This is a genomic window from Devosia sp. J2-20, from assembly GCF_055808475.1.
Genome location: NZ_CM147870.1, coordinates 1,150,573 through 1,264,832 on the forward strand (window position 1 = coordinate 1,150,573; position 114,260 = coordinate 1,264,832).

Annotated in this window: 105 protein-coding genes, 1 tRNA gene and 5 pseudogenes (2 of these 111 only partly in view); 65 read left to right on the plus strand and 46 right to left on the minus strand. The window is 60.0% G+C overall.

Translation table 11 applies throughout. The features are described 5' to 3' along the window. The 5 genes and pseudogenes from AC0L37_RS05585 to AC0L37_RS05605 all read left to right on the plus strand — a co-directional run. On the plus strand, positions 1-980 hold the 3' portion of the coding sequence (locus tag AC0L37_RS05585) for an acetolactate synthase 3 large subunit (protein WP_269369207.1). 790 nt of this gene lie to the left of the window's left edge; 980 of the gene's 1,770 nt are visible here — the last part of the coding sequence; its start codon lies off the left edge, out of view; the stop codon is at positions 978-980. 22 nt (positions 981-1,002) lie between these two features. Then, positions 1,003-1,557 carry an acetolactate synthase small subunit gene (gene ilvN / locus AC0L37_RS05590; RefSeq protein ID WP_212657432.1) on the plus strand — a complete coding sequence of 185 codons (555 nt, stop codon included), beginning with the start codon at positions 1,003-1,005 and terminating at the stop codon, positions 1,555-1,557. A gap of 214 nt (positions 1,558-1,771) precedes the next feature. Beyond that, positions 1,772-2,514: pseudogene (locus AC0L37_RS05595) on the plus strand (pyridoxine 5'-phosphate synthase). A 258-nt stretch (positions 2,515-2,772) separates the two neighbouring features. Further along, entirely contained in the window at positions 2,773-3,387 is a 615-nt protein-coding gene (locus AC0L37_RS05600; RefSeq protein WP_282221755.1) for an NADPH-dependent FMN reductase, read from the plus strand. Positions 3,388-3,541: 154 nt separating this feature from the next. Continuing rightward, a complete protein-coding gene (locus AC0L37_RS05605; RefSeq protein WP_212657435.1) occupies positions 3,542-5,473 on the plus strand; it encodes a potassium transporter Kup in 1,932 nt (643 codons plus the stop codon). A gap of 9 nt (positions 5,474-5,482) precedes the next feature. Here the strand turns inward: AC0L37_RS05605 and AC0L37_RS05610 are convergent, their stop codons facing one another. From AC0L37_RS05610 to AC0L37_RS05620, 3 genes are all read right to left on the minus strand, one after another. Next, positions 5,483-5,920, minus strand: a complete 438-nt coding sequence (locus AC0L37_RS05610; protein WP_212657436.1) for a hypothetical protein — start codon at positions 5,918-5,920, stop codon at positions 5,483-5,485. Positions 5,921-6,095: 175 nt separating this feature from the next. Further along, positions 6,096-7,229, minus strand: a complete 1,134-nt coding sequence (locus tag AC0L37_RS05615; RefSeq protein WP_282221754.1) for an NADH:flavin oxidoreductase/NADH oxidase — start codon at positions 7,227-7,229, stop codon at positions 6,096-6,098. A 188-nt stretch (positions 7,230-7,417) separates the two neighbouring features. Further along, positions 7,418-8,164, minus strand: coding sequence for an SDR family oxidoreductase (locus AC0L37_RS05620; protein WP_282221753.1), 747 nt, complete (start codon positions 8,162-8,164; stop codon positions 7,418-7,420). 96 nt (positions 8,165-8,260) lie between these two features. Between AC0L37_RS05620 and AC0L37_RS05625 the strand changes: the two genes are divergently transcribed. From AC0L37_RS05625 to AC0L37_RS05665, 9 genes are all read left to right on the plus strand, one after another. Further along, the gene (locus AC0L37_RS05625; RefSeq protein WP_282221752.1) at positions 8,261-9,181 is read left to right on the plus strand and encodes an AraC family transcriptional regulator; all 921 of its coding nucleotides are present in this window, start codon (positions 8,261-8,263) and stop codon (positions 9,179-9,181) included. A gap of 129 nt (positions 9,182-9,310) precedes the next feature. Continuing rightward, positions 9,311-9,961 (plus strand): TetR/AcrR family transcriptional regulator, encoded by a 651-nt coding sequence (locus tag AC0L37_RS05630; RefSeq protein WP_212657440.1) that lies wholly within the window; start codon positions 9,311-9,313, stop codon positions 9,959-9,961. A gap of 24 nt (positions 9,962-9,985) precedes the next feature. Continuing rightward, positions 9,986-11,005 (plus strand): ketol-acid reductoisomerase, encoded by a 1,020-nt coding sequence (gene ilvC / locus AC0L37_RS05635; RefSeq protein ID WP_212657441.1) that lies wholly within the window; start codon positions 9,986-9,988, stop codon positions 11,003-11,005. 152 nt (positions 11,006-11,157) lie between these two features. Beyond that, on the plus strand, positions 11,158-11,631 hold the full coding sequence (locus AC0L37_RS05640; protein WP_282221751.1) for a GFA family protein: 474 nt from the start codon (positions 11,158-11,160) through the stop codon (positions 11,629-11,631). Between the two features lie 2 nt (positions 11,632-11,633). Further along, positions 11,634-12,125: a heme-degrading domain-containing protein gene (locus tag AC0L37_RS05645; protein ID WP_269369221.1), complete on the plus strand. Its 492-nt coding sequence runs from the start codon at positions 11,634-11,636 to the stop codon at positions 12,123-12,125. Between the two features lie 10 nt (positions 12,126-12,135). Next, entirely contained in the window at positions 12,136-13,023 is an 888-nt protein-coding gene (locus AC0L37_RS05650; protein ID WP_212657444.1) for a PhzF family phenazine biosynthesis protein, read from the plus strand. A 92-nt stretch (positions 13,024-13,115) separates the two neighbouring features. Further along, positions 13,116-13,241: a hypothetical protein gene (locus AC0L37_RS05655; RefSeq protein ID WP_282221750.1), complete on the plus strand. Its 126-nt coding sequence runs from the start codon at positions 13,116-13,118 to the stop codon at positions 13,239-13,241. Positions 13,242-13,356: 115 nt separating this feature from the next. Beyond that, positions 13,357-14,916: a 2-isopropylmalate synthase gene (locus AC0L37_RS05660; RefSeq protein ID WP_282221749.1), complete on the plus strand. Its 1,560-nt coding sequence runs from the start codon at positions 13,357-13,359 to the stop codon at positions 14,914-14,916. A 106-nt stretch (positions 14,917-15,022) separates the two neighbouring features. After that, positions 15,023-15,970, plus strand: a complete 948-nt coding sequence (locus tag AC0L37_RS05665; RefSeq protein WP_282221748.1) for an endonuclease/exonuclease/phosphatase family protein — start codon at positions 15,023-15,025, stop codon at positions 15,968-15,970. Here the strand turns inward: AC0L37_RS05665 and AC0L37_RS05670 are convergent. Beyond that, on the minus strand, positions 15,945-17,054 hold the full coding sequence (locus AC0L37_RS05670) for a pyridoxal phosphate-dependent aminotransferase (RefSeq protein WP_282221747.1): 1,110 nt from the start codon (positions 17,052-17,054) through the stop codon (positions 15,945-15,947). The genes AC0L37_RS05665 and AC0L37_RS05670 overlap by 26 nt on opposite strands. A 416-nt stretch (positions 17,055-17,470) precedes the next feature. Between AC0L37_RS05670 and AC0L37_RS05675 the strand changes: the two genes are divergently transcribed. The 5 genes from AC0L37_RS05675 (at position 17,471) to AC0L37_RS05695 (ending at position 21,442) form a co-directional block, all read left to right on the plus strand. After that, the gene (locus AC0L37_RS05675; RefSeq protein ID WP_269369227.1) at positions 17,471-17,677 is read left to right on the plus strand and encodes a hypothetical protein; all 207 of its coding nucleotides are present in this window, start codon (positions 17,471-17,473) and stop codon (positions 17,675-17,677) included. Between the two features lie 187 nt (positions 17,678-17,864). Next, positions 17,865-17,940: transfer RNA gene (locus AC0L37_RS05680), tRNA-Lys, on the plus strand. A gap of 158 nt (positions 17,941-18,098) precedes the next feature. Then, entirely contained in the window at positions 18,099-18,833 is a 735-nt protein-coding gene (locus AC0L37_RS05685; RefSeq protein WP_282221746.1) for a YjbE family putative metal transport protein, read from the plus strand. Positions 18,834-18,941: 108 nt separating this feature from the next. Then, a complete protein-coding gene (locus AC0L37_RS05690) occupies positions 18,942-20,120 on the plus strand; it encodes a lipid II:glycine glycyltransferase FemX (protein WP_282221745.1) in 1,179 nt (392 codons plus the stop codon). Continuing rightward, positions 20,117-21,442 (plus strand): lipopolysaccharide biosynthesis protein, encoded by a 1,326-nt coding sequence (locus AC0L37_RS05695; RefSeq protein WP_282221744.1) that lies wholly within the window; start codon positions 20,117-20,119, stop codon positions 21,440-21,442. The genes AC0L37_RS05690 and AC0L37_RS05695 overlap by 4 nt, the downstream gene beginning before the upstream one ends. Before the next feature lie 17 nt (positions 21,443-21,459). Here AC0L37_RS05695 and AC0L37_RS05700 read toward each other — a convergent pair whose 3' ends face one another. Further along, complete coding sequence (locus tag AC0L37_RS05700; RefSeq protein ID WP_212657452.1) at positions 21,460-22,071, minus strand: GNAT family N-acetyltransferase; 612 nt, start codon at positions 22,069-22,071, stop codon at positions 21,460-21,462. Positions 22,072-22,263: 192 nt separating this feature from the next. Here AC0L37_RS05700 and acs point away from each other — a divergent pair, with 192 nt between their 5' ends. The 4 genes from acs to AC0L37_RS05720 all read left to right on the plus strand — a co-directional run bounded on the left by acs (position 22,264) and on the right by AC0L37_RS05720 (position 27,810). Continuing rightward, positions 22,264-24,210 (plus strand): acetate--CoA ligase, encoded by a 1,947-nt coding sequence (gene acs / locus AC0L37_RS05705; protein WP_212657453.1) that lies wholly within the window; start codon positions 22,264-22,266, stop codon positions 24,208-24,210. A gap of 235 nt (positions 24,211-24,445) precedes the next feature. Further along, positions 24,446-25,540: a glycoside hydrolase family 3 protein gene (locus AC0L37_RS05710; protein ID WP_282221743.1), complete on the plus strand. Its 1,095-nt coding sequence runs from the start codon at positions 24,446-24,448 to the stop codon at positions 25,538-25,540. Between the two features lie 103 nt (positions 25,541-25,643). Next, entirely contained in the window at positions 25,644-26,441 is a 798-nt protein-coding gene (locus tag AC0L37_RS05715) for a UDP-2,3-diacylglucosamine diphosphatase (RefSeq protein ID WP_212657455.1), read from the plus strand. A gap of 190 nt (positions 26,442-26,631) precedes the next feature. Further along, complete coding sequence (locus tag AC0L37_RS05720) at positions 26,632-27,810, plus strand: MFS transporter (protein WP_212657456.1); 1,179 nt, start codon at positions 26,632-26,634, stop codon at positions 27,808-27,810. 194 nt (positions 27,811-28,004) lie between these two features. Here the strand turns inward: AC0L37_RS05720 and AC0L37_RS05725 are convergent, their stop codons facing one another. Further along, on the minus strand, positions 28,005-28,244 hold the full coding sequence (locus AC0L37_RS05725) for a hypothetical protein (RefSeq protein WP_282221742.1): 240 nt from the start codon (positions 28,242-28,244) through the stop codon (positions 28,005-28,007). After that, entirely contained in the window at positions 28,198-33,177 is a 4,980-nt protein-coding gene (locus AC0L37_RS05730; protein ID WP_282221741.1) for an apolipoprotein A-IV repeat region-like domain-containing protein, read from the minus strand. The genes AC0L37_RS05725 and AC0L37_RS05730 overlap by 47 nt, the downstream gene beginning before the upstream one ends. 357 nt (positions 33,178-33,534) lie before the next feature. Between AC0L37_RS05730 and AC0L37_RS05735 the strand changes: the two genes are divergently transcribed. The 11 genes from AC0L37_RS05735 to AC0L37_RS05785 all read left to right on the plus strand — a co-directional run bounded on the left by AC0L37_RS05735 (position 33,535) and on the right by AC0L37_RS05785 (position 44,347). Further along, positions 33,535-33,927 carry an Hpt domain-containing protein gene (locus AC0L37_RS05735; RefSeq protein WP_269369240.1) on the plus strand — a complete coding sequence of 131 codons (393 nt, stop codon included), beginning with the start codon at positions 33,535-33,537 and terminating at the stop codon, positions 33,925-33,927. 106 nt (positions 33,928-34,033) lie between these two features. Beyond that, a complete protein-coding gene (locus tag AC0L37_RS05740; RefSeq protein WP_348984709.1) occupies positions 34,034-35,635 on the plus strand; it encodes a peptide chain release factor 3 in 1,602 nt (533 codons plus the stop codon). Further along, complete coding sequence (locus tag AC0L37_RS05745) at positions 35,632-36,810, plus strand: class I SAM-dependent methyltransferase (protein ID WP_282221740.1); 1,179 nt, start codon at positions 35,632-35,634, stop codon at positions 36,808-36,810. The genes AC0L37_RS05740 and AC0L37_RS05745 overlap by 4 nt, the downstream gene beginning before the upstream one ends. A gap of 71 nt (positions 36,811-36,881) precedes the next feature. Further along, complete coding sequence (locus AC0L37_RS05750) at positions 36,882-37,202, plus strand: 2Fe-2S iron-sulfur cluster-binding protein (protein WP_282221739.1); 321 nt, start codon at positions 36,882-36,884, stop codon at positions 37,200-37,202. A 210-nt stretch (positions 37,203-37,412) separates the two neighbouring features. Further along, positions 37,413-38,813, plus strand: coding sequence for a siroheme synthase CysG (gene cysG, locus AC0L37_RS05755; protein ID WP_282221738.1), 1,401 nt, complete (start codon positions 37,413-37,415; stop codon positions 38,811-38,813). Between the two features lie 4 nt (positions 38,814-38,817). Then, positions 38,818-39,141, plus strand: a complete 324-nt coding sequence (locus AC0L37_RS05760; RefSeq protein ID WP_282221737.1) for a DUF2849 domain-containing protein — start codon at positions 38,818-38,820, stop codon at positions 39,139-39,141. Continuing rightward, the gene (locus AC0L37_RS05765) at positions 39,128-40,786 is read left to right on the plus strand and encodes a nitrite/sulfite reductase (RefSeq protein ID WP_269369247.1); all 1,659 of its coding nucleotides are present in this window, start codon (positions 39,128-39,130) and stop codon (positions 40,784-40,786) included. Before AC0L37_RS05760 ends, AC0L37_RS05765 begins: the two co-directional genes overlap by 14 nt. Beyond that, complete coding sequence (locus tag AC0L37_RS05770) at positions 40,773-42,047, plus strand: phosphoadenylyl-sulfate reductase (protein WP_269369249.1); 1,275 nt, start codon at positions 40,773-40,775, stop codon at positions 42,045-42,047. Before AC0L37_RS05765 ends, AC0L37_RS05770 begins: the two co-directional genes overlap by 14 nt. A 93-nt stretch (positions 42,048-42,140) precedes the next feature. Further along, complete coding sequence (locus tag AC0L37_RS05775) at positions 42,141-43,166, plus strand: NAD(P)/FAD-dependent oxidoreductase (RefSeq protein WP_282221736.1); 1,026 nt, start codon at positions 42,141-42,143, stop codon at positions 43,164-43,166. Continuing rightward, a complete protein-coding gene (locus AC0L37_RS05780) occupies positions 43,166-43,486 on the plus strand; it encodes a 2Fe-2S iron-sulfur cluster-binding protein (protein WP_269369251.1) in 321 nt (106 codons plus the stop codon). Before AC0L37_RS05775 ends, AC0L37_RS05780 begins: the two co-directional genes overlap by 1 nt. Positions 43,487-43,582: 96 nt before the next feature. Further along, a complete protein-coding gene (locus AC0L37_RS05785; protein WP_212657467.1) occupies positions 43,583-44,347 on the plus strand; it encodes an EAL domain-containing protein in 765 nt (254 codons plus the stop codon). Here AC0L37_RS05785 and AC0L37_RS05790 read toward each other — a convergent pair. Beyond that, a complete protein-coding gene (locus tag AC0L37_RS05790; RefSeq protein WP_282221735.1) occupies positions 44,344-45,366 on the minus strand; it encodes a YcjF family protein in 1,023 nt (340 codons plus the stop codon). The genes AC0L37_RS05785 and AC0L37_RS05790 overlap by 4 nt on opposite strands. Beyond that, positions 45,363-46,760, minus strand: coding sequence for a YcjX family GTP-binding protein (locus AC0L37_RS05795; protein WP_282223018.1), 1,398 nt, complete (start codon positions 46,758-46,760; stop codon positions 45,363-45,365). The genes AC0L37_RS05790 and AC0L37_RS05795 overlap by 4 nt, the downstream gene beginning before the upstream one ends. Before the next feature lie 337 nt (positions 46,761-47,097). Here AC0L37_RS05795 and AC0L37_RS05800 point away from each other — a divergent pair, with 337 nt between their 5' ends. Both AC0L37_RS05800 and AC0L37_RS05805 read left to right on the plus strand, forming a co-directional pair. Next, positions 47,098-48,918: a glycosyltransferase family 2 protein gene (locus tag AC0L37_RS05800; RefSeq protein ID WP_282221734.1), complete on the plus strand. Its 1,821-nt coding sequence runs from the start codon at positions 47,098-47,100 to the stop codon at positions 48,916-48,918. Next, complete coding sequence (locus AC0L37_RS05805; RefSeq protein ID WP_282221733.1) at positions 48,915-50,036, plus strand: hypothetical protein; 1,122 nt, start codon at positions 48,915-48,917, stop codon at positions 50,034-50,036. Before AC0L37_RS05800 ends, AC0L37_RS05805 begins: the two co-directional genes overlap by 4 nt. Here AC0L37_RS05805 and AC0L37_RS05810 read toward each other — a convergent pair. Both AC0L37_RS05810 and AC0L37_RS05815 read right to left on the minus strand, forming a co-directional pair. Next, positions 50,033-50,965: a homoserine O-succinyltransferase gene (locus AC0L37_RS05810; protein ID WP_212657471.1), complete on the minus strand. Its 933-nt coding sequence runs from the start codon at positions 50,963-50,965 to the stop codon at positions 50,033-50,035. The genes AC0L37_RS05805 and AC0L37_RS05810 overlap by 4 nt on opposite strands. 70 nt (positions 50,966-51,035) lie before the next feature. Next, the gene (locus AC0L37_RS05815; RefSeq protein ID WP_282221732.1) at positions 51,036-51,902 is read right to left on the minus strand and encodes an ATPase; all 867 of its coding nucleotides are present in this window, start codon (positions 51,900-51,902) and stop codon (positions 51,036-51,038) included. Between the two features lie 228 nt (positions 51,903-52,130). Here AC0L37_RS05815 and AC0L37_RS05820 point away from each other — a divergent pair, with 228 nt between their 5' ends. The 3 genes from AC0L37_RS05820 (at position 52,131) to AC0L37_RS05830 (ending at position 57,740) form a co-directional block, all read left to right on the plus strand. Continuing rightward, complete coding sequence (locus AC0L37_RS05820; RefSeq protein ID WP_212657473.1) at positions 52,131-53,903, plus strand: flagellar hook protein FlgE; 1,773 nt, start codon at positions 52,131-52,133, stop codon at positions 53,901-53,903. 151 nt (positions 53,904-54,054) lie between these two features. Then, the gene (gene flgK / locus AC0L37_RS05825; protein ID WP_473315344.1) at positions 54,055-55,812 is read left to right on the plus strand and encodes a flagellar hook-associated protein FlgK; all 1,758 of its coding nucleotides are present in this window, start codon (positions 54,055-54,057) and stop codon (positions 55,810-55,812) included. A gap of 14 nt (positions 55,813-55,826) precedes the next feature. After that, complete coding sequence (locus tag AC0L37_RS05830) at positions 55,827-57,740, plus strand: hypothetical protein (RefSeq protein ID WP_269369261.1); 1,914 nt, start codon at positions 55,827-55,829, stop codon at positions 57,738-57,740. A gap of 69 nt (positions 57,741-57,809) precedes the next feature. Here the strand turns inward: AC0L37_RS05830 and flaF are convergent, their stop codons facing one another. The 8 genes from flaF to AC0L37_RS05870 all read right to left on the minus strand — a co-directional run bounded on the left by flaF (position 57,810) and on the right by AC0L37_RS05870 (position 64,753). Then, positions 57,810-58,184, minus strand: a complete 375-nt coding sequence (gene flaF, locus AC0L37_RS05835; protein ID WP_282221731.1) for a flagellar biosynthesis regulator FlaF — start codon at positions 58,182-58,184, stop codon at positions 57,810-57,812. Next, on the minus strand, positions 58,135-58,560 hold the full coding sequence (gene flbT, locus AC0L37_RS05840) for a flagellar biosynthesis repressor FlbT (RefSeq protein ID WP_212657477.1): 426 nt from the start codon (positions 58,558-58,560) through the stop codon (positions 58,135-58,137). Before flbT ends, flaF begins: the two co-directional genes overlap by 50 nt. Positions 58,561-58,672: 112 nt before the next feature. Then, positions 58,673-60,484 carry a flagellin N-terminal helical domain-containing protein gene (locus AC0L37_RS05845; protein WP_282221730.1) on the minus strand — a complete coding sequence of 604 codons (1,812 nt, stop codon included), beginning with the start codon at positions 60,482-60,484 and terminating at the stop codon, positions 58,673-58,675. A gap of 222 nt (positions 60,485-60,706) precedes the next feature. Next, positions 60,707-62,176: a flagellin N-terminal helical domain-containing protein gene (locus tag AC0L37_RS05850; RefSeq protein WP_282221729.1), complete on the minus strand. Its 1,470-nt coding sequence runs from the start codon at positions 62,174-62,176 to the stop codon at positions 60,707-60,709. Between the two features lie 267 nt (positions 62,177-62,443). Beyond that, positions 62,444-62,791 (minus strand): hypothetical protein, encoded by a 348-nt coding sequence (locus tag AC0L37_RS05855; protein ID WP_212657480.1) that lies wholly within the window; start codon positions 62,789-62,791, stop codon positions 62,444-62,446. 104 nt (positions 62,792-62,895) lie between these two features. Continuing rightward, positions 62,896-63,363: a flagellar protein FlgN gene (locus AC0L37_RS05860; protein ID WP_212657481.1), complete on the minus strand. Its 468-nt coding sequence runs from the start codon at positions 63,361-63,363 to the stop codon at positions 62,896-62,898. Beyond that, positions 63,360-63,695 carry a rod-binding protein gene (locus tag AC0L37_RS05865; protein WP_282221728.1) on the minus strand — a complete coding sequence of 112 codons (336 nt, stop codon included), beginning with the start codon at positions 63,693-63,695 and terminating at the stop codon, positions 63,360-63,362. Before AC0L37_RS05865 ends, AC0L37_RS05860 begins: the two co-directional genes overlap by 4 nt. After that, on the minus strand, positions 63,695-64,753 hold the full coding sequence (locus AC0L37_RS05870; RefSeq protein ID WP_282223016.1) for a flagellar basal body P-ring protein FlgI: 1,059 nt from the start codon (positions 64,751-64,753) through the stop codon (positions 63,695-63,697). The genes AC0L37_RS05865 and AC0L37_RS05870 overlap by 1 nt, the downstream gene beginning before the upstream one ends. Positions 64,754-65,065: 312 nt before the next feature. Between AC0L37_RS05870 and AC0L37_RS05875 the strand changes: the two genes are divergently transcribed. Together AC0L37_RS05875 and dksA are read left to right on the plus strand one after the other, a co-directional pair. Next, positions 65,066-65,485, plus strand: coding sequence for a flagellar assembly protein FliX (locus AC0L37_RS05875; protein WP_282221727.1), 420 nt, complete (start codon positions 65,066-65,068; stop codon positions 65,483-65,485). 155 nt (positions 65,486-65,640) lie between these two features. Continuing rightward, the gene (gene dksA / locus AC0L37_RS05880) at positions 65,641-66,060 is read left to right on the plus strand and encodes an RNA polymerase-binding protein DksA (RefSeq protein ID WP_212657485.1); all 420 of its coding nucleotides are present in this window, start codon (positions 65,641-65,643) and stop codon (positions 66,058-66,060) included. A gap of 61 nt (positions 66,061-66,121) precedes the next feature. Here the strand turns inward: dksA and arsH are convergent, their stop codons facing one another. The 15 genes from arsH to flgF form a co-directional block, all read right to left on the minus strand. Then, positions 66,122-66,847, minus strand: coding sequence for an arsenical resistance protein ArsH (gene arsH, locus AC0L37_RS05885; RefSeq protein ID WP_282221726.1), 726 nt, complete (start codon positions 66,845-66,847; stop codon positions 66,122-66,124). Then, positions 66,822-67,244 (minus strand): arsenate reductase (glutaredoxin), encoded by a 423-nt coding sequence (gene arsC, locus AC0L37_RS05890; RefSeq protein WP_282221725.1) that lies wholly within the window; start codon positions 67,242-67,244, stop codon positions 66,822-66,824. Before arsC ends, arsH begins: the two co-directional genes overlap by 26 nt. After that, positions 67,241-68,299: an ACR3 family arsenite efflux transporter gene (gene arsB / locus AC0L37_RS05895; RefSeq protein WP_282221724.1), complete on the minus strand. Its 1,059-nt coding sequence runs from the start codon at positions 68,297-68,299 to the stop codon at positions 67,241-67,243. The genes arsC and arsB overlap by 4 nt, the downstream gene beginning before the upstream one ends. Positions 68,300-68,302: 3 nt before the next feature. Next, entirely contained in the window at positions 68,303-68,827 is a 525-nt protein-coding gene (locus AC0L37_RS05900) for an arsenate reductase ArsC (protein WP_282221723.1), read from the minus strand. Beyond that, complete coding sequence (locus AC0L37_RS05905; RefSeq protein WP_282221722.1) at positions 68,820-69,176, minus strand: ArsR/SmtB family transcription factor; 357 nt, start codon at positions 69,174-69,176, stop codon at positions 68,820-68,822. Before AC0L37_RS05905 ends, AC0L37_RS05900 begins: the two co-directional genes overlap by 8 nt. A 92-nt stretch (positions 69,177-69,268) precedes the next feature. Next, positions 69,269-69,688 carry a curlin gene (locus tag AC0L37_RS05910; RefSeq protein WP_282221721.1) on the minus strand — a complete coding sequence of 140 codons (420 nt, stop codon included), beginning with the start codon at positions 69,686-69,688 and terminating at the stop codon, positions 69,269-69,271. Between the two features lie 120 nt (positions 69,689-69,808). After that, positions 69,809-70,192, minus strand: a complete 384-nt coding sequence (csgH, locus tag AC0L37_RS05915; RefSeq protein ID WP_282221720.1) for a curli-like amyloid fiber formation chaperone CsgH — start codon at positions 70,190-70,192, stop codon at positions 69,809-69,811. A 61-nt stretch (positions 70,193-70,253) separates the two neighbouring features. Continuing rightward, the gene (locus AC0L37_RS05920; protein ID WP_269369285.1) at positions 70,254-70,685 is read right to left on the minus strand and encodes a curlin; all 432 of its coding nucleotides are present in this window, start codon (positions 70,683-70,685) and stop codon (positions 70,254-70,256) included. Between the two features lie 115 nt (positions 70,686-70,800). Next, positions 70,801-72,402, minus strand: a complete 1,602-nt coding sequence (locus AC0L37_RS05925) for an ABC-F family ATP-binding cassette domain-containing protein (RefSeq protein WP_282221719.1) — start codon at positions 72,400-72,402, stop codon at positions 70,801-70,803. A gap of 242 nt (positions 72,403-72,644) precedes the next feature. Then, positions 72,645-74,135, minus strand: a complete 1,491-nt coding sequence (locus AC0L37_RS05930) for a carboxypeptidase M32 (RefSeq protein WP_282221718.1) — start codon at positions 74,133-74,135, stop codon at positions 72,645-72,647. Between the two features lie 551 nt (positions 74,136-74,686). Then, positions 74,687-74,869: a glycine zipper domain-containing protein gene (locus tag AC0L37_RS05935; RefSeq protein WP_282221717.1), complete on the minus strand. Its 183-nt coding sequence runs from the start codon at positions 74,867-74,869 to the stop codon at positions 74,687-74,689. Between the two features lie 167 nt (positions 74,870-75,036). Continuing rightward, positions 75,037-75,774 (minus strand): flagellar basal body L-ring protein FlgH, encoded by a 738-nt coding sequence (gene flgH / locus AC0L37_RS05940; protein ID WP_282221716.1) that lies wholly within the window; start codon positions 75,772-75,774, stop codon positions 75,037-75,039. A gap of 21 nt (positions 75,775-75,795) precedes the next feature. Continuing rightward, positions 75,796-76,740 carry a flagellar basal body P-ring formation chaperone FlgA gene (gene flgA / locus AC0L37_RS05945; RefSeq protein ID WP_282221715.1) on the minus strand — a complete coding sequence of 315 codons (945 nt, stop codon included), beginning with the start codon at positions 76,738-76,740 and terminating at the stop codon, positions 75,796-75,798. Positions 76,741-76,754: 14 nt separating this feature from the next. After that, the gene (gene flgG, locus AC0L37_RS05950; RefSeq protein ID WP_212657499.1) at positions 76,755-77,540 is read right to left on the minus strand and encodes a flagellar basal-body rod protein FlgG; all 786 of its coding nucleotides are present in this window, start codon (positions 77,538-77,540) and stop codon (positions 76,755-76,757) included. 15 nt (positions 77,541-77,555) lie between these two features. After that, entirely contained in the window at positions 77,556-78,296 is a 741-nt protein-coding gene (flgF, locus tag AC0L37_RS05955; protein WP_249327575.1) for a flagellar basal-body rod protein FlgF, read from the minus strand. A gap of 284 nt (positions 78,297-78,580) precedes the next feature. On the opposite strand from flgF, the gene AC0L37_RS05960 reads away from it, so the two are divergent. The 5 genes from AC0L37_RS05960 to AC0L37_RS05980 all read left to right on the plus strand — a co-directional run bounded on the left by AC0L37_RS05960 (position 78,581) and on the right by AC0L37_RS05980 (position 85,315). Beyond that, the gene (locus tag AC0L37_RS05960) at positions 78,581-79,084 is read left to right on the plus strand and encodes a flagellar basal body-associated FliL family protein (protein WP_269369298.1); all 504 of its coding nucleotides are present in this window, start codon (positions 78,581-78,583) and stop codon (positions 79,082-79,084) included. Continuing rightward, positions 79,084-80,256 (plus strand): flagellar motor switch protein FliM, encoded by a 1,173-nt coding sequence (fliM, locus tag AC0L37_RS05965; protein WP_212657501.1) that lies wholly within the window; start codon positions 79,084-79,086, stop codon positions 80,254-80,256. The genes AC0L37_RS05960 and fliM overlap by 1 nt, the downstream gene beginning before the upstream one ends. Positions 80,257-80,282: 26 nt before the next feature. Then, positions 80,283-80,684 (plus strand): DUF6468 domain-containing protein, encoded by a 402-nt coding sequence (locus AC0L37_RS05970; protein WP_269369302.1) that lies wholly within the window; start codon positions 80,283-80,285, stop codon positions 80,682-80,684. Next, the gene (locus AC0L37_RS05975) at positions 80,681-81,829 is read left to right on the plus strand and encodes a MotE family protein (protein ID WP_212657503.1); all 1,149 of its coding nucleotides are present in this window, start codon (positions 80,681-80,683) and stop codon (positions 81,827-81,829) included. Before AC0L37_RS05970 ends, AC0L37_RS05975 begins: the two co-directional genes overlap by 4 nt. Positions 81,830-81,967: 138 nt before the next feature. Continuing rightward, positions 81,968-85,315, plus strand: a complete 3,348-nt coding sequence (locus AC0L37_RS05980) for a tetratricopeptide repeat protein (protein WP_282221714.1) — start codon at positions 81,968-81,970, stop codon at positions 85,313-85,315. On the opposite strand, the gene fliP is transcribed toward AC0L37_RS05980, so the two are convergent. Both fliP and AC0L37_RS05990 read right to left on the minus strand, forming a co-directional pair. Then, a complete protein-coding gene (gene fliP / locus AC0L37_RS05985) occupies positions 85,312-86,046 on the minus strand; it encodes a flagellar type III secretion system pore protein FliP (protein WP_427857079.1) in 735 nt (244 codons plus the stop codon). The two genes, AC0L37_RS05980 and fliP, sit on opposite strands and share 4 nt — an antisense overlap. 25 nt (positions 86,047-86,071) lie before the next feature. Next, positions 86,072-86,755, minus strand: coding sequence for a flagellar biosynthetic protein FliO (locus AC0L37_RS05990; protein WP_282221713.1), 684 nt, complete (start codon positions 86,753-86,755; stop codon positions 86,072-86,074). Positions 86,756-86,932: 177 nt separating this feature from the next. On the opposite strand from AC0L37_RS05990, the gene flgB reads away from it, so the two are divergent. Genes flgB through flhB form a run of 6 tightly spaced genes read left to right on the plus strand, consistent with a single transcriptional unit; the run spans position 86,933 to position 90,289 of the window. Then, positions 86,933-87,337, plus strand: coding sequence for a flagellar basal body rod protein FlgB (gene flgB / locus AC0L37_RS05995; protein ID WP_212657506.1), 405 nt, complete (start codon positions 86,933-86,935; stop codon positions 87,335-87,337). Positions 87,338-87,351: 14 nt separating this feature from the next. Then, positions 87,352-87,762 (plus strand): flagellar basal body rod protein FlgC, encoded by a 411-nt coding sequence (flgC, locus tag AC0L37_RS06000; RefSeq protein WP_269369311.1) that lies wholly within the window; start codon positions 87,352-87,354, stop codon positions 87,760-87,762. Positions 87,763-87,779: 17 nt separating this feature from the next. Next, positions 87,780-88,115, plus strand: coding sequence for a flagellar hook-basal body complex protein FliE (gene fliE, locus AC0L37_RS06005; RefSeq protein ID WP_212657508.1), 336 nt, complete (start codon positions 87,780-87,782; stop codon positions 88,113-88,115). Positions 88,116-88,166: 51 nt separating this feature from the next. Then, positions 88,167-88,433: a flagellar biosynthesis protein FliQ gene (fliQ, locus tag AC0L37_RS06010; RefSeq protein ID WP_212657509.1), complete on the plus strand. Its 267-nt coding sequence runs from the start codon at positions 88,167-88,169 to the stop codon at positions 88,431-88,433. A 2-nt stretch (positions 88,434-88,435) separates the two neighbouring features. Continuing rightward, on the plus strand, positions 88,436-89,203 hold the full coding sequence (gene fliR, locus AC0L37_RS06015; protein WP_269369313.1) for a flagellar biosynthetic protein FliR: 768 nt from the start codon (positions 88,436-88,438) through the stop codon (positions 89,201-89,203). A 3-nt stretch (positions 89,204-89,206) separates the two neighbouring features. After that, positions 89,207-90,289, plus strand: coding sequence for a flagellar biosynthesis protein FlhB (gene flhB / locus AC0L37_RS06020; RefSeq protein WP_212657510.1), 1,083 nt, complete (start codon positions 89,207-89,209; stop codon positions 90,287-90,289). 23 nt (positions 90,290-90,312) lie between these two features. On the opposite strand, the gene AC0L37_RS06025 is transcribed toward flhB, so the two are convergent. Next, entirely contained in the window at positions 90,313-90,738 is a 426-nt protein-coding gene (locus AC0L37_RS06025; RefSeq protein WP_282221712.1) for a PACE efflux transporter, read from the minus strand. A gap of 325 nt (positions 90,739-91,063) precedes the next feature. Here AC0L37_RS06025 and cckA point away from each other — a divergent pair, with 325 nt between their 5' ends. Both cckA and AC0L37_RS06035 read left to right on the plus strand, forming a co-directional pair. Further along, the gene (gene cckA, locus AC0L37_RS06030) at positions 91,064-93,637 is read left to right on the plus strand and encodes a cell cycle histidine kinase CckA (protein WP_212657512.1); all 2,574 of its coding nucleotides are present in this window, start codon (positions 91,064-91,066) and stop codon (positions 93,635-93,637) included. Next, positions 93,634-94,029, plus strand: coding sequence for a DUF2237 family protein (locus AC0L37_RS06035; protein WP_282221711.1), 396 nt, complete (start codon positions 93,634-93,636; stop codon positions 94,027-94,029). Before cckA ends, AC0L37_RS06035 begins: the two co-directional genes overlap by 4 nt. A 34-nt stretch (positions 94,030-94,063) precedes the next feature. Here AC0L37_RS06035 and AC0L37_RS06040 read toward each other — a convergent pair whose 3' ends face one another. Together AC0L37_RS06040 and araD1 are read right to left on the minus strand one after the other, a co-directional pair. Continuing rightward, positions 94,064-95,080, minus strand: a complete 1,017-nt coding sequence (locus tag AC0L37_RS06040) for an aldo/keto reductase (RefSeq protein ID WP_282221710.1) — start codon at positions 95,078-95,080, stop codon at positions 94,064-94,066. A gap of 60 nt (positions 95,081-95,140) precedes the next feature. Continuing rightward, entirely contained in the window at positions 95,141-96,136 is a 996-nt protein-coding gene (araD1, locus tag AC0L37_RS06045; protein WP_282221709.1) for an AraD1 family protein, read from the minus strand. A gap of 280 nt (positions 96,137-96,416) precedes the next feature. Between araD1 and recA the strand changes: the two are divergent. Then, positions 96,417-97,485: pseudogene (gene recA / locus AC0L37_RS06050) on the plus strand (recombinase RecA). A gap of 289 nt (positions 97,486-97,774) precedes the next feature. Further along, positions 97,775-100,414 (plus strand): alanine--tRNA ligase, encoded by a 2,640-nt coding sequence (alaS, locus tag AC0L37_RS06055; protein WP_282221708.1) that lies wholly within the window; start codon positions 97,775-97,777, stop codon positions 100,412-100,414. A 143-nt stretch (positions 100,415-100,557) separates the two neighbouring features. On the opposite strand, the gene AC0L37_RS06060 is transcribed toward alaS, so the two are convergent. The 4 genes from AC0L37_RS06060 to AC0L37_RS06075 all read right to left on the minus strand — a co-directional run bounded on the left by AC0L37_RS06060 (position 100,558) and on the right by AC0L37_RS06075 (position 105,373). Further along, complete coding sequence (locus AC0L37_RS06060) at positions 100,558-101,547, minus strand: glycerophosphodiester phosphodiesterase family protein (protein ID WP_473314595.1); 990 nt, start codon at positions 101,545-101,547, stop codon at positions 100,558-100,560. Between the two features lie 88 nt (positions 101,548-101,635). Next, positions 101,636-102,568, minus strand: a complete 933-nt coding sequence (locus tag AC0L37_RS06065) for a DMT family transporter (protein ID WP_282221706.1) — start codon at positions 102,566-102,568, stop codon at positions 101,636-101,638. Between the two features lie 355 nt (positions 102,569-102,923). Then, positions 102,924-103,847 carry an outer membrane protein transport protein gene (locus AC0L37_RS06070; protein WP_473314598.1) on the minus strand — a complete coding sequence of 308 codons (924 nt, stop codon included), beginning with the start codon at positions 103,845-103,847 and terminating at the stop codon, positions 102,924-102,926. 308 nt (positions 103,848-104,155) lie between these two features. Beyond that, a complete protein-coding gene (locus AC0L37_RS06075; protein WP_282221704.1) occupies positions 104,156-105,373 on the minus strand; it encodes an NADP-dependent isocitrate dehydrogenase in 1,218 nt (405 codons plus the stop codon). A gap of 148 nt (positions 105,374-105,521) precedes the next feature. Here AC0L37_RS06075 and AC0L37_RS06080 point away from each other — a divergent pair, with 148 nt between their 5' ends. The 3 genes and pseudogenes from AC0L37_RS06080 (at position 105,522) to AC0L37_RS06090 (ending at position 107,269) form a co-directional block, all read left to right on the plus strand. Next, positions 105,522-105,938 carry a MarR family winged helix-turn-helix transcriptional regulator gene (locus tag AC0L37_RS06080; RefSeq protein WP_282221703.1) on the plus strand — a complete coding sequence of 139 codons (417 nt, stop codon included), beginning with the start codon at positions 105,522-105,524 and terminating at the stop codon, positions 105,936-105,938. A gap of 132 nt (positions 105,939-106,070) precedes the next feature. Then, positions 106,071-107,077 (plus strand): annotated as a pseudogene (locus AC0L37_RS06085) (beta-ketoacyl synthase N-terminal-like domain-containing protein); the annotation flags it as partial. A gap of 15 nt (positions 107,078-107,092) precedes the next feature. Then, the gene (locus AC0L37_RS06090) at positions 107,093-107,269 is read left to right on the plus strand and encodes a hypothetical protein (RefSeq protein WP_473315469.1); all 177 of its coding nucleotides are present in this window, start codon (positions 107,093-107,095) and stop codon (positions 107,267-107,269) included. A gap of 11 nt (positions 107,270-107,280) precedes the next feature. Here AC0L37_RS06090 and AC0L37_RS06095 read toward each other — a convergent pair whose 3' ends face one another. Together AC0L37_RS06095 and AC0L37_RS06100 are read right to left on the minus strand one after the other, a co-directional pair. After that, a complete protein-coding gene (locus AC0L37_RS06095; RefSeq protein ID WP_212657524.1) occupies positions 107,281-107,616 on the minus strand; it encodes a TfoX/Sxy family protein in 336 nt (111 codons plus the stop codon). Further along, the gene (locus tag AC0L37_RS06100; RefSeq protein ID WP_282221702.1) at positions 107,613-108,056 is read right to left on the minus strand and encodes a GFA family protein; all 444 of its coding nucleotides are present in this window, start codon (positions 108,054-108,056) and stop codon (positions 107,613-107,615) included. The genes AC0L37_RS06095 and AC0L37_RS06100 overlap by 4 nt, the downstream gene beginning before the upstream one ends. A 97-nt stretch (positions 108,057-108,153) precedes the next feature. Between AC0L37_RS06100 and AC0L37_RS06105 the strand changes: the two genes are divergently transcribed. From AC0L37_RS06105 to rpsD, 5 genes are all read left to right on the plus strand, one after another. Beyond that, entirely contained in the window at positions 108,154-108,732 is a 579-nt protein-coding gene (locus tag AC0L37_RS06105) for a GNAT family N-acetyltransferase (RefSeq protein ID WP_282221701.1), read from the plus strand. A gap of 27 nt (positions 108,733-108,759) precedes the next feature. Beyond that, positions 108,760-109,446: a GNAT family N-acetyltransferase gene (locus AC0L37_RS06110; protein ID WP_282221700.1), complete on the plus strand. Its 687-nt coding sequence runs from the start codon at positions 108,760-108,762 to the stop codon at positions 109,444-109,446. Between the two features lie 55 nt (positions 109,447-109,501). Continuing rightward, the gene (locus AC0L37_RS06115) at positions 109,502-110,320 is read left to right on the plus strand and encodes an RNA methyltransferase (RefSeq protein WP_212657528.1); all 819 of its coding nucleotides are present in this window, start codon (positions 109,502-109,504) and stop codon (positions 110,318-110,320) included. 74 nt (positions 110,321-110,394) lie between these two features. Continuing rightward, positions 110,395-111,633: an MFS transporter gene (locus AC0L37_RS06120; protein ID WP_269369338.1), complete on the plus strand. Its 1,239-nt coding sequence runs from the start codon at positions 110,395-110,397 to the stop codon at positions 111,631-111,633. A gap of 170 nt (positions 111,634-111,803) precedes the next feature. Further along, positions 111,804-112,421: a 30S ribosomal protein S4 gene (gene rpsD / locus AC0L37_RS06125; protein WP_212657530.1), complete on the plus strand. Its 618-nt coding sequence runs from the start codon at positions 111,804-111,806 to the stop codon at positions 112,419-112,421. A 76-nt stretch (positions 112,422-112,497) separates the two neighbouring features. Here the strand turns inward: rpsD and sbmA are convergent. Continuing rightward, positions 112,498-113,798 (minus strand): annotated as a pseudogene (gene sbmA, locus AC0L37_RS06130) (peptide antibiotic transporter SbmA). Between the two features lie 192 nt (positions 113,799-113,990). On the opposite strand from sbmA, the pseudogene ttcA reads away from it, so the two are divergent. Continuing rightward, positions 113,991-114,260 (plus strand): annotated as a pseudogene (gene ttcA, locus AC0L37_RS06135) (tRNA 2-thiocytidine(32) synthetase TtcA); it runs 589 nt beyond the window's last position.

Below are 114,260 nucleotides of genomic sequence, written 5' to 3' on the forward strand. Positions count from 1 at the left end.
ACGGCACCTACGAGGCCAATCTGGCGATGCATGATTGCGACGTCATGATCAATATCGGCGCGCGGTTTGACGACCGCATCACCGGTCGCATTGACGCGTTCTCGCCCAATAGCGCCAAGATCCATGTCGATATCGACCCCTCATCAATCAACAAAGTGGTGCGCGTCGATGTGCCGATCATCGGCGATTGCGAACGCGTTCTGTCCGAGATGGTGCGGGTGTGGCGCAGCAAGACCAATCAGCCGCGTACCGAGGCGATTGCCCCATGGTGGAAGCAGATCGAAGCGTGGCGTGCGGTCAATTCGCTGGGCTACAAGAACTCCGACACGGTGATCAAGCCGCAATACGCCATTGAGCGCCTTTATGAGGCCAGCAAGAAGCAGGGCAAGGAGGTGTTCATCACCACCGAGGTGGGGCAGCACCAGATGTGGGCAGCGCAGCACTTCCACTTCGACAAGCCGAACCACTGGATGACCTCAGGTGGTCTGGGCACGATGGGCTATGGCCTGCCAGCCGCGGTCGGCGTGCAGGTGGCGCATCCTGATGCACTGGTGATCGACATTGCCGGCGAAGCCAGCGTGCAGATGACCATGCAGGAGATTTCGACGGCGGTGCAGTATCGCCTGCCGATCAAGATCTTCATCCTCAACAATGAGCGCATGGGCATGGTTCGCCAGTGGCAGGACCTGCTGCATGGTTCGCGCTATGCGCACTCCTATTCGGAATCGCTGCCCGATTTCGTCAAGCTTGCCGAGGCCTATGGTGGCAAGGGCATTCGCTGCGAGAACCCTGCCGAGCTCGACGCGGCGATTGCCGAAATGTTCGACTATGACGGCCCGGTGCTGTTCGACGTGATCGTGGAGAAGGACGAGAACTGCCTGCCCATGATCCCTTCGGGCAAGCCGCATAATGAGATCATCCTGCCCGATACGGCCAATATCGGGTCCATCATCGACGAGAAGGGACGGCAGCTCGTCTAGGGCGCTGCAGAGGAGAACAATCATGAACGCACATTTGCAGCCCACCGGCTCCGCCTATTTCCTGACCAGCGAAACCCAGGAAATCGAACGCCACACGCTCTCCGTGCTGGTCGACAATGAGCCGGGCATTCTCGCCCGGGTCGTCGGTCTGTTTTCGGCGCGTGGCTACAATATCGAAAGCCTGACCGTCAGTGAGACCGAACACGGTCGGCGACTTAGTCGCATCACCGTTGTTGTCATCGCCACGCCCAAGACGCTGATCCAGATCAAGCTGCAGCTTGAGCGGCTGGTGCCGGTCCACAAGGTGCACGATCTGACGGCTGAAGGCGCATCGCTGGAGCGTGAGCTGGCGCTGATCAAGGTTGCCGGTTCGGGCGATCACCGCGCCGAGACGTTGCGGCTGGCCGATGCCTTCCGCGCGCAGATCGTTGATGCCTCGGTGGAGAGCTTTGTGTTCGAAGTGACGGGCAAGCCGGCTAAGATCGACAGCTTCATCGCACTGATGCAGCCTCTGGGGCTGGTCGAAGTCGTCCGCACCGGCCTGGCCGCAATCTCGCGCGGGCCGCAGAGCATGTAAGACTACGCCGGATACAAACTCAGCGCGAGGCGGCGAAATCTGCCTGCGCTGTTGCTGTGCCGAGCGGTGGTGCGGTACTTGTCGCGACGCCCTGACATCTTCGGTAGGGCAGGGTGGCGCCATATGAATGCCTGATGGGTCTCATCACAAATGCCGGTTGGGCGCGTCGGCGCCAATGGTGTAGTGATTCACCGACTTCAGTTCTGGTGCGCTTATGACCCTGCTTTCCGTCAATCTCAACGCCGTCGCGCAATTGCGCAATCGTCGCGATCTGCCCTGGCCCAGTGTGGTCGGGATTGCGCGCGTGGTGCTTGATGCGGGTGCCAGCGGCATCACCATTCATCCACGCCCTGATGAGCGCCATATCCGGCGCACCGATGTGTTCGAACTGGCCGACATGTTGCGCGCGGAATACCCCGAGGCCGAGTTCAACATCGAGGGCTATCCCAGCCCCGATTTCATCGCAATGATCCAGCAGGTCAACCCGCAGCAGGTCACGCTGGTGCCCGACAGTCCCGAGCAGGCGACCTCGGATCATGGCTGGGACTTTCATGGCAAGGGCAATTACCTGACCTCGATGGTGCAGCAGATCAAGGCGCCGGGGCGGCGGGTTTCGCTTTTTGTGATCCCGAAGCGGGGATTGACGGGGTGACAGCGGCCAAGGCCACGGGTGCTGATCGGATCGAGCTCTACACCGGCCCGTATGGCGGCTGTTACGCTGACCCTGACAAGGCCGAGTACGAACTGGCCGCACTCTCGGAGACGGCGCGGGCCGCCCATGCAGCAGGAATGGGCGTCAATGCAGGCCACGATCTGACACTGGCCAACCTCCCGGCATTTCAGGCCGCGGTGCATGGTGTGGACGAAGTTTCGATCGGGCATGGGCTGACGGCCGACGCCTTGCTGATGGGCTTTGGTCCTGCGGTCAAAGCCTATTGTGCCGTACTGGACGACTGAGTCGGCGGTCTTCCTGGGCTGGATGCGCTCAGGATTGTAGCGTCTTTGGCGAACAGTGCGTCGCCAGAGTCTCGCTATTGCCACGCTGACCGGTCGTTCCAGCGGCTCACTGGGCAATAAACCCATGTTTTCTTATACTTACATGTGTGTGCCCTGGGCAGTTCGCTGTCCCTGAGCGACAGTGCCGTACCTCCTTGTGAGTCATCGTAATAGGCACATATATCGCCTCAGTTACGATTTGTTACCAAGGAGGACGCCATGTCCGATCTCAAGATTGCCGTTATCATTTCCTCCACCCGCGATAGCCGGTTTGGCGAAAAGCCAGCGCAGTGGATCCTCGACAAGGCCAACGCATTTGACGGCATCACTGCCGAACTGGTCGACCTGAAGTCCTTTGACCTGCCGTTCTTCAACGAAATGGCTTCCAATTTGTGGATGCCTTCGAGCGACCCGAAGGCCGTTGCCTGGCAGAACAAGATTGGTGAATTTGACGGCTATATCTTCGTCGTCGCTGAATATAACCGCTCGATCACCGGCGCTCTGAAGAATGCGCTCGATCAGGCTTATGTCGAGTGGAACAACAAGCCATTTGGCATGGTTGCCTATGGTTCGGTCGGTGGCACTCGTGCTGCTGAACACCTGCGCGGTATTGGCGTGGAGTTGCAGATGGTGTCGACCCGTTCGGCCGTTCATATCGGTGGTTCGGACTTCTTTGCGGTGCACCCATTGGGCCAGCAGAACAAGGAAATCGCCGAGATCGAGGGCTCGATCGGTGGCGCTGCCGCCGACATGCTCAAGCAGATCGTTTGGTGGGGCAATGCGACCAAGTTGGCTCGCGAAGCCGACGCCGCTGCCGCGCAGGCCGCCGAATAAAGCTTACCTGGACCTCCAAGTCTGGTTTACCTGCAAGGGCTGCTCCATACGGAGCGGCCCTTGTTGGTTTGAACCATTGTTGTGACAGGGTGTTGTGTGTGACTGTGGCCGGGTGTATAGCCGCCCCGCCTTTGATCAAGAGAGCACAGGGTTCATGACGCAGACGAATTCGGCCGACGACAATGTCGGCGTCGATGCGAGCGACCACAATAGCCACTCACATTCCGACAAAGACCTACCCTTGCTCGTGCTGGGCGCGATCGGTGTCGTGTATGGCGATATTGGTACAAGCCCGATCTATGCATTCCGCCAGGCGATGACAGTGCGGCCGGGTGCGGCCGAGACCAGCACGGAAATTCTGGGGCTGCTGTCTCTGATCGTGTGGGCGCTGACCCTGACGGTCGCGGTCAAGTACGTGTTCTTCGTGACGCGCGCTGACAATAACGGCGAAGGCGGCACGCTTTCGCTGATGGCGCTGGCGCGCAAGACCTTCACCAATCCGCCAATCTGGATCACGGTACTGGGTGTACTGGGTGCCGCCATGTTCTTTGGCGACGCCATCATTACGCCCGCCATCTCTGTGCTCTCGGCTGTCGAGGGCGTGCAACTGGTGCAGCCGGGCATGGCGCGCTGGGTGGTGCCGATCACGCTGGTGATCATTCTGGGCGTGTTCTTCGTGCAAAGATTTGGCACGGCCAAGGTATCGATCATCTTTGGCCCCATCACGGCGGTCTGGTTCCTCGTGCTGGGCTTTTCGGGCCTGGTGCATATCATCGATTATCCGGCTGTGCTGTGGGCAATCAATCCGCTGCTGGGCCTGGAGTTTATCTACACCCACTATGCGATTGCCTTTGTGGTGTTCGGCGCCATTTTCCTGGCGGTGACCGGCGCTGAAGCGCTCTATGTTGATCTGGGCCATTTTGGTCGCAAGCCGATTGTCATGGCCTGGTTCGGTCTGGTCTTCCCATGCCTGTTGCTGAACTATTTCGGGCAGGGGGCATTCGTGCTCGAAGTGGGCGTCCACAATGTGGAGAGTCCATTCTTTGAAATGCAGCCGGACTGGGCATTGCTGCCCTTCGTTGGTCTGGCGACGATGGCTACCATCATTGCCAGCCAGGCGGTGATTTCAGGCACGTTCAGCCTGGCGCAGCAGGCTATTGCGCTGAACATGTTGCCCCGCATGCAGGTGCTGCACACATCCGAGACCCAGAGTGGTCAGGTCTATATGCCCCAGATCAACACCATGCTGCTGATCGGCGTGCTGATCCTGGTGGTCGCCTTTGGTAGCTCCGAAGCACTGTCGAACGCCTATGGCATCGCTGTGTCGGGGGTGATGATGGTCACCCTGGCGCTGCTGGTGGTGGTGATGTGGCGCAACTGGAAATGGCACCCCGCGGCTGTCATCGCCTTTGGTCTGGTGTTTGCCGTCGTCGATGGTGCGTTCTTTACTGCCAATGCGGCCAAGCTGTTCCAAGGGGGCTGGGTTCCGGCCGCTGTGGCGGCCGTGGTTGCACTGGTGATGTGGAGCTGGATGGTAGGTCGCCATCGTCTGGCTGAAAAGACCCGTCGCGATGAGGTGCCGCTGGAGTTTCTGGTGGAAAACCTCGCCAAGAAACAGCCAACTCTGGTGCCCGGTACGGCTGTGTTCCTGACCAGCGATATCGAAGGCGCACCAACGGCGCTGCTGCATAGCCTCAAGCACTACAAGGTGCTGCATGAGCAGAACGTGATCCTGACTGTACGCACCTCCGCTTCGCCGCGCGTTGCCGATGACGAAAAGGTCACCATCGACGCCTATAACGAGCTGTTCAGCCGCGTGGTGGTGACGTTTGGCTATATGGAAACGCCGAATATTCCGACGGCACTGGCGCTTGGCCGCAAGCTGGGCTGGAAGTTCGACATCATGTCGACATCGTTCTTCCTGTCACGGCGTTCGCTCAAGCCCGGTCCGAAGCCCGGCAACCCGTTGCGCTTCTGGCAGGATCGACTGTTCACCCGACTGGCGCGCAATGCCAGTGACGCAACGGAGTATTTTCATATTCCGACGGGGCGAGTGGTGGAGATCGGTACCCAGGTGGTGCTTTAGCCCTGCGGGCTACTTCTCCATATCGGGGCAGACATAGGGCACGTCTGCGGTGATGAAGCGCTGCTCCGTTACGTCGTTACCCAGCTTGAGGCTGAGCACCAGTTCGGACTCGGTCAGGCTGGCGATATCGGCATTGATGGTCATGCCGTCTTCGTTCCAGCTGATGGCGCTTTCCGAGACCTGTTGCCAGGTCGACAGCCGATAGGTTTCCCAGCAGCTATCGCTGACCAAGGTGCCATCGGCAAGAAAGATCTGCATCGGACCGGGCAGGGAAGGATCTGCGTCCGAGCGTACCCATACCTTGTTGAGCAGAGGATTGCCCCGGTCGCCGTCGTCGTCGGCGGCATCCTCGGTATCTTGCGCGTCCTGCGCGATCGCGGGGACGGTTACGCAGGTGCCAACGCCCCATACGCTGAGCAGAGCTATGATTGCGGCCTTGGTATCCATTGCGCATTCTCCCTTTATGCCTCAACCAGTTGGTGACTGATTGGGTGCCCGACAAGGGTGGCGATGCAAAACGGCAAGATTGCGTTGCCGATTTGACGCTTTGGCGGTTTTGCCGGGGCGGTTAGGAAAAATGCCCCACCGATTGGTCGATGGGGCATTGGTAGGACTGATCAGATCAGGCTTTGGCGAAGCTGCGCAGGCCTAGCGAGCGGTCGCGGTCGCGCACCCGATTGGCTTGCTTGGGCCACAGATCATAGTCATCAGCACCGAGATGATGGTTGGCATGCAATGGCCAGTTGGGGTCATCCAGGGCGCCCCGGGCCAGTGCGATATAGTCAGCCTCGCCGTTGGCAATGATGGCTTCGGCCTCATCGAAGTCGCCGAGCAGGCCCACGGCCATGGTTGGAATGTCGGCGCCATCTCGGACAGCCTGGGCGAAGGGAACCTGATATTTCGGGCCGAGCTGGATCTTGGCTCCGTCAAAGCCTCCACTGGAGCAGTCGATGGCATCGACGCCGCGTGCCTTGAGTTCACGGGACAGCACAACACTGTCCTCGACCTGCCAGCCATCGGGATGCCAGTCGCTGACTGACAGGCGGACCAGCAAGGGTTTTTCAGCGGGCCAGACGGCGCGCACGGCCTCGGTGACCTCCAGCAGCAGGCGCATGCGGTTCTCGCGGCTGCCGCCATAGTTGTCGGTACGCTTATTGGCGAGCGGGGAGAGGAACTGATCCAGCAGATAGCCATGGGCGGCATGGATTTCGACGGTGTCGAAACCAGCCGCGTCGGCGCGCCTGGCAGCAGCGACGAAGGCGGCGATCAACTCCTTGATGCCATCGGCATCGAGCGCCGTCGGTGTCTGGAACTCAGGATTGTCGGGGGCGTGGGAGAGGGCGCTGGGTGCAACAGGGGTCCAGTGCTCAAAGCCGAACTCGGCCTTTTCCGCCTCGGTTTCATCAAAGCCGCGTCGCCAGGCGATCGGGGTGGAGGCCTTGCGCCCTGCATGGGCCAGCTGAATGCCGGCGGCAGCGCCCTGGCTGTGCAGGAAGTCGACAATGCGGGCCAGGGGCGCGATCTGTTCGTCTTTCCAAATGCCCAGATCGCCATAGGAAATACGTCCCTGTGCGGTGACGCCCGAAGCTTCCAGAATCACCAGTCCGAAGCCGCCCATGGCAAATCGGCCCAGATGGGCAAAATGCCAGTCATTGGCCATGCCGTCCTTGGCCGAATACTGGCACATGGGGGCTACGACGGTACGATTGCGCAGCGTGAGGCCGCGCAGTGTGGCTGGGGAGAAAAGTGCTGACATGAAAGGCTCTATTGCTTGAGGCCGGGAGGATGGCTCCCACAAGATGGACATTCGCGCCTCCATCGGCAAGTGCCGATGATAGAACGGATCGTCAATACAGCCGTAAAAATCAGAAGGCATTGCTCCCGCGGGGGACAGGAGCTGCCGCCGCCAATACTGGCGACGGCAGGATGCGGCATACGGCTGGTTCAATCCATCAGCGCGACGGCGTCGGCGCCAGCAGCGAGGCGCATCGGGCAGTCGGGATCAGTAGCCGCACGCCATACCGCCTGGGCAACGTCGGCTGATTGCGTCCTGGGCGCGTCCGATTGCTGCATCTGGGCAATGATTGCTTGCGCAAAGCCGGCATAGGCTTGCGGGAAGCCGCCCTGCTCCTGCATGCGCGCCATCGCGGTCTTGCCGAAATTGGTGGCTGGGGCGGCGCCGGGCAGCACGATCCGGACCTTGATGTTGAACGGTTCGAGTTCCAGCGCCAAGCATTCGGTGAAGGCGTTCACCGCGGCCTTGCTGGCGGTGTAGGCGGCGAGCAAGGGTAAGGGCTTGAGGGTGACGCTGGAGGTGACGTTGATGATCATTCCGGCCTGACGCGCCCTGAACTGCGGTAATACGGCCTGGGTCACGCGCATGGTCCCCAGCGTGTTGGTTTCGAACATGTCGCGCGCGGTGTCGATCGGGGTGCCCTCAAGCGCATTGAGAAAGCCGATGCCCGCATTGTTGACGAGCAGGTCGATGGGGCCGGCATCGCTCAGTGTCTTGAGCACGCTTTGATCACTGGTGACATCAAGCGGTAAAATGCGCAGGTGATCCGATGCCGGCAGCAGATCTGACTGAGGCGTGCGCATGGTGGCGATGACGTTCCAGTTGCGGTCCAGAAAGTATCTGGCGATGTCGAGCCCGAAGCCTGACGAGCAACCGGTAATGAGTACGGTCTGCATGGGAAGTTCCTTTCACTGTCCGATGACAGAGATGTAGACGAACGCCGCTGGACTTTATATCATGCGAAGTCTGGGTTCTGTTTGAGATAGTCCGAAATGACCGATCCGTTCGCCGAAGTGGTGGCGCTGCTGCAGCCCACTCTGCCGTTTTCCAAAGCGACCAGTGGCGCGGGCGTCTGGCGGGTGGATGGTAGTGGTGGTGGGCAGCCGCTGTTTTGCGTCATCCTTGAAGGCGGCGCCCGGCTGTCCCTGCCGGGACAAGATGACCGCGATCTGGCCGAGAGTGATTTCTTCCTGATCCCGGCTACCCATCACTTTACCCTGGCCAGCCTTGAGAAGGATGGAGGCAATGATGCGTCTGCGGTCACGCAACTGGCAGGCGAAACGCGGCACGGCGATCCCGATGGGGCGCCCAACATGCGTGCGCTGGTGGGACGACTGGCGTTCGGATCGCCCGATGCGGCGTTGCTGATGGCGCTCTTGCCGGAGTTGGTCCATGTCCGCGGGCAAAAGCGACTGGCCACCATTGTCCAGTTGATCCGGGGCGAAGCGCTGGATGATCGACCAGCGCGCGAGATGGTCCTGGAGCGGTTGCTGCAGGTGCTACTGATCGAGGCCTTGCGCTCGGCATCTGACACTGCGGCCTCGCCGGGCCTGCTGCGCGGGATGGCCGATGCGCGGCTGGCCGTCGCGCTGCGCCGCATGCATGAAAGCACCGAACGGGACTGGACGGTGGAGCAGCTGGCAAACGAGGCGGCGTTGTCGCGCTCGGTGTTCTTCGCGCGGTTCCGCAAAGCGGTGGGTCTGTCGCCGATGGCGTATCTGATTGCCTGGCGCATGGCGCTGGCGAAAAGCCTGCTACGGCGCCATGAAGGGGGAATCAAGGAGATTGCCGAGCGGGTGGGCTATGCGTCGGCCAGCGCATTCAGTGTCGCCTTTACCCGCTTCGTGGGCATGCCCCCGACGCACTATTCCCGCGCCAACGGGGCATCGATTGATGTGCCCACCGGAACCTGAGGGCGTCGGCACTGCCCTGGGGATGAATGCACGGACTTCGGAACATTTCACTTGCATAGAACCGTACCGTACGGTACGCATCGAACGAAATTGGCCGAAACCGTTCGGCTGTGATGCGAGGAACTGGCTGTGCCCGTGACCATCAAGGTCAACGAAGAGATTTTCACCCCCCGACAGCAGGCTGTGCTGACGGCGGCGCTGGATCTGCTCGTGGAGAACGGGGACGGGCTGACCATGACCGCAGTAGCGCGGCGCGCCTCATGCTCCAAGGAAACGCTCTACAAGTGGTTTGGGGACCGTGATGGGCTGCTCACGGCAACCGTGCAATGGCAGGCCGCCAAAGTGCGCATGCCGCAGGTGGACCGCACGGGTCTGAATGCCAAGGTGCTGCGCGCCAGCATTGAGCAATTTGCCCGTGACCTGTTGACGGTGATCACCGGTGAGGTGTCCATTACGCTCAACCGCACGGCTGTGACCCATGCGGCACAAGAAAAAGACCGTCTGGGCAATATCGTGCTGGAGAATGGGCCCATGGCCATTCGCCGCCGGCTTAAACCCATTCTCGAGGCTGGTCGCGATGCGCGCCTGTTGCGCTTCACAAGCAGCGAAGACGCCTATCGTACATTTTTCGGCCTCGTTGTCCGCGATGTGCAGATCCGCCTGTTGCTTGGCGATAACTCGCTGACCCAGGCCAATGTCGAAGCCAATATCGACGTGGATGTAAAATCCGCGACCGACCAGTTCTTTGCCCTGTACGGGGCAAAAGCCAATAACGCATAACACCGCTTTTCAAGGGAGCAACCCATGCGCGTCTATTACGATCGTGATGCCGATCTCAACATCATCAAATCCCGCAAAGTCGCGATTGTCGGCTATGGCAGCCAGGGCCATGCCCATGTGCTGAACCTGCGTGACTCGGGCATCACCGATGTGGTCGTCGCCCTGCGTCCCGGTTCCCCCTCGGCCAAGAAGGCCGAAGGCGAGGGCCTCAAGGTGATGAGCGTTGCCGACGCTTCCAAGTGGGCTGACGTGATCATGATGCTGGTGCCGGACGAGCTGCAGGCCGACATCTACAAAGAGCACATCGAGCCAAACATCCGTGACGGCGCTGCGCTGGCATTCGCCCACGGTCTGAACGTGCACTTCAACCTGATCGAGCCAAAAGCCACTGTTGACGTGATCATGATCGCGCCAAAGGGTCCAGGGCATACCGTGCGCGGCGAATACCAGAAGGGTGGCGGCGTGCCATGCCTGATCGCTGTGCATCAGGACGCTTCGGGCAACGCCCATGACATCGCGCTGGCCTATGCCTCGGGTGTTGGCGGCGGCCGTTCGGGCGTCATCGAAACCAATTTTCGCGAAGAGTGCGAAACCGATCTGTTCGGTGAACAGGCTGTGCTGTGCGGCGGCGTGGTTGAACTGATCCGTGCTGGCTTCGAAACGCTGGTGGAAGCCGGCTATGCGCCAGAAATGGCCTATTTCGAGTGCCTGCATGAAGTGAAGCTGATCGTCGACCTGATCTATCAGGGCGGCATCGCCAACATGAACTACTCGATCTCCAACACCGCTGAGTGGGGCGAGTATGTGACCGGCCCCCGCATCATCACTGCCGAGACCAAGGCCGAGATGAAGCGCGTGCTGCACGACATTCAGTCGGGCAAGTTCACCTCCGAGTGGATGCAGGAAATCAAGGCTGGTGGTTCGCGCTTCAAGGCGACCCGTCGCCTGCACGACGAGCACCAGATCGAGGAAGTCGGCAGCAAGCTGCGCGACATGATGCCCTGGATCAAGGCCGGCGCCCTGGTCGACAAGGAAAAGAACTAAGTCGTTATCGACTGGCTGTTTTTGCAGGGGTCCTTCGGGGCCCCTGTTTTTTTGACAGATTGGGCAGTGTGCGGCAGCCCAGACTTCTGATGGTGGCCAAACTGGGCTAAAAGCCCCCGGGACCTAGAAATAGTCGAGTCGAGGAGGGTGCGATGAGCTTGCCGGAATTTCCAGTTGAGGGTGGCTGCCAGTGTGGGGCGGTGCGCTATCGGCTCAAGGCCAGCCCGATGTCGGTCTATAACTGCCACTGCAAGGACTGCCAGCGCTTTTCGGGTGCGGCATGGTCGATGTCGGTGACCACCAGTCGCGACAATGTCGAGCAGCTCAGCGGCACGCTTGCGACTTACGAAAAGCCATCGCAAAGCGGTCGGATCATTTCAATGCAGTTCTGCGCCCATTGCCACGGCTGGTTGTGGAATTTGCCGCAATCCGCGCCGGGCATGATGGTGTTGCGTGCCGGCTCTCTGGATGATCTCGACTGGGCCCAGCCGGTGGGCAATATCTGGACAGACAGCAAGGCGGCATGGGTCAAGCTTGACCCGGACCTGGTCAATATGCCGGGGCAGCCCAGCGACCGCGAATCGCTCAACAAAGCCTGGACCGAACTGACTGGCAAGGATCACTGAACATGACTGTCCAAGACGATATTGCGTTGGTCAAACAGCAGGAACGGGAACTGGTTCTGCCCCAGTTTGATGAGGACGTGGCCTTTGCGCTGGGGTCCGCCCTGCGCGAGCGGGCGCTGGCGGACAGCCTTGGCATCGTGATCGATGTGCGCAGCTGGGACCGGCAGATGTTCTTTGCAGCGACGGCCGGCACCAGTGCTGACAATGCCGAATGGGTACGGCGCAAGATCAATACCGTGCGGCGGTTCCACAAGGCCAGCTATCGCATGGTGCTTGAAAGGGGCGAGGTGCCGTTCTCGCCTCAGTCGGGTGCCGATCCAGCAGACTTCGTCATCGCCGGCGGCGGTTTTCCCATTCGGGTGCTCAATGCCGGCATCATCGGTTGCGTGACAGTTTCGGGGCTGCCCGGACGGCAGGATCACGGCGTGGTCGTGGACATGCTGTGTGACCATCTGGGCAAGAGCCGCGACACCTACCGATTGGCTGCTGAATAGGACGACAGTGATGAAGCTGGATTATCTGCTGCTGGATGTCTTTACCGACAGCCCACTCAAGGGCAATCAGCTGGCCGTGGTCACCAAGGGTGACGGCCTGCTGGATGGCGAGATGCAGGCGATCGCCCGCGAGTTCAACCTTAGCGAGACCGTGTTTGTGCTCAAGCCCAAGGGCGAGCGCAACACAGCCGCGATCCGCATTTTCACACCTCATGAGGAACTGCCGTTTGCCGGTCACCCAACCATAGGCAGCGCGGTGGTGCTGGGTCTGCACAAGAAGGTCACCGCCGTGCGGATCGAGGAGAAGATCGGTCTTGTGACGGCGCTTTTTGAAAAGAAGGACAAGCGTTCAGGCGAGGCGCGTTTCGGGCTGCCAATGCTGCCCGGTCGGGTCGCCGAGCTCAACAATACTTTGGGCATTGCTCAGGCGCTCGGGCTCGAGGTGGAGGATATCGGCTGTGATGAGTATCGTCCCGCCGTGTTTTCTGCAGGTGTGCCCTACCATCTGGTGCCGGTGCGCAATGCCGATGCGCTCAAGCGCATCACCGTCAACAACGCCATCTGGAACACCGTGTTCAAGCACGAACACCACTCGGCCTATGTGTTCACGCTGACGCCAAACGAACCCGATAATGATCTGGCGGCGCGCATGTTCGGCATGGGTGTTGGCGAAGATCCGGGCACCGGCTCAGCGGCCGCTTCGCTGATCGGCCTGCTCTCCGAGCACGCCAATCTGGCAACGGGACAGTCGGATTTTGTGCTGCGCCAGGGGCATGAAATGGGGCGGCCATGCCGCATCAGCATCCAGTTGCGCAAGGAGCAGGGCGAGCTGGTGCATGGCGGCATTGGAGGCCATGCGGTGATTGTCGGGGAAGGGGTGCTGGACCTGGGCGACTGACCCGGTTCAGCAAAAAGACACCTTGTCTGTGCCGTTGGGCTTGCACCGGGGCCAGCTTTCGCGCATTGTTACTATAAATCAGGAATTGATCCATGCCGCGCAACCGCGCTCAAGCCATTGCAATCAGCCAGAGCGACGCCCTTCGGGCTCGCCTGATCATTGCTGCCAGCTTGCTGCTGCTGCCCGCCGCACTGCTACTCCTTCTTATCAGCCCCTGATCACCGGCAGCTCGGATTTTCCGAGCGGGTCGTCAGGGGATTACGCCACATGCCGCACAGCAAATGTCCGGCCCTGTGAGAGCTTTGCTCTGGGCCACCTGATGGGAACTAGACCATGACGACCTCCACCGACACCAATAAAGACCGCGTCTTCATCTTCGACACCACACTGCGTGACGGCGAGCAGTCGCCCGGCGCGACGATGACTCTCGAAGAGAAGCTGCAGGTCGCCGAAGCGCTCGATGATATGGGCGTGGACATCATCGAAGCGGGCTTCCCGATAGCGTCCACCGGCGATTTTGAAGCCGTGGTTGCAGTCGCCAAGCAGGTCAAGCGTGCCACGGTTGCCGGCCTCGCCCGCGCCATCACGGCCGATATCGACCGGGCCGGCGAAGCCGTGCGGCACGCCCAGAAGGGGCGGATCCATACCTTCGTATCGACCTCGCCGATCCATCTGGCGCACCAGATGAAAAAGACCGAGGACGAGGTGATCGACATCATCTCGCGTACCGTGGCGCAGGCGCGCAATCTGATCGACGATGTCGAATGGTCGGCCATGGATGCGACCCGCACGCCGATGGAGTTTCTCAAGCGCTGTGTCGATGCAGCCATCAAGGCTGGCGCGACGACCATCAACCTGCCTGACACGGTGGGCTATGCCGTGCCCGACGAGCATTTTGCGATGTTCAAGGAGATCATCGAGAGCGTGCCGGGTGCCGACAAGGCAATCTTCTCGGTGCATTGCCACAATGATCTGGGGCTGGCTGTTGCCAACTCGCTGGCGGGTGTTGCCGGTGGTGCACGCCAGATCGAATGCACGATCAATGGTCTGGGCGAGCGCGCCGGCAATGCGGCACTCGAAGAAGTGGTGATGGCCCTGCGCACGCGCGGCGACGCCATGCCCTATCATACCGAAATCGAGACCACTCATCTGGCACGCGCCAGCCGGATCGTTTCGGCGGCTGCCAATTTCCCGGTGCAGTACAACAAGGCCATCGTGGGCAAGAATGCGTTTGCCCATGAGAGCGGCATCCATCAGGACGGGATGCTCAAGAACGCCGAGACCTATGAAATCATGACCCCCGCCAGCGTTGGCATCAAGGAAACCACCTTGGTCATGGGCAAGCATTCGGGTCGCGCTGCGTTCAAGGACAAGCTGCGCGAGATGGGATACGAGTTGGGCGACAACGCGTTCCAGGAGGCCTTTCAGCGCTTCAAGGATCTGGCGGACCGCAAGAAGCATGTGTACGACGCCGATATCGTGGCGCTGGTGGATGACGAAGTCGGCTCGGTCGGAGATCGTATCCGTCTGGTCGATATGCAGGTGGTATCCAAGACCGGTGGTGTGCACAGCTGCGATCTGACGCTGAGCATTGACGGAACCGAAACGTCCGTGACCTTTGAGGGTACCGGGTCGGTCGATGCGATCTTCAACGCCATCAAGGCGGCGGTGGGGCAGGAGCCGCATCTGGTGCTCTACGCCGTGGACGGCGTGACCGGCGGCACCGACGCGCAGGCCAGTGCGCATGTCCGTCTGGAACTGAACGGCCGGATCGTTTCGGGCAATGCGGCCGAGCCTGATACGCTGGTGGCATCAGCCCGGGCCTATCTCAATGCCTATAATCGCCTGCTGATTGAACGCGGCGCTTCGGCACAGGGTGCGCTGGCGGGCTAAACGGTCAGTTGTTTGGTCGGGGTGCAATGGTGCCCCGCCAAGCGGCCTCTTGCACTGACTGTCTGCTTGCGGCACCAGTCTGTCTGGACCGATCCCGGAGCGTTTCATGAAATTGCAGGCCGAGTTGCGTGGAATGGCGACCGCTGGGCTCATGGCGTACGCCGCGGTCCTGTTGATGATCAGCTTTCCAGTCATCGTGCCGGGTATCGAGCTGCTGCAGACACTGCGGTTTCATCTGGTCGCACTGGGCCTACCGCTCGCTGGCGTCCTGCTGTTTACGGGGGCGCGCTGGCGGGCCTTGCTGGTGATCCCCATGATGGCGGTCAGTCTCTGGCAGGGCAGTCTGCCGATCATTGAAGGCTATCAGCGTCGCGCAGAAATTGCCGGCGACACCCTGACCACCATCAACGTGCTCAGCTACAACGTGCTGGCGAGCCGCGATGGCAAGGCGGCAGCCGATTATATCATTTCGGCTGCGCCAGACATTGCGGTGATCATGGAAACGCCGGGCATCGCGGGCTATCTCGATCAGATCGCCGAAGTCTTGCCCTATCGCTTTGGCTGTGATGATCGCAAAAGCTGCGATCTGTCGATTTTCTCTCGGACGCCAATCACCGATGCGCGCATGTTCCTGATGCCACCCATCCCCCGGGAGCGGCTGGCGGTGGTCAAGACCGTCATCAATGATGTGCCAGTGACCGTGGTGGGTATGCACCTGTCCAAGCCCTATTTCGACGAGGCCTCATGGTCTGAACTGCAGCGTGCCACCCGGGTGATCAATGCGGTTGAGGGACGGGTGATTGTGGCAGGTGACTACAATGCTGCGGCCTGGTCGGATCAGGTGGCCGATTTCAGCGCGCGAACAGGGTTGGTGCCGCCGCCGTGGCATCCGGCGACCTGGCCGGTGCGCCTGGGACCGCTGGGCGTGCCGATCGACAACATGTTCACGCGGGGCGATGTGGTAATCGATGAGATTTCAGCCGTGGCCGACAGCTATGGCTCAAACCACCGGGCCCTGTGGGCCCGGGTCAATCTGCAGGCACCGCCGCAATAGCATTGGGCATGGCCTGGGTCAGCAGGTCCAGCTCGAGATCGCTGCCCACGCTGATGCGAATGCAGTGATCGAGCCCAGGCACCATGGGTTTTCGAATAAAGATGCGCTGCCGGGCCAGGGCATCAAGCAGTCCGCTCGCGAAGGCCGCATCACGGCCGCAATCAATGGTCACGAAATTGGTGGCCGAGGGCAGGGGGCGCAATCCGTTTATGGTTGCAATCTGGGCAATGCGGGTGCGCGCAGCAGCGGTGCGTGCCAGTACGTCGGCCAGATGGTCGGGCGCAGCCAGAGCGGCCAGCGCGCCAGCCTGCGCAACGGCGTTGACACCAAAATGATTGCGCACGCGGTTGAAGGCGCCAATGGTCTGGCGGTCACCAATGGCGTAGCCGCAGCGCAGGCCCGCCATGCCATAGGCCTTGGAGAAGGTGCGCAGGCGCAGCACATTGGCGCGGCTTGTGTCGAGCGCGGGCAGGGTGCCCTGCGGCGCGAACTCGCCATAGGCCTCATCGAGCAGGATCAGCGTGTCGGTCGGCACAGCGTCGATGAAGGTCTCAACGGCCTCCGCCGAATGCCAACTGCCCATCGGGTTGTCGGGGTTGGCCAGATAAACAATGGCCGCGGCGTGCTGGCGGGCCATGGCGGCCAGCGCGGTGAGGTCTTCGGCATTGTCGCGATAAGGGACGCTGACCACCCGTGCGCCGAACCCGGCGGCATGATAGTTCAGCGTGGGATAGGCGCCCAAGGAGGTGACCAGAATCGCCCCGGGAGCGGCGTATAGGCGGACCGCGAGACCAAGCAGGCCGTCAATGCCTTCACCCACCATGATATGGTCAGGCTCGACGCCATGATGGCCAGCCAGCGCGTGCCGAAGGTCATGATTCTCGGGGTCGCCATATTTCCAGCCCGCCGACAGGGCTGCTGCCATGGCCGCCTGAGCGGCTGGTGCGGCGCCAAATGGGCTTTCATTGGCACCCAGGCGCGCCAGAAATGGCTGCCCCATCCGGCGTTCAAGGGTTTCGGGACCGGTAAAGGGCACCGTATCGGGCAGGGCGGCGGCGATGGGCGCCAGGCTGGGGCGGGGCAATGAGTCAACTCTCGGATTGGTTTGCGCATGTTAGCGGCAGAATACGGTCTGGCCATCTGGAATTTTCGGGCAAGCGGTGCCGATCGGGATTCAGTTTAATTGCCGCAGAAGAACAATCATTTAGAAGTCCAAAGACTGTTGTTTGCTTGTTCTGCAGGCAATTTTGGGTCGCGGTGAGGAATTTATGGACGTTAGTGTCAATTGGTCTTGCCCATAGTTTTGCACAGGTACTTAGCGAGTTCATGGTGCTCTAAGCGTCACGCAAAGGCGGTCTCTGGGAAGTATTTGATTCATGCCAATTTTATTCAATTGCCACTGGGTCCGGCAAGGTCCGCGTAAGCACACGCGCCCACATTCCCAGCCGCGTCGCCAGTGGGCGATGGCCTTACAGCGATTCTTTGAAGGAGCTTAGTGCAATGTCGCCTACCCATGCCGTGGCGCGGGAGCATCTGCAGCGGGCGGCTGCAGTACTGCAGAGCGCCGATAGTCAGTCGCGCCAGTTACTCCATATCGTCGAACGGACAATCAGCCTTATCGATGACCTGCCCGAGCTGCCGGTCAAGAGAGCGAGCAATGTGCTGGATTTCGCGACCTATCGTGATCTCCATGCCGTGTCGAAGTAACCCGCATTGATGTGTCGGCGGCCCCGTGCGCTGCCGGCACATTTTTCCGGCGCTGCCTTGTGCGGCCGATGCCGGCAATACCCACCTGCGACATTCTGGCTGCCCTGAGTTGAAGGAAAGTGACAAAGGGCGCTAGACAGCGCGAAATCCCTTTGCTAGAGAGCGCCTACTTTGGAAGCTCCAGTAGGGGCGAGTAGCTCAGCTGGTAGAGCAGACGACTCTTAATCGTCGGGTCCACGGTTCGAACCCGTGCTCGCCCACCAAAGTCCTCATCCGAAATCGGTGTGTGTTTTCCCCTCCGGGGCGGGTGCGGCCGATTGGCCGGACTGGTTCCAGGCAACCTAAACACGCACAAATCCTCAGACTTTGGTTGATTGGTGACGTGATACCCTTTCAACTGGGATACGGTGGGGCTATAGCCGTGATCAGTATTCAGCCCTGCAACGAGGCCTTCCGCATGTTCGGTATCGATCCGAGTTTTCTAAGCTCGCTAGTTCAAGTCATTCTGATCGATCTGGTTCTGGCTGGTGACAATGCAGTGGTTATTGGTCTGGCTGCTGCAGGTCTGGCCACGGATGTGCGCCGCAAGGCCATTCTGATCGGTATTCTGGCGGCCACTTTGCTGCGCATCTTCTTTGCGCTGATCACCACGCAGTTGCTCTCGCTTGGCGGCGGGCTGCTGATCGCTGGTGGTGTGCTGCTGCTCTATGTGTGCTGGAAGATGTATCGCGAACTCGCGACCTCCGATGCCGATGAGAACAATGCACAGGAAGCCCTTTCGGACTCCGACACCAATGCTGACGGCACGGTTTCGGGCAAGCCGCGCAAGACACTGCGTCAGGCGATCATCCAGATCATCATTGCCGACGTTTCGATGTCGCTGGACAATGTGCTGGCAGTTGCCGGCGCGGCGCAGCACCATTTCGAGGCGCTGATCATCGGTCTGGCCCTGTCGGTGGTGATGATGGGCGCGGCGGCAACCTTCATTGCGGGCCTGCTGCATCGCTATCGCTGGATCGCCTGGGTCGGTCTGGTGATCATCCTGTTCGTGGCCATCCGCATGGCTCTTGAGGGCCTTGGAGCGTTCGTCACCCTGCCGGAAATTCCGCTGCTGTACACACCGCACGCGGTTGAGGCGGCGGCTGCTGCGCATTAGGCTTTGGTAACCACGGACCAAGTTTTGCGGCATTTCCCCTGTCGTCATAGGGATTTGATCATCTTGGGGGCCTAATTTTCCGCGCAAATACATGCGTGGGAACCCAATATGTCCGTGATCGCTGATCGATTGAGTCATTCACAAGCTGACGCGCCCGAGACGGCGCGCGTCGCTTCGGCCGCTCTGGTGCTCGAGACGAAGCTGATCTCGGGGCAAGAGTGGGATCAGGCGATCGCTGATTTCGACGAGGTCTGTCAGGAACAGCTTTATGCATTCGCTGTGGCGCGCTGGCCTTCGGTCGAGCACGAGCCGGTGCTATTCCTGCTCAATGGCGAGGTTGTTGGCGGCTCGCTGATGATGGTGCAGCCGCTGCCATTGAAGCTGGGCCATATTGCGGTTTCCAAATGGGGCCCCATGCTTAAGGATCTGTCGCGGCCCGATGCCGATGCCATCCATGCGGGCATGATCGAGGCACTGGTCGCCGATTACGCCGACAAGCGCGGTCAGATGATCTCGGTGCTGCCCTGCGCATCCACGACCCCGGTCAATGGAGCCTATCAGCGGCTCGAAGCGCGCGGCTTCAAGAGCGGCTCGCAACTGCTCTACCCGAGCCGCTATATCGTCAATCTGCGGCTTGATGATGCCACGCAGCGCAAAAGCCTGAACCAGAAGTGGCGCTATCATCTGAACAAGTCTGAAAAGGCCGGGCTGACCTTTGAGTGGGCCGGGCCGGAGCGGCTGGCTGAGTTTGATGCGCTCTATACCGCGATGACCGATCGCAAGCAGTTTTCTGATCATTCGGCCTATGACAGCGTGGCGTCGCTGATGGAACTCGACGAGGTCCTGCGGCCCGAACTGTTCTTCGTGCGCCATGAGGGCGTCGTCGTTGCTGGCGCGCTGATCTTCAAGGCTGGAGATCGGGCGGTCTATCTCTACGGCGCCACCAATGATCAGGCGCTCCCGCTGCGTGCGGGCTACTTCATGCACTGGCACATCATTCGCTGGCTGCGCGATAATACGCGGGCCCGCTGGTACGATCTGGGCGGCACAGACGGCTTTCAGGGGCTGCATCAGTTCAAAAAAGGCATGGTGGGTGACGCCGGGGTCATTGAGCCGGTTCCACCGGTGGCCAATTACGCCAGCAACCCGCAGGCCTATCTGTTGGGTACGGGCGCTTTTGCAGCGCGCGATGCCATCTATCAGATACGCCGCGTTGTCGATGGCTGGCGCAATCCCAAGACCAAGCCCACCCAGGTTCGCGCCGACCGCAATGAGGCGGCGCAATGAGCATTCACCGGCGGCTTGCGTCGCAGTCGACGATCATCTTCGGTACCCGTCTGGGTGGTGCCGGTCTGATCTTTCTGGTCCAGGCGCTGATTGCCCGCATGTGGGGGCCGGAGCTGCTGGGCGAATATCTGATCGTTATCGCAACGGTCAATCTGATCGCCGTGGTGATGCCGCTGGGTTTCCACACCGTGGGTACCTATTTTGCCGCCGAATACCGGGCGCGGGGCGAGCGCCAGCAGTTCGTGGTGTTCCTTAAACGCTCCTATGCTCATGTCGTGGTGGCGCTGATCCTGCTGCTGATTGCGGGCCGCCCGGTGCTCGATCTGCTGGGGCAGGGTGACTCCGTTCTGGCTACCCATTTCATTCCTGTGGTCCTGCTCGCTTTCGGCACGGCCATGGTCTACGTCAACGGCGCCCTGCTGGTGGGATTGAAGCGCCCGCTGGCCGGTTTTTTTGCCGATACCATGTTCCGCCCGATGATCGTGATGGCAGCATTTCTGGCCACCATGGGCTTTGCCTCGGCGCCCGAAGGCTTTGCGACCATGCTGTGGGCCATTGCCATTGGCTATGTCGGGATCGCGCTGGTGCATTTCGGTTTTGTGGTCACCTCGGTGCCCCGGCTGGACGACACCACACCCGTGCGCACGCTGGAGTCACGGCGCTGGTGGCGGTTCGCCTTGCCATGGGTGCTGATCTCGTTGGCTACGGACTTCTTCTTCGATATCGACCTGCTGCTGCTCAGCCATAGCTTGAGCCGTGAAGAACTGGCCATTTTCGGTGTGTGCACGCGTATCTTCTCGCTGATGTCATTTGGGGTGGCCGCCGTTTACGCGGTGACGCTGCCAGACATGTTCGAGAGCGAAGCCAATTCCGATCGCGAAGCGTTCAACCGCAAGGTCGGTGATGCCAACTTTGTCGCCAGTGGTCTGGCAATCGTACTGTTTGTCCTGGTGGCGATTGGTGGCCCGTTCGCGCTGATGCTGTTCGGCCCCAGCTTTGCCGTCGGTGCCATGCCGCTGGCGGTGCTGTCGCTGGCGCTGGTTGTCCGCTCGGTGATGGGGCCAGCCTCCATCGTGCTGTCAATTCATGACCGGCCCTATGCCAGTCTGCCTTCGGTGGCCATGGGCATCGGATCGCTGGTGCTGTTCAACTGGTTGCTGGTCCCCATCTGGGGGCTGATGGGTGCGGCAATCAGCGCCATTATCGCCATTACAGTCTGGTCGGTTGGGCTGTGGTTCATCGCGCTGCGTACAGCCAAGCTCGACGTGTCGATAATGCAATGGTTCCGCAATCGTCGCAACGCCACGGTGCCGGCCGAATAACGACGGGGCTTTTCGCCCTAGCGCTGCATTGTCAGCTTGATGAGACGTCGCAGCTTGTTGCGCAAGCCACCGGCTGTGCCGTGGTCATAGCCGGGCTCGGTCTTGTTGAGCGGGCGTTCATAGAGCAGATAATCTTCGCCGAAAATGTGGTTCTTGAGCGTGGCGATGTGCTCAAAGCCCATCCGCCCCATAATGGCGGCGGCGGCTTCGTTGCCATTCTTGGTATAGGTCGCGATCTTGTGGAAACGCCCGTCATCCCAATGCTTGATGAACGCGCGCATCGCCGAGATGCCCAGCGATGAGCGGCGGTTTTCCGGGAACACATAGGACCAGTAGAGCCACAGCGTGCCCAGTTCCGGCCCCGAGATCATGAAGCCGCCGGGCTTGCCCTCACGCAGCATGACCAGCATGTGGAAGGGGTCGGCATCGATCAGGCTCGCCAGATGTTCTCTGGTCAGCCGGGCCATCTCGTAGGCCTTGAATTCGTCGCTGTAGAAGGGTGAAGTCTCGATGGCTTCGTGCAACTTGGCATGGATCAGCGGGATGTCGGCATAGGTGCCGGCGCGATAGACCGGGGCGCGTGGCGCTGGGGCTGATTCCTGTTCCTGGCTGACAGCGGGTTCGCTCATCGTCGACCTCCCATGTGGCGGTTCTTGATTGTGTCACCGGCAATTGATGACCACGCCAGTTTAGCGACAGGGGGTTAATGGCCGGTGCTGGCAAGCTATTGGTCCTGTTACACACTAAGTCGCACCGTCTAGCCCTTGCCCCTGACGGGGTGGGTCAGTAGAACGGAGGTGGGAGAGATAAGGGAGGATACTATGAGCGAGCAGCTCGTATTCCAGCCAAGTGCGGCTGCGATCGCACGCACCCATACGACCGAGCAGCAGTACAATGAAATGTACCAGCGCTCGATCACCGATCCGGATGGATTTTGGGGCGAACAGGCCAAGCGTCTGGATTGGGTGACGTTTCCCAAAAAGATCAAGAACACCACGTTCGAATATCCGGATGTGTCGATCAAATGGTTTGAAGACGGCGTTCTCAACGTTGCCGCCAATTGCATTGACCGTCATCTGGCCGAGCGCGGCGATGATATCGCGATCATCTGGGAACCCGATGATCCAAACGCGCCGTCAGAGCACATAAGCTATCGCACGCTGCACGAAAAAGTCTGCCGTTGCGCCAATGTGTTGAAGTCGCTGGGCGTCCGCAAGGGCGATCGCGTCACCATCTATCTGCCGATGATTCCCCAGGCCGCATACGCCATGTTGGCCTGTGCGCGGATCGGGGCTGTCCACTCGGTGGTGTTTGGCGGGTTTTCGCCTGACGCGCTGGCGGGCCGCATAAATGACTGTGATTCTGCGGTTGTGATCACGGCTGATGAAGGCCGTCGTGGTGGCAAAACCGTGCCGCTCAAGGCCAATGTCGACAAGGCGCTCGAAGACTGCCCCGGCGTGTCAAAGGTGCTTGTCGTGCACAATACCGGTGCCGACGTTGCCATGAAGGGCAGCCGCGACGTGTGGTGGCATGAGGCCGCTGCGGGCGTGGAGCCATTCAACGATCCAGAGCCGATGAACGCCGAAGATCCGCTGTTCATCCTCTATACCTCGGGGTCCACCGGCAAGCCAAAGGGCGTGCTGCACACCACGGGCGGCTATCTGCTCTACACCTCGCTCACTCATGAGCTGAGCTTTGACTACAAGCGCGGCGAGATTTTCTGGTGCACGGCCGATGTGGGCTGGGTCACCGGGCACAGCTACATCGTCTATGGTCCGCTCGCCAATGGCGCGACCACGGTGATGTTTGAGGGTATTCCGACCTATCCCGATGCCAGCCGCATGTGGCAGGTGGTCGAAAAGCACAAGGTCAATATCTTCCACACCGCGCCCACGGCTATTCGCGCCTTGATGGGGGCGGGGTCGCAATATGTCGAAAAGCACGACATGCCGACCTTGCGCCTGCTGGGCACAGTGGGTGAGCCGATCAACCCCGAAGCCTGGCTGTGGTATTACAACCAGGTCGGCAAGGGTCGCTGCGAAGTGGTTGATGCCTGGTGGCAGACCGAGACGGGCGGTCACATGATCGCACCATTCCCCGGCGCAACCGCAAAGAAGCCGGGTTCGGCGACAGTGCCGTTTTTCGGCATTCAGCCCATCGTGCTGTCTCCAGAAGGCAAGCTGCAGGAGCAGACCAAGGCCGAAGGCGTGTTGGCCATCGCAGACAGCTGGCCCAGTCAGGCCCGCACCATCTGGGGTGACCATGGCCGTTTTGTCTCGACCTATTTCGAGACCTACAAAGGCTACTACTTCTCCGGCGATGGCTGCCGGCGTGACGAAGATGGCTATTACTGGATCACCGGGCGCGTCGATGACGTGCTAAACGTATCCGGCCATCGTCTGGGCACTGCCGAAGTCGAAAGTGCGCTGGTGGCGCATCCCAAGGTCTCCGAGGCCGCCGTTGTCGGCTATCCCCATGACGTCAAGGGGCAGGGTATCTACTGCTACGTCACCCTGATGGCTGGTGAAACCGCCAGTGACGAACTGCGGGCCGAGCTGCGCAACTGGGTCCGAAAGGAAATCGGACCGATTGCGACGCCGGATCTGCTGCAGTGGGCACCAGGTCTGCCCAAGACGCGTTCGGGCAAGATCATGCGTCGCATTCTGCGCAAGGTTGCCGAGAACGACTTCGCTGCATTGGGCGATACCTCGACGCTGGCCGATCCGGGCGTTGTGGATGATCTGATCGAAAACCGGCAGAACCGCTAGCCGGAAAACGTCACGGGCGGAGATCCCAAGATCTCCGCCCGATCAAAGGCAACGGCATCACAGGCCGGAAGGTTGAAAAACGGCCCGCACTCCAAGTTGCCTTTGGTAGAATTGCACCTTTTTCGCGCAATATCAGCCCCCTAAGTGTCTCCAGCTACGATGTTTTTAGTCAGGGCATTGTTTTGACTGGATTTCATGGGCATCGTCGGTTGATGATTCCAGTCAGGATTGCCTTGTGATTGCTGTGGTTTTTCGCGCTTTTTACGTATTCGTCCTGATGGCAATGTCGACCAGCCTTGCGGCCGCCGCAACGCTGGAAGAGATGGCTGGCCAGATGATTGTCGTCGGCTTTCAGGGTGACGATGTGGACGACGCAGCGGTGGTCGCCCTGCGCGATGATCTTGCGGCGAGTCGTCTTGGCGGCGTCATGTTGCTCAAGACCAACATCAAAAGTCTCGACGCTGTGGCGCGCATGAATGCGGCCTTCCGCGCTGCTGCGCCGACGCTGGCGCCCTTCATTACGCTCGATCAGGAGGGTGGGGCGGTCGAACGCCTGACCAAGGATGTCGGCTTCCGTGAAATCCCCAGCGCCCGCGACGTTGCCGCCCGCAATAGCCCCGCCCAGGCCGAGGCGATCTACGCGCGCATGGCCGCGTCGATTGCGGAGCTGGGGTTCACTGTCAATTTTGGTCCGGTGGCCGATCTCAATACCAATCCGAAGAACCAGGTGATTGCCCGGTTTGGTCGCGCCTTCAGCGCTGATCCTGCAATTGTCGCCGCCTATGATGCCGCGTTCATTGCCGGGCACCATTCGGCTGGCGTGCTGACTGCGCTCAAGCATTTCCCTGGTCATGGGTCGTCGACCGCGGACAGTCATGAGGGGTTTGTCGACATTACCCAAAGCTGGCAGCCTGCCGAACTTGATCCCTATCGCGCCCTGATTGGCGCAGGTGATGTGGACATGATCATGGCAGGCCATCTCTATCACGCCAAATATGCCGATGCGGGCGCGCAGACGCCGTCCTCGCTGTCCCCGCAATGGATCACAGGCGTACTGCGCGATGAGCTGGGCTTTGATGGCGTGGTGATCAGCGACGATCTGGAAATGGGCGCCATTCGCGATCATTTCACCACGGCCCAAACCGTGACACAGGCCGTGCGCGCCGGGCTAGATGTGCTGCTGTTTTCCAATACCGCAAAGTACCATGCGGGGCTGGGACAGGAGATTCTGGACATCCTGCTGGCCGAGGCTGCTGCCGATCCGGTGTTTGCCGCCCGGATCGAACAGAGCTATGAGCGCATCGTGGCCCTGAAGGCCCGGATTCGGTGAGCGGGCGCCCGCTGCTGGTTTCCCCACCTTCTGCACTGCAAAGGTTCCCACGCGATCAAACCGCGGATAAAGTCCGCTCCCACGAAGCAGGAGTTGTTGCTTGATGGCGGATGACCGCGAAGTCCGGAAAGTTCGGGCCATGTTCATATCGGACGTGCACCTGGGCATGAAGCCGATCCGGGTTGGGCAGCTCATCGAGTTTTTGCGCGCCCATGACGCCGAGACCATCTATCTGGTCGGCGATATTCTTGACGGCTGGCGGCTGGCCAAGGCCTGGCACTGGCCTGCCGAATACAATGTGCTGGTCCAGCTGCTGCTCGACAAGGCCAATGCCGGCGCGCGGGTGATCTACCTGCCGGGCAATCACGACGAGTTCCTGCGTGAATATCTGGGCACGTTTTTCGGCGAGATCGAGTTCGTCGATCGCACCGTACACACCACGGCCACCGGCAAGACCTATCTGGTCATTCATGGCGACCAGTTCGACGTGGTGGTGATGAATGCCAAATGGCTCGCCCATGTCGGGGATTGGGCCTACAACGCCGCGCTGCGCATCAATATCGCCATCAACTGGGTACGGCGCCGTCTGGGGCTGCAGTACTGGTCGTTGAGCGCCTGGGCCAAGCAGAAGGTCAAGAACGCCGTCTCGATCATTGGGCGCTTCGAGGAAGCGCTGGTGCACGAGGCCAAGGAATCGGGGGTGGACGGGGTGATCTGCGGTCACATCCATTTTGCCGACATGCATGAACGGTTGGGCATCCACTACATCAATACCGGTGACTGGGTGGAAAGCTGCACGGCGATCGTGGAAACGCCCGAAGGCGCGTTCGAGCTGATCAAGTGGACCGAAATGGCCGCCGACGAACCCCGCAAATTCCGGCTGCGGCGCTCCGCCACCTAAGCTCCGATCTACCACTCGTAGTTGCCTGTGCCAGCTACTGCTGGCGCCGGGGGCAATCCGCCTCCTTGGGTATCCTGCTGCGCTTTTGGCGCGGCTGGATGGTCGCAACGTTGCAATCGAGGGCTTGCGTTGTCTGGCCAGTCGATGCACCAAGGGTTCCGGGCACTGATTTGCCCGGAGTTTTCATTGCATGTCCCTGATCCTTTCGCGCTTTGCGAGCCCTGAAGCACGCGCCTCGCTTTATCAGTTCACCGTTTATCTGCCGGGTGCGGTCAGTTCGGTGTTTCTGGGCATCTGGCTGAGCGAACATGGGCTGCCCGCCGATCAGATCGGCATCATCAATTCCATTCCCATGCTGTGCCTGCTGGCGGTCAATATGTTGATCGGGCGCCTGGCGGACCGTGCCAAGGATTGGCGCAGCGTAATCGTCATGCTGTCCGTTGTTGCGGCGGCGGCGGCCTTTGGCCTGTTCTTCGTCAACGAGTTCTGGGGCGTCATGCTGGTCTGGTCGCTGGTGACAATGTTCACCGGCTCCATCCCGCCTATCATTGATGCGGCGTCGGTGCGCATGACCCGGCGCAATGGCACCGATTTTGGTGTGGTGCGCGCCTGGGCGACGGTGGGTTACGTGGTCGGGGCCGGTGGCATCGGCGTGCTGCTCGCAGTGTTTGGGGCCAATGCCTTCGCGCCGCTTTTTGTGGCGACCTCGCTATTGCGCGCCGGGCTGAGCCTGCTCCTGCCGCGCTTTCGTGCGCCAGAACAGGCCGAAACGTTGGCGACCATGGTGCCCACCAAACTGCGCGACTCGCTTAAGCCGTGGTTCGTGCTGCCGCTGATTGCCTTCGCGATGATCAATGCCAGCCACGCCCTGATCGGCGGTTTTGGTGGGCTGCTATGGATCCAGAACGGCGTCCCCAATTATTTCGTTGGCCCCTTGCTCGCAATTGCGGCTGCGGCAGAAGCCGTCATCATGTTCGCATGGCGGCGCTTTGGCGGGCGGATCACTGCCCGCAACATGATCCTGGCCGCCTGCATTGCCTCCCTGCTTCGCTTCACCGTCATGGCGTTCAATCCGCCCGTAGAATTGCTATTTGTCGTGCAGATGCTGCATGCGGTCAGCTTCGGCGTGGGCTATTTTGGCGTTGTGCACTTCATCGCCAACTGGACCGACGAATCCAATGCTGCCGAGGCGCAGGGCTTTGCCAATATGCTCAATCAGGGGATGGCTGTGCTTGCATTGGCCGGCTTTGGCTGGCTGGTGGTGCGGTTGGGCAGCTATGCCTTCTTTGCCTCATCAGTGGTGGCGGTGCTGGCCACGGCGTGCGTGCTGATCTCCCTGCGCATACGACCGCCCAAGGATGCCCAATAGGCGCAGCAGCCAGCGGACACGCCTAGTCAGGGTATTACCGTCCGAGCGTCTTGCGATGCGTGGCCTGTATAACCCTGGGCTTGGTGGGTAAGTCGGCCGGGCTCAGGCCAAGGCAGCACGCCAAGGCCCCAAATGCCTCAAGAAAAAAGGCCCCGGTTTTCCCGGGGCCTTTTTGCATTTCAATCTGGCTGGTCTCAGGCGAGGCGGCCGCTGGCATGAGCCAGCGTGGTGTAAACTTTGCCGCGATCTGAGAGCAGCTGATCGCGTGTTTCGGCAGCTGGATTGGCGCCCGCAGCGGCGCGTTTCAGCAGCTGTTCAAACTCGCTCATATAGGCGTTGGCCGTGCGGGCAAAGTCAGGCTCGCGCTGCATCTTCTTGCGCACGTCATCATATGTGCCCTGGCCGGCCAGGGTGTAGATGCGGCGGGAAAACACATTGGATCTCGCCGGCCTGATAGCGGGCCCAGGCATCGGCCAGGGCTGCGTCATCAATGGCGTGGGCGATTTCTTCGGTCAAACCGGACAGGCTAGGCTGGCCCTGCTGCGTGCTCTGCTGCTTGGCGGTAGCATTGCGCAATACGTCGCGCAGCCAGCCACCTTCGCCTTGGGACGCGGCTTCTGGCTCGGCCACGGTTGCTGCGGCCTGAGCGGGCTCTGGCTGACGCAGCGGTGCGGGTGCAAGTTCTGGCTGACGCACAGGCTCAGGGGCGCGTTCCAGCGTGCGGATTGGGTCAACCAGTGCCTGGCGCGCCGGTTCGGCGCGATAGGTTTCGCGGGCTGGCTCGGGCTGGCGTGGTGCCTGATAAGCCGGTGCGTCGTTGCGGGGTTCAGGACGGGCAGGGCGCTGCGTCTGGCGACGATCATTGATGTCGTGGGTTGCGGGCTGGCTGCGCACGATGGCGTTGAGCTCGCTGAGCGCTTCGATCTGCTCGGCCACCACGCGACGCATGGCAGCGGCGCTGGCGCGGGTTTCCTCAGGCAGCTCGTTGACACCGCGCGCCAGCTCGGCGCGGGTCGCCTCGAGCTCGCCGCCCACTTCGCGGGCAGTTTCGCGCATGGCGTGTGCTGTCTCGTTGAAGCGCTGGGTGGCTTCCTCGATAGCGCGCTGCATTTCAACAACCATCTGCTGCTGGGCTTCCTGCAGCGCCGCATTGGCGCGGCGGCCTTCGGCGTCGGCGACACCGCGGAAGCTACCCAGACGATCATTGACCTGGCTGGCAGTCTCATCCATCGCCTGACGGAACTGGCCCGTATTGGCCGCAATGGCGTTGCGCACCGAGGCGGAGCTGTCATTGATGGTGTCAGCCAGCGTGCCGGTGGTCGAGTTGAGCACATCGGTGACATTGCCGGCCGTCGAGGCCAGCACGTCGCTGATGCGATGGGCATTTTCCTCAAGTGCAGCGTGCACCTGATTGGTCTGCTGGTTGAGCGAGGAGGTAAAGCGCTCATTGGTGGCGTAAAGCGCATCGTTGACATTGTTGGTCGAGGACTGGATTGCCTGCGTGATGGTACCGGTGGTCTGTTCGAGAGTTTCGACGACGGTGCCGGTGGTGGCGCTGAGCGCCTCATCCATGGCGCGGCGGGCGCCGATCAGGCGGCGTTCAGTGTCATTGACCGTGTCGGCAATCGACTGGGCGAACATGCGCATGCGGCCATCGATATCGTCGGCGCGCGAAGCGAAGCTTTCGGCCAACGAGTCCATGGCGCTGCGGCGCTCTTCGAGATTGCCAAGTGCATTGTCGCTGGTGGTGGCCAGAGCCGTGGTGGCCTCGGACATGTTGGCAGTCTCGGCGTCGAGCCGGCCCAGGATTGAGGAGAACTCGTCGACCATGCCACGAATGGTGGCCTGCAGGGCACCCACGTGCTGGCTGACCATGGAGCCGGCCTGTTCGGTCTGGCCGATGGCGTCGCGTACGGTGGCCGAATAGGACTGGGTCTGCTGGGCAACACTGGTTTCAAGGTTGGCCAGATTGGCGGTCGAGGCGTCCAAGACCCGCTGCAGCAGCAGGTTGGAGTCGTTGAGTTTGCCCAGTGCCGAGGTGACGTCGGTGAGAATGCGCGAGGTGGAAACCGCCATGATGGCTTCGGCTTCCTTGGCATTCTCGCCCAGGGCGTCACGCAGCAGATTGCCGTGGCTGTTGAGCGAATTCTGCAGCTCTGCCGACTTCTCGGTGACCAGGGCGGCAAAGGTATTGGTGTGCTCTTCGACCGACTGGTTGATGCTGGTGAGGCGAGTTTCGATCTGGTCCACAGCGCCAACAGCCTTGACCGACAACAACTGGTCGACCTCGGTTGCAGCAATGCGGATCTGCTCGAGAGCCGTCCGCACCGCGCCATCCATGTGGTTGGCGGTGTTGCTGATATCGGTGGCGATGTTTTGTGTCGCCGCGGTGATGCGCGTGGCAATGGTTTCCTCGATCCGGTCTGCACCGGCTTCGAGATCGGCCATGGACTGGGTGATTGAGGTATTGATCGAGGAGTTGAGCGCGGCCAGGCGATCGGCCGTGATATCGGCGCGAGCGGTAATGGCCTCGGGCAGGGTGCCCAGACGCGAGTCCACCATATCGGTGATCGCCTTGCGGGCGGAATCGACACCGGCTTCGATGAGGTCGGCCGCCTTGCTGGCGCTTTCGCCAACGGTCAGGGATGCCGATTCAATGCGGGCGCTGACACCATGCTCGGCGTCGGTGATACGGGCTATCGCGCTGTCCAGTCCATCGCCCAGATGCGTGTTCACTTCAGACACCTTGGAGACGATCATGGAGGACATCGAGTTGACGTGCTCGCTCATGGTCTCGGTGGCGCTGCGCAGGGTGTTGTCGATCTTCTGGCTGGCTTCATCGCCCTGCTGGGTGATGGTGTCGGCCAGTTCGGTGGTGCGCATGCCAATGGTTTCGCTGAGCGAGGCGGTGTGCGTTGCCAGCGTGTCCCCCAGCGCCTCGGTGCGCTGATTTAGCGCTTCGGACAGCTGCTGGGTACGGGTTGTAACGGCCTGCGCCAGCTGCTGGGTGCCGCCATCAAGGGCTGCACGCAGCTCGCTGCCACGGCTGTCCAGTTCGGTGGTCAGCGTCGCGGTGCCGGTGCCAATTTGCTCGACAATGGTCGCTGTGCGGCTGTCGAGTTCTTCGGCCAGGGTTGTCGTGCTGGTGCCCAGCTTGTCGACCAGGGTGTTGGTGCGCTCATCGAGCTGCTGCGCCAGATCGGTGGTGCGCGTGTCGATCTCAAGCGTCATTGCCGTGGTCTTTTCCGACAGCGTGTCGGCCAGGCGCTGCGTGCGGCCAGCAATGGCCTGATCAAAGGCGCTGGTGCTGCTGGTCAGGGTTTCGCCAAGTTCCTGGCTGCGGACGCGAATGGCTTCGCTCATGTCACGGCCACGGGCGTCGAGTTTTTCGTCGAGCTCCTGCACATGGGTCTCGAAAGTGGTGCCCAATGCCGTGGACCGGTTGGCCAGAACATCATCCAGCGCCTTGGTGCGGTCATCGAGGGCCTCGGCGATGACGCCAGCATGACCTTCGAGCGATTCCGTCAGCTCGCGGCTGCGATTGCTCAGGGTTTCGGTAATTGCCTTGGTGCGGGCGCCGAGCACTTCGCTCATTTCGCGGGTGCGTTCGCTGACCACGTCATTGAATCGGCCGGATTCTTCGTTGAGCGCCATTTCGAGCACGTTGGCACGAGCGGCAAAGCTGGTGCCCTGTTCTTCGAGGCGGGCGATCAGATTGTCGCCCTTGTCGCCGACCACGCCATCAAGGGCATGCAGGCGTGCGTCGAGGATGCTGGTGATTTCGCTCAGGCGGGTATCGAACTGGCTCAGCGTGTCCTGACCCGCGCTCGACAGGGTAATGCGGGCGCGTTCGGAGGTATCGTCGAGCGCGCCATTGATCTCGATGACCGCCGACTGCATGCGGCTGTCCATGGCGTTGAGCTGAATGGAAACCGATTCATCGAGCTGGCGGGTAAGGGCGCTGAGCAGGACTTCGGCTTCACGCGAGCGGGACGAAATGTCCTCGGCAATGCGCTGGCCGATCATGTCGAGACCGCCAGTCACTTCGTGACCACGATCCTGCAACTGGTTGAGCAGGGAGGCGCCGCCATCGGTAAGCAGGCTCGAGAGCGCCGCGGTGCGCTCGTCAAAGGCCGATGAGAAGCGGTCGGTACCCGATTCAATCAAGCCGGCAATGGTCTGGCTGCGATCTTCGAAAGCGGCGCTGAATGTGTTGGTGCGTTCTTCGATGGCGCGGGTGCGCTGATCGATGGCGTCGCCGATCTGGCCGGCGCGGCCGTCCAGTGCTTCGGTCAGTGCATTGATGCGGCTGTCGACGCCGGTCGTCAGGTGGTCGGCGCGCTCGTCGAGCGTGCTGGCCATCTTGGCGGTCTGATCTTCAAACGTCAGCGACAGGCGACCAGCGCTTTCGTCAAGCGAAGAGATAAAGTCAGTGGTGCGGTTGTCGACCAGCGACACGAAGCTCTCGGTACGCTCGCCAAACGAATTGGTCAGCGTGTTGCCCGCGGTTTCAAGTGCGCGGGTCAGATTGCCGCCGCTTTCAACAATGGTGCCGGAAATGCGCTGGCTGATCATGTCGAGATCGAACACCAGGCCGGTATGGCTTTCAGTGATCGCTTCGCGGACGCGGTCGGTATTGGTCAGCACGCTTTCGCGCTGGCTCGCCAGTTCGGCGATAAGGGCACGCATCCGGGATTCATTGTCGGAATAGGTGCGTTCGAGCGCGGTGACTTCATTGTGGATCATCACCTCGAGCTCGCCGGCACGCGACAGGGCGCGTTCAAGGCCATCGCCGAGCGCGTTGACTTCGCGCCGCACGGCCTGACCGACCGAGGCCACCTTGTCGGCAGCGGTCACTTCAGGCTCAGCCAGACGCATGGCGGCCTGGGTGATCGAGGACGCAGCGTTGCGCAGGTCCTGGGCGCGGCGGAACAGCGTGGCAATGCCGAAGAAGGCAAGGACAGGCACGAACATGATGGCGACCAGACCGATGAAGTCGATGGTGCCGACAAAATTGCCGAAATTGTTGATCTGGTTGCCAAAGCGCATCCAGCCGCCGGCGGCGGTTACGGCCAGCCACACCACCGAGAGCGCCAGCGCCACCCAGGTTGGTGTCGAGGAGGAACGGTTCTGCAGGCTATAGAGGATCTTGGAAGGGTAGCGGTCGTCATTGGCGACGGCGCCAGCCTGCTGGGCGATCTTGTCTGCGGCACGCAGACGGTCGCTGCGGCCGGGATCTGCCGGCTTGCGCTCAGGTGCCTGTTGAGGGGCGTTGTCCATATTGAACACCGATTCCTTGAGGGCATCTTCGACGGCTGAGAATGCCAGCGCGGCGGGATCGTTCGTGGGGGTCGGGTTCTTCGCCATACTCTTTACAACTCTCGCGTCGACTTTACAGCGACAAGGCGGACTCTAGGAGTATTCATGCCCAAAGACCCGTTTCCGGGCCCATGGTCAAAAGGGAACAATTCGATGCAAATGCCCCGCATCGTCCCCAACCCTCGCCGCCGCGCGCTGGCTTAAACCCCATTAATACATTCAATTTGATGCAAACCGAACGGAATCTTACCCATAGGTTAATTTTCTGGGGAAGCTCGGGGCTATCAGGAACGGCAAAGAAAGGCAAAGGTGTGGCTTAATCACATGTTCACCTGCGCCACCTAGGCTTGTCCCCACGGCATTGTCCTTGTTGGACGCGTAGCCGTGTAGAATGGAGCGACCAGAATGGTTCAGCGCGCGGCCACTGCCGAACATCTCAGTTTTGTCCCCGTCGATCGGGCAGGACGCCCAATCGATCTGGTCCATCTTGCCAAGCAGTGTCTGGGTGATGCGCATCTCGAATGCGAAATCCTGCGCATGTATGACGCCACGGTCAAAACCTATTTCTCGCGCCTGAAACTGGCGTCCAGTTTTGACGAGCTGGCGATGAACCTGCATTCGATCAAGGGTGCTTCGGGCGGCGTCGGCGCGTTTTCGGTGGCCGATCTGGCCAAGGCGGCCGAGGTCGAACTCCAGGCCGGGCGGCCGCTATCGTCCGAGCGGGTCGACGATCTGGGCATGGCAATTGAAGAAGTCAGCGGTTTTATTGCCCGCATGCTGGATAATGAGCCGGCCTGACACGGTCTCGGCATTTGACGAAAAGCACTGGATTGCCCTATAGAGCGGCCAATATTTGACGCGCTCCGCGGCCTGGTTGTGGGTGCGCCCACAGGCCAAAGTTTCCATGAGCATGACCAATCTGGCGCCGGTGCAAGACCGGGCTACTCTTGAACCGTTTCGTACCCGCCGCACGTTTGCGATCATCTCGCATCCCGACGCCGGCAAGACCACGCTGACCGAGCGCCTGCTGGCGGCGGCTGGCGCGATCCAGTCCGCTGGTGCCGTGCGCGGCAAGGCCGGTGCCCGATCGACCCGTTCGGACTGGATGGAAATGGAGCAAAAGCGCGGCATTTCCATCACCTCCTCGGTGATGACGTTCGACTATGACGGGCTGACGCTGAACCTGCTCGATACCCCGGGCCACTCCGACTTCTCCGAAGACACCTATCGCACGCTGACCGCGGTTGACGCGGCCATCATGGTGATCGACGCGGCCAAGGGCATCGAGGCGCAGACGCTCAAGCTGTTCGAAGTCTGCCGCCTGCGCGATATCCCGATCATTACCTTTATAAACAAGGTGGATCGCGAGGGTCTGTCACCACTCGATCTGATCGACGAGATCCAGGCCAAGCTGGCGCTCGACCTGACACCGGTGCTGTGGCCCATCGGGCAGGGCGTTGATTTCCGGGGTTATCTCGATCTGCTCGAAAAGCGGGTGCTGAACCCGCAGGGTAAGCCGATTGCCGAATATGAGGCCATTGAAGACCTGCTGGACAATGAGACGCTGGTGGAAGATCCGATCTTCATGACGGCGCTGGAAAATCTGGAAATGGCTACGGCCATGCTGCCGGCCTTCGATCTGGAAACTTTCCATGCCGGCCATCTCAGCCCTGTGCTGTTCGGCTCCGCGCTCAAGGGCATTGGTGTGGCGGAGCTGTTGCGTACGCTGGGCGAGTGGGGCCCCGAGCCGCGCCCGCAGCCCGCCATTCCCGAGCCGATTTCGCCCGATGAAAAGAAGGTCACCGGCTTTGTGTTCAAGGTGCAGGCGAACATGGACGCCAATCACCGCGACCGGATCGCCTTCGTCCGCCTCTGCTCGGGCACCTTCACGCGCGGCATGCGCCTGAAGAATGTGCGCTCGGGCAAGGACATGGCCGTCTCCAATCCGATGTTCTTTTTCGGCAATGATCGCGAACTGGCCGAACAGGCCGTAGCGGGCGACATTGTGGGCATCCCCAATCACGGGACACTTTCGGTTGGCGATACGCTGACCGAAGGCGCCAGCATCAATGTGACGGGCATTCCCAACTTCGCCCCGGAAATCATCCGCCGCGTGCGCCTGACCGACCACATGAAGACCAAGCAGATGGCCAAGGCGCTTTCGGATCTGTCCGAAGAGGGCGTGACCCAGGTGTTCCGCCGCATGGTGGGTGCAGACTGGATCGTAGGCGTTGTCGGCCAGCTGCAGCTTGAAGTGCTCAGCTCGCGCGTCGACAAGGAATATGGTGTTCCCATCACCTTTGAGAGCCTCAATTACGAGGTGGCCCGCTGGATCGAGAGCGATGAGCCCGAAGAGCTCAAGCGCTTCATTGCGGCCAACAAGATGAACATTGCCGAGGACCGTAACGGGGCGCCGGTATTTCTGGCGCAGAATGCCTGGTGGGCCGATCGTGCCAAGCAGGACTTCCCCAAGCTGCGCTTCCTGAGCACCAAGGAACGGCATTGAGCACCCCTGATCGTATCGAAGAGCTGCTGAGCGCGACGAAGTCCGCCTTCATGAGCGGGGCGCTGGTACGCCTGAAACTGGGCGGCTATCACGGTAGCGAGCCGGACCTGAAGTCCGTCGAGGTCAAGAAAATTACGGTCAAGGACGGGGACAAGTTCTCCTTCACCTACCGCTACAAGACGCGCGACATCATCAAGAACTTCATTCAACCAGAAGCCCTGGCGTTGTTGCGCAGCGGGCTCAAGGATGAGTTCCGCAGCGCGCAATTGGCCACGACCGAGTTCGACATGGGTTTTGAGCGCAATGGGGCCAAGATGCGGCTCAGGCGGACCGAGGTGTCCGGTCGCGAAGCGCCATCAACCGATCACAACCGGGCCAAGAACCGTCCGCTGACCGCCACCGACAAGCCCTGGCTCAAAGCCCTGGGTATTGCCGGCAAAGATGGCGTGGTGCGCAATGATGCGCAGGATAAGTTCCGCCAGATCAACAAGATGGTCGAGATTTTTGCCCCGTTGATTCAGGCGATCAAGACCGAGCGGCCGCTGATCGTCGATATGGGCGCGGGCAAGGGTTATCTGGATTTTGCGCTCTATGACTACCTCGCCAATGTTGCGAACCGCCCCGCCGGGATCGTCGGCGTTGAGATGCGCGAACAACTGGTCCGCGATGGCAATGCGACGGCGCAGCAATCGGGCTTTGACGGGCTGAGCTTCCAGGCCGGTACCATCATGGATTTTGATGCCAGTGGTGCTGATGCGGTGATCGCGCTGCATGCCTGCGATACGGCGACTGATGATGCGATCTTCAAGGGTATCAATGCTGGTGCAGCGCTGATTGCGGTGGCGCCGTGCTGCCACAAGCAGATCCGCCGCCAGATGGAAGCGGGCCAGCCGGATGGCCGGCTCGAGGTCATGCTGCGGCACGGCATCTTCCTGGAGCGGCAGGCCGAGATGGTCACCGATACACTGCGCGCCCTGCTGCTCGAACTCAATGGCTACAAGACCAAGGTGTTCGAGTTCGTGTCTGACGCCCATACCCCCAAGAACAATCTGATCGTCGCCGAAAAGGACGGCCGGCTTGGCCGTGATCGTGACGCTGTGCTCAAGCAGATCGCCGAAATCAAAACCATGTTCGGCATTGAGCAGCACTATCTTGAAGGCCTGCTTGGCCTGTGACGATGGGCGCAGTTCATTAACACGCCGCCACACACTATATCGGCAGATAACAGCAAGACCCCGTGAGACCCATGACCAAGATCACTTTTGTCCAGCAGGACGGCGTACGCATCGAGACTGAAGCCGAAAATGGCTCCACCGTGATGGAAACGGCCATCATGAATGGCGTGCCCGGCATTGTCGCCGAATGCGGCGGGGCCTGCACCTGCGCGACATGCCACGTTTATGTCGATAATGACTGGACCGAAAAGGTCGGCGGCCCATCGATGATGGAAGAGGACATGCTCGATTTCGCATTTGACGTGAAAGAGGCCAGCCGCCTGAGCTGCCAGATCAAGGTCAAGGACGAGTTCGACGGCCTTGTTGTGCATGTGCCGGGACGTCAGGGCTAGTCTAACGCCCGTTTCTGGGCAGGGTCCGGCGAAGCAAAATTTGCTTGTGCTGGCCCTCGCACAGATTCTTTTAGCGGGGCGACGGCTTTCCCACATGCGCTGTTCCAAGCCATGCCCGCTAAGGGAAATATAAAAGCGATTGAATTTCAAAGCCTTGCTGCAAAGCCCCGGATTCGCGTAATTTCACGCACCGTAGCAGCAGGGTTTTCAATGGCACTTCTCAACACCTTCCCGTTGAGCTTCAAGGTTCGCGACAAGCGCATTGCCATTATTGGCGGTGGCGAAGAGGCGCTAAACAAGGTGCGTCTGGTCGCCAAGACCAGCGCGCAGATTGTGATCATCTCCCGTCAGATCGAAGCCGACTTCAGCGGCTTTGCGGTGCAGTGCATCGAGCGCGGCTTCGCGGTCTCCGACCTCGACGGCGTGGCGCTGGTGTTTGTCGCCGAAGAGAGCGCCGATGCTGCCTTGGCCAAGGCTGAAGCGCGGGCCCGCAATATCCCGCTCAACGTGGTCGATGTGCCGGCTGAATGCGATTTCTATACCCCTTCGATTGTCGATCGCGCGCCGTTGACGGTCGCGATCTCGACCGAAGGTGATGCGCCAGTGCTGGCGCGACTGGTGCGGGCCCGTATCGAGGCCATGCTGCCGCCGGGCTTTGGCAAAATCGCCAGCCTGGCCGGCGGGTTACGCCAGCGCGTTGAATCTCTGATTCATACGGGCCCTGCGCGCCGCCGCTATTATGAAGCGCTGGTCACCTCGCCCCAGGTCGAAGCTGCCGTCGCCCAGAGCCCGATTGCCGGTCGTTTCCAGGCCGAAGTCTTGCTTGAGCAGCATCAGAGCAATAGCGAAGCAACCGGCATTGTTTGGTTGATCGGGGCAGGGCCGGGATCGGAAGACCTGCTCACCCTGCGCGCCCAGCGCCTGCTGCAGGAAGCCGACGTTATCGTTCATGACCAGTTGGTGCCCGATGCCGTGGTGCAGATGGGACGGCGCGATGCCGAACAGATTTCGGTCGGTAAGGCCAAGGGGCATCACTCGTTCAGCCAGGCACAGATCAATACGCTGATCGTCCGGCTGGCGCGTCAGGGCAAGAAGGTCGCACGGCTCAAGTCGGGCGATCCGATGGTATTCGGCCGTGCCGGCGAAGAAATCGCTGCGCTGCGCAAGGCCGGGCTGGCCTACAAGATCGTTCCCGGCGTCAGTGCTGCTTTGGCAGCAGCCGCGGACACGGCGACGCCAGTCACGCTGCGCAAGGTATCGAGCGGCTTTGTCATGGCAACGGCGCATGGCGCCGAGGATAGCGATCTCACGCATTGGGCCGGCCTGGCGCAGTCCGGCCTGACGCTGGCGCTCTATATGGGCAAGTCCATTGCCGCCGAGGTCGCCGGCCGGCTTGTCGCACATGGCGCCAATCCGGAATTGCCGGTGGGCATCGTGGTCAATGCCGGGCGACCCCAGATGACAACATATGCGGCCAGCCTGCGGTCCCTCATCGACAGTGATGTGGTGCTGGCAGACGGGCCTGCAATCATTTTCGTTGGTGAAGCCGTGGCGGCTGGTGACTGGCCCAATGCCGCGCAGATCGCCGCGCAGAACTTCAAGGTAGCGTGACAAAATGCAAATTCTGACGGGCAATGAGCTGACTTCGGGCGGGACGGTCTATCTCGACGCCACGGGTCGGTGGGTCGAGGACCTGCAGGCGGCGCGTGTATTCGGGGCAGAAGACCTCGCCGAACGTGACGCTGCGATCGCCGCGACCAAGGGCACTGGCCGCATTGTCAGTGTCGAAATTGAAGACGTAACACTTGATGGCGTGGTGCTTGTTCCCAAGCGTCTGCGCGAACGCATCCGGGCAGCGGGTCCCACCGCGCCTTTGACTTTGAACGGCGAGATCTACGACCGCCAGCATCTGGGTGAGGACGGTCATGTATCGATATGACGAATTTGACGCCGCGTTTGTCGCGGGTCGTACGGCGCAGTTCTCCGATCAGGTCCACCGTCGTCTTTCGGGCGAGTTGAGCGAAGACCAGTTCCGCCCGCTGCGGCTGATGAATGGCCTCTATCTTCAACTGCATGCCTATATGCTGCGTGTAGCGGTGCCTTATGGCACGCTGTCGAGCAAGCAGATGCGCAAGCTGGCCCATATTGCGCGCACCTATGATCGTGGCTACGGCCATTTCACCACGCGCCAGAACATCCAGTATAACTGGCCCAAGCTCAAGGATGTGCCGGTTATCCTTGAGGAGTTGGCGAGCGTGGAAATGCACGCCATCCAGACGTCTGGCAATTGCATTCGCAATGTGACGACGGACCAGTTTGCTGGCGCCGCCGCCGACGAGATCATTGATCCGCGTCCGGTTGCCGAGATCATTCGTCAGTGGTCGAGCCTGCACCCCGAGTTCAGCTATCTGCCGCGCAAGTTCAAGATTGCCATGACCGGCTCACCCAATGACCGGGCCGCGATCCGTTTCCACGATATCGGCCTGCAGGCTGCGGTGAACGCTGCAGGCGATATCGGCTGGGAAGTCTGGGTTGGCGGCGGTCTGGGCCGGACGCCAATGATCGGCAAGCTGCTCAACAGCTTTGTGCCGAATGAGCATCTGCTCGCCTATCTTGAGAGCATTATGCGCGTCTACAACCGCTATGGTCGGCGCGACAACAAGTACAAGGCGCGCATCAAGATCCTGGTGCACGAAGAGGGCCTTGAGACGATCAAGGGGCAGGTCGAGACCGAATTTGCCGAGGTGCGTGGTGGTGTCCTGACCCTGCCGCAGGCCGAGCTTGATCGCATCACCACCTATTTCGCGCCGCCTGCGTTCTCCGACCAGTCGGGCAATACCGTCGACGTGGCCTATCAGTCGATCATTGATCCCGCCTATGGCCGCTGGCTCGACAACAATTTGAACGCCCATAGCCAGCCCGGCTATGCCTCGGTCACCATTTCGCTCAAGCCCGTTGGTGGCGCCCCGGGCGATGCGACCGATGCACAGATGGATGTCGTGGCCGATCTGGCGGAGCGCTATTCGTTCGATGAGTTGCGCGTGACCCACGAACAGAACCTGGTGCTGCCCCATGTGGCCGTCGCCGACTTGCGCGCTGTCTATGATGCGCTGGTGCAAGCCAAGCTTGCTGACGGCAATACCGGTCTGATCACCGACATGATCTGCTGCCCGGGTCTGGATTTTTGCGCCTTGGCCAATGCCCGTTCGATCCCCATCGCGCAGGAAATCTCGCACAAGTTTGCTGCGCCCGAGCGTCAGGCCGAAATCGGTGATCTCAAGATCAAGATTTCAGGCTGCATCAATGCCTGTGGTCATCACCATGTTGGCCATATCGGCATTCTGGGCGTCGAGAAGAAGGGCGGGGAGCTCTATCAGATCACGCTTGGCGGCGACGCAACTGAACAGGCTTCCGTCGGCAAGATCATCGGACCCGGCTTTGAAGCTGATGCGGTTCCTGGCGCGATCGAGAAGCTGGTCGATACCTATATTGCTCAACGTCAAAGCACTGAAGAGAGCTTTATCGAGGCGTATCGTCGCCTGGGTGAGGCCCCCTTCAAGGAGGCTTTGTATGGCGCAGCCTAAAGCCGCCCACGTGCCTGCTGTCCACGACAAGCTGCGGGCACTGGGCATTCTGGCGCTCAATGGGATGTTCGACGAAATGGATGCGGTTGGCGTTTTGCGCCAGGCTGCAACCGATGTGCTGCCCGGTGATCTGGCGATTGTTTCGTCGTTTGGCGCAGATTCGGCCGTGCTGCTGCATCTGGTGGCCCAGGTCGATCCGAGCCTGCCGGTCTATTTCCTGGAAACCGGCAAGCATTTCGTCGAAACGCTGGACTATGTCGAGACGCTGAAAAGGCATCTGGGACTGATCAATGTCCACGCGATCCATCCCAATTCCGAGGATGTTAAGCGCTTTGATCCGGCGGGCACGCTGTGGGAAACCGATCCAGACAGCTGCTGCCATATTCGCAAGACCGAGCCGCTGGAGCCCATCACCGAGCAATATGCCGGCTGGGTGACAGGTCGGAAGCGCTTTCAGACCAAGGAACGCGGTGTGCTGCCGCATTTCGAGCTGACGAGCGATGACCGCATCAAGGTCAACCCGCTGGCCTATTTCAGCGATGCTGACGTCAATCAGTACAAGATCGAGCATGCCTTGCCCGAGCACCCGCTGTTCGCTAAGGGCTACAAATCAATCGGTTGCGCGCCCTGCACCTCGGTGGTTGCCGAGGGTGAGGATCCACGTGCCGGACGCTGGCGCGGCCTCAACAAGCAAGAGTGCGGTATCCATTTCGATTTCAACGGAGCGATTGCCTCTCCCATGACAGCTTCCAAGCGACATACCCTCTGGAAGGACGGCGCCTTCATGGCTGACCCGTTCCGTGCCTGGAGCGAAGAGAGCGATGCAGCAACGGCCAGCTATACCCATGTGCCGCTGCCCGTGTTTGTTGCCAATCGTGATGCGTTCCTGGCCAACCCGCACCCTCTTGGGCTGCAGGTGTCACCTGGTGACCGGATCGAGGATGTCGAAGCTGATCTGGGGCGCTTTGCCTCGATTGCCATAACATTTCCCGCCTTCACAGACGGTCGGGGCTATTCAACAGCGCGTCTGCTAACTGAACGCTACCAGTACGCTAACGAGATCCGGGCTGTTGGTGACGTGTTGCAGGACCAGATTCCGCTGATGCGCCGCTGCGGCGTCAATGCGCTGGTGGTGACACACGAACCCACACGCGACGCCCTGGTGGAAAACCGGCTTCCCGAAGTTGGCATTTTCTACCAACCTGTTGGCACTGCAGAGGTGCCAGTCGGTACGCGCCCCTTCCTTCGCCGCGTCTCCTGATATAAGCGGAGCCTGGTGGTCAGGGTTTACCACCAGGCATGACGAATTCCCTGTAATTTGAGGGCGGTGGCCCTCCAGATGGACTTGAGATCAATGAGCACTGAAATCACCACTGATGTCGTCGTGATCGGCGCGGGCCCCTGCGGGCTGTTTGCTGCGTTCGAACTCGGACTGCTTGACCTCAAATGCCACTTTATCGACATTCTGGACCGCCCCGGTGGGCAGTGCGCGGAGCTGTATCCGGAAAAACCGATCTACGATATTCCGGGCTTTCCCGTGGTGACCGGCCAGGCACTGACCGACAATCTGATGGCGCAGATCGCGCCGTTCGCGCCGGAATTCCACTTCAATCGAATGGTCAACTCCATCGAGAAGCAGGAAGACGGCTCGTTCAAGCTGGCAACCGATGCTGACGAAATTTTCAATGCCAAGGTTGTCGTGATCGCTGCTGGCGGTGGCTCGTTCCAGCCCAAGCGCCCGCCTGTCGAGGGCATTGAAGCGTTTGAAAACAAGTCCGTATTCTATTCCGTCCGAAAGATGGACGACTTCCGCGGCCAAGACGTTGTGATCGTTGGCGGCGGTGACTCGGCGCTCGACTGGACGCTGAACCTGCAGCCCATCGTGCGGTCGCTGACGCTTGTGCACCGCCGCGATGCCTTCAAGGCAGCACCCGCCTCGGTCAACAAGATGAAGGATCTGGTTGCCGAAGGTAAGGTGAACTTCCAGCTCGGCCAGATCGCCAAGCTCGATGGCGAGGACGGGCAGATCAACCATGTGCATCTGACCACTGCAGCTGGCGATCTTTCGGTGCCGGCCACGCGCCTGCTGCCCTTCTTCGGCTTGACCATGAAGCTTGGTCCCGTTGCCGATTGGGGCCTTGAGCTCAACGACAACACCATCGTGGTGGACACCGAGAAGTTCGAAACCTCGGTTCCCGGTGTCTTTGCGATTGGCGACATCAATTCCTATCCGGGCAAGCTCAAGCTGATCCTGTCGGGTTTCCATGAAGCGGCGCTGATGGCGCAGGCTGCCAAGGCAATCGTCGCACCGGGCGAGCGGGTGGTGTTCCAGTACACGACCAGCTCGACCAAGCTGCAGAAGAAGCTGGGCGTTGCCTGATGAAAATCCACGTCACTGACCAGGCTGGTGAGCAGCACGAGCTCGAAGGGCTCGAGGGCTGGCGGGTGATGGAAGTCATTCGTGACTGGGGCCTGAACATCAAGGCCGAGTGCGGTGGTGCGCTGAGTTGCGCCACCTGTCATGTCTTTGTCGACAAGGACTGGACCGAGATTGTCGGTGCGCCCAGCGACGAAGAAGAGGATATGCTCGACAGTGTCGGTGACGTCCGCGAGAATTCCCGCCTGAGCTGTCAGATCCTGATGAGTGACGCACTTGATGGTCTCAAGCTCACGCTCGCACCAAGCGCGGCCAAGGACTGAGCTAGCGTTTAATTTCTGTTCGTCGGGTTCGAGAAGTTTAACCTCTATCGGCTAGTGTGATCATAGCGTCGCCCTGGTTTTTTAGAGCGTAATTATATGACCGCGAATAGTTGTGCCGGGTGTCGCAATGCCGACGCCAACTCGTTTGAAATTCCCTTCACCATGGCTTTTCAGCCCATAGTGGACGTCTCGGCCAATCGGGTCTGGGGCTATGAGGCGCTCGTGCGCGGCCTTGCGGGCGAGAGCGCTTTCGACGTGCTTGGTCAGGTAACCGAGAAGAACCGCTACGCTTTTGATCAGGCCTGCCGGGTCAAGGCGATCGAGCTGGCCGGCACACGCATCGGCGATGTTGACGCCAAGCTGAGCATCAATTTCATGCCCAATGCGGTTTACGAGCCCAAGGCCTGTATTCGCGCAACGCTAGAAGCGGCATCGCGCATGCAGTTTGATACGCGGCGCCTGATGTTCGAATTCACAGAGAATGAACGCATGGATGATGTCGGCCATATCGGGCACATCGTTTCCGAGTATCGCCGCATGGGTTTCACGACCGCGCTGGACGATTTTGGAGCCGGCTATGCCGGGCTGTCACTGCTGGCCAAGTTCCAAACCGATCTGATCAAGATCGATATGGAGCTGCTGCGTGGCGTCGATACCTCCCCGGTCAAGCAAACCATTATTCGCGGACTTGTCGGCATGGCTGGTGAGCTTGGCATCACCCTGCTGGCCGAAGGCGTCGAGACAGAGGCGGAACTGACCATCCTCAGGGCCGCCGGCATCAAGCTGTTTCAGGGATACTATTTTGCCCGGCCACAGGTGGAGGCCTTCCAGACCATGACCGATATGGCGCTGGCAGCTTAGGGCGCCTTGGCGTTGTCGCTGGCAAGCTTGGTCAGTTCGGGGATAAAGTCGCGCACCATGGGTTGCGGCTGGGTCTCAAAGGGCAGGGGGCGGACAACGCGCATGGCGGCAATGCCAACGCGTACCGTCATCAAACCATTGACCACCCCTTCGCCGAGGCGGGCTGACAGCTTTGCCGCCAGACCCTGCCCAACCAATTGCTCGACCAGCCCATCTGTGAGCACCAGCCCGCCTGTGACGGCCAGATGGGTCAGAATGGTGCCCGTTAGCCTCCAGAAGCCAAAGAAGCCGGGACGGGCGCCGTAGAGCGCCGCAATAGCCCCTGCGAGCCGGACGCTCTCATAGATCACGAATGCAATGTCGACCAAGGCTCGTGGTGAGACCGCGGTGACCAGCGCTACTCGTCGTGCCGACGCCGCAGTCAGCGTCTTGGCGCGCGCGTCCAGTGGTGCCATCAGATTGCGCTCGGCCAGCGCCACAATTTCTTGCCCATCGAACAGGTGCGGCAGATGGTCGGCAACATCCTGACGCGCTCTGGCCTGATCAGGGCGAGCGGCGTAAATGCCAAGCAGCTTGTCCACCACAAGCTTGGCGCGGCGCTGGTCGTTATCGGCGGTCGCCCGCGCCGCATCGCGCTTGAGCGCGTCCAGCATATGCAGTCGCCGAAGGGCAAAGACTTCACGGGTAGCCAAGGCGATCACTGCGACAACAAAGGCGGCGAGCACGCTCAGGCCGACCCAGCCCAGCCATGGGTTGGCGGCAAACAGATCCCGGATCAGACGGTCTGCCGCCAGACCCAGACCCGCCGAGACCAGGATGCCACTGCTGGCCCAGGCGAGGCGGCCCCACCAGCTCATGCGTTTGGGTGGTGGCGCGACAAGCGTTTCCTCGGGCTCACTATCAAAAGGCGCATCGGTCCGGTCCACGGCTGTGGGGGCAAAGGCACGCGGCGCGCGGACGATTGGGGTTTCATCGGCCTTGTCTGGCGTTACGGTCGGGCGTGCGATAGGGCGTTTCATGCGAGCCAGTCTCCCACCAGATAGTCCAGGGCGCGGTCAAACCGGATATGGGGCAGAACCACATCGCCACTAGCATTGCGATCCAGTTCTTGCGGCGGGGTAAAGCGCAGGAAATTCAGTGCGACCGGGCTGCCGTCCTCGAACAATGAGTCAGGCCGTTCTGGTAAGTCGCCGGGAAACAGAGCGATCTCGGTTTTTCCATCATAGGTCATACCGTCCAGTTTCTCGCCCTCAATGGGCGTGCCAACGATAGCGTTGAGCGTCTGGCCGCCCTCTGAGATCGATCCTTCATGGGTGGCCCGGATACCTGCGAGCGCCATGGACCGGGTGTCCGTACCAGCAAAGCGCGCGCGTTTAGTCGCGTTGGACACAAGGCGATTGAGAATGGCCTGCAGCCGGTCATGGCTGGTGTGGTGCACATGGTCGGCTTTGGTCGCGGCAAACAGGATGCGGTCGATGCGTCGGGCAAAGGGGCGTAGCAGGGGATTGGTTTCGCCTTGCCGGAAGCAGGACAATACGGAGGTCAGTGCCGTTTCGAGATCTGCCACGGCGGCTGGGCCGGCGTTGAGCGCGCGCAGGGTGTCTACCAGCACGATCTGGCGATCAAGGCGCGCGAAGTGGTCGCGGAAGAACGGGCGCACCACTTGCGCCTTATAGGCCTCGAAACGATGCTCAAGCATAGCGTAGAGGCTTGTGCTGCGCGGGGTGTGGCTGGGAGCGGGCAGGGGCGCAAAGGTCAGCGCGGGTGATCCCTCAAGATCGCCGGGGAGCAGAAAGCGTCCGGGGGGCAAGGTGGAGAGGGCACCATGTTCGCGACTGCGGCGCAGATAGTCTGTGAAGGCGGTGGCCAGTCGCTCTGCGTCGGGGTCATTGGCTTCTGCCAGCGGGTCAATAGCGGCAAGTTGATCGAGGAACGGGGTGGCCTCTTTGCCCGAACCGGGGCGACGGGCCCGTTCAAGCGCCTCGGCGCTCCACTCAGCGAAGCTGAGCCCGAGCAGTGGCAGGTCGAGCAGCCATTCGCCGGGGTAATCGACAATGTCGAGATTGAGCGTGGAGGGACCACGCAGGCTTGAGTACCAGTTTCTGGACTGAAATTTGAGCACGATGCGCAGCTGGGATATTCGCCGGGTCCCTTCGGGCCAGACCGGGTGCTTGCCGGTCAGGGCGTCCAGATGCTGCTCGTAGGCAAAGCGCGGAATGGTGGCGTCAGGGTATTCGGCCAGCCGCGCTCCGATGAAACGGCCTTCAGCCAACGGCGTGAAGCCAGGCATACGGCCGCCGGTCAGCAGATTATGCACAAGGGCCGTGATGAAAATGGTTTTGCCAGCGCGGCTCAGCCCTGTAACGCCAAGCCGCAATGTGGGGGTAAATGCCCCGGTCGCGGCATCGGCCATATTGGACAGGGCAATGCCCAGTTCGTCGACGATGGTCGTTGGAGTTTGGGGCACGCGCTACTCTTTCAATGCACTGGAAAGATAGGGATTCGTAGCGCACGTTCAAGCGCTGATGGATAGGCACAGAGTGCGTGCGCATCTTGTGAGATTGTTAAATTCCCCTGCGGTATTCTGCGGGCTTGTTTTTGTATCGAGAGCGTAGCAGTGGCGGCGCCAAAGTGTTGTTGTCATGCGTAATTCTGCTCTTGCCCAGATAGATCCCCAAAGTTCGCGTTCCAATGACTCCTCATCGGCTCTGCAACTGGCTGTTGCTGAGCATCTTGTGCAGTTGGGGTGTTTGTCAGTTTTGGATCTGGCAGAAGCGACAAGACAGAGCGCTGAATGGGGGCACGGGCTATCCCACGTACTGATAGCGGGCGGCCATGTCCGTCGCATACAGTACTATCAGGCGCTGGCAGACGTGTCCGGTGTACCGTTCGTCAACCTGCTCGAACTGCCAAGCGATCCGAGCGTGGTCGAGGCCGCAGACAGGTTCGATTACACCGAGCGCAATGTCACGCCCTGGCGCATGAATGGGGGACGGATGCTGGTGGCGACCACCAGCATTACTGATGAAGTACGCGCCTGGGCCTGGTCGCGATACGGCGACGCCTATGACTTCGTGATCACCTCGCCCTACGACATTCTGTGGCAGACACAGACACTGTTTCGTGATCATGACAGCCACAAGGCGCGTGAAGGCCTCTATGAGTGGAAGCCGCAGCATTCGGCCAAATTCACCGTTACCAAGGCACAGAAAGTGACAGTGCTCATCTGCCTAGTCGGGCTGGTTCTGGCGCTTGTCATTGCGCCGCTGCCAACCGCGATCGCGCTGATGTCAGCGGCGACGGCCCTTTACACGCTGACCTTCGTTTTCAAGTTCATTCTGACCTGGGTGGGCGCGAGCCGACGGGCGGATATCGCGATCTCCGACGAGGCAGTGGCCAGTCTGGTGGACCGCGATCTGCCGGTCTATACCGTGCTGGTGCCGATGTATCGCGAAGCGCGGGTCTTGCCGCTGCTCGCTCAGGCGCTCAAGGGGTTAGACTATCCTGCCTCCAAGCTCGAGGTGAAGCTGGTTCTGGAAGAGGACGATGATGAAACCATCGGCGCGGCCAAAGAGCTGGATCTGCCCGGCAATTTCGAAATCATTCGCGTGCCGCCAAGCCAGCCCAAGACCAAGCCGAAGGCCTGCAATTACGCGCTGCAGTTTTGCCGTGGTGAATATCTGACGATTTATGATGCCGAGGATCAGCCGGAGCCGGATCAGCTGAAAAAGGCCGTGCTGGCGTTTCAGACGGCCGAGGACAGTCTGGTCTGCGTGCAGGCGCGCTTGAACTATTTCAACCGCGGTGAGAACTGGCTGACCAAGATGTTCACGCTGGAATATTCCCAGTGGTTCGACTTCCTGCTGCCCGGCCTGGACGCTCTCAACGTTCCAATTCCACTGGGCGGGACATCCAACCACTTCAAGCTGGCAGCGCTGCGTCAGGTCAATGGCTGGGACCCCTATAATGTAACCGAGGATGCCGATCTGGGAATTCGTCTGGCTCAGGAAGGGTTCACCGTAGGCGTGATCAACTCCACGACCTATGAAGAGGCCAATGGGGTGATGTCGAGCTGGGTCAAGCAGCGCAGCCGCTGGATCAAGGGCTATATGCAGACCTGGCTGGTGCATATGCGCGATCCGGTTCACCTCTATCGCTCGATCGGCCCGGTGGGGTTTTTCAGCTTCCACTTCTTCATCGGCGCACCGGCATTTACTGTGCTGCTCAATCCGATCCTGTGGGCCATTACACTGTTGATGTATGGCGCCAAGCTTGAGCCGTTTGGCTGGCTGTTTGTCGAGCCGTTCGGCACGCTGGCGCTGTTCAATCTCGTCGTCGGTAATCTGTTTCTGGTCTATTTCGGCGTCGTGGCAGCGCTCAAGCGTCGTTACTACGATCTGGTCGTGGTGGGCCTGACGCTACCCTTTTACTGGGTGCTGCACTCAGTCGCCGGCTACAAGGCGCTCAAGCAACTGATCACCAATCCCCATTACTGGGAGAAAACCGAGCACGGTACATCCTCGTTCACGCAGGCCAAGCTGGACGACGCACAGAAGAAGCGTGCCACATGAGTGCGATGTCAGCATCATTGCCGCGTATCGTGCCTAAGAAGACATGGGTCCGTCCCGCTGCGATCGGTCTGCTGACCGCTATGGTCCTGTTGCTGCTGGGTGGCAATCTGGCAGGTAATGGGGCACTCGAGCGTTCGGTTGCCGCCCAGGACATGCTGTTGCGATGGGAGCAGGGGAGCCTGCTGCAGGGACTGATTGACTGGCTGGCAGGCTGGTTTATCGGCGTTGTTGACCAACGGACCGCGCTGGCGCTGATCTACATCACCGTGGCCGCGGTTGGCGCAGCCGCGCTGTTCCGCCAACTGCGTACCAGTGACTGGCCTCTGGTGCCCGCCGTGCTGGCACTCCTGCTGGTGGTGTCGCATCCCATGCTCCTGCAAACCGTCACGACGGCGGGGCCTGAATTTCTGATAGTCATCGCGACGGCGCTGCTTATTCCCGGACGACGGGGACTTGAGGCCGTCGGCGACGCGCAGTCGGTCATCAATTACGGGCTTATCCTGCCGCTTTTGCTGATGGCGGGGCCGTCGCTGGCAGCGCTCATTCCATTTTTACTGCTGGCTGTACCGCTGAGCGATCCAGAAGCGCGTCGCCGGCCCAGAGCCTTTCTGGCCATGTTGCTGGTGGGGATCGTTCCGGTGCTGATCATCGTGTTGGGGGTGATCGTTATTGCAGCGCGGAGCGGTATCGGACCCGGAGCCCTGATCGCGCCATTCATGCGGGCCTTTGAGGCGCAACAGTCGCCGCTCATGGGCCCAGTTGCGCTAATGGCGCTCAGCGCGCCTGTGGGGTTCGCTGTCTTGTTGCATGCGCTTATTCCGGATCGTCGCCGCAAGGTTTTCACAAGCGCCATGGTGGCGGTGGTGCCGCTCTATCTGGCGGTTGGCAACAGCCTTTTTGCCTTCAATCTGTCGCCGTGGCTGCCAGCAGTCGCTCTTATGGCGGCCGCTTTGGGCTGGCTGGCTGCAACGCGTATCCGGTCCTGGATGCACTGGCTCGTGTTGCTGCTGCTGCTGGCGGGGTCGGCGGCAAGCTGGTGGCTTGCACCACACTGGTCGCAGCCGGGCTGGCTGGACGGGCTGATGCCCATCCAGCTGTTCGGGTGGCAGGTCGGCTAAGCGCCAGTCTTGCTGGTTTCGTAGCCGATCTCGGCCATGTCGTACGGCGTGGTCTGGTAGATCTCATTGATCCAGTTCTGGAACAAGAGATGCGCGTGGCTGCGCCAGCGGTTTTCCGGCGTGGCTGTAGTGTCGCCATTGGGAAACAGATTGGCCGGTGGCGGGGTTGTCAGACCTGCCGAAATGTCCCGATCATACTCGTCGGCAAGGGATCGATTGTCATATTCGAGATGGTTCAGGAAATGCACGGCCCGGTGTTTTTCATCGCCCAGCATCGAGATGCCGATATCGGGATTATCGATGAGCACTTCGAGGTCCGGCCCCAGCGTGGTGCGGTCAATGTCGTTGTAGCGCGAGACCGGGATCATCGGGCTGTCGGAAAAACCGCGCAGATAGGGCGAGCGGGTGTTAACGACCTCGTGCCGGAACACGCCAAATGCCTTCTCTGCCATGCGGTAACGCTTGGTGCCGTGGAAGTGGTGCAGTGCTGCCTGAGCGCCCCAGCAGATGAACATGGTATGGTGCACATTGGTCTGTGTCCAATCCATGATGTCGAGCATTTCGGGCCAGTAACGCACCTCCTCAAAAGGGATGTTGGCAATGGGTGCACCGGTTACGATGAAGCCGTCGAACTTGCGGTTCCGGACCTCTTCCCAGGTGCTGTAGAAAGAGTTGAGATAGTCCTCGGGCGTGTTCTTGGACTGGTGTTCGGTGACCCGCACCAGTGTCAAATCTACCTGGAGTGGGGTGGAGCCGATTAACCGGGTGAACTGGGTCTCGGTGCGCTCCTTGTTGGGCATCAAATTGAGTAGGCCGATTTCGAGCGGGCGAATATCCTGCCGCGCGGCGCGGCTGGAATCCATGACATTGACGCCCTCGTCTTCGAGGGTTTTGCGGGCGGGCAGGTCGTCGGGGATTCGGATAGGCATGGCAGCCTCTTAGCTGGCGATCATCACAATACGATTCAAGCGGGGCGCGCCTCCAAAAATGGAGAACGCGCTAGCGCATTCGCTTGTCGATGGCCGCTGCCATCAGGTCGATGAATTCGTCGCCGTCACGCACCAGGGCGAGATCGGAGGCTTCCACCACATAGCCGAAATTGTCGGCCAGCATCTGGTAGCGAGGCAGGCGGTCATGCAACAGCGCCTCAAATCCCCACGCGCCGAAGCCAGTGGGGTCGACGTCATTGTCTTCCAGGATACCGTGGATCAATTTGTACTCGGCCCATTTCTCAACGAGAAACTGCGGCGGGTAGTACATTGGCTTGGGGCTCTTCTTGAACCGACGGATCAACTCGGCGGCGTCCGAGCCAGTGCCGCGGATGTAGAGCAGGGTGGTCGCGCCGGCCAACGTCTTGATCACGGGGTCTTCGGGATCGGCCGGATCGACAACCTCGATCAGCGAGCCGCCCGTGTCGGCGATGAAATTGTCATAGCCATAGAGCGCCTTGGCACGCTCGACGAAGTGGGGCACATCGTGCAGCGCGGCAATCTCGGCAACGCGGTGCTGCTCCTGGCGGCGCTGATATTCGGCCAGCGGCAGGCCATGCTTGTCTGGGTCGCCGGGCGTCCCCAGGTAGCTTGAAAGCGGGTCAAGGTTCTCGAACGTCAGGTTCGAGGAGATGTAAATCGAATCCGACCGCAGCAGGTCCGCGAGAAACGGGACCTTCATTGCTTCGCGCTTGAAATTGTCGACGATGGCTTCGCCCATATAGCGTGTACCGATGCGGTAATCGGCCGAGTAGTGAAACCAGTTCGACGCGCGCAGCATAGCGGAAAGCCGCGTCTTGCCGACGCCGGCCATGCCAAACACCGTCACGGCGCGGTTTGGTGACTTGATGAATTCATCGGCAGACTTGAACAGCATAAAACGCCCCGGACTTCAGGCCTTTCCCAATAATGCAAGCGCCCCCGCTTCACAAGCGGGCGGCAATTTCTGCCGGATGCTCGGACTCAATTGCCGGTTATGGCAGGCGCTGTCGCGAGGTTTGCCAAAATTACCCAATGGATTCAACGGACAAAGGAGTTGGCATCGCGCTTGCATTGATAGTGGGGAACGCGTCGCAGGGCGCAAACGAGGTTTACGGAGTATCTCATGGGCATTTATGGCGCTCTTTCCAGTGCGGTGACGGGTCTGCGGGCCCAGGCGCACGCGTTGGAAAACATTTCGGGCAACATCGCGAACTCGCAGACGACGGGTTACAAGCGCATTGAGACCGATTTCCTCGATCTGATCCCTGATGCGCCGCTCAAGCGCCAGGTTCCGGGTGCAGTGCTGGCGCAATCGCGCGGCACCAATGAAGTGCAGGGTGACATCAAGACCGTGTCGAACGAGACCTTCGTGGCGCTCAATTCGAACGGCTTCTTTGTGGTTGAGCCCAAGATCGGGCAGTCAGACGGCAATTCGGTGTTTGCGGGTACCAATTTTTACACCCGTCGCGGCGACTTTGAGATCGACAAGGACGGTATGCTCGTCAATGGCGCCGGCTACTACCTCAAGGGCCTGCCTATCGATACCACTACCGGCAATATTTCGGGTTCCGTGCCTGAAGTCATCAAGCTGTCCAACGCCTTCCTGCCTGCGCAGGAGACCAACCGGATCAATTATCAGTCCAACCTGCCGCAGTTGCCCAAGACGACGGCCTACAACGCGACCGTCTATAACAGTGAACTGCTGGAGCCGAACAAGTATGCCGGCTATGCCGGGGCATCGACTGCCGCAAATATGGCTGGTGGTGCGCTGACCGGCACTGACGGTGCCGCTACAGTCTTCAACGTTGGCGAAACAGTCAGTCTGAACGTGAATGGCACGGCGGTGACGTTTGAGTTTACCAATGGCGGTGCCGCTGCCACCGGCAATCAGGCCATCGACATCACGACTGCTCCGGCGCAGGTCGCGACTGTTCTGGCAACTATGCAGGCCTCGTTGCGCTCCGCAGGTGGTCCCGCAGCTTCCAGTGCCATTGTCGATATCAATGGTGGTAATCTACGGATCAACCTTGGTACCGATTACCACGCCAAGTTCTCGGTAACCGGCGGCACGGCCGCACAGTTGACTGCCCTGGGCCTGACAAATCCGAGTGCATCCACTGTGCCTACACGTCCTGCCGTGACCACGATTGCAGCGAGCGATGACACGCTGTTCAAGTCGAACTCCGTCGCTGGTGGCGCCATCACGGTCTATGCATCGAACGGTGCGCCAGCCAACGTGCAGATGCGCTGGGCCAAGATCGACAGTGCTGCTTCTGGCGGTTCCGATACGTGGAACCTGTTCTACATGTCGGATAGTGCTGCCACCGGCAGTTCGCCGATGTGGACCAATACCGGTCAGACCTACACCTTTGGTGCAGATGGCTCGCTGGTGGCGCCTGGCGTCTCCACGACCACGCTGAACAATCTGACAATCAATGGTGTCGCCATTGGCAATGTCGAACTCAAGCACGACACCAACGGCGTCTCCCAGTTTGCTGACGTGAACGGCACGGTGAATGTGTCGACACTGAACCAGAACGGTTACGGCGCCGGTGAATTCGTCTCGGTGGCCATCAATGATAGCGGTCGTGTGGTCGCTACCTATTCGAATGGTGAGCGTATCGACATGGCGCAGGTGGTGACGGCTGAATTCAACGCCATCAACCAGCTCAAGCGTCTGGACGGCGGCGTGTTCGCTACCACATCTGAATCGGGTGAAGCGATCCTCGATCTGTCCGGTTCGGGCATCATCGGCGGCTCGCTCGAAGCATCCAATACCGACATTTCGGACGAGTTCACCAAGCTGATCGTGACGCAGCAGGCCTATGCCGCTGGCACCCGCATCGTCACCGCAGCGGACAAGATGCTGCAAGAAGCACTCAACATGATCCGCTAGGCGGATCGACCAAAAGTAGGGTCCGGGGCGTGCGCTCCGGGCTTAGTCCCTTCGTGAGGAGCCCGGTCTATGGGTCTGACGACATCACTTACCAACGCTGTGTCTGGTCTGCGGGTCAATCAGGATCTCGCTTGGGCTCGTCAGCCGTAACATCGCCAACTCCGGAACGCCTGGCTATCACAAGCAGTCGCTCAACGTTGTCGACTACAACACGCAGACCAGCTCTTATGCGCGCAGTGTTGGCGCCAACCGCGCGTTCAATGCCAGCCTGCAGACCTATTACAACCGGCAGGTGTCGGACACCGCCAACTCATCGATCCAGGCATCCTATCTGGATCGCCTGCAGGGTTTTCTGGGCAAGCCGGGTACGGCTGGTTCGCTCGATACGCTGTTCAGCGATCTGCAAAACTCTCTGCAGAGTGTGGCGACGAGCCCTGACGATTATACAACACGTTCAAATGCGGTTGCATCCGCCCAGAACATGGCCGAGACGCTCAACCGGTTGTCCAACACCATCCAGGGGATGCGGCAGGAGACCGAGGGGCAGATTGCCTCGAACGTTCACAACATGAACGGCATGCTGAACTCGCTCGCCGAGGTCAATAACCGCATGCTGGATCTTGGCATGACCGATAGCGCGCGCTCAGCGCTGCTTGATCAGCGGGACCGCCTGGTCGGCTCTGTTGCCGAACTGATTGACGTACGCGCCGACTATCGCGGTGACGGTACAGTTGCGCTGATGACGCGCTCGGGTGTTGGTCTGCTGGATAATGGTGTTTCCACCTTCTCGTTCGAGAGCGCCGGCAGCCTGTCGGCAAATTCGGTGTTTGACCCCAATTCCAGCGAGAACAAGGTCGGCAAGCTGTCGCTGACAACCCCGTCCGGTCTGACGATCGATCTGGTGACCCAGGGCGTGCTGCAGGGCGGCGAACTGGGCGGTCTGGTGACGCTGCGCGACAAGACACTGGTTGAGGCGCAGGAGCAGCTGGACGAGATCGCCTCTGGGCTGGCGCAGGCCTTTTCAACGGTCAAGAACCCCGGCGTAGCGGCCACTGATGGCGTTGCCAATGGTTTTGACATTGACCTGACAACGCTCAAGCCAGGCAATGACGTGCTGTTCACCTACTCGGAAAATGGGGTGAACAAGCAGGTCCGGGTGGTCAATTCGACCGATCCCGTGGACTATATGGATGCCTCGGGCCAGCGAGTCATCGGTATTGACCTGTCGGGCAATTCCACCGCTGCTGCCGCTGCGCTGAATGCGAAGTTCTCAGGGCTGGCGATCTCCAGCACGGGTGCCGGCAATCTGCGGATCCTGGATGACGGCGCGATTGGCGCTACGGACGTCAAGACCGCAGTGGCACGCTCTACATCGACGGGTCTGCAGGGCGCCGGATTGGCCTTCAACCTGTTCGTCGATCAGGGCAATACGGCTTTCACCAACAATCTGGACAGCGATCCGCCACAGAAGCAGGGCTTTGCGGCCCGCATCTCGGTCAATACCGCGATTGTGGCCAACAACAAGTTGATGGTGCAGCACGAGGTCGGCGGGACGCTGGGTGACGCTGACCGTGCCAATTACATCATCGATCAACTGGCCTCGATGAGCTTTACCTCGGGCGGCAATCCGGCGGCCAATGCCGACAAGTTCCAGCTGACGGGCAATCTGGGCAATCTGATTGGCCAGGTGCTGGGTTTTCAGGGCGGCAATATCAATGCCGCGCTGACCAAATATGATGATCGGCAACTGACGCTGGACACGATTTCGGACCAGATGCAGACCGAATACGGCGTCAATCTGGATGAGGAAATGGCGCGCCTGATGGAATTGCAGAACGCCTATGCGGCCAATGCCCGTGTGGTGTCGGTGGTCAAGGAACTGCTCGATGCCCTGTTGGGCGCGGTGTAACGGAGTAGCGTGAGATGATCGTCAACAAATCCATGTTTCCGCTTCAGACCGGTTTTGGTGTGATCACCAAGATGCAGGAACGCTTCTCCGACCTGCAGATGCAGCTTGGTACGGGCATGAAGGCCTCCACGCTGGCTGATATGGGCCGCGACCTGCCATTGTCGCTCTCTGTTCGCTCGCGCCTTGGCAAGATCGAAGGCTATTCCGCCAATATCGCTACAGTCGACCTTCGCCTGAGCTTTCTCGACAAAACCATGTCGCGCTTTGACTCGATTGAAGGTGAAGCCCGCAATTCTGCGGTGCAGGGCCAGTACGGCACCAACAATATCAACATGGCCACCTTGCCCAGCCTATCCAAGGCACGGCTCGATGAGACGGTCACGCTGCTTAATTCAGACGTCAATGGCCGCTACCTGTTTGGTGGTTCCAACACCGATACCGCGCCTTTGCCAACCACCGATGTGCTGCTGGATGGACAATCCGGCAAGGCCGGCTTCAAGACCGTTGTGAGTGAACGCAAGGCAGCGGACGCAGGCATGGATGGTCGTGGCCGTCTGGGCTCGACGCACACGGTGGGCACCACGGCGGTGGCGCTGGCGGAAGACGGCGTGCACCCGTTCGGAATGAAGGTGTCGACTGTGTCGACCACCAGCAGCGCCGTTACTGTTACACAGCCGACGCCGGGCACCTTGCCATTGGGCGATGAGGTATCAGTTACCTTTGCCGCGACGCCGGCGCCCCAGATTGATTCCGGTCACACTATTACGATGGGTTTTGAGTTGCCGGACGGCACCAATACCCAGATCACGCTGCGCGCTGTTACAGCTGCAGAGGCATCGGGCGCCATTGACGAGTTCGTCATTGGGGCAGACGCCGAAGCGACTGCAGTGAACTTCAAGGCCACGCTTGATGCCAAGCTGGTCGATGTCGGTTCCAAGGAACTCGCCGGCGCCTCCAATTTCGTCGCGGCGAAGAACTTCTTCAACGGCCCAGGCGAGCCCGTGCTGCGGGTGCAGGGAAATCCTGCCACGGCGACAGCGCTGCGGGTCGCCGACTCTTCGGACACGGTGATGTGGTATCAGGGCCAGTCGCCAGCGGTTGCGGCCGAGGGCCTGGGCCGCATGGACATCAGCTCGGCAACAGACACCGTGACCCTTTCAGAGCGTGCGCCCAGCTCCGCGAGCTATGGTTTCCAGATTACGGGCGTCTCGGCCGACACAGCCAATATCGACACAACATATACGGCGGCCGACCCCAGTTCGGTCAATGTACAGTTCACCGGGGTTCCGGCTGCTGGTGAGGCTGTCAATGTGACGCTGACCGAGCCGGGCGGCAATACGCGCACGCTTACGCTGACGGCCGTGACCGGCAAGGCGGGGCCGGGACAGTTCACCATTGGCGCCGATGCCAATGCCACGGCGACGAATTTTTCCAAGGCGCTCAATATCGTTGCTACCGAAGCTGCCATTGCCGCGGAAGGCAATCCGCGCCAGACGGTCACCTCGCAGATCGATGACTCGACGCGGGTAGCCTATGGCGTTGAGGCCAACGAATCCGGCCTGCTGCGGCTCGTACGCTCGCTGGCCTCGCTTTCGGTCGAGACCTATCCGGACAGCGATGCCAGCTCCAAGGAACGCTACGACGCCATGGCCCGCCGGCAGCAGCTGGAACTGTCGGAATCGCACAATTCCGAACGCGGTTCGGTCGAAATCATGACCATGGAACTGGCGATCGCGCGCAAATCGCTGCAAAACTCCACGTCGCGTCACACCGATTACAAGGCGCAGCTGGACAACCTGCTCAGCGACGTGGAGACGGTCAGCAAGGAAGACGTGGCCATGGAGATCCTGGCGCTGCAGACCCGGCTGCAGGCGAGCTATCAGGTGACCTCGATGGTGAGCCAGCTCAGCCTCGCCAACTTCATCTAATCAACAGCCAACGGCTAAACAAAAAGCCCCGCAGTGATGCGGGGCTTTTTGTTTAGGCATGTGATGGGCTCAGGAGCCGCGCAGGCCGGTCGCAATCTGGCGGTTTAGGCGCACCAGCACGTCGAGGCGCTGCGCCGCAGGGGCTGGCTCAAGCAGAATTTCGCGGGTTTCGTTCAGAATGAAGAGGCCCAGATTGGCAATATTCTGACGAATTTCGTGGGGCAGGGGGCTGTCTTCCTTGGTCACCGAAGACATGAAGATGGTCCACAGCTTGCGATTGAAGGTCAGTGCCACCTTCAGTTCGTCGCGCGTCCCGGTTTCCCACTCGTCCTTGACACGCTGGATACCTGCAGCGGCCTTCATCAGCAGGGCTGACTCACGCTCGCGGGGGTTCTCAACTGCCTTGGTCGTCTGCTGGTAAGCCTGGGCGCCTTGCTGATACATGGTTCAAGAGATCCTGTTCATATTCGATCAGCCTATGGGCGGCCTTCAGAGCTTTGTAGAGAGCCCCGGTTAATATCTCGTTATTGATTTCGTTGACTATTTCAGCGGCAGAAGGAACTGCGGCGAGAAAATCGTTGATCAGCGAAAAGTAGGTTTCGCGGCCATTGCTGATATCGCCTTCGATATACATCAGCTGCACCGAGAGGTAGATGCGCTTGGCCGGGGTATCTGCGGTCTTGGTGGTCAGGATGTCCTTTTCCCGCAGGATCGGAGACTTGCCATCAATGAAGAGCCGGGTGCGTTGATCTGAATTGGTGATGATGCAATTGCCCACCAGCAGTTTCTCGCCGGGCTTGAGTTCCACCTTGAGCGCCATGTGACCAGTCTCCCAGACTCTGTATCTGCGTGACCTCTACCCTGCCATGGCGTCGAAAACAATGAAGGCGGGCCGAGGCCCGCCTTTGTCTGTTGTCAGCCTTGCCTGCGGATTAACGCAGCAGCTGCAGGATCGACTGGTCAGCCTGGCTGGCCAGGGAAAGCGAGTTGGACGACAGCTGCTGGCGGGTCTGCAGTGCCAGCAAGTTGGCCGCTTCTTCGTTCATGTCGGCCAGGGTCAGGTTGCCGGCGCCGGTTTCCAGCGTGTCAATCATGGCCTTGGTGAAGTCCTGACGGTTCTGCACGATCGAAAGGTTCGAACCAAAGGTCGATGCCTGCGAGCGAACACTATCCAGAGCGGCCTTCATGTCGGTGAGCAGCGAGTCGATGGTGGTATCGCTGTCGAGCTGTTCTTCCTCGAGTGAGGTTGGCACGCCCAGATTTGCGGAGTTAATCGTGCCGCCGTTCTTGGTCTGGATGTCGATCGAGGAGGTGCCCGTCTCGTTAAAGGTGATGGTCAGCTTGTCGCCGCGCATCAGGTTGATACCGTTGAACGAGGCGTCATCGGCGAGCTTATCGAGCTGATCGCGCAGTTCGTTAAACTGGGACGCAAGGCCAGCGCGGACGGAGTTGCCAGAAATTTGGCTTGTGGAAGTTGAGCCGTCGATCTTGCCGTTGGATGCACCCTCGATATCGAGCTTCTGGGTCGACTGGTTTTCGATGCGTAGCTTGCCGTTGTCGTTCGAAGCGCGAATCTTGCCGGTCAGGTTGGTGTCGGCGTTGATGCTCGCGACCAGTTGATCAACGGTTTTTGCGGCAAACGTGTCGGTGATGGTGGTCACGGTACCAGAGGCGATTGCACCATTGGTCGAGCGTGCCGTGGTGTTGGCACCTATGCCTACCGCAGTACCAAGGGTCGTGTCGCTGGCAGTGACGTCGAAATTGCTGCCGTCGACACGCGAGAATGTGAGGCCTGCAGCGTTTTCGGCGATCGTGAAGCCACTGGCGCCGCCCAAAGCGCTCTTGAGCGCAGCGAGCTGACCGGTAGTGGTAGCATCGAACGTGTAGCTCACAGTCGTGCTGCCTGACGACAGTGTCAGTGTCTTGCCGCTGAGTGTAGAGAGATCCGGGTCGTTGGTGTTGGCTGTGAAGTCCGTTCCACCAGTGGGTGCGAGAGACGCGGTTACAGCTGTGGTAGCAGCGCCAGCAGTCAGGCCCGCATGTTGGGCGGCAGTGCCGCCAACTGTAACGGTTTCACCCTTGGTGCTTTCAAGGCTCAACTGACCGTTGACGACAGAGGCGGTCAGCCCGCCAGTGCCACCAGAGGCCGCGCCCAGCGCGGTGTTGATCTTTTCAGCCGCCGTGCTTGCGGTGTCGGTATCGGTCAGAGCGACCGTGATGGAGCTTCCGCCATTGAGCGAAGTCGCCTGCAGCGTCACGTTGCCATTTCGGCCAAGCGTTGCGCCTGGGCCCACAAAACCATTGTTGGCAGGCTTCAGTGTATTCGTAAGAGAAGTCGTTTGGTCAGCTGCGAAAGCGCCGCCGCTGAAGGTCAGTTCCTTTGCAGCCGAAGTGCCGATAGCTGTTGCATCGACGGAAAGTGAAGCCGTCTGGAATGATTTGTCCTGGCGTGCCTGGCGCAGGGTCGACTGCATCGATTCCAGCGTCTTGGTCATGGCCGACAGGCCGTTATCCGCAGCCTTGAGGGTCTGGATGCCGTTGGCCATGGAGTCCATGAGCGCATTCAGATCGCTGGACCGGTTGGTGAGGCCCTTGGCGGTAAACCAGTTGCTCGGGTTGTCTAGGGCAGAGTTGACCTTATTGCCGGTGGACAGACGAGTCTGCGCCACTGCCATCATGTCGGCCGTGCCCTGAAGTGCGAGTAGATTCGACCGGACGGCCTTTGAGAGTGAAATGTCTGACATTGATGCGATCCTTGCCCTGGGCCCGTCGCGGCCCCGTTGGCAATATGGTTAACAGCAACTTTATTAATGGGGTGTTAATCGTGCTTGTTAAGGTCGCATAAACTTCAATTAACGGGCGCAAAGCAGCCGGTTTTGCTGGGTTTTCGCTGTGTTTGCGCAAAGGGAAGGGGCGGGCCTTGCGGCCCGCCCCTTCGAATCGGATTGGATAGGTTCGTGTAGAACTTAACGGATCAGCTGGAGAACCGACTGGTCCTGCTGGCTGGCCAGCGAGAGCGAGTTGGAAGCCAGAGACTGACGGGTCTGCAGTGCCAGAAGGTTGGCAGCTTCAGAGTTCATGTCAGCCAGGGTCAGGTTGCCAGCGCCATCCTGCAGTGTGCTGATCATGGACTTGGTGAAGTCCTGACGGCCCTGCACGATCGACAGGTTCGAACCAAAGGTCGAAGCCTGCGAACGAACGTCGTTCAGTGCAGTCTTCAGCTTACCCAGTTCAGCGTCAATGTTGGTGTCGCTGTCGAGGTCAGCAGCTTCGATGGTGGTTGCAACACCCAGGTTTGCCGAGTTGACCGTTTCACCATTCTTGGTCTGGATGTCGATCGACGACGTACCAGTTTCGTTGAAGGTGATGGCCAGGTTGTCGCCACGCAGCAGGTTGATACCGTTGAAGGAGGCATCATCTGCCAGCTTGTCGAGCTGATCGCGCAGTTCGTTGAACTGGTCGGCCAGACCGGCGCGGACGGTGTTACCGGCAATGGTGGCGGAGTCGGCTGTCGAGCCGTCGATGGCACCCGAAGAGGTGACGCCGTCAACATTCAGGACCTGAGTGGACTGGTTCTCAATGCGCAGCTTGCCATTGTCGTTCGATGCACGAACATTGCCCTTAAGATCAGTGTTGCCATTGATCTCGGCGACGAGTGCGTCAAGGGTCTTGGCTGCGTAGATTGCAGTAGGAGCAGCCTGAGTGGCAAGGCCAGCGATAGCGCCAGTACCACCAACAGTGATTCCAACGTCACCGTTATCAGCGGTCAGCGTGAACGCGCCGGTATCCGCATCAATCGACGCAGTTACGTCAAGGTCGGTTTCACCGTTGATGCCCGCGATCAGGTCGTCGAGGTCTTCAGTGGCGGCAGTACCAACAGTATAGGTGTGGGTTTCTGTGCCGTCGCTGACGGTGATGGTGTCGCCGTCGCCAAGGCCGGCGGCAGCCAGCGTTGTGGCGCCGGTAAGGCCGGTTGCTGTCGATGCAGTGGCAACCGGAGTTGCAGTGTTGGTCTGCGAGGTCAGGTTGATTTCGACAGCAGTGTCGCCAATTGCACCTGCGTCAAACGAGAGGACCGAGGTATTGTCCAGGCCCGTAGTTGGCAGGGTGTAGGATGCGGTCTGGAACGACTTGTCCTGACGGGCCTGACGCAGGGTCGACTGCATGGATTCGAGGGTCTTGGTCATGGCCGAAAGACCATTATCCGCAGCCTTCAGGGTCTGGATACCATTGGCCATGCCGTCGAGCAGGGCGTTAAGATCGCCAGCACGGTTGTTGAGGCCCTTGGCAGTGAACCAGTTGCTTGGATTGTCGAGAGCCGAGTTCACCTTGTTGCCGGTCGACAGGCGGTTCTGCGTTTCGGCCATCATGTTGGCAGTGGACGAGAGCGAGTTGAGGTTAGCGCGAACGGCTTTCGAGAGGGAAATATCAGACATTTGTACTGGTCCTTTTCTAGGAGTACTCAAACAACGATGCCTCTTCCTGAGGCGTGATCACATTCGTCCGGCAGCCTCTAAAGAAGCGTTAAGCGGAGGGTGAAAATTTGGGCAAATTCCAACGAAGAATTTATCCCGCCGGAAGCCAAAAAGCCCCGTAAATCGGGGCTTTGAAGAGAATGTGATGTGGCTGGCTGGTAAGATTCTATTAAGGATCTGGGGCGGCTTGGCGACTAATCAATGGGCTGCGCAGCCGCGTGGCCCGAGCTAGGCGATCAGATCCTTGAGCCTTGCCTGGGACTCCTCAGGGATAGTGCTGGCACCAATCCGGATGATCAACTGTTCCATGGTCTGCGGCGTCGGCGACAGGGCGCCTGCGATCACGGCCGCAGCAAAGGTCGATGTACGATCCTTGCTGGGGGGCGGTTCGGGATTTGGCTGGGCCTGCGCGTCGCGATTGGGGAACTGACCATTATTGCTGGCGCTGGGTGTTTCGGGCGTGGCGGGCGTACTATTGGGCAGCATGGGGCGTTCAGCGGAAATGGGGCGCTGGCGAATGTCTGCTACATTAATGGTACCCGATAAGGCCGCACTGGGCATTACTGGAGTGATCATGACGCTGTCCTTGCATCAACAAAATGCCATTGGACAGCTTTGGGGCCAACCTTCTTGCTTTCGATTACTTTAGTTGATTGAAATTGATTCAAATAAAGTCGAAATTAAAGGGCGCGGTTGACTGCTATGCCGCGTGCTGAACTTGCCGGGTCTGCTGTGATGGTGCCGGCGCGACCGTAAGCCTTGGCCTTGTTCTGCTGGCCCACCACTTTGGCGACATCGGTCAGGATATCTTCGGTGACGTTGCGGGCTGTTGCGAGCACGCGCAGGTTCTCGGCCATCTGGGTCGCCAGCGCCTCGTGGCCATGGCGCAAGCGGTCAACTGAATCGGGTGCTTCCTGCTGGAGGCGGGCGGTCTGGCGCTGCACGGAACGAGCGAAGCTGACATAGTCCTGTGCCATCCGGGCCTTTTCGGGCGTGAGCTTGCTGGCGTCGCGCAAATGTCCGGCCCGCAGCAGGGTGGTTTCCTGGTTCATGACATTGACCAGGGCTGCAAGAGCTGACTCGGCCAGTTGGCACAGTTCCCTGGCCGGCATGTTATCGAGGGCGGCGAGACGGGCTGCAGCGGTCATTTGTAGACTCCAGTGGTCGGCATGATCTTGTTCTGGTTGTTGGATGCTTCCTGCATGGCGAGCAGGTCGGGCAGGAGTTGTTCGGCAATGCCCAGGCCGCCATTCTGCGACAGGGTGTCGGCCATCTGTTCGGCCTGCATGGACCGCCAGGTCTCTTCGCCGAAGCCGCCGCCCATGGCGCTCTCGTCAGTTTTGAGGCTGGTGAAAAGTTGCTTGGTCAGCGTGTTGAGGAAAACACCTTCCAATTCCTGGGCCTGCTGCTGCACGCGGGCAATCTGGGCTGGTGTCAGGGTCGAGTGCTCGGATGTGCCGATTGAGTTGATTGTTGGCATCACAGCACCTCAATTTCGGCCTGCAGGGCGCCGGTGGCCTTGATGGCCTGCAGGATGGCGATGAGATCGCGCGGCGAGATGCCCAGCGCATTGAGGCCGTCGACCAATTGCTGCAGCGTCACCGATTCATTGACCACAGCGAGCGCGGTGTCAGAGATGTTGGCGTTCAGCGTTGTGTTGGGTTCCACGGCGGTCTGGCCATTGGCGAAAGGCAGGGGCTGCACCACGTTGGGGTTTTCGGCGATGGTGACTGTCAGGTTGGATTGAGCAACGGCCACGCTGGAGACACGCACATCCTTGCCCATAACGATGATGCCTGAGTTCTCGTCGATGACGATCTTGGCGGTCTGGTCGGTTTCGACCATGAGCTGCTCGATGTCGGTCAGCAGGTCGACAATGTTGCCGTTAAAGCCCGGGGGCAGAGTGACGCGAACCGTAGCGGGATCTTCGGGGGTGGCGGTTGGTGCACCAATGAAGTCGTTGACAGCCAGGGCGATGCGACGTGCGGTGGTCAGATCTGGATTGCGCAACGCCAGGCGCAGCGAGGTCTGCGAACCAAGATGAAAGTCGATTTCGCGCTCGATCAGGCCGCCATTGGCGATGCGACCTGTGGTCGGGACGCCCGAGACGATGCTGGCCGCGTCACCGCCCGCGCTAAAGCCGTTGATCAGGACCGGACCCTGGGCGATGGCATAGACGTCTCCGTCAGCCGCCAGCAGTGGGGTAACCAGAAGTGTGCCGCCCTGCAGGCTGTTGCTGTCGCCAAGTGCCGCGACCGAAACATCCATGCGTGACCCCTGCGTACCAAAGGCGGGCAGGTTTGCGGTGACCATGACGGCGGCCACATTGGCGGTGCGGACGTTCTCGCCAGCGGTGTTGACGCCGAGGCGCTCGAGCATGGACTGCAGGGACTGTTTGGTGAAGGGGGAGTTGTTGAGGCTGTCGCCAGTGCCATTCAGGCCAACCACGAGGCCGTACCCGACAAGCTGGTTGTCGCGAACGCCCTCGAAATTGACGATGTCCTTGATGCGGGCGGCTGCGGCGTAGGTGTCGGCCATCGGCGAGAGGGTCAAGACGGTACATAGTGCCGTGGCAATCAGCTTTTGCAGCAGTGTTCTGGTCATATTCGTCCCCGTTCCGAGCCGCTCCATCCCCATGGCGCGACATTCGGGAAACTCATTGCGAAAACTGTGCCAGTTTATGTCTGGTTCGGTAAGCTTATGAAATAAAAGGTGTTTTTGTCTCGGTTCGGTGCGGCGTGTGGCGTTGGAAGGGTGCGGTGAGCAATTCTTGCCGGGTTCGTTAAGGACCTGTTAACGGCTGGCGGCAGATTTTGCCGGTACGTGATCGAAATGATTTGAGTCCATCCGTTGCGCATAGACACAGGTAATCGCACCTCCGGCGTCGGTAAAAGTGGTTCAGCGGGCCGCTCGGGATCGCGCGCGGACTTTGTTCCGACAGGCGCTGACGGTCCCGCACGCGCTGCCGGCTCAGCACCGGTGGCAGGCATGACCGGCATTGATGCCATTCTGGCGCTGCAGGCGGTAGGTGGACCGCTAGAGGGCAAGAAGAAGGCGCTGCGCCGCGGTCGGTCACTGCTTGATGCGTTGGACGACATCAAGGCTGACTTGCTGATCGGGCAGGTGAGCGCTGAGCGTCTGGACAATCTGGCGACCATGCTGAGCGAAATTCGCGAACGTTCTGATCCGGCGCTTGATGGCGTTCTCGATGAGATCGATCTGCGGGTTCAGGTCGAACTGGCAAAGTTCGGGCGATACCCTTCTGCGTGAGCCGAATTCATCAAAATGTTGTCGATAATGGGCTATTCGGCTGACATGCACGCGCATTCACGTGTTAAGCACCACGTGATTTGAGCGCTTGCGGGGGTGCGCCTGCGCGCATATACAGGCCGCCTATAGGGGGCGCATTGGAGTTGAGTCTGCTGATGTCTTCGATTGCTGAAGTAATTGAATACCGGCCCAGTGACGACGAGCCGTTCATGAACCCGCGCCAGCGGGACTACTTTCGGGCCAAGCTGAACGCGTGGAAGGATGATATCCTTCGCGAAAGCCGCGAAACGCTTGATAACCTTCAGGAAGAGAGCCAGAACCACCCCGACATGGCCGATCGTGCCAGTTCGGAAAGTGACCGGTCTCTCGAATTGCGGACGCGTGATCGTCAGCGCAAGCTGATTTCCAAGATTGATGCTGCGATCAAGCGTATCGACGATGGTAGCTATGGCTATTGCGAGGAGACCGGTGATCCCATCGGCCTGGCTCGCCTTGATGCCCGGCCTATCGCCACGCTGAGCCTTGAAGCCCAGGAAATGCATGAGCGTCGCGAAAAAGTCTATCGCGACGAATAGCATTTAACGAGATTGAAACAGGCCCGCAGCGATGCGGGCCTGTTTCGTTGTGGGAAGGCGACTACACCGCGGCGGCGTCGACCTGCTCACGCTGCTTGATAATGGCCTGCTTGCGTTCGCTATAGCGCGAGGTCAGATAGTTGGCGTTGCCACGATTGAGGATGGTGAATTTGACCAATTCCTCCATCACATCGACGACGCGGTCATAAAACGACGATGGTTTCATGCGGTCATTGGCCTCAAACTCCTGCCAGGCCTTGGCGACGGAGGACTGGTTGGGGATGGTGACCATGCGCATCCAACGACCCAGCAGCCGCATCTGATTGACCGCGTTGAACGATTGCGAGCCGCCGGACACCTGCATCAGCGCCAGGGTGCGTCCCTGAGTGGGCCGAATGGCACCGCCGGGCAGGGGGATCCAGTCAATCTGGGCCTTCATCACGGCGCTCATGGCGCCATGGCGTTCGGGGCTGGTCCAGACCTGGCCCTCAGACCACAACATGAGTTCGCGCAGTTCCTGGACCTTGGGATGGGTGTCAGGGGCGTCATTGGGCAGCGGCAGGCCATTGGCGTGGAACACTTTGACTTCAGCACCAAATGCCTCAAGCAGGCGTTGCGCTTCGAAGGTGAGTAGCCGGCTATAGGAACGTTCGCGCAACGAGCCGTAGAGCATGAGTATGCGCGGCTTGTGGCTGGTGATCAGCGTGGCAAGGTTGGCAGGATCGGGGACTTCGAGGGCGTCGTCGATGATGTTGGGGAGATCAGACAAGGCGCTTGCCCTCGGCATCAATAATTACTTCGCCATCTTCCTTGGTGAAGGGCCCAATGTCGGGGTTCTCCAGAATTTCAAACACGATTTCTGAGGGCCGGCAGAGGCGGGTGCCCCTGGGGGTCTCGACGAAGGGGCGATTGATCAGGATTGGCTCTGCCAGCATGGCGTCGATTAACGCGTCGTCCGAGAGGGTGGGGTCTTCCAGGCCCAGTTCGACATAGGGCGTGCCCTTTTGCCGAATGGCCTGACGCACGGTGAGGCCGGCGTCCGCTATCAATTGTTGCAGGCGGTCGCGCGAGGGCGGATTGGTGCGGTAGTCGATCACGACCGGCTCCATGCCAGATTGCCGGATCATGGCCAACGTGTTGCGCGAGGTGCCGCATTCGGGGTTGTGATAGATGGTGACGGTCATCGTGCTGGCCTTTCTTTCTCGCCTTCGCCGGCATTGGCATCAAAGGCGGTGCGTGTTCTGTTGGCGAGGGCCACCAGCGAGAGCATGACCGGCACTTCAACAAGCACTCCGACTACGGTGGCCAGAGCGGCCGTCGAGGAAAGTCCGTAAAGGCTGATAGCCACGGCCACAGCCAGTTCAAAAAAGTTGGACGTGCCGATCATGGCGCAAGGGGCAGCGATGCGGTGCGGGATGCGCAGCGCCCAGGCCGCGCCATAAGCGATGGCAAAAATGCCGTAAGACTGGATCAGCAAGGGTACAGCGATCAGCGCGATCATCAGCGGCTGCGCCAGAATGAAATTGCCCTGGAAGCCAAACAACAGCACGACGGTGGCGAGCAGCCCGACCATCGAGGCGGGCTTGAGCCTGGCGATAAAACCATTGAGACGGGTGGATGAGACGTCTGCGGCAAGCAGGTAACGACGGGTCAATATGCCTGCTGCCAACGGCACGACGACATAGAGCAGGACTGACAGAATTAGGGTGCCCCAAGGAACCGGAATATCGGTGACACCCAGCAACAGCGCGACAATCGGTGCATAGGCAAACACCATGATGAGATCGTTCACGCTAACCTGGGCGAGGGTGTAGTTGGCATCGCCGCGGGTGAGCTGGGACCAGACAAAGACCATGGCCGTACAGGGAGCCGCCCCCAGCAGGATCAGCCCGGCGATATAGCCTTCGGCGTCGGCAGCTGGAATCCAAGCGGCAAACACGCCCTTGAAGAAGAATACGCCCAGAACGGCCATGCTGAAGGGTTTGATCAGCCAGTTGACGACCAGCGTGACCACCAAGCCCCTGGGTTGTTCGGCAATGCGGTGCAGGCTGCCGACATCGACGGCGATCATCATGGGGTAGACCATGGCCCAGATCAGGATAGCGACGGGTAGATTGACCTGAGCGATTTCGAGGGCTGCGAGGCTGGAAAAAACGCCCGGCATCAACTGCCCCAGTGCAATACCGGCAATGATGGCCAAGCCAACCCAGAGAGAGAGGTAACGTTCAAAAACTGACATGGTTTAGGCAACTTCCTCGTTATCGGTTGTGCCTTCCATGGCGCCGATGCCGGCGAGCCTGGATTTGAGCGTCATGCGATCAATTGAGGACAGCGGGAGGCTGGCAAAGGCGTTGATGCGGTTGCGCAGAAATCGAAGGGTGTCTTCAAAGGCGGCGCGTTGTTTAAAGTCCGGGCCAGAAACTGCCGCGGGATCGCTGATCCCCCAGTGGGCGGTCATGGGCTTGCCGGGCCAAAGCGGGCAGGCTTCGCCCGCGGCGTTGTCACAAACGGTGAAAATGAAATCCAGCTCAGGGCCGCTAGCGGTTGCGAAATCGTCCCAGGATTTTGAACGCAGCCCCTGGGTGGCAATGCCAGCCCTGGTCAGGGTTTCCAATGTCATGGGGTGCACTTCACCCTTGGGCGTGGATCCCGCAGAGTAAGCGCGGAAACGGCCGTCGGGGAGGTTGTTCATCAAGGCTTCGCCGATGATGGAGCGGGCCGAATTCCCGGTGCACAGGAACAGGACATTGTAGACGCGATCAGACATGGTGCGCTTCCTTGGGGCTGCAGCAGGGTGTGATATCGGCGATGAGAGGTTCGCAAAGCTCGGGGCGACCGCCGCAGCAGTCCTGCACGAGGAAATTGGCGATCTCGCGCACGCGTTCGAGCACGGCGCGATAGACGATGGAGCGCCCCTGGCGCTCGGCTTCGATCAGTCCGGCGCGGGTCAGGATCGCCAAATGGGTCGACATGGTGTTTTGCGGCACGTCGAGCTGGCGGGCAATTGCACCGGCGGGCATGCCTGAGGGTTCGTGTGTGATGATGAGTTTGAAGGCCTCGAGGCGGGTGGCCTGCGAGAGCGCCGTGAAAACATCGATTGCCTGAATTGATTCCATATATCTGGATTTATCGATATATGTTGCTGCTGTAAACCCGGCAAATGGAAAACGGGGCCATTGGCCCCGTTGGTTTCGTGTTGCAGCTCAAGCTAGAAGCCAAAGACTGTGGTGATACCCGTCTGATTGTTGCCAAACTGGGCACAGCGACCACGGGTGTTTTCGCCAAACTGCAGCAGGGCGCAGTTATTGTTGTTACCGCGCTGCTCGATGGTGCCGTGATGGCCATTGCCGTCCTGTACGATCAGGCCGTTATTATTGCGGCCGCGCTGATCGACACCGGCACTGTTGTGATTGCCGTTCTGGCGAACATTGGCCCCGCCTTCGGATACGCCGTTGACCAGTGAGAGCATGAGCAGACCCAGGCCCAGAACCTGCTGGTGCTCGGAATTCTGCGGCGCGAAGCTGAGGCTGAACTGGCCAGCGGCCATGGCCGGGGTCGACAGGCTTGCTGCGCTGATGATGAGGGCTGTGGTGGCGGTGGCGAGGGTCTTGATGAGCTTGGTGGTCATGGCGTTTCTCCCGTTTGACGCTGGACTGTGCGGCCGATGATCTAAGAGTAGTGGAGGCTGGCTGAACGGGTTTGGAGCGGGGTGTTCATTTGCGGTTCAGCCAAAGCTGACGCATCGGCTTCAGGTGAAGCGCGCGCCATTGTGGGTACAGGGGACGGTCTGCCCGCCAACGATGATCGAGAAGTCGACGCTGTAGCGCGCGTCGGCATTGATCATCATCTGGCCGACGGAGACGGCCTCATTGGCGGGGGCTGAGAACGCGCCTCCCTGGCTGATGTTGGACGAATTGCCGTTGCTGGCGCTCCTGATGGCAAAGCGATACTCACCGTTGACGTCCTGTGGACTGAAGACAGAGCCCGTGATTGTCCGCATGCCGTTCTGGTTCTGCTCGGCGATGTCGCAACTCAGGGAATTGGTATCGGAACTGGCCATGCCCACAGATGCGGCGATGGCGACGATGCCGACGCCAAAAAACAGGGGCAGGGTGCGGGTAAGCTGAGTCATTGTCAGATACTCCTTGCGGTTCGGGATGACCGGAAGGGTACAGCCCTTCCGGCGACGGGGATTACTCGCAGACCTGAACGAAAGCGGTGACATTGCCCGAACCGCCCTGAACCACATTGGCGTTGCAGCCATTGCCCGTCTGCACGCCTGCCGTGATGTTGCCATTGCCGTCCTGGCTGATGATCGCGTTGTGGTTGGTGCCGAACTGGCCGATGCCGGCGGCGTTGCGGTTGCCGCGCTGGATGGTTTCGGCGCGGTTGTTGCGGCCCTCCTGACCGATCGCGCTGATATTGCGGTTGCCGTTCTGACGGCTCAAACCGGTGTTCCAGCTGCCGCGCTGCTGCAGACCAAAGCGGTTGTACCAGCCGGTCTGGCTGCCGCCTGAACTGTTGCTATAGCCGTACTGGTTGATGAAGACGTCGTTGGCCATGGTTGGGGCCGCGCTCACGGCGATCATAGCGGCAATTGCGGTGGTGATGATGGTGCGCTTCATGGTTGTCTCCTGCCTTGGCCTGCACTCCCTGTGGAGCGCTTCTTGCCGATGACCCAAGCATTAAGGGAGGCAGGCAGAACCGGGACTGAACCCTGAGTTCAGATTGGGTTCATTCTCATGGCGGCGGTTCGGCAGCGGGCAGCTCGATTTGGCGTTCGATTCCGATTGAAGTGAGAAAATCGGTATCATGGCTGATCACCAGCAAGGCGCCGTCATAGCTGCGCAGGCCAGCCTCGAGCTCTTCTACAGCGGCGATATCGAGATGGTTGGTGGGTTCGTCCAGGATTAGCAATTGCGGCGGGTTATCGCCGCCGATAGTGCAGGCCAAGCCCGCCCGCAGCATTTCACCGCCACTGAGCGTGCCGGCCAGCTGCAGTGCGGCATCAGCGCGGAACATGAAGCGGGCGAGCGCGGCACGGCAGGTACGCTCATCGCTGTCCGGGTTGAGGGCGCGAAAATTGTCGTGAATGGTCTGGGCCGGATCGAGCAGGCTGACGGTCTGATCGAGCATGGCGTAGGGCACATGAATATGCGCTGTGCCGTGTTGGGCCGGAAGATCGCCCGTCAACAAACGCAGCAGGGTGGTCTTGCCTGAACCATTGGGGCCTGAGATGGCGACGCGCTGCGGCCCGGTGATGTAGAAGGACAAATTGCTGATCAGCAGGGTGACGGTGTCAGGCCCTCCCGAGAGCGCAGTGGCCTGCAGCACGGTGCGGCCAGCGGGCAATCGGGTGGGCGCGAGCGAAACCGTCAGGGGAGTGAGTACTTCGACCCTGGCGCGGGCGGCGCTGACCAGTGCGGCGGCCTCGCTGCGCTGGCGGCTGGCAATGCGGGCATTCTCGCCGCTGGAATTTTCGGCGTTCTCCTTCATACCGCCGAGCAGGATTTTGGGCATGCCGCCCTTCGCCGCCTTGCGCTTGCCAGCGCCGTCCTTGCGGGCCTTCTTTTGGGCCACATTCTGGATCTTGCGGTCGATGTCGGCGACCTTGCGTTCGGCGGTTGATAGCTCGTGTTGAGCCGCATCGTGTTCGAGGGCCTTGCGCTCGGCATAGTGTTCCCAGTTGCCGCCATAGCTGTGGACTCCCAGCGTGGTCAGCTCGACGATGGCGTCCATTTCGCGCAGCAGGGTGCGGTCATGGCTGACGACGATGGCGGCGCCCCGCCAGTGGCGCAGCAGGTTCGCGACCGCGTCACGACCTCCGGTGTCCAGGTTGTTGGTGGGCTCATCGAGCAGGATGATGTCTGGTGCGGCCAGGATCAGACGAGCCAGTGCCAGTCTTGTGCGCTGGCCGCCACTGAGCGTGTCCAGCGACCGGTCAGCGGGGTAATCGGGCAGGCCTACATCGTTAAGCGCGCCGGAGATGCGCGCGGGCAGGGTCCAGTCGGCCTGATCGGCGTCCTCGAGGCTGCCCTGGCCCCGCTCAAGCCGGTCGAGGCGGGCAAGAGCGGTGGTGATACCGAGATGATCGGCAATGGTATCGGACGGAAAAACCTGCACGCACTGCTCCAGCATGGCGAGCGATCCGGCAATGGTAACCGATCCGGCAGCAGGGGGGATTAGTCCGGCAATGATGGCCAGCAGGGTGGATTTGCCCGTGCCATTGCGACCGATCAAACCGGTTCGGTGGTTGCCGAAGGCGAGGTCGAGACCGGTAAAGAGTGGCTGGTTATCGGGTGTTGCGTAGGTGAGCTGATGCAGGGTGACGGAGGCGGGCATGGACGGATTCCAGATGAGCGATGCGGGTGAGGCAGTCGTTCAAGGTGAAATCCATTGGGTACCGTCCGGTCAGTGCTGCATGTGGGCGCAAGATAGGCGAGGGCGGGAAGATGTCAAGATTGGCGGCCGGTGGCCTGCGTGTCACCCCACCCTCGGTTCCTCCCCATCGAGGGGAGGGAGGCGCCAGCACAATGGCCCGTGTTCAGCTTCCCTGCAAGGGAGCGTGCCGGCTGCGGGTGCTGCTATGCCAGATAGCGCTGCCTGAGGTGGGCCTTGAAGATGTCGGCGTTGAGCGGTTCACCGGTGGCGCGGGTGATCAGTTCGGGCGTGGACCAGCGCGAGCCCTGGCTCCAAATATTGTCGGCGCGCCATTGATTGACGCCGTTGAAGTCACCCCTGGCGATATCGCTGCGCAGGTTGGGCTGGGCCTTTTCGAGCGTGGCCCATTGCTGGGCGGCGATCATGGCGCCCAGTGTGTAGCTGGGGAAATAGCCAAAGGCGCCGCCGGGCCAATGCACGTCCTGCATCGGGCCGTCCTTGGGGTCGTTGATGGTGGAAATGCCGAGATATTCGGTCATCTTGGCGTCCCAGGCTTCGGGGATCTGGCTGGCGTCGAGCTTGCCGCTGACCAGATCCTGTTCCAGCTCGTAGCGCAGGATGACGTGGAGCGGGTAGGTGACCTCATCGGCATCGACACGGATGTAGCCGCGTTCGACGAAATTGACCTCGTTGAGGACGTCGGCGGTTTCCCAGCCGGGGATGGCGTCGGGGCCGAGATGCTGGTGCACCAGCGGCAGGGCGAAGTCCCAGAATTCGGGGCTGCGGGCCAGCTGCATTTCAACGAACAGGCTCTGGCTTTCGTGAATGCCCATGCCGCGCGCCTTGCCGAGTGACCAGTGTGACCATTCCTTGGGCAGGCCCTGTTCGTAGAGGGCGTGACCGGTTTCGTGCAGTACCCCCATGAGCGAGGAGAGGAATTCGTCGGTGCGGTAGCGTGTGGTCATACGCACGTCAGAGGGTACGCCACCGCAGAAGGGGTGATGCGACACGGCGAGGGAACCGTGCGTGAAATCGAAGCCAACGGCGCGCATGGCGGCCAGGCCCAACTCACGCTGCTTTTCAATCGGATAGGGGGCGTTGAGGCTCTTGCGTGGGCGCTTGGCCAGGCGCGCTTCCTGAGCCGCCAGGGCTTCGGGCACAAAGCCTTTGAGAAAGCTCTTGAGATCGGCAAAGACCGGATCGAGATCGGCGGTGCGGTTGCCCGGATCGTATTGATCCATCAGGGCGTCGTACGGAGCCAGTCCTGTTGCGTTGGCGCGCAACTGGGCCTCTTCGCGCACAAGAGCGATGACGCCTTCGAGAGCGGGCAGGAAGCTGTCCCAATCGCCCTTGGCCCGCAGGTCGCGCCAGAGCTGCTCGGAACGCATGGTGGCGGCGGTGCGGCGCTCGACGAAATCGGTGGGCAGGCAGGTGGCATTGATGTACTGGCGCTTGAACTCGGCCAGCGCCAGGGTCTGGTCCTCGGTCTCAGGCCTTGCGGCCTCGATCCAGTCGGCGATTTGCGGTGCGGTGGCCTGCGCGTGGTACATGCCAGCCAGATTGGCCATGGCCTCGGCGCGTTTTTCACCGCCACCGACGGCCATGTGCGTGGCCTCGTCTGCGCCCAGGATGGAGAGCGCGTGCTCCAGGGATTCAAGCTTACGACCGAGATCATCGAGTTTTTGGAAAGACACTGGCGGACTCCGAGAATTGCTGCGCTGAGATGTTCCACAGGCTGAGGCGTTGAGCAAGCATGGGTGAGCGCCGCGCGGCGCGAACCGGCGGTGACAGCAGGTGGACGGTCCCCGAGACGGTGTTTCGCCTCTGAGTAAATTTTAGTGAGGCGAGTTCCGCCGCGGGGCACCGGTTTTTTGCCCAGACCGTATGGCCAGTTTCATCGCTCGCAGGCTGGCGGCCCAGTCCTGGACCCGTATGACTGGCAATGGGGTGAGTATGAAATGGGGTTTTGGGGGTGGGGATAAGGGGGATAGATCGGGGCCCACCTCACCCCTCTGGCCTCCCCCATCAAGGGGGAGGTGTATGTCCACGGTGGCTATGGTCGAAGGAGTTTCAGCCCCCTCCGGTTCGACCCGAGGAAACTGCATTTGACCTGCGTTGTGACAGTACAGAGCCCTCGGGGCATGCCCGAGCGTGGCGCGCGGTGGGTTGGTGGAGTGATGGATAGGAGCTGTGAGGGCGAAGGTCGTTGTCAATCGCCTGGGCAATTCGATGCCGGCGTGACCGGTTATTCAGTCTTCCCGGTGTCCGATTTGGAGGCGGCGGCCTTTCCGAAGGCCACAGCAACCACCATGCCCATCGCAACACCCAAGGCGATGTTGTTGGTGGCAAGGCCCATCGCCACGCCCAATGCGATGCCTGCGCCGACTGCCATACCCGTGCCGCGCTGCAATTTTTTCTGATTTTTCATAGTGGGATAATAGGCTCTGGGCCTGAAAGGGGAAGAGGCGCAGCCGGGGGACTGCGCCTCTGGGGAGGGCCGGTTCTGTTCTGGAATTGGCCGGGCAGCGCCTTCTGCTCACCGCCGGGGAGACTGGTTGCACCATTGGGGATCGTGCAGCCAGGAAAGGGTGTGTCCTAGAAGGGCAGGATCGCGTCCATCACCTGCTGGCCATATCGCGGCTGCTGCACATCGGTGATCTGACCGCGGCCACCGTAGGCGATACGCGCTTCGGCAATCTTGGACGATGGAATGGTGTTGTTGGCCTGAATGTCTGAGGGACGGACAATGCCAGCCACGACCAGGTCGCGGACCTCAAAGTTCACGCGAACTTCCTGATGGCCTTCAATGACCAGGTTCCCGTTGGGCAGGACCTGGGTGACCACGGCTGCGACCGAAGTCTGCAGGCTTTCGGAGCGGTTCACCGAGCCCTTGCCGGTATTGGCAATGCCGGAGTTGAAATCCAACGCGTCATTAGTGTCGATGGTGCCGCCCGAAGCGGTGTCGACCATGGAGCCCAGAATGCCGCCCATGCCAGCCGAGTTGGTCGAGTTGCGGCTGGACTGGGTGTTGTTGGCGATCTTGGCGCTGTCGTTGACGGTCACGATGACGGTCAGGATATCGCCGATGCGGTGCGCGCGCTCATCCTTGAAGAAGCCCTTGGCCGAGGTGCGGTAGAGCGAATTTGCCTGATAAGTATCGGCGATGGCCTGGGGCATCGGCATGTTGACGGGCTGGTAGCCGGCGGTGGTGGTGGGGTCCACGATGGGGCTCAGGGCCGGTGCACGACCGACGTCTGCCAGGCGGTCCATGGTGTTGCAGCCAGCCAGTGTCAGGGTCAGCGTCAGGAGTGTTGCGAGTTTAAGGATGTTCATTTTGTGTTTTCCTGAAAGCGTTTAGAGGCCAGCCAGAGCGAGCGGTTCAGAGCTCACTTCGACGGCGCCGGCGGCAATGGCGGTGGCGCTGATGACGCGGCGAGACATCAGGTTGAGAACCTGGAGCGGGGCGCCGATGGTGGCACCGGTGACAGCCTGACCCTTGACGGTCAGGGTCATCGGTCCATGCCGGAAATAGATGGTGACGAGATCGTTCTTGGCGACGGTCATTGGCAGGCTGACATCAGCTGGCTTGACCATCATGCCTTCGCGGCTCTGACGGGTGAGGGCCTTGCCCACGATGTCCTGCAGCCGGGCGACGCCGGTGCTTTCGACGTAGCGCAGTGGGACCGGACGCATGACAATATCGCTGGCATCGAGAATGGTGCCGCCAGGGTAGTTGCCGGCCAGATGCGGCGCGTCGATCATCAGTTCGATCGAGCCGGACAGATCGAGCGGCTGGTCAATACCGGCGATTGCGAAGCGGGCCTGAAAGCCGCCATTGGCGGGCAGGTAGCGCAGGCTGGTGATGCTGGCCGGGGTGTCGACGGCCTCGGCATTGAGCATGGGCACCATGTCGGTGAAAATGGTGTTGGCGCTCATGCCCTCGGTGAGGATGCCACGGTTTTTCAGATCGTCTGCAATCAACCGGGTCAGGGCCGACTGGTCGATCACCGTTGCGGCGCGGCTGACGCGGATGCGGTCCAGACCGCGGGTTTCGAAGGTTTCGATACCGATGCGCGCGGCCGCGGCCTTGATGTCGAGCAGGTCGACTGTGCCGGTGGTGCCGGGTTTTGGCGCCCGGAACAGGGCATCTTCAGCGGCAAGACCTGCTTCGTCGAACATGTCGCCGACGGTGACAACAGCGGCGGTGACCGTGATGTCGCCTTTGAGAGCAGGAGCGGCAAGGGCACTGGCTGTGAGCAGCAGGGTAGTGATGGCGGCGATTGCGCTACGAGCGATCATCTGAAACGTCTCCCTTAACGCAGCTGCGTGGTGGACTGCATCATCTCGTCAGCGCCTGAGATGACACGGGCGTTCATCTCGTAGGCACGCTGGGCGGCGATGAGGTCGGCAATCTCGGTGACCGAGTTGACGTTGGACATTTCCAGATAACCCTGGAGCAGATTGCCCGTGCCTTCGGCATTGGGAACGCCAACCTGGGCGGGGCCACTGGCCGGGGTGTCGATGAACAAATTGTCGCCCAGCGATTCCAGACCCGATTTGTTGACGAAGCGGGCGAGCTGGAGCTGGCCGAGCTGGGTTGGGGTGGAGTCGGTGCCGACATATGCCGAAACCATGCCATCTTGTGAGATGGCAACCGAGGTAGCGTCGCCGGGAATGGTGATGCCGGGATCAATGGTGTAGCCATTGGAGGTCACCATTTCGCCGTCAGGCGAACGCTCGAACGAGCCGTCGCGGGTGTAGGCGGTGCGGCCATCAGGCATTTGCACCATGAAGAAGCCATCGCCACGAATGGCCAGATCCAGTTCGCCTTCGGTCATGTTGACCGTACCCTGGCTCATAATGCGCGGGGTGGAGACGGTACGGACACCCGAACCGATCTCAAGCCCGGCTGGCACGACACTGCCCTGAGCCGAGCTTTGCGAGCCAGCGCGTGTCACCTGCTGATAGAGCAGATCTTCGAACTCGGCGCGGGCCCGCTTGTAGCCGGTGGTGCGCATGTTGGCGATGTTGTTGGAGATGACTTCGACATTGCGTTCCTGGGCGCTCATGCCGGTCGATGCGATATAGAGAGCTTTCATGGCCGGTCCTCAGGGTTAAGCGTTTGCATCGCCGAGACGCTGGATCGCCGAACGACGCAAGTCGTCCTGACGCTGGGCCAGCGAGGTGGCGGATTCGTAAGCGCGTTGCACGCGGATCATCTCGGCCATTTCTGTGACGCCCGAGACATTGGATTTTTCGATGAAGCCCTGCATGACCCCGGTGTTGGTCGCAGCAATCGGGGTGCCACCGGCAAAAAGGTTGTTTCCCTCGCGGGTCAGAGACTGTGGATCGGCAAATTCGACCAAGCGGAGGCTGCCCTTGGCGCCAGCGCTTGAACTGATCGAGCCGTCCTTGCCGATCATGATGCCGGTTTCTTCGGGGCCGAACTTGATGGGTCCGCCCTGACCGAGAACCGGGTTGCCGTTGAGGTCAACCAGGGTGCCGCCTGCATCGAGCTGGAAGGCGCCCGATTTGCTCCAGCGTTCGCCCGCTGCAGTCTGAATGGCAAAGAAGCCGTCACCGTTGAGTGCAACGTCAAACTGATTGCCGGTCTGTACCATGGGGCCGCCGGACAGATCATGAATGGTGGCCCAATCCTGCACATAGGCGAGGGGCTGGTCGCTGGTCTTGAAATCCTTGTCGCGGGCGACAGGCATTTCGTATTCTTCGAACAGCAGGTTTTCGGCCTTGAAGCCGGTGGTGTTGATGTTGGCCATGTTGTTGGCGACAACATCCATCTGACGCTGCAGCGCGATTTGCCGGCTCAGGCCTATCAGTTGCGCATTCTCGATCATTGCTGATCCCCGGTGTTAACTTCCCCGAGACCGCCTGCTTCCCCAAGCCGATGGTCTCGCCGTTTACACTGCAGAAACCATGCCAAGCCGGAAATTTTAATAAAATCAGACAGATAGCTGTATCGATGGATAGGCGTTGTCAGCGCATGCTTGCCGAGGGCGGCAAAACTTACCCGGCAATATCTGCCGCTTTGGGTGTTTTTGTAACCTTTCGTTAACCATCGGGCGCTTAGCTGGTGAATAACCGGAATCGCCCGGGAAACCTTGAGTTTGGCAGGTGCGCAATGGCCGCTGATGCGGAAATCGAAGACGGCGCGGCCCCCAAGAAGGGGATCCCGAAGCTCTTTATCATCATAGGTGCTGCTGCCATCGTCGTCCTGTTGGGCGGCGCCGGGGCATTCTTCTTCCTGTCCCAGGGGACAGCGGAGGCCGAGCATGCCGGTGAGGCCGACGACGGTCATGGCGGCACGATCGAAGCCGCCCATACCTTTATCTTCAACCTGCCGCCCATGATCATCAACCTCAACAATGAGGCTGATGGCGAAGCATTTATGAAGCTGACCGTCGCGCTCGAAGTGGCCAATGAAGAGATGATGCTGGAAATCCAGCCGCGCATGGCCAAGGTGGTCGATGCGTTTCAGGTTTACCTGCGCGAGCTGCGCAAGTCCGATCTGGAGGGATCTGCCGGTGTGTATCGCCTCAAGGAAGAGCTCTTGCGTCGCGTGAACGTGGCAATCTACCCATCTCGGGTGGAGTCGGTGCTGTTCAAGGAAATCCTGGTACAGTAATGGCAGAGCCCAGCGATCAGGACAAACTCAGCGATGACTGGAACGTGGACGATACCATTGTCCCGGTGGATGGCGCTGAGCAGACTGAAGAAGAGAAGGCCGCCGAGGCCGCTGCCGAATGGGCGGCAATGCTCGAAGGCGATACCGGCGACGGGGAGGGCGGTCCTGACCGCGTCCTCAATCAGGATGAAATTGACAGTCTGCTGGGCTTTGACGCCAGCGTGGGCAGTAATGTTGAGCTGACGGGCGTTCAGGCGCTGATCAACTCGGCGCTGGTCAGCTATGAACGCCTGCCCATGCTCGAAATCGTCTTTGACCGCCTTGTGCGGTTGACGACGACAAGCCTGCGCAATTTCACTTCCGACAATGTGGAAGTGACGCTGGATTCCATTTCTTCGGTTCGCTTCGGCGATTATCTGAACTCCATTCCGCTGCCCGCCATCCTGTCGGTGATCAAGGCAGAGGAATGGGAGAATTACGGGCTGCTGACCGTCGATTCCAGTCTGATCTATTCGATGATCGACGTGCTGCTGGGCGGCCGCCGTATTGGCGGCAATATCCGGGTTGAGGGTCGTCCTTATACGACAATCGAGCTGGCGCTGGCGCGGCGGATGATCGAAGTGATCCTGGATGATACCCATCGGGCGTTCGAGCCCGTGACCAATGTGAATTTCAAGCTTGAACGCATGGAAACCAATCCGCGGTTTGCAGCGATTTCGCGCCCGGGCAATGCCGCGATACTGATCGAGCTGCGCATCGAAATGGACGATCGCGGCGGCAAGATTGAAATCCTGCTGCCCTACGCCACCATCGAGCCGATCCGTGAACAGCTGTTGCAGATGTTCATGGGTGAAAAATTTGGCCGTGACCCGATCTGGGAAGGCCATCTGGCAACTGAAATCTATTCCGCGGAAGTCGATGTCGAGGCCGTACTGCACGAGCAGAATGTGCCCCTTTCCAAGATGATGACTATGCAGCCGGGTGACACGCTGATGTTCGAGCGCTCGCCCAGCGATCCGGTTCGGCTGCGCTGCGGCGACGTCGAGCTGACTGAAGCCATCATGGGCCATATCGGCAACCACGTATCGGTGCGGGTTACGCGCCCCTTGAATCCGCCAAAGGTGACTATGGAAGCCTTTGAGGCGATTGATGAAAAACTGGAAGGACGATGATGTTCGGCTTGCCCCTAGGACTGTTCGTGGAAAGTGCAGTCGCCGTTTTGCTGGCACTGACAATCGGATATTGCGTCGTTCTCAACCAGCGGCTGAAGCGGCTTCACGCCGATAAGGACGAGATGCGCCAGATGGTGGCGGACCTTGTCGGGGCCACCAACCTGGCCAATCAGGCCATCAAGGAACTCAAACAGACCGCGGTGGAAGCGGATCTGTCGCTGAACTCACGACTGGAAGAAGCCGAGCGCTTTGGTGTCGAGCTGGCCAATCACGTCAATGCCGGTACGGTATTGATGGAGCGGATCGTCAAGATCACCAGCGTGGCGCGGCACAGCCAGACCATCGAGCCTGTCGAGCAGCCCAACAAGGTGCAGTCGGCGCTTGAGCAGTTGCAATCTCGCGTCCGTACCCGAGGAGCCGCTGCGTGACAAATATCCGCCTGTTACCCGTTGTCGTCTTCGCCATTGCGGCGCTTCTGGTGCTCAAGACCGTCGGTCTTGTCACCAATGGCGGCTACGTGCTGACAGGTGTGCGCACGGTACAGGCTGCGGGCGGCGGCGGCGGTGGCGGCGGGGAAGGGGGCAATGTTACCGAATCCGACGCCACTCTGACACTGCCGCAGGAGCCCACACTGCAAGATACCAGCCCGACAATGGCGGATCCTTCGCCGACCATGGGTCAGCAGAGCGAAGCGGGCGGCCACGGTGCGGCAGCTGCTCCAGCGGGCGGCCATGGTGAAGAGCCAGCCGCCGAAGGCGATCACGGCGACGCGGCTGCTGACGATCACGAAGCAACCAGCGAGACACTGGCTGCCGATCACGATCTGAGCAATGACGCGAGCCATGGTGTCGACGGCAGCAAAGATACGTATTGCGTGGATTCCGATGCTGCCATCGATGCTGAAGGCAATGTGATCATCAACCCAGCTTCGGACGCTGCGGCGGCTGCGGGCGATGGGCATGGCGGCAGCGCAGAACCTGAAATAGCCCCGCGCAGTGGCGATCCAATGCCGGTGTTTGCTGAATCCATGGCTGACTGCCTGCCATCAGGTGATGCAGTGCCACTGCTGATTGACGGCAAGGGTGGCGTGGTGCCGCTGATGTCGACTGATGCGGCATCCGAAACGGAGCAATTGCTGCTGCAGCGGCTGGCTGCGCGGCGCGATGAGCTGCAGAAATACGAAGACGATCTTTCCCTGCGCTCCTCAATCGTCGACGCCGCTGAAAAACGCATCGAAGAGCGTGCGGCCACGCTGTCTGCACTTGAAGCGCAAATCTCTAGCCTGGTCGATCAGCGCGAAGAGATGGAGGCTGGGCAGTTTGCCGGCATCGTGGCCATGTATGAAACGATGAAGCCCAAGGACGCGGCCAACATCTTCAACAATCTGGACATGAACGTGCTGCTGCGGGTCGCCAAGACCATGAGCCCGCGCAAGATGGCACCCATTCTGGCTGTGATGGATACGGCCCGGGCGCAGGAGCTGACGGTGGAGATGGCGGCGCTTGCGGACCGGCCTGCGTCGGAGATGACACCGGATGCTTTGGCCGCCCTGCCGCAGATCGTCGGTCAATAAGGCTTTGCCTGACAGAGTAAGGGGCCGTTAAGCCCATCCCGCTAGGGTGCACGATACGAGTATTGTGTAACCCGCGCGTATTGCCGGCCTAGAAATTGGCCTTTGAGTACGCGCTTTGCGTCGGGCGGGCAGAAGCCGGTGAAGACCGCTATCCAAGCAGGCTTGCTCAAGGTCAAAAAGACCTTGGCACTTTTGGCTGCGCTGTCAGTGCTGGGCCTTGTTGCGCCGGTATTCGCTGTCGAGCAGGGCCAGTTGCTGGGTACGCAGGAAGACGGCTATGGCCGCATTATCCTGAGCTTTCCGAGCCGCAATACACTGCCTGACTATTCCATGCGCATCGAAAACGGCGTGCTCTCGCTTGAGTTCGTCGAGCCTATTTCCGTCATTCTGCCCGATGTCAGCACCACCATGCCTGACTATCTGTCGGTGGCGCGCGTAGACCCGGACGGGCGTGGCCTGCGCATGGGGCTGCGGTCCGGCTTCAGTTTCAATCGTATTGAAGCGGGCGAGAAGCTCTATATCGATCTGCTGCCACCCAACTGGCAGGGGCAACCGCCCGCCTTGCCGCAAAACGTTATTGATGAGCTGGCCGAGCGGGCGCGTCTGGCCGCCATTCGTGCAGAGCAGGACCGCAAGGCCGCCGGTGTGGTTGAATTCAATCCACAGGCCAGTGTGCGCATTGGGCGTAATCCGACATTCCTGCGGGTGCAGTTCGACTGGTCGGTTCCCACGACGGGTGCCTATGTCCAGGAAGGGGATATGGGGATGATCGGCTTCGAATGGCCGGTCGGGATCGATCTGCGCGATTTGGCCATCGACTTACCGCCCGAACTGCTTGCCGTCGAAAGTGCCGTTAACCCCGATGGCTCGACGGTCACGCTGCAGTTGGCAGAAGGCATCAAGCCGCGCTTTTATGAGAACTCGCCGCGGCAATACATTCTGGACATCGATATTGCCGGGGTTGGTCTGCCCAGCTTTGACGCGGCCACACTGGCGGACGGCATTGCAAAGCAGGATCATGGCGCTGAGCACGGCGATTCCAGCGACCCTCTGGTTGGCATGTTGTACCCGCAATCGGCTGCCAAAACGGTAACGCCCTTCGTCAATGTGCTGGGCTCGACCGTGCGGGTGGTTTTTCCGTTCGAGCAGGACACGCCGGCTGCCGTGTTCCGGCGGGGTGATACGGTCTGGATGATGTTCGACACCGTCTCAGGCATTGCCCCACCGGCGCAGTCGGATGAGCTCGATACGCTGGCCCGTGAATTTGCTGTTGTCGCTTCCGGCGATACGCAGGTGGTGCGAGTGGAATTGTCGGATGACCGTCTGGCAACGTTGGGCTCGGAAGGCATGGCCTGGGTGCTATCGCTGGGCGATATCATGCTGACGCCGACCGAGCCGATCGAGTTGAACCGTCGCCGCGATGTCGAGGGCGATTTCGAGATGGTCGCCAATGTGGCACGGCCTGCTCGCGTGCACGACTTCCGTGACCCCAATGTCGGCGATGTGCTCAAGGTCGTGACAGCGTTCCCGCCCGCGCGGGGACTGACACGCACGCTGGACTATGTTGAATTTTCTGCATTGCGCAGTGTGCACGGCCTGGTGGTCAGGCCAGAGATCGACGATCTGAACGTCACGATCGAGAATGATCTTGCGGTCCTTGCCGTTCAGGGTGGATTGACGGTCTCGGCGATTGATGGTCCGCGTTCGATCGGCAATGGCATTACCGAAGCGATGCGCAGCGGTTTTGTTGATCTCGAGCGCATGGAACAGCCCGATTTCGGTCTGTTCGCCGAGGAGCGGCAGAACCTGCTGTCTGCGGCCGCCAATGCCGAAGGCCCCGAACGCGATCAGGCCCGTCTTGATCTGGCGCAGTACTTCATCGCCAACCGCTTTGCGCTGGAGGCGGTCGGTGTGCTTGAGGTTCTCGAAAAGGATCTCAAATCAACCGATCTGACGCGCAAGGTGCGCCTCTCACTGGCGATTGCAGACACGATTGCGAACCGTCCACGCGATGCCTTGCGGATATTGAACACGCCCACAATGGGGCAGGAGGTCGACGCACTGGTGTGGCGCACCATTGCGCGGGCCGAGAATTATGACTTCAAGGGTGCCAAGAGCGATGCGCTGGAAGCGCAGTCTGTGGTCGACGGCTACCCGACCTGGGTGCGCAACCGCTTCTATTTCTCCGCCATTCGCTCGGCCATCGAAGTCGGCGACGCCAACATGGCCGAACGCCTGATGGCCAAGATTGATTTCTCGGGGCTGGATTCCGAGGACAGCAGCCTGTTCCACCTGCTGTCGGGTCGCATTGACGAGGCCGAAGGCCGTATCAATGAGGCGATCGATACCTACGGTCAGGTGATTGCTGCCGACATTCGGCCGACACGCGCAGAAGCCATCTACCGTACGCTGCGCCTGCTCGATGATGCGGGCAAGCTGAACCTGGCCAAGGCCACCGAGACTCTGTCAGCTGAATCGCTGCTGTGGCGCGGTAATCCGCTCGAAGCGGACATGCAAAAGCTGCTGGCAGAGCTGTATTTCCGCAATGGCGACTATCGCCTGGGTTTTGAAACGGTCAAACAGGCCGTGGCGAACTATCCGGAAAGCCCGCCGATCAACGGCCTGCGCGATGAAGCCCAGAGCATGTTTAGCGAGCTGTTCCTCAATGGCGTCGCTGATTCGCTAGGCCCCGTGGATGCGCTGGGACTCTATTACGACTTCCGCCAGTTGACCCCGCCGGGCGCGCGTGGTGATGAGATGATCCGCAATTTGGCGCGTCGCCTGGTGCGTGTCGATCTGCTGTCTCAGGCCGCTGAGCTGCTCGAATATCAGCTGGACAATCGCCTGCGTGGCATCGCCAAGACGCAGATTGCTGCAGATCTCGCCGTGATCTATCTGGCCGACCGCAAGCCACAGGATGCCCTGCGCGTGCTTAACGCCACTCGGGTGCCCAATATTCCCGATTCTCTGGCGCGTCAGCGTCGGATACTGGAAGCGCGGGCGATGATTGATGGCGGCCGTGACCAGCTTGGCCTGGATCTGGTGCGCGATCTGGATGGTCGCGATGTGACATTGCTGCGCATTGATGCGCACTGGAAGGCACGCCGCTATACCGAAGCCAGCGAAATGATCGAGGCGCTGTATTCTGACCCCGAAACCAAGGCGTCCCTAAGCCAGCCGGCCCGGATGGGCGTGATCCGCGCGGCGGTTGGTTTCGTGCTCGCCAATGACAGGCTGGGGCTATCGCGTCTGCGATCCAAATTCGGTGACGCCATGGTGACGTCGCCAGAATGGCCGATGTTTGATCTGGTGACCGGCAATATCGAGGTCACGAGCCTGGAGTTCAAAACCGTGGCCAATCAGGTGTCGGGCGTGGACGGCATAAACTCATTCCTGGCGTCCTATCGCGATACCTATGGCGCGGATGGCGCGTTGGCGCCCATGGTGGCGTCGGAAACCAGTACTGGCCTGGGCAGCGCCGGCTAGCCGCTGGAAAAGCTGCGCACCAGCGAGCCTGCGACCAGATACCAGCCATCGACCAGCACGAAAAAGATCAGCTTGAAGGGCAGTGAGATCACCACTGGCGGCAGCATCATCATGCCCATGCTCATCAGCACAGAGGCAACGACCATATCGATTACCACAAAGGGCAGGAACAGCAGAAAGCCGATCTCGAATGCTCGCCGCAGTTCGGAGATCATAAAGGCCGGAATCAGCAATTGCAGAGGAATGGCTTCGGGCTCGGGCGGGATTTCGGCTTCAGTGAGGTCAAAGAACAGGGTCAGATCCTGCTCGCGAACATTGGCCCGCATAAAGGCATGCAAAGGCTCGCTGCCCTGTTCGAAGGCCTGGGCGATTTCTATGTCGCCCGACAATAAGGGGGCGATGCCTTGATCATAGGTAGCCTGCAAAGTGGGCTGCATGACAAACAAGGTGAGGAACAAGGCCAGCGAGACCATCACCGAGTTGGGCGGGGCGGTCTGCAGGCCGATGGCGGTGCGCAAAAGGGAGAGCACCACCACGATGCGGGTGAAGCTGGTCACCATCACCAGGATGGATGGTGCCAGAGAAAGCAGGGTGATCAGCCCGATGATCTGGACGGCGCGTTCGGTGATGGTGGTTTGATCACCGAAATCGATCGAAATGTCCTGACCAAACGCCAAGGATGGCGTCAGGGACAGTGCGACCAGTGTGGCCCATCCGACATAGCGCAGCAAAGGTCGGCGACGGATGGTCGCGCGATCAGTTCCGGTCGTTATGTCGGGTGCCGTCGTCAAGGTCAGTGCCTTCGATCTCTGCTTGTGCGCTGTCCTGTGTAGCTGAGTCGAGGGCTGGCTCAGCGGGCCCGTTGGAGTTTTCGGGGGAAACCGGCAATTCCATGTCGCTAACGGGGCGCAGCAGGCCGGTATGGCGCAGCGAAAGGTGCGCCTTCTTGTTGGTGGCGCGACCCTGTTTCTGCAGTTCGGCCAGTACAGTTCCGGGGGCGCCGGTGGGCTCGGTGGCTACAGGCGTTAGGGCGGTGGTGACTGCGGCGGTGGTTGCTGAGGCCGCTGCTGCCGGAACGGCGTTAGGCGCGGGCTTGCGTGCGGCGACCATGGGGATGGGACGGCGGCTGGTTTGGCTCGCGGCCTGTTCATCGACAGGGATGCCGGTTTCGACCACCACGTCCTGAGGGCCGCCCGTCAGGATCAGGTGCTCGACATTGTCGCGCCGGATGATCAGCAGCTGACGTTTCTGATCAAGAGCAAGCGTGTCGATGATGGCCAGACGGCGGTTTCGGCCGCGACCAGCAGTGCTGGTGGCATTGAACAGCAATTTAAGCAGCCACACACCTAGCACGATCAGGATGATGACGATGCCAAGGGCGAACAGGCCGGTCAGCAAGTAATTACCTGAACCGCCAAACAGGCTGGTGATGAACTGCATATCTGCTCCAAAGTCTATTCTGATCCGAATCCGGACGGCATATCTTGCCTAGTAAGCCGCGTAAATGTGCAGATTGCGAGACCTGCTTCCGGCAAAACCTGCGCTGGTTAACACTTGATTAACTATAACCCGGCAAGAATTGCCCATCGCAGGATTGGACTCGCGGGGACACGGCCAATGGGCCTTATGAACATGCCGGTGTTTACGGCACTTGCTGACAAGATGCGCTGGCACCAGACCCGTCAAGGTTTACTGGCAGAAAACGTCGCAAATGCGGAGACGCCCGGATATCGCGGTCGCGATCTCAAACAGTTCAATTATGCCGAGATCAATGGCGCCTTTTCGTCTGCGTCAGTGACCACTTCCGCCACGCAGCCAATGCACTTTTCAGTGGGTGGGCAGGGCGACAGCGCGTTTGGCGCCCAGCAGATGGCCAATTTTGAAATTACGCCGGAAGGCAATGGTGTCTCACTCGAAGACGAGATGATGAAGGTGACCACCAATATGATGGATTATCAGGCCGCTACCGGGCTGTACCAGAAGTCGATCAAGGTGCTGCGCACCGCTCTCGGCCGTTCCTAGGAAAGTAAGCGAATATGGATTTCAATTCTTCGCTTCGCATCGCGGCCACCGGGCTGCACGCCCAGACGGCTCGTATGCGTATCATCGCGGAAAACCTGGCCAATGCCGACTCGGCTGGCAAAGCGCCGGGCGATGAACCCTATCGCCGGCGGATTCCAACCTTCGAAACGAGCTTTGATCCCGACGTCGGTGGCAAAATCGTGGAAGTGGGCAAGATGGCCTACGACATGAGTGATTTCACCAGCCGCTACGAGCCGGGCCACCCGGCAGCCGATGCGACGGGCTATGTGCAGTATCCCAACGTCAATACGTTGATCGAGACCATGGATATGCGCGAGGCCCAGCGCACGTATGAGGCCAACCTCAATGTTGTCACTGTCACGCGACAGATGCTCGGGCGTACGCTCGACATCCTGCGCGGTTGATCGGGTAGGAATTCGTCATGGCTATCAACACCCCTTTCAACGCTGCCGCGGCCGCCTATGGCAATGCCAGCAAGCTGATCAACCAGTCGGCCAAGCCGGCTACCGACCTTACAGCGTTGGCGCCAAGCAATGGCGGTCAGAACTTTGCCGACATGCTCGCCAGCCAGGTGCAGGGCGTGGTCGATAGCGGCAAGACCAGCGACAAGATGGCCATGGATATGGTCAACGGAAAAGCCAATGTGGTCGATATGGTCACAGCGCTCAGCGAGACCGAAATTGCCATTGAAAGCATGGTCACCGTCAGAGACCGGGTGATATCTGCCTATGAAGAGATCATGCGGATGCCGATCTAGGCGTAGACTGGGCGCAGGGCGACGATTCGGTTGTCCAGCACAGGAACCAACATGACCGGCGCCGAAGTCCTCGACATTTCAAGCGATGGTATCTGGGTTTTGCTGATGGTGGCATCACCCATGATGGTCGTGGGGCTGGTGGTCGGCGTGATCATCGCGCTGTTCCAGGCGCTGACGCAAATCCAGGAACAGACCCTGGTTTTCGTGCCCAAGATCATCGCGATCTTTCTGACGATGCTGCTGACGCTGCCGTTTCTGGGCGCCACCATGGGCGGCTACATGAACCGTGTCGTCGACATGATCATTGTAGGTGGCTGAGGGTGACGATCGGCCTCGACTGGCTGCCCAATACAGCCTTTGTCTATATTCTGCTGTTTACGCGGATTGGCGCTATCCTGATGCTGATGCCGGCTTTGGGTGAAGACATGATCCCAATGCGCATGCGGCTGAGCTTCGCGCTGGCCTTTACGCTGGTGGTCTATCCGCTGCTGGCACCGAACCTGCCGGCCATGCCGGACGATGTGATGAACATTATCGGGCTGATCTTTCACGAACTGGCGATCGGCATCATGCTGGGGGCCATTGCGCGGATCACCGTGATGGCTACACAGGTTGCCGGGGCGATCATCGCTTTTCAGGCAGGGCTTTCAAGCGCCATGGCGGCCGACCCGACGCAAACAGGTGTGCAAGGGGCGGTCTTTGGCAGTTTTTTGAGCTTCCTGGGGATGGTGCTGATCTTCGCTACCGATCTGCACCACATGGCGCTCGCGGCGACGTTTGACAGCTATATGGTGTTTCCGCTCGATACGCCGCTGATGTTTGATGATGCTGCGCAATTGGCGCTTAGAACCGTTGGCAGTGCGTTTACGATCGGCATCCAGATGTCGGCGCCGTTCATCGTGTTTGGTCTGGTGTTCAACCTGGGCGCCGGCATTTTGGCGCGCCTGATGCCGGCCATGCAGGTCTTCTTCGTGCTGATGCCTGCCAATATCTTCATGGGCATCTTCCTGTTCGGATTGCTCCTGACAATGATGATGGGCTGGTACCTGGCAGGGTTCGAGCGCCATCTGGCAATGTGGAGGGGCTAAGCAGTGTCAGACGAAGCCCCCGAACAATCCTCCAAAACAGAAGACCCCTCCCAGAAAAAGCTCGAGGACGCCCACAAGAAGGGCGATGTCGCCAAGAGCCAGGAGGTCGTCACCTGGTTCATGCTGGCCGGATCGGCTGCAATTTTTGCTACCATGGCACCGGGTGCGGCAACCGGGTTGATGGGGTCGCTCGAGCTAATCATGATGAATGCCGACCGGATCTCGCTGGATGGCGATGGTCTGGGCGGCTTCTTCAACAATCTGGCGATGGCCCTGCTGGGCACAGTCCTTATCCCGCTGGTGGTACTGTCGTTTTCTGCGATCATCGCCAATCTCATCCAGCACCGGCCGCTGATGTCGGCAGAGTCGCTCAAGCCCAAGCTTTCCAAAATTTCGCCGCTGGCGGGGGCCAAGCGACTGTTCTCCAGCGAGTCGATCGTCAACTTCCTCAAGGGGCTGTTCAAGATCGGCATTGTCGGTGCTGTGGTGATTGCCGCCGTCTGGCCTGAGCGCGACCGGCTCGACACCATGATGACCGCGGACCCGCTAATCATTCTGTCGGACTTCTGGGAGCTCGGGATCAAGATCTTCCTAGCCACGCTGGCTGTGGTGACGCTGATCGCCTTCGCTGACTATCTCTATGTCCGCCAGAAATGGTGGAAGAAGCAGATGATGACGATGCAGGAGACCAAGGACGAGTACAAACAGATGGAAGGCGATCCTCATGTGAAGGGTCGGCTGCGTCAGTTGCGTCACGAAAAGTCGCGTCAGCGCATGATGGCCTCGGTCCCTGACGCCACCGTGGTGATCACCAACCCAACCCACTTTGCCGTGGCGTTGAAGTACGACAAGGCGATGGGCGCGCCGCAATGCGTTGCCAAAGGTGCCGATGCGGTGGCGTTCCGCATCCGCGAGCTGGCCAAGAAGAGCGATGTCCCGATCGTGGAAAACCCACCATTGGCGCGCGCCCTGTTTGCCAGTGTCGAAATCGGCGAGAGCATTCCCAACGAACATTTCAAGGCTGTCGCCGAGGTAATCGGCTTCGTGATGCGGCTCAAGCAGGGTGCCGGCTGGAAGTCACGCTAATGCGCCGGTGCGGCTGAGCCGCGCTAACTCGCTGTTTTGGATTGCAGCGGAAAGACGCGGTCATAGGCAAGATTGAAGACGAAGGCGTAGCCCATGTAGAACAGGGCGAATGACACATCCATCACCAGCGCCTGCCAGAGGCTGACGCCCAGATACCAGGCGATCAGCGGCATCAGGGCGATCAGCAGCCCCAGCTCGAACAGCACGGCATGCAGAACACGCATCGGCATCGATTTCTGTGTGTCACCGCGCAGGCGCAGCAGCAGGCGATCAAAGCCATAATTATAGATGTAGTTCCAGACCATGGCGAGCGTGGCGCTGCCCACACCGATGACCCCTATGTCGTGCATGGGCATGGCGAAGGCGAAAGCCCCCAGCGGGGTTATCAGGGCAAGCCCGATAATTTCAAAACTGATGGCATGGCGGATACGATCGCGTGGTGTGCGCATGGGAGACCTCAATGCAAATCGGGTCGTCCCGCAATCTAGGTGCCCGGATAGGGGGAGGTCGTCCTCACTTGCCGCAGGCATATCGTGGCGAATGACCAAAAATCAAATCGCGTCGTCCATCAGCCATCGTGGCCATGCAGGCGCAATGGTGCGTTGAAGTGCTGCCATAGCGCTGGTGCGGGTGCTGTTTGGACCGTAATGTCGGTTTGCTCGCCTGCACGGTGTTGAAAACGCCGTTCAGTCTCCCGAAGCAGGGGGGCATTTGCTAGACGTTAATACAGCGCCTGATTCGGCTCGACTCACTGGCTACGGAGCAGATTGACCCATGGCATCGACGCCGCTTGGCGAAGACACGTATCCCGACCCGCTGATTGCCAATGGGCGCAGCGGTGCAGGCCTGTGGCGGGTTTTGCTGCTGGGCATGTTCCTGGTGGGGATTGCGGTTGGTTTTGCACTGTTCAGCGAGCAGATTTCCCCCGACCTGATCATGACCTTTGTCGGCGTGCTGGCGGTGGTTGGGGTGTTCTGCCTGTTCGGTCTGGCGGCCGGGCTGTTTCGTTTCGCCAATGGCGAAGAGCGCCGGACAATCTCCAATGCCGTAGTCGACAGCCTGCCTTTTGGCGCGGTGGTGGCCGATCGTGACGGTAAGATTTCCTATGTGAACGCGCATTATGGCAGCTTCAGCGGGGCGCTGACCAATGGTCTGCCCGTTGGCGTGCCGCGGCTGTTTGCCGGCCAGTCTGACGCGAGTGAGGCGATCTACCGGTTGTCACGCGCTGCCAAGGATGGGCGTGCCGCGGTGGAGGATATCCGCATTGTAGGTGGCCTGGGCGGTTCGCAAGCCGACAGCAGCAAGGCGTTCTGGTATCGCGTGGGCGTACGTCCGCTGCCCGAGTCTGACGAGGCCAAGAAGCCATTGGTGATCTGGTCAGTTGAAGACATTACCCGGGATCGCGACAGCAATGAGAGCGCGTTCCGTGATCTGCAGCGGGCCATCGACTATCTCGACCATTCACCAGCAGGCTTCTTCTCAGCGGATGCGCATGGCCGCATTCAGTATCTGAACTCCACGCTGACCGACTGGCTTGGCTATGATCTTGCCGAGTTCAATTCCGGACAGCTGGGCATGTCCGATATCGTGCGCGGCGATGGTGCTACCCTGCTGATGCGCGGGCGCGGCGACGGCGAGATCCGCACCGAAATCATCGACATTGATCTCGTCCGCCGCAACGGCACCAGCCTGCCGGTACGCCTGTTGCATCGCGCTGCGCGCCTGGCCGATGGCGAACTGGGCGAGACGCGCACGCTGGTTCTGGACAAGTCCAACGCACCTGAGAATGAAGAAGAATTGCGCGCCGCTGAAGTGCGGTTCTCGCGCTTCTTCAACGACACGCCATTCGCCATTGCGACTTTGGACGCCGACGGGCGGATTATTCGCACCAATGCGCCATTCGGGCGAATTTTCCATTGGGCGGGCGAAGAAAAAAGCATCGAAATGGAGCCTTTGAGCGGGCTGATCGGCGAAGCCAGCCGGGAGCGTTTCGGCAAGGCTGTGGGCGAAGCACTGGCGCATCGTTCCGAGATCGAGCCAGTGGATGCGTTGCTGAGCATCGAGGGCGATCACGCAGTCCGGCTGTACCTTTCAGCGTCGGAGATGAGCGCGGGTTCGCCTGAGCAGATCAATGTCTATGCGCTGGACATGACCGACCAGCGCAAGCTGGAAGCGCAGTTTGCCCAGAGCCAAAAGATGCAGGCCGTGGGCCAACTGGCGGGTGGTGTGGCGCACGATTTCAACAATCTGCTGACCGCCATTATCGGCTTTTCCGATTTGCTGCTGCTCAAGCACAAGCCAGGAGATCCATCGTTCAGCGAACTGATGCAGATCAAGCAGAACGCCAATCGTGCCGCGGGCCTGACTCGCCAGTTGCTGGCCTTCTCGCGCCGCCAGACCTTGCGCCCTCAGGTGCTTGAACTGCCGCTGATCGTTGACGATCTGACGGTGCTGCTCAAGCGCATGATCGGCGAGAAAAACACACTGACTGTCGAGCATGGCCGCAACATTTGGCCGGTGCGCGCCGATGTGGTGCAGCTTGAGCAGGTGATCATCAATCTGGTGGTCAATGCGCGTGATGCTATGCCCAAGGGGGGCGCGATTACGCTGCGGACCTCCAATGTTGATCGCGGCGAAGCCGAGAAGTTTACTTTTGAAGGCATGGTGCCGGCGGACTATGTGCTGATTGACGTGCAGGATACCGGCACCGGCATGAGCGCCGAAGTGATCGAAAAAATCTTCGAGCCCTTCTTTACCACCAAGGAATTGGGCAAGGGCACCGGTCTGGGTCTGTCGACAGTCTATGGGATCGTCAAGCAGACCGAGGGCTATATCTATCCCGTGTCGACCGTGGGCGTTGGCACCACATTCAAGATCTTCCTACCGCGCCATGTGGCCAGTGAAAGCGAAGTGGCGGCCAAGGTTGCAGCAGCGGCAGCGCCAGTGCGCGATCTGACGGGACACGAACGCATTTTGTTGGTTGAAGACGAGGAGAGCGTGCGCGCCTTTTCGGCCCAGGCATTGCGCGCGACGGGCTATGAAGTGTTCGAGGCTGATGGCGGCGAAGAGGCCATGGAAGTGCTCGAGGATATCGACTTCAAGATCGATCTGATGATCTCGGACGTGGTTATGCCTGAAATGGACGGCCCCAGCCTGCTCAAGGAAGTGCGCAAGTCCATGCCGAACCTGAAGGTGATCTTTGTGTCCGGCTATGCTGAGGAAAGCGTGCGCCGCGACATCGAAGATGATCAGAGCGTGGAGTTCCTGCCCAAGCCCTATTCGCTCGACCAGATCAACTCCAAGGTCAAGGAAGTGCTGCAGAAGCTGGGCAAGGATGAGGTGCATTGAACGAGCAGGGGCGGTCTCCTGGTCCCAGTGAACTCAATGTTCTCGGCGAGGCATTGCAGCCCTGTTCACACGATCCACTAACTGGCTTCTTCCGCACGGGATTTTGTGCTGCTGGACCTGATCATGCCGCCGTGCATCTGGTGTGCATCGCCGTCAGCGACGTGTTTCTGGCTTATTCGAAATCGGTCGGCAACGATCTGACGACACCCATGCCGCAATTCGCCTTTCCCGGACTGGTGGAGGGCAATCGCTGGTGCCTGGTGGCAGGGCGATGGATGCAGGCACATGTCGCCGGTATGGCACCGCGTGTCTATTTGCGCGCTACAAATCAGGCCGTGCTGGGGCTGGTACCCCTCAACCTGCTCAAGAGTTACGCGCTGGACCTGAATTGAAAACGGGCGCCTTGGCGCCCGTATCGTCGCGGCCCTAGGCGGTGCCACCGGGAATGGGTGTTCCGGATGCCAGCAGACCTTTTTCTGCCAGCGTGGTCCACAGTTCAGCGGGTATGGCGACATCCCACCAATCGAGGATGCCGTCGAGTTCCGCCGGCGAACGCGGGCCGGGCAAGACGTTGCACACCACGGGATGGGTCAGGGGAAATTGCAGCGCAGCTGCGGGCAGGGGCACATTGAACTGGTTGCACACCGTCTCGATGGCCTTGACGCGGGCGACGATGGCCTCAGGGGCCTTGGCGTAGTTGAACGTCGTGCCGCCTACCAGAATGCCGGAATTGAACGGGCCGCCGACCACGACAGATGAGCCGCGTTGGGCGGCCGTCGTCATGAAGGGGGCCAGCGCAGTCTGTTCGAGCAGGGTGTAGCGGCCTGCCAACAGGAACACATCCCAATCGCCTAGCGTCATGGCATCCATGAGCACTTCCCACTCGTTGACGCCCAGGCCGATGGCACTGACCAAGCCAGTGTCTCGCAGCTCGCGCAGAGCGCGATAGCCGCCGCTGGCCAGTTGCTGCCAGAGCGGTTTGTTGGCTTCCACGCCGTGGGTTGCGACCCCGATGTCGTGGACATAGAGAATGTCGACATTATTGACGCCCAGCCGCTGCAGGCTGTCCTCAAACGAGCGCATGATGCCGTCGTAGGAGTAATCGTAGACCTGATCGAAGGGCAGGGGATCGACCCAGGCGCCCTTGTCCTGAACACCGGGGCTCACCGGCTTGAGCAGACGGCCCACCTTGGTGGACAGTATTGTCTCTGCGCGGCGGGTGCGCACGACATCGCCGACCAGATGTTCGGAGCGGCCCAGACCATATTGCGGCGCAGTATCGACGTGGTTCAATCCGGCATCGAGCGCATGATGAATAGTGGCGCGAGCCTGATCTGCGGGGACAGCCGAGAAGATACCAGCCAGGCTGGCGCAGCCCAGCCCCAGCGTGGTGATCTCGAGACTGGACTGGCCAATGCGGCGTTTTTCAAGTGTGCGAGACATGCTGTTTCCCCGGCAATTCAAAGCGCGGGGAAACTGACATGTTAGTTGCTGTGCAGCAAGTTAATAGATGCTGCCCACGATCAAGGGGTGTTCTGTCTCCATGCGCACTGGATTGCGGAGGGCTGCGCCGAACTGCGCTTCTTCGAGTTCGAAAATGTCGTCCGGCTGGGTCGAAATACCGTCAGCAAAGCTCAGGGTTGCAGTGCCGAAGCAATGCACGTGGACATCGCCTGGGTTGCGGAACAGGTCGTATTTGAAGTGGTGATATTCCAGATTGGCGATGGTGTGGCTCATATTGTCTTCGCCCGACAGGAAGGGCTTTTCCCACAGCACCTTGCCGTCGCGGTAGATGCGCGACATGCCCTCGATATGGGCAGGCAAATCACCGACCCGCAGTTCGGGACCAAAGGAGCAGGCGCGCAGCTTGGAGTGAGCCAGATAGAGATAGTTGACGCGTTCGGTGACGTGATCGGAGAATTCATTTGCCAAGGCAAAACCAAGGCGTCGTGGCTGACCATTGTGATCGATCACGTAAATTCCAGCGATCTCGGGCTCCTCGCCGGCGTCGAGCGCAAATCCTGGGGAAGGGATGGGGTGGCCTGGGCGAACCACTGAATAGCCATTACCCTTGTAGAACCATTCGGGCTGGACACCCTTCTCGCCATCAGCGGGCTTGCCGTTTTCTAGGCCCATCTGGAACATCTTCATGGAATCGGTCAGGTCATTTTCCGTCTTGGTGCCATTGGCCTTGTGCATGGCATCGCGAGTTGCGGCTGAACCGAGATGGGTCAATCCGGTACCGGTCACGTATAGATGAGCGGGATCGGGATGATCGATAGGCGAGAGCATGCGGCCTTCGGCGAGAATCGCACCGCGGTCAACAGTGGCCCCCAGCCCTTTGGCCTCGATCAGGGCTGCCAGCCCACCCGGACCGGCCAGCGCCTCAATGGTCAGATCATAAACACTGGTGGCACCGATAACGGTTCGGGCGACGTCGTTCTGGATGGCGGCCACGGCACGATTGCCGTCGAGATCGAAGAACTGGATGAGATTCATGGCGCGGCTCCTGCGCGAAAAACGCCCCAAAGGGCAAGGTTGCAGGCATAAAACGCAACATGGGTGCCAGTGGCAAGTCCAAAAATCATACTTATTAGGCGCTAGCTGCCGACGGCCTTGATTCTATACAGCTCAAAATCGGATCCGGCACGATGTTCTCATTTTGTCCCTTGACATAAACGGAACAAGATGAGAACAAATAAAGCACATTGTATGCACCCCCAAACGAGGCGGCCGCGCGTTGCGCAGTCTCCCAGAGCGTGGAATAAGGAGAGAATTGATGGCTAACGCGTCGCTTCGTGTTGTTGAAGGTGGATCGATGGATAAGGACAAGGCACTCGCCGCAGCGCTCGGTCAGATTGAGCGCAATTTCGGCAAGGGCTCGATCATGCGTCTGGGCGAGGCCAGCTCGATCGAGGTGGAGTCGATCTCGACTGGCTCGCTCGGTCTGGATATCGCGCTGGGCATTGGCGGCCTGCCAAAAGGCCGTATCGTTGAGATTTTTGGACCAGAAAGCTCGGGTAAGACCACGCTGGCACTGCATGTGATTGCCGAGGCCCAGAAAGCCGGCGGTATCTGCGCCTTCGTTGATGCCGAACACGCGCTGGACCCAATCTATGCTCGCAAGCTGGGTGTCAATGTTGACGATCTGCTGATCTCGCAGCCGGATGCCGGCGAACAGGCGCTGGAAATTACCGATACGCTGGTGCGGTCGGGTGCGATCGACGTCCTTGTTGTCGATTCTGTCGCTGCACTGACGCCACGCGCCGAGTTGGAAGGCGAGATGGGCGACTCCGCTGCCGGGCCTGCAGGCCCGTTTGATGAGTCAGGCCATGCGCAAGCTGACTTCCTCGATCTCGAAGTCGAAATGTCTGGTTATCTTCATCAACCAAATCCGCATGAAGATTGGCGTGATGTACGGTTCGCCCGAGACCACGACCGGCGGCAATGCGCTGAAGTTCTATGCTTCGGTTCGTCTTGATATCCGTCGTATCGGCGCACTCAAGGATCGCGAAGAGATCGTGGGCAACCAGACCCGGGTCAAGGTCGTCAAGAACAAGCTGGCGCCGCCATTCCGTCAGGTTGAATTCGATATCATGTATGGCGAGGGCATTTCCAAGACCGGCGAACTGCTCGATCTGGGCGTCAAAGCCGGGATTGTTGAGAAGGCGGGTGCCTGGTTCTCATGGGATAGCCAGCGTCTGGGGCAGGGCCGTGAAAACGCGCGGCAATATCTCAAGGATAATCCTGAAGCTGCCCGCACCATCGAACAGGGTGTGCGCGAAAGCTCGGGCCTGTTGGGCGAAGTACTGCTGGTCGAAGGATCGGGCACGACCGAAGACGAATAGGTTTTCCTCCCATGCGGGGATGACTGGGCACCGCGGTAGCGGTGCCCTTTTTGTTTTGGCGCGTCCTGCTGAAAGGTCGCAGAGCAAGAATTTGCAGCGGTTGGCTGGGCGCAAAGATGCAGCGGCAGGCCCGCTGGAGGTGTTCTAAAGAATGGTGATTGACGCCAGATCGGCTCCGGAGGGTCTGGCGGGCGCAGCAATGCTGGACATTTCGCCAAGCTGCGCGATAGAAAGCCAGCCTAACTTTGCTGTGGTGCGCGGGCACCAGTCTCCGAATGAAAGTCCTCTCATGACCAGCGTAAACGACCTGCGTTCGAGCTTTACAAACTACTTTACCCGCAATGGTCATGAGGCGGTGGCGTCCAGCCCATTGGTCCCGCGCAATGATCCGACACTGATGTTCACCAATGCGGGCATGGTGCAGTTCAAGAATACCTTTACCGGTATCGAGAAGCGGCCATATTCGCGGGCGACTTCGGCGCAGAAATGCGTGCGGGCTGGCGGCAAGCATAATGATCTGGACAATGTCGGCTTCACGGCCCGCCACCACACCTTCTTTGAAATGTTGGGCAATTTCTCGTTCGGCGATTACTTCAAGGAAGAAGCGATCGAGCTGGCCTGGACGCTGCTTACCAAAGAGTGGGATTTGCCCAAGGAAAAGCTGATGGTCACCGTCTATCAGGACGATGACGAGGCCATGGCGCTGTGGAAGAAGATTGCTGGCTTGGGCGAAGACCGGATCGTGCGGCTCGGCGCCAAGTCGAACTTCTGGCAGATGGGCGATACCGGTCCGTGTGGTCCGTGCTCAGAGATTTTTTACGATCATGGCGAGCATGTCTGGGGTGGCCCTCCGGGTTCACCAGAGGAAGATGGCGATCGCTGGATCGAGATCTGGAACTTGGTGTTCATGCAGTATGAACAGCAGGGTGACGGTAGCCGTGACAGCCTGCCACGCCCCTCGATCGATACCGGCATGGGCATCGAGCGTATCGCTGCGGTGATGCAGGGCGTGCACGACAATTACGATATTGACCTGTTCAAGTCGCTGATCGGGGCAGCCGCTTCGGCGACCGGGGTTGATCCAAAGGGCGAGGGCAATCGCAGCCTGCGCGTGATCGCCGACCACTTGCGCTCGATGAGCTTTCTGATTGCCGAGGGCGTGTTGCCTTCCAATGAGGGGCGTGGCTATGTGCTGCGCCGGATCATGCGTCGTGCGATGCGGCACGCTACGTTGTTGGGGGCCAATGAGCCGGTAATCCACAAGCTGGTGCCGACGCTGGTGCGGGAAATGGGGCAGGCCTATCCCGAACTGCGCAGCGGTGAAGCCATGATCGCTGAAACGGTGCGGCTTGAAGAGGGACGTTTCCTTAAGACGTTGGGCCGCGGCTTGCAGATACTGGCCGATGAAACCAAGGATATGAACGAAGGCGCAGTGCTTGATGGTGGTTCGGCCTTCAAGCTCTATGACACCTATGGATTTCCGCTCGATCTGACCCAGGACGCGCTTCGTCTGCGTGGCATTACAGTGGATCAGCCCGGCTTTGACGCAGCTATGGCAGCACAGAAGGCAGAGGCCCGCGCCAGTTGGTCCGGTGCCGGTGGTGCTGCCACCGATACTGTCTGGTTCGGGCTGGCTGACAAGCTGGGCCCGACTGAATTTCTCGGCTACGAGACCGAGACGGCAGAGGCCGAAATCAAGGCACTGCTCAAGGACGGCGTTGAAGTTGCTGCATTGGCCGCCGACGAGGAGGGCATAGTGGTGGTCAACCAGACGCCGTTCTACGGCGAGAGTGGCGGCCAGGTGGGTGATAGCGGCGTACTGCATGGCGATGGTCTTGCCGCTGATGTGCAGGACACGCAGAAGTTTCATGGCGTCTTTGCCCATATGGTGAAGGTGAGTGAAGGCACGCTCAAGGTTGGTCAGCCCATCACGCTGGTGGTTGATCACACGCGCCGGTCCTCGATCCGCTGCAACCATTCGGCGACCCATTTGCTGCATGAAGCGCTTCGCATCGTGCTGGGCGACCACGTCGCGCAAAAGGGTTCGATGGTGTCGCCTGACCGTCTGCGCTTTGACTTTGTGCACACCAAGCCGGTTACCGAGCAGGAGATGGCCGAGGTCGAAGACATCGCCAACGCCATCGTGCTGCAGAATACCCCGGTTGAAACGCGCTTGATGGGCGTTGATGAGGCCAAGGAATCCGGCGCGCGGGCCCTGTTTGGCGAGAAGTATGGCGACGAAGTGCGCGTGGTGGCCATGGGCGAGCCGACAGGCAATGGCCTGGGCTGGTCGGTGGAGCTGTGTGGCGGCACGCATGTGCGTCGGACTGGCGACATCGGTTTGGTGTCGATCGTGGCGGAAAGTGCCGTGGGGGCTGGCGTGCGCCGCATCGAAGCGCTGACCGGTACTGCTGCGCGCCATCGCGGCAATACCCATGTGGCCATCGTGAACTCGGCGGCTGGTCTGCTGCGCTCTGGCGGTCATGAAGTGCTCGAGCGTATCGCGGCGTTGCAGGAGCAACTCAAACGCAGTGAAAAGGCCCTGAGTGACGCCAAGCAAAAGCTAGCCATGGGTGGCGGGTCGGAAAAGACCGAAGGTCCCGAGATCATCAATGGGATCGCGTTTGTTGGTCGGGTTGTCGAAGGGCTTCAACCCAAGGATCTGCGCGGCTTGATGGATCAGACCAAGAAGCAGGTCGGCTCTGCCGTGATCGCCATTGTCGGCGTCACGGATGATGGCAAGGCTGGGCTGGCTGTTGGGGTAACCGAAGACCTGATCGGCAGGGCCTCAGCGGTCGATCTGGTGCGGGCGGGCTCGGCGGCACTGGGCGGTCAGGGCGGCGGCGGTCGACCTGATATGGCGCAGGCCGGCGGCCCCGATGGAAGCAAGGCCGAAGAAGCTCTGGCTGCCATTCGCGCGTTGCTCTAAGGCCCTGCCGCGAGCGAAATTCAAAGGCTCCCGCTCTGGCGGAGGCCTTTTTTGGTCGCGTTGGAGAGCGAACCAGATGCCTAACGTCGCTCGCATTTTGCTCAAGAAGGACGACGATAAGCGGGCACGCTGGGCAGCAGCGTCTAAAGGACTTCTGACGTCACCAAGGGGCCGATGAGCTCAATGCGGTTGGTCCAAATATAGCCGTCGAAAGTGTCAGGGATCGTCTTGAGTAGTTCGGGGGTATCGATGCCCGAGGTGCCGGTTTCGCCTGCCTCGACAGGGCCGATCAGGATGATATCGCTGCCAGCCGCTGCCATTCGTTGGTGGAACAGGTCTGGCCAGCCCCACATTGCCCAGGTGTAGTTGATCGGCACCATGACGTGCGTATTGCGACATTCCACGGGGATATGCCCGCTCCAGCCAAGCAGAACGTAACCGATCAGGCAGTATCTGGTGCCTGTAGAGGTGAAACCACGGAGGTCAGGTATCAATTCGTTTGCGCGTTCTGTCGGTTCGGTGCCGCCATAGGCGGACCACAACGCGCGGCGGACATCGGGGTTCGCCTCGATGAGAGCAGCGAGTAGGATGCCCTCATAGGCGTCGTGGCTCTTGTAGTTGATCAGGAAACGCCCTTGGGGGAAGGCCGCGAACACCTCTGAGAGGGTGGGCATCAATCCAATCCCTTTGCCGCGCAGCGGGAAGGTGCTGCCTCTATCGACCGTGTAGCCATAGCCAAGGTCGAGCGCGCGCAACTCCTCCATACTGTGATCGCGAATGGGGCCCTTGCCGTCTGTGCGGCACCCCAGTGACCAGTCATGGAACACGGCCATCTGGCCATCAGTGGTTGCTGCAATGTCGATTTCAACCACATCGGCGCCTGCATCGAAGGCCGCCTTGATTGAGGGCAGGGTGTTTTCCATCAGGTCGTGAGTGGGTGGGAAGATGCGCTCAGCGGTGCAGGTGTCGTTGGCGATGTTGGTTCTGTCGAAGGTTTGGTGAACACCGCGATGGGAAAGCAGCCGGCGCTGCGGATCGGCAGGCGCGGGCGCGTGCCATGATCCGTTCAGGACAACAACGCTAATCGCGAACAGGACGAGCCCGGCCATTGCAATTCTGATCCACTGCCACATGACACGTTCGCAGCTTTAGGTGTGAGGGTTCTATTCTATTGAGGGAGAAGGAAAAAGTGAATGGTTGGCACCGAGGTGTCGGCAGCCCTCACACCTCGGGACCCTGAACTTCCGTGATGTTGGTCACCGGGCCGGTGCGCAGAGCGCGATATTCGGCGAAGCGGCCGGCGATGCGGGTGCGGGCACCATCGATGAAGACATTGACCAGGCCAGAGAGTACCACAACTGCCAAGCCTATATAGGCCAGCAGGTCGGGGTATTCGAAATAGAAGATCGCCCCAAGGGCGATTGCCCACACGATCTGCACATACTGGATCGGCGCGACCTGGCTGGCGGGGGCGTTGCGGGTGGCAGCGATAATGAGCAGATGCCCCATGCCGATAAAGCTCCCGCTAACAGCAAGCAGCAAGAACTGGGTTGGCGTCGGCATGATGAAGCTTGGTATCATCAGGATCGCGTTGAGTACCACCACGTAAAGCGCAGGCACGGCAATCAGGCTGACGCGCTTTTCCTTGCTGGCAATAATCCGCAAAATGGTTGTGGTTGCGCCGCCAAAGAACGCACAGCCAAGAGCCGCGAAATGGCCCGGTTCAAGTACTCGGAAGCCGGGGCGAACCACCAGCATGACGCCGATAAATCCCAACGCCAGCATTGCCCAGCGCGTGAGATCTACGCGCTCCTTGAGGATCAACACGCTCATGATGGTAATGAACAGAGGCATCATGAAGACGAGGGAATAAGTCTCAGCGAAGGGTATGTTGACGAAAGCGTAGGTAACCAGAGCGGCGGATGCGACGCCGGTGAAGGCGCGCAAGTGCACAAGGCGTGGATGAACCAGCTGAAAGCTCTGGCGCCAGTGCTCGCCCTTCGGTTTGACGAAGAGGGCCGGCAATAGGGAGAAAACGGCGATGAAGAAGCCGATCTCAAATACTGACAGGCTTTGCCCGAAGCCCTTGATGATGGCGTCGCCACACGCATAAACCGAATAGGCGACGACCGCATAAATCACGCCGACCTGCATGAAACACCCAAAACAGACTCTGTAGGAAATGCTGGCAAGCTATCGAGCGCCAGCGGGGCTGTCGATGGCCATAATGCTGCGTCAACCTGGTACCGGTCGGCTAAACAGCAAAAGGCCACCCGGTGATGTCCCGGGTGGCCCTGAATGGTCGTTATGTTCAAGCTAAGCGGTTAGAACGAGCCTTTAAGGCCCCCATTGACTGCAAACACATAGCCGGTGTCCCAGTTTTCACCTCGGGCATTGGAGCCCGCGGCCAGCGTGCTCACGGAGACGCCGCCGGTCAGTTGTACACTCTGGGAAACATTGTAAATGCCGCCCAGTGCGACGCCGTAGCGATCGGTTTGGGTGCCGGCGGTCAGTACACCGCCAGTGCGGGGGTGGACGTGCCGCGATCCCAGCTTGCCGTGCCCACAAGGCTCAACTGCTCACTGAGCGCGTGACCAACACCTGCGGTGACGGTCCAGCCGTCGCGATAATCGAAGGTGGATACCAGAGGTGCACCGATCGTGTTGACGGTGAGCTTCTGCAGCGCTGCCCAATTCATCCATTTGACCGAACCCAACGCCAGCCATCCGGGCGCGATGCCGGTCTGGCCGCGTACTTCAAAGGACTGTGGTGCGGTCACATCGGCAGATGCTGCGCCGCCATAGGCGGTACCTGTCAGGGTGTAGGTGACGGGCGCATTGTAGATGGCGCTGATCCGCAGGGCGTATTCGGGAATCTCATAGGCCAGACCTGCGCGCCAGCCGGTGGACCAGCCATTGATGGACAATGGCGTGTTGGTGGTCAAGCTGGTGGGAATGTCGGCCTGGTAGTCCAGGTTCTGCGCCGATACACCACCGATCAGGCTGACGACGCCCAGACCAACCTGTGCACTGACTGCGCAGGTGAGACCGATATCGGTTGAGCGGATGGATTCGGTCATCGCCTGGGAGGTCGATGCGGCATAGGCATTGGTGCGTGAGGTGTCAGATCCGAACGGGTTCTGGACCGATACGAGGCAACTCGCCATATCGAGAATGTCGGCCTTGATGCCAGCATTGTAGTGCACGCGAGAGGGGGTCGTGGATACCGTGCCTGCCATGACGCCCGCATTGGTCACATCCTTATTGATGTAGACATAGGTGGCGCTGCCTTTGGCAGTGTAGGTCGCAGGATCAAACAGCAGATCCCAGTCATAGCCATTGGCCTCGAGTCCGCCAGCATAGGCCACGCCAGCCAGCGGCAGGCTTACGGCCAATCCGGCCAGTACACTCGTCAATCGTTGATTTAGTCGCATGTGATCCTCCTAACCACCCATTGCGCCACAAGGCAGTTGCGCCGTTTCGCATGCTGCCGCCTTCCTCGCGGAATAGCTGACCAATTAGTCAGTCATTCCTCCTAATCGCGATGAAGTTGACCATTACGTCAACTAGTAGTGGATTTGGGGCCGTCGTCAATGCGCTGACTGCTTCTGTGGGGATAGCAGGGTCGACTGTTGCACCCAGGCCACGTCCTCGGGTCCGTGCTCAGATCGCCTGTGGGTGCGGCTCAACAAAAAAAGGCGCCTCCGAAGAGGCGCCTTTGCCGTCAGATGCTGTTGCTGGCTTACGAAGCCGACATTGCCTTCTGCAGATTGGTGTCAATGGCATCGAGGAAGCCCATGGTCGACAGCCATGGCTGATCGGGGCCGACGAGCAGGGAGAGATCCTTGGTCATCTTGCCTTCTTCAATGGTGTCGACGACGACCTTTTCGAGGGTGGCCGCGAACTTTGCCAAGTCCGCATTGTCGTCGAGCTTGGCACGGTGGGCCAGACCGCGGGTCCAGGCGAAGACCGACGCGGTCGAGTTGGTCGAGGTTTCCTTGCCCTGCTGATGCTGGCGGTAGTGACGGGTCACGGTGCCGTGGGCGGCTTCAGCTTCGACGGTCTTGCCATCGGGGGTCGCCAGCACCGAGGTCATCAGGCCGAGAGAGCCGAAGCCCTGGGCCACGATATCGGACTGTACGTCACCATCGTAGTTCTTGCAGGCCCAGACATAGCCACCGGACCATTTAAGGGCCGAGGCCACCATGTCGTCGATCAGGCGGTGCTCATACCAAATCTTCTTGGCTTCGAACTTTTCCTTGAACTCGGCTTCGTAGATCTCCTGGAAGATGTCCTTGAAGCGGCCGTCATAAGCCTTGAGAATGGTGTTCTTGGTCGACATGTAGCAAGGCACGCCACGGTCATATGCGTAGTTGAGCGAGGCATAGGCAAATTCGCGGATCGAATCGTCCAGGTTGTACATGGCCATGGCCACGCCAGCGCCGGGCGACTGGAACACTTCGTGCTCGATGACCTTGCCGTCTTCGCCAGTGAACTTGATTGTCAGCGTGCCCTTGCCAGGGAAGCGGAAGTCGGTGGCGCGGTACTGATCGCCGAAGGCGTGACGGCCAACGATGATGGGCTGGGTCCAACCGGGAACGAGACGTGGCACGTTCTTGCAGATAATCGGCTCGCGGAAGATGACGCCGCCAAGAATGTTGCGGATGGTGCCGTTTGGCGAACGCCACATCTTCTTGAGCTTGAACTCTTCAACGCGGTCTTCATCAGGGGTAATGGTGGCGCACTTGATGCCGACGCCAAACTTCTTGATGGCATTGGCAGCATCGACCGTGATCTGGTCATCGGTAGCGTCGCGGCTCTCGACCGAAAGGTCATAATATTCAATCGGAAGATCGAGATAAGGATGGATGAGTTTGTCCTTGATCGCCTGCCAGATGATCCGGGTCATCTCATCGCCGTCGAGATCGACGACGGGGTTGGCGACTTTGATTTTGCTCATCGGAAATATCTCCCTGAAATCCGCATTTTTGGCCTATGGGCCGGTTCCGCAGCCCCTATAGCATTGGCTTTGGAAACGCGCAAAGGTGCCATAGGGCAAGGGGGCATGCCAGTTGACACCGTGCATATACACGAATACCTCTCGGGTCATGAGTAGTGAGTTCGATCTGTGTCTGGTCCTAAACGCCCGCATGGCGTCGCGCGCCGTGACGCGACTTGCTGATAGGCGGTTACGGCAGCACGGCATCACGGCTGCGCAGTTCAGCATTCTGACCTCGCTGTGGGACCATCCCGGGCGCTCTGTGACGCAGATGGCCAGCGCCATCGCCATGGATCGTAGCACGCTGTCGCGCAATCTCGCCCTGCTAGAACGCAATGGACTTGTGACCACCAGTGCTGCAGAACGCGGCAATGGTCGTGTCAGTGCGCTGAGCGAAACGGGGCGCCAGGTGATTGGCGACGCAATTCCAGCATGGCGCGAGCAGCAATCGCAATTGCGCGCCGCGCTGGACGACCCAGAATTTTCCACAGTCATCGCCGCGCTGCGGCAGTTGGCGCGCCTTTGATTGCATCCCTGACGATCGGGACGCGTTGAGACTTAGAACAGGAGAAAGTGCATGCTGAAGCCAGATCCGTCGGATCCAATTGTTGTCACAGGCATGGGTGTGGTCAGTCCGCTGGGTGTTGGTGTTCCGACCATGTGGAGCCGGCTAACAGCAGGCAAAAGCGGCGTGGTCACCAATGATCGCTTTGATACCGAAGGGTTTGGTTCAACCATTGCCGGACTGGTGCCGCGCAAGGACACTGATGAGCATGGCTTTGATGCTGCCGATTTTATCGACAGCAAAGAGATCAAGAAGATGGATCTGTTCATCCAGTATTCGCTGGGGGCAGCGCAGGAAGCACTCGATCAGGCCAATTGGCATCCTACTGAACTCAAGGACCAGCAGGCGACTGCCACCATCATCGGTTCGGGCGTTGGCGGCTCACCGGTCATGGGACGGGCCTTTGAAATCATCCAGACCAAGGGCCCACGTCGCCTGTCGCCGTTCACTATCCCTTCGTTCCTCGCCAATCTGTCGGCGGGCTGGCTGTCGATTCTGCACAGCTTCCGCGGCCCCATCGGCACGCCAGTGACGGCTTGTGCTGCGTCGGCACAGGCCATCGGTGACGGTATGCGGCTGATCATGACGGGCGAAGCAGAAGTGGCCGTTGTTGGCGGCACCGAGGGGTCGGTCGATCCGATCTCTGTGGGTGGGTTTGCTGCCTCGCGGGCGCTGGCGACGACGTTCAATGATCGTCCATCGGAGGCGTCGCGGCCATTTGACAAGGGTCATGATGGTTTTGTGCTGTCCGAAGGCTCGGCAGTTCTGGTGATCGAAAAGCTCAGCCACGCCAAGGCGCGGGGCGCGACCCCATTAGCCATTCTCGCCGGCTACGGCACCTCGGCTGACGCGTATCACCTGACGGCAGGGTCGCCCGATGGCGCTGGTGCCCAGGTCGCGATGCGCAATGCGCTGGAAATGGCTGGCGTCGATCAGAGCCAGATTGGCTATGTCAACGCACACGCTACGTCGACTGCGGTTGGCGACGCGGCCGAGATCGCCGGTCTAACTGCTGTGTTTCCAGGGCGTGGCAAGGATCTGGCCGTGTCGGCCACCAAGTCGGCCACCGGTCACATGCTGGTGCCGCTGGCGCTTTTGAAGCGGTGGTCTCTGTGATGGCGCTGCGCGAAGGCCTGCTGCCGCCAACGATCAATCTGGAAGATCCTGAAGAAGCGGCTGACAAGTTCGATCTGGTTCCGAACACGGCCAAGGCCAAGAATGTGGATTATGTATTGTCCAACTCGTTCGGCTTTGGTGGCGTCAATGCCGCACTGGTGTTCGGCAAAATCTAGGGCGATGCCGCCTATTTGGGCGGCAGGGTTCTGACAAAGTCGCGGGCGATATTGATCCATTCGGCCAGACGTTCATCGTCTTCAATGGCGTCGCCCGCGACCTCGACAAAACCGCTCATGGTGCGGCCGGTGAAATTCATCGGGCCAGCGCCGGGGCGTTCAAGCGTTGCCGCATAGGCCTGCTTGCCGCAGCGCACCAGCAAGCCGCCATCCTTGATCGGGCCGACCAACATGTTGCCGTGCGACATGAAGGCGATACCACCGAACATGCGCTGCTCACGGATATTGGGATCACCGGCCAGTTGCAGGCGGATGCGGTCGGCAAGTTCCTCGGTGGCCATGCTCATGAACCCGATCCTTCTCGATAGGTGACATGGCGCGGGAGATGGTCCGCGACGAGGTCCCAGACTTGTTGGCTCCGAGAAAAGATCAGCTGGTTGGGCGCATACCAGTCGTTCTGACCTGCAAAAAAGCCAACGGGGATCATGCGGATATCGGGGGCACGTGAGGACTGACCATAGAGCGGTGTGCCACAATCAGGGCAGAAGTGCCGCGTGAACGTCGCGCCCGAGTCGCTTGGTCTATCGAATGCTTTTGCTTTCCCGGCCAGACCAAGCGCGCCGGCTGGGATAAGCGCAATAGTGGAGTGACCCGTGCCGGTTGCGCGCTGGCAATCAAGGCACGAGCACATGAACATCGAGACACAGGGGCCGTTGATGCTCATCTCGGTGGCACCACAGGCGCAGGCAGCATTGACGTGTATGATTGGTTTTTCGGGTTTGCTCATGGCATGAGGCTGACACGCAGTGCCAGAGCGGGCAAGCGCGAGGTTCTTGCCTTTCAGACTGACCTTGGCAAAACTTGTCTGTCCGAGAGGGGACCTGATGACGCTCACCCCGAACTTTCCCATATCAACCGAGCGGCTGCGGCTACGCCCGTTCACGCGTGGCGATGTCGACGGGGTTTTTGCCTATCGGCGCCGTGAAGATGTGGCACGCTATCTGTTCGATGTTCCGCTGAGCCGGGAAGAATGTGCCCTGGCGATCCAGCAGCGCATTGGCCAGGTTGCGCTGGAGGCGGAGGGCGACAGGATCGTGCTGGCCGTGGAACTTGCCAGCAATGCTGCATTGGTCGGCGAAGTGTCGCTCATCTGGCGTAGCGTCGACGCGCGGCAAGGGGAGGTTGGCTGGATATTTGACCCGGCGTACCAGCGACGTGGCTACGCTACAGAGGCGGCCAATGCCATGCTTGATCTTGGGTTCGGGCGCGGTGACCTTCACCGTATTTCGGCGCGCTGTGATGTTCGTAACGAGGCGTCATGGCGGCTGATGGCGCGGCTGGGTATGCGCCGGGAGGCACATTTCCGCGAGCACGCCATTTTCAAGAGCGCCTGGGATGAAGAATTTATCTACGCCATCCTCTGGCAGGAGTGGAAGGCGCGGCGTTCGGGTATAAGCAACTGAATTTTAAAGATTTTTTTGTGCGGCAGATTGGAACGTTATTCCGCACTGGTCGCGGAACTGGTGAGACGAGCTGACGTTGTCCCTAAGCATCCAGACATCAGGGTGGAGGAGATCGTCGCCATGTCGTCACTGTGCCTGCCCGTTAAAACAGATCGCTTGTTGCTGCGCAGTTTTGCTCGCGGCGACTTAGAAGGCCTAAGCGCCTATCACACCTTGCCATCCATGCAGCGCTATACCTTTAGCCACACGCGCGATCTCGAGCAGGTGGCCGGTGCGCTCAAGACGATGTGTAGACATGTCAGCCTGCAGCGTCCTGGCGACACTCTGACCCTGGCGATGGAAGACAAGCAAACGGCTCAGTTGATCGGGCATATCTCGCTGCACTGGTCCGATGCCACGGCAGGGCAGGGCGAAGTCCGCTTTTTGATCAATCCGCGACATTCCGGACAGGGCTTTGCAGGCGAGGCGCTGACAGCATTGTTCGACATGGCGTTCGACCACTTTCATATTCATCGGCTGTTTGCCCGTTGTGATGGTCGTAATCACCACTCCATAAAGCTGCTGCAGCGACTCGGTATGCGGCTCGAAGCGCATTATCGGGAACATGCGTTGTTTCAAGGCGAATGGGATGAAGAACTGCATTTCGCAATTCTGGATCGCGAGTGGCAGCGTTCGAGCAAGGTCAAGGAATTGCCGCGCCATCGTGTCGCCTGATTTGCGTCCGGGATCGAAAACACGGTATGTGCGCCTGATCTAGAGATTGGGCACCATGGCCGGAACAGACTCCTCCATCGAAATCAAACTGCTGCCGACCCCGGTGGTGATCCTGTGCGAACCGCAACTGGGTGAGAATATTGGTACGGCGGCGCGCGCCATGGCCAATTTTGGGCTGTGGGATCTGCGCCTGGTGCGGCCTCGTGATGGCTGGCCCAACGAAAAGGCCATCGCCACTGCCTCGCGTGCCGATCACGTTATCAGCCGGGTTCGCGTCTTCGAGACGCTCGAAGCGGCGGTTGAGGATCTGACGCTGGTCTACGCGACCACCGCGCGCCTGCGTGGCATGCAGAAGGATGTGATCGGCCCTGACGAAGCGGCCAAGCGGATGGTTAGTCACATTGGCGGAGGGCAGAAGGCCGGTCTGCTGTTCGGGCGCGAAAAGTGGGGCCTGCTCAATGAGGAAGTTGCGTTGGCCGACATGATCGTGACTCTGCCGGTCGAACCCGCCTTTGCCTCTCTCAATATCGCGCAAGCCGTACTCATCCTGGCTTATGAGTGGCGGCGTCAGTCCGGGCAGGCAGACAATCTACCATTCGGCAGCCTGCTGCATGATGTGGCGCCCCGAAGCGAACTGGTTGGCATGTTCGAGCACCTCGAAGGCGTGCTAGACGAAAGCGGCTTTTTTACCTCGCCCGAGAAACGACCGACGGTGATCGACAATTTGCGCACGGCGCTGACTCGAGGCAACTTCTCCTCGCAGGAGATACGCACGCTGCGCGGAGTGATCTCCTCGATTGACCGGCGGCATCAGCGGCCCAATCCCAACCGACAAAAGCCGCTGCCCAAGAAGGACGCTGACAGCACCGACTGAGAATTCGGTGGGGGTGAACGCTTTAAGCGTTTTTCGGCTTTGACAGTTCGCGGGCGCGGTGCACATTCGCCGCCATGAGTAGCTCCACGCCCACTGACCCCTCGCGCGTTGCCTTTAGCTATAAGGGTTTCCGCTTTTTCTGGCTGACCACGCTGCTGGTCAGCTTTGCCGTGCAAATCATGTCTGTGTCGATCGCCTGGCAGATCTATGATGTGACAGGCAATGTTTTCCTGCTCGGTCTTGTGGGCTTGTCGCTTTTCCTGCCAGCGCTGCTGCTGATCCTTGTCACAGGACTGACCGCTGACCGTTTTAATCGTCGTGGTATCATGGCGGTTTGTCTGGGTGTGGAACTGTTGTGCGCATTGGGCTTTCTGGCGCTGGTCAATGCCGAGGCGCATGAAGTCTGGCCGATTTTCGGCATTCTGATCGTGCTGGGCACGGCGCGGGCTTTCTGGGGCCCCGCTGCGCAGTCGCTGGCGCCCAATCTGGTGCCGCCCGAAGCGCTATCGAACGCGATTACGGTCAATGCGTCGGCCTGGCAGTTCGCCTCGATCATGGGCCCGGCAGCGGGTGGATTGCTGTATGGTCTATCCCCGACAATTGCGTTTGGCACTGGCGCGGTGCTGCTGCTGGTGGCGATGGTGTGCGTGCTGCTGATTCCACGCCCGGCGCGGCGCGAGTCGCAGCAGGCGACCAGTCTCGAGGTCATCTTCGGCGGTTTCCGCTACATTTTCTCCAACAAGGTGGTGTTGGGCGCCATCTCGCTGGACATGTTTGCTGTGCTGATGGGTGGGGCAGTGGCACTGCTGCCGGTCTATGTGAAGGACATTCTGCATGCAGGGCCAGAGGAGCTGGGTCTGCTGCGCGCGGCGCCGGGCATCGGCGCCATCGTGATGGCATTGTACCTGACGCGGTTTCCGATCCGCGATCATGCCGGCAAGGTGCTGTTCCTGTTCGTCGGCCTGTTTGGCGCTTTTACGGTGGTGTTTGGCCTGTCCACGACCGTGTGGATCTCCATTCCTGCCTTGGCGCTGGTAGGCGCTGCAGACATGGTCAGCGTGACAATTCGCGAGACCATCATGCAGCTTTGGACCCCGGAAGAGGTTCGAGGCCGGGTCAACGCCGTCAATTCGGTGTTTATCGGGGCCTCAAATGAGCTTGGCGAGTTCCGGGCGGGCACGGTGGCCCATTTTATTGGCCCGGTGGCAGCCGTTGCCATGGGTGGCTTTGGGGCAATTGCCATTGCTGTGATATGGAGCCGGGTGTTTCCGGGGCTGCGCGAGCAGCGGACACTCGACAAGAAGATGGCCTGAAACCCCGTCTGGCTTGACTCCGGGCCATACCGGCGATATCACCCGCGCACCTATCGAGACCTATGGTCCGTAGGCGCACCCGGGATCTCCTAAAATAATTGGGGTCTGTCGGTCACTCGCAAGGGTGGCAGAGGAGGGCGCGATCCATTCAATCAAGAAAGGGATACGCGATGTCGAAGCGTCATTCAGCCAAATACAAAATTGACCGCCGTCTTGGCGAAAACATCTGGGGTCGTCCGAAGTCCCCACTGAACGCCCGTGCCTATGGCCCCGGCCAGCACGGTCAGCGCCGCAAGGGCAAGCTTTCGGACTACGGTCTGCAGCTGCGCGCCAAGCAGAAGCTGAAGGGCTATTACGGTTCGGTCACGGAAAAGGCGTTCAAGCGCCTCTACACCGAAGCTGCCCGCGTCAAGGGTGATACCGGCGAAAACCTGATCGGCCTGCTCGAGAGCCGTCTGGACGCGATCGTGTATCGTGCGAAGTTCGTTGCCACTGTGTTTGCTGCACGCCAGTTTGTGAGCCACGGCCACATCATGGTCAACGGCCAGCGCGTCAACATTCCGTCCTACCAGGTCAAGGTCGGCGACAAGATCGAAGTGCGTGATCGCTCCAAGCAGCTGACCGTGCTGCTCGAAGCCACTCAGTTGGCCGAGCGCGACGTTCCTGATTATGTCGACGTCGACCACAACAAGATGACCGCAACCTATGTGCGTGTTCCCGCGCTGTCGGATGTGCCTTATCCGGTTCAGATGGAACCAAACCTGGTCGTCGAATTCTACTCGCGCTAAGCGAAACCGAATTACCAAGTTAGAAAGGGCCGCTCCTCAGGGAGCGGCCCTTTTTGCTTTGATGGACCGGCTAGCCCTAGAACTGGGCTGGTTGACGGGGGACGTCGTCGCTGGTCGGCGCTTCGGCCAGCCCTTGCAGGAAGATCGGGTCGTCATAATCATTGGCAGCAATCGCGTTGGGCGGGATGTTGCTTTCGAAGGCACGCAGACGCTTGAACACCGAAATCAGCGAGATGATGGTGGTCCAGGAACTGGCGAGGAATTTGAACGAATCCTCGACCTGGCCGAAGGCGTTGCTGACCTGCTGAAACAGGCCCAGCGTTAGCGTGCCGGCGACAATGGACGGCCCCATGGCGATCAGCGGGACAAAATTGGAGCCCTGCAGATAGGCGTAGCGGGCAATGTTGAAATAGAGGTAGTGCCGGTACAGCCGGAAGTAGTTGTGCTGCATATTGATAAACAGCTGCCGCACGGTCACCGGCTCTGCGCGCTCCCCACTGTCTTCGCCATAGACCAGCTCCTTGCGGAAGGCGGCCTCGACCTTCTGGTTTTCAAATTCCAGTCCGGGCAGTTTCCAGCCAACAGCGGCCAACAGGACGGTGCCGAAGGCCGACGACACCAGTGCGACCCAGACCAGGCTGCCATTGACTGCCCCGAAGAAGGGCAGCTCGGTAATGTTGTTGGACAATTCCCAAAGCAACGGGAGGAAGACAATCAGGGTCATCACCGAGGCTACCAGGGACACTGCCAGGCCTTCGACAATGTTGGCGAAGCGCTGGGTATCTTCCTGCACTCGCTGGGAGGCGCCTTCGATATGACGCAGGTGCTGCCAGTGGCTGAGATAGAAAAACTCATAGCCCGGCGCCAGCGGAACAGGAAGTGGGCGATGAAGAAGGCGTTGAGCACCAGCACAGTGATGTTGGGGATCAACACATAGGCGACGGTCCAGATTTCGCCGAGGAACTGGTCGAGCGTCACGGTGCCCGGCGTGGTCAGGGCAGATTGAATGAGATTGTAGAACGATCCGTACCAGTCGTTGAGCCAGGCGCTGATCTGGACGTTGAAATACACCACCTCAATGATAGTGACGCTGCCTACCACGGACCACCAGTACCAGCGGCGATTGCCGCCGACCCAGTACCAAGGCACGCAGAACAGATAGCCGGTGAACAGGACATATTGGTAGAGCCACACCTTGTCGGGCGAAAAGAACGGTGCCGGATCGGCTTCGCTGGGCGCGATACCGAGCCAGGGACCTAGGCTGAAAGCGGATTCCAGTTGGCCACCGATCGTGTACCACGCGACCATGACGACGGCGATCCAGCACAGAGCCGCCGAGAAAAACAAACGAGGATTGGGAAAAAAAGAGCGAAACACCGCGAAACTCCTGGGTGTCGGAAAGACTGCTTCATCTAGCCGTCACATTTCGACTAAGGCAAGCCGAGGAAGTTAATGTTTGGTAAGGATTGCCGCTGTTGCTGCCCCTTTCCCTCTCTGCTCAGGAGGGTTATCAGCAGGGAACTGACAGAAAGAGAGTTTGGCATGAGTGAAGGCGTGATGAGCGCGGTCATGGACCCGGCGCCGGCTGACACTGATGATGCTGCGGCTGGTGCGCATCCAATCTATGCAAACGCACCGCGGTCTGTGGAATTCAAACAAGCTGCGCAAGCGGCTGATCCGGCATACGCGTGAAGCATTGGACAAGTTCTCCATGGTGCGTGCTGGCGAGAAGTGGCTGGTAGCGCTGAGCGGCGGCAAGGATAGCTATGGCATGCTGGCGCTGCTACTGGACCTGAAATGGCGTGGGTTGCTGCCGGTAGAATTGCTGGTCTGCAACCT

Bases quoted from the DNA above. Each gene is read 5' to 3' on its own strand.
- ilvN (WP_212657432.1), top strand. From the start codon at position 1,003: ATGAACGCACATTTGCAGCCCACCGGCTCCGCCTATTTCCTGACCAGC.
- AC0L37_RS05600 (WP_282221755.1), top strand. From the start codon at position 2,773: ATGTCCGATCTCAAGATTGCCGTTATCATTTCCTCCACCCGCGATAGC.
- AC0L37_RS05605 (WP_212657435.1), top strand. From the start codon at position 3,542: ATGACGCAGACGAATTCGGCCGACGACAATGTCGGCGTCGATGCGAGC.
- AC0L37_RS05610 (WP_212657436.1), bottom strand. From the start codon at position 5,920: ATGGATACCAAGGCCGCAATCATAGCTCTGCTCAGCGTATGGGGCGTT.
- AC0L37_RS05615 (WP_282221754.1), bottom strand. From the start codon at position 7,229: ATGTCAGCACTTTTCTCCCCAGCCACACTGCGCGGCCTCACGCTGCGC.
- AC0L37_RS05620 (WP_282221753.1), bottom strand. From the start codon at position 8,164: ATGCAGACCGTACTCATTACCGGTTGCTCGTCAGGCTTCGGGCTCGAC.
- AC0L37_RS05625 (WP_282221752.1), top strand. From the start codon at position 8,261: ATGACCGATCCGTTCGCCGAAGTGGTGGCGCTGCTGCAGCCCACTCTG.
- ilvC (WP_212657441.1), top strand. From the start codon at position 9,986: ATGCGCGTCTATTACGATCGTGATGCCGATCTCAACATCATCAAATCC.
- AC0L37_RS05640 (WP_282221751.1), top strand. From the start codon at position 11,158: ATGAGCTTGCCGGAATTTCCAGTTGAGGGTGGCTGCCAGTGTGGGGCG.
- AC0L37_RS05645 (WP_269369221.1), top strand. From the start codon at position 11,634: ATGACTGTCCAAGACGATATTGCGTTGGTCAAACAGCAGGAACGGGAA.
- AC0L37_RS05650 (WP_212657444.1), top strand. From the start codon at position 12,136: ATGAAGCTGGATTATCTGCTGCTGGATGTCTTTACCGACAGCCCACTC.
- AC0L37_RS05655 (WP_282221750.1), top strand. From the start codon at position 13,116: ATGCCGCGCAACCGCGCTCAAGCCATTGCAATCAGCCAGAGCGACGCC.
- AC0L37_RS05660 (WP_282221749.1), top strand. From the start codon at position 13,357: ATGACGACCTCCACCGACACCAATAAAGACCGCGTCTTCATCTTCGAC.
- AC0L37_RS05665 (WP_282221748.1), top strand. From the start codon at position 15,023: ATGAAATTGCAGGCCGAGTTGCGTGGAATGGCGACCGCTGGGCTCATG.
- AC0L37_RS05675 (WP_269369227.1), top strand. From the start codon at position 17,471: ATGTCGCCTACCCATGCCGTGGCGCGGGAGCATCTGCAGCGGGCGGCT.
- AC0L37_RS05690 (WP_282221745.1), top strand. From the start codon at position 18,942: ATGTCCGTGATCGCTGATCGATTGAGTCATTCACAAGCTGACGCGCCC.
- AC0L37_RS05695 (WP_282221744.1), top strand. From the start codon at position 20,117: ATGAGCATTCACCGGCGGCTTGCGTCGCAGTCGACGATCATCTTCGGT.
- AC0L37_RS05700 (WP_212657452.1), bottom strand. From the start codon at position 22,071: ATGAGCGAACCCGCTGTCAGCCAGGAACAGGAATCAGCCCCAGCGCCA.
- acs (WP_212657453.1), top strand. From the start codon at position 22,264: ATGAGCGAGCAGCTCGTATTCCAGCCAAGTGCGGCTGCGATCGCACGC.
- AC0L37_RS05715 (WP_212657455.1), top strand. From the start codon at position 25,644: ATGGCGGATGACCGCGAAGTCCGGAAAGTTCGGGCCATGTTCATATCG.
- AC0L37_RS05720 (WP_212657456.1), top strand. From the start codon at position 26,632: ATGTCCCTGATCCTTTCGCGCTTTGCGAGCCCTGAAGCACGCGCCTCG.
- AC0L37_RS05730 (WP_282221741.1), bottom strand. From the start codon at position 33,177: ATGGCGAAGAACCCGACCCCCACGAACGATCCCGCCGCGCTGGCATTC.
- AC0L37_RS05735 (WP_269369240.1), top strand. From the start codon at position 33,535: ATGGTTCAGCGCGCGGCCACTGCCGAACATCTCAGTTTTGTCCCCGTC.
- AC0L37_RS05740 (WP_348984709.1), top strand. From the start codon at position 34,034: ATGAGCATGACCAATCTGGCGCCGGTGCAAGACCGGGCTACTCTTGAA.
- AC0L37_RS05750 (WP_282221739.1), top strand. From the start codon at position 36,882: ATGACCAAGATCACTTTTGTCCAGCAGGACGGCGTACGCATCGAGACT.
- cysG (WP_282221738.1), top strand. From the start codon at position 37,413: ATGGCACTTCTCAACACCTTCCCGTTGAGCTTCAAGGTTCGCGACAAG.
- AC0L37_RS05760 (WP_282221737.1), top strand. From the start codon at position 38,818: ATGCAAATTCTGACGGGCAATGAGCTGACTTCGGGCGGGACGGTCTAT.
- AC0L37_RS05765 (WP_269369247.1), top strand. From the start codon at position 39,128: ATGTATCGATATGACGAATTTGACGCCGCGTTTGTCGCGGGTCGTACG.
- AC0L37_RS05770 (WP_269369249.1), top strand. From the start codon at position 40,773: ATGGCGCAGCCTAAAGCCGCCCACGTGCCTGCTGTCCACGACAAGCTG.
- AC0L37_RS05775 (WP_282221736.1), top strand. From the start codon at position 42,141: ATGAGCACTGAAATCACCACTGATGTCGTCGTGATCGGCGCGGGCCCC.
- AC0L37_RS05780 (WP_269369251.1), top strand. From the start codon at position 43,166: ATGAAAATCCACGTCACTGACCAGGCTGGTGAGCAGCACGAGCTCGAA.
- AC0L37_RS05785 (WP_212657467.1), top strand. From the start codon at position 43,583: ATGACCGCGAATAGTTGTGCCGGGTGTCGCAATGCCGACGCCAACTCG.
- AC0L37_RS05790 (WP_282221735.1), bottom strand. From the start codon at position 45,366: ATGAAACGCCCTATCGCACGCCCGACCGTAACGCCAGACAAGGCCGAT.
- AC0L37_RS05795 (WP_282223018.1), bottom strand. From the start codon at position 46,760: ATGGCCGATGCCGCGACCGGGGCATTTACCCCCACATTGCGGCTTGGC.
- AC0L37_RS05805 (WP_282221733.1), top strand. From the start codon at position 48,915: ATGAGTGCGATGTCAGCATCATTGCCGCGTATCGTGCCTAAGAAGACA.
- AC0L37_RS05810 (WP_212657471.1), bottom strand. From the start codon at position 50,965: ATGCCTATCCGAATCCCCGACGACCTGCCCGCCCGCAAAACCCTCGAA.
- AC0L37_RS05815 (WP_282221732.1), bottom strand. From the start codon at position 51,902: ATGCTGTTCAAGTCTGCCGATGAATTCATCAAGTCACCAAACCGCGCC.
- AC0L37_RS05820 (WP_212657473.1), top strand. From the start codon at position 52,131: ATGGGCATTTATGGCGCTCTTTCCAGTGCGGTGACGGGTCTGCGGGCC.
- AC0L37_RS05830 (WP_269369261.1), top strand. From the start codon at position 55,827: ATGATCGTCAACAAATCCATGTTTCCGCTTCAGACCGGTTTTGGTGTG.
- flaF (WP_282221731.1), bottom strand. From the start codon at position 58,184: ATGTATCAGCAAGGCGCCCAGGCTTACCAGCAGACGACCAAGGCAGTT.
- flbT (WP_212657477.1), bottom strand. From the start codon at position 58,560: ATGGCGCTCAAGGTGGAACTCAAGCCCGGCGAGAAACTGCTGGTGGGC.
- AC0L37_RS05845 (WP_282221730.1), bottom strand. From the start codon at position 60,484: ATGTCAGACATTTCACTCTCAAAGGCCGTCCGGTCGAATCTACTCGCA.
- AC0L37_RS05850 (WP_282221729.1), bottom strand. From the start codon at position 62,176: ATGTCTGATATTTCCCTCTCGAAAGCCGTTCGCGCTAACCTCAACTCG.
- AC0L37_RS05855 (WP_212657480.1), bottom strand. From the start codon at position 62,791: ATGATCACTCCAGTAATGCCCAGTGCGGCCTTATCGGGTACCATTAAT.
- AC0L37_RS05860 (WP_212657481.1), bottom strand. From the start codon at position 63,363: ATGACCGCTGCAGCCCGTCTCGCCGCCCTCGATAACATGCCGGCCAGG.
- AC0L37_RS05865 (WP_282221728.1), bottom strand. From the start codon at position 63,695: ATGCCAACAATCAACTCAATCGGCACATCCGAGCACTCGACCCTGACA.
- AC0L37_RS05870 (WP_282223016.1), bottom strand. From the start codon at position 64,753: ATGGCCGACACCTACGCCGCAGCCGCCCGCATCAAGGACATCGTCAAT.
- dksA (WP_212657485.1), top strand. From the start codon at position 65,641: ATGTCTTCGATTGCTGAAGTAATTGAATACCGGCCCAGTGACGACGAG.
- arsH (WP_282221726.1), bottom strand. From the start codon at position 66,847: ATGCCGAGGGCAAGCGCCTTGTCTGATCTCCCCAACATCATCGACGAC.
- arsC (WP_282221725.1), bottom strand. From the start codon at position 67,244: ATGACCGTCACCATCTATCACAACCCCGAATGCGGCACCTCGCGCAAC.
- arsB (WP_282221724.1), bottom strand. From the start codon at position 68,299: ATGTCAGTTTTTGAACGTTACCTCTCTCTCTGGGTTGGCTTGGCCATC.
- AC0L37_RS05900 (WP_282221723.1), bottom strand. From the start codon at position 68,827: ATGTCTGATCGCGTCTACAATGTCCTGTTCCTGTGCACCGGGAATTCG.
- AC0L37_RS05905 (WP_282221722.1), bottom strand. From the start codon at position 69,176: ATGGAATCAATTCAGGCAATCGATGTTTTCACGGCGCTCTCGCAGGCC.
- AC0L37_RS05910 (WP_282221721.1), bottom strand. From the start codon at position 69,688: ATGACCACCAAGCTCATCAAGACCCTCGCCACCGCCACCACAGCCCTC.
- csgH (WP_282221720.1), bottom strand. From the start codon at position 70,192: ATGACTCAGCTTACCCGCACCCTGCCCCTGTTTTTTGGCGTCGGCATC.
- AC0L37_RS05920 (WP_269369285.1), bottom strand. From the start codon at position 70,685: ATGAAGCGCACCATCATCACCACCGCAATTGCCGCTATGATCGCCGTG.
- AC0L37_RS05925 (WP_282221719.1), bottom strand. From the start codon at position 72,402: ATGCCCGCCTCCGTCACCCTGCATCAGCTCACCTACGCAACACCCGAT.
- AC0L37_RS05935 (WP_282221717.1), bottom strand. From the start codon at position 74,869: ATGAAAAATCAGAAAAAATTGCAGCGCGGCACGGGTATGGCAGTCGGC.
- flgH (WP_282221716.1), bottom strand. From the start codon at position 75,774: ATGAACATCCTTAAACTCGCAACACTCCTGACGCTGACCCTGACACTG.
- flgA (WP_282221715.1), bottom strand. From the start codon at position 76,740: ATGATCGCTCGTAGCGCAATCGCCGCCATCACTACCCTGCTGCTCACA.
- flgG (WP_212657499.1), bottom strand. From the start codon at position 77,540: ATGAAAGCTCTCTATATCGCATCGACCGGCATGAGCGCCCAGGAACGC.
- flgF (WP_249327575.1), bottom strand. From the start codon at position 78,296: ATGATCGAGAATGCGCAACTGATAGGCCTGAGCCGGCAAATCGCGCTG.
- AC0L37_RS05960 (WP_269369298.1), top strand. From the start codon at position 78,581: ATGGCCGCTGATGCGGAAATCGAAGACGGCGCGGCCCCCAAGAAGGGG.
- fliM (WP_212657501.1), top strand. From the start codon at position 79,084: ATGGCAGAGCCCAGCGATCAGGACAAACTCAGCGATGACTGGAACGTG.
- AC0L37_RS05990 (WP_282221713.1), bottom strand. From the start codon at position 86,755: ATGCAGTTCATCACCAGCCTGTTTGGCGGTTCAGGTAATTACTTGCTG.
- flgB (WP_212657506.1), top strand. From the start codon at position 86,933: ATGGGCCTTATGAACATGCCGGTGTTTACGGCACTTGCTGACAAGATG.
- flgC (WP_269369311.1), top strand. From the start codon at position 87,352: ATGGATTTCAATTCTTCGCTTCGCATCGCGGCCACCGGGCTGCACGCC.
- fliE (WP_212657508.1), top strand. From the start codon at position 87,780: ATGGCTATCAACACCCCTTTCAACGCTGCCGCGGCCGCCTATGGCAAT.
- fliQ (WP_212657509.1), top strand. From the start codon at position 88,167: ATGACCGGCGCCGAAGTCCTCGACATTTCAAGCGATGGTATCTGGGTT.
- AC0L37_RS06025 (WP_282221712.1), bottom strand. From the start codon at position 90,738: ATGCGCACACCACGCGATCGTATCCGCCATGCCATCAGTTTTGAAATT.
- cckA (WP_212657512.1), top strand. From the start codon at position 91,064: ATGGCATCGACGCCGCTTGGCGAAGACACGTATCCCGACCCGCTGATT.
- AC0L37_RS06040 (WP_282221710.1), bottom strand. From the start codon at position 95,080: ATGTCTCGCACACTTGAAAAACGCCGCATTGGCCAGTCCAGTCTCGAG.
- araD1 (WP_282221709.1), bottom strand. From the start codon at position 96,136: ATGAATCTCATCCAGTTCTTCGATCTCGACGGCAATCGTGCCGTGGCC.
- alaS (WP_282221708.1), top strand. From the start codon at position 97,775: ATGACCAGCGTAAACGACCTGCGTTCGAGCTTTACAAACTACTTTACC.
- AC0L37_RS06060 (WP_473314595.1), bottom strand. From the start codon at position 101,547: ATGTGGCAGTGGATCAGAATTGCAATGGCCGGGCTCGTCCTGTTCGCG.
- AC0L37_RS06065 (WP_282221706.1), bottom strand. From the start codon at position 102,568: ATGCAGGTCGGCGTGATTTATGCGGTCGTCGCCTATTCGGTTTATGCG.
- AC0L37_RS06070 (WP_473314598.1), bottom strand. From the start codon at position 103,847: ATGCGACTAAATCAACGATTGACGAGTGTACTGGCCGGATTGGCCGTA.
- AC0L37_RS06075 (WP_282221704.1), bottom strand. From the start codon at position 105,373: ATGAGCAAAATCAAAGTCGCCAACCCCGTCGTCGATCTCGACGGCGAT.
- AC0L37_RS06080 (WP_282221703.1), top strand. From the start codon at position 105,522: ATGAGTAGTGAGTTCGATCTGTGTCTGGTCCTAAACGCCCGCATGGCG.
- AC0L37_RS06090 (WP_473315469.1), top strand. From the start codon at position 107,093: ATGGCGCTGCGCGAAGGCCTGCTGCCGCCAACGATCAATCTGGAAGAT.
- AC0L37_RS06095 (WP_212657524.1), bottom strand. From the start codon at position 107,616: ATGAGCATGGCCACCGAGGAACTTGCCGACCGCATCCGCCTGCAACTG.
- AC0L37_RS06100 (WP_282221702.1), bottom strand. From the start codon at position 108,056: ATGAGCAAACCCGAAAAACCAATCATACACGTCAATGCTGCCTGCGCC.
- AC0L37_RS06105 (WP_282221701.1), top strand. From the start codon at position 108,154: ATGACGCTCACCCCGAACTTTCCCATATCAACCGAGCGGCTGCGGCTA.
- AC0L37_RS06115 (WP_212657528.1), top strand. From the start codon at position 109,502: ATGGCCGGAACAGACTCCTCCATCGAAATCAAACTGCTGCCGACCCCG.
- AC0L37_RS06120 (WP_269369338.1), top strand. From the start codon at position 110,395: ATGAGTAGCTCCACGCCCACTGACCCCTCGCGCGTTGCCTTTAGCTAT.
- rpsD (WP_212657530.1), top strand. From the start codon at position 111,804: ATGTCGAAGCGTCATTCAGCCAAATACAAAATTGACCGCCGTCTTGGC.